Annotated in this window: 106 protein-coding genes, 6 tRNA genes and 2 riboswitches (1 of these 114 only partly in view); of the genes, 99 read left to right on the top strand and 13 right to left on the bottom strand. The window is 29.5% G+C overall.

Annotated elements, in window-relative coordinates; translation table 11 throughout:
• The 24 genes from prmC to L1S46_RS08110 form a co-directional block, all read left to right on the top strand.
• A protein-coding gene (prmC, locus tag L1S46_RS08225; RefSeq protein WP_011967752.1) for a peptide chain release factor N(5)-glutamine methyltransferase crosses the window boundary here: on the top strand, window positions 1–1,714 show its 3' portion. Its footprint begins 47 nt before the window's first position; 1,714 of the gene's 1,761 nt are visible here — the last part of the coding sequence; its start codon lies beyond the left edge, outside the window; the stop codon is at window positions 1,712–1,714.
• 135 nt (window positions 1,715–1,849) lie between these two features.
• Window positions 1,850–2,932: a peptide chain release factor 1 gene (gene prfA / locus L1S46_RS08220; protein ID WP_011967753.1), complete on the top strand. Its 1,083-nt coding sequence runs from the start codon at window positions 1,850–1,852 to the stop codon at window positions 2,930–2,932.
• A gap of 65 nt (window positions 2,933–2,997) precedes the next feature.
• Window positions 2,998–3,585, top strand: a complete 588-nt coding sequence (locus L1S46_RS08215; protein WP_238899727.1) for a hypothetical protein — start codon at window positions 2,998–3,000, stop codon at window positions 3,583–3,585.
• Between the two features lie 54 nt (window positions 3,586–3,639).
• A complete protein-coding gene (locus L1S46_RS08210) occupies window positions 3,640–4,689 on the top strand; it encodes an L-threonylcarbamoyladenylate synthase (protein WP_238899726.1) in 1,050 nt (349 codons plus the stop codon).
• Between the two features lie 50 nt (window positions 4,690–4,739).
• Complete coding sequence (rpiB, locus tag L1S46_RS08205) at window positions 4,740–5,189, top strand: ribose 5-phosphate isomerase B (protein ID WP_078115791.1); 450 nt, start codon at window positions 4,740–4,742, stop codon at window positions 5,187–5,189.
• Between the two features lie 189 nt (window positions 5,190–5,378).
• Complete coding sequence (upp, locus tag L1S46_RS08200) at window positions 5,379–6,008, top strand: uracil phosphoribosyltransferase (RefSeq protein WP_011967757.1); 630 nt, start codon at window positions 5,379–5,381, stop codon at window positions 6,006–6,008.
• Between the two features lie 81 nt (window positions 6,009–6,089).
• A complete protein-coding gene (locus tag L1S46_RS08195) occupies window positions 6,090–6,584 on the top strand; it encodes a deaminase (protein WP_011967758.1) in 495 nt (164 codons plus the stop codon).
• 279 nt (window positions 6,585–6,863) lie between these two features.
• Window positions 6,864–8,012, top strand: a complete 1,149-nt coding sequence (gene wecB, locus L1S46_RS08190) for a UDP-N-acetylglucosamine 2-epimerase (non-hydrolyzing) (protein WP_275297341.1) — start codon at window positions 6,864–6,866, stop codon at window positions 8,010–8,012.
• 121 nt (window positions 8,013–8,133) lie between these two features.
• Window positions 8,134–9,315, top strand: coding sequence for an acetyl-CoA C-acetyltransferase (locus L1S46_RS08185; protein ID WP_238899724.1), 1,182 nt, complete (start codon window positions 8,134–8,136; stop codon window positions 9,313–9,315).
• A 719-nt stretch (window positions 9,316–10,034) separates the two neighbouring features.
• Window positions 10,035–10,400, top strand: coding sequence for a hypothetical protein (locus L1S46_RS08180; protein ID WP_238899723.1), 366 nt, complete (start codon window positions 10,035–10,037; stop codon window positions 10,398–10,400).
• 1 nt (window position 10,401) lies between these two features.
• On the top strand, window positions 10,402–11,082 hold the full coding sequence (locus L1S46_RS08175; protein WP_026015709.1) for a F0F1 ATP synthase subunit A: 681 nt from the start codon (window positions 10,402–10,404) through the stop codon (window positions 11,080–11,082).
• A 53-nt stretch (window positions 11,083–11,135) separates the two neighbouring features.
• A complete protein-coding gene (atpE, locus tag L1S46_RS08170; protein ID WP_017209887.1) occupies window positions 11,136–11,351 on the top strand; it encodes an ATP synthase F0 subunit C in 216 nt (71 codons plus the stop codon).
• Between the two features lie 52 nt (window positions 11,352–11,403).
• Window positions 11,404–11,883: a F0F1 ATP synthase subunit B gene (locus tag L1S46_RS08165; RefSeq protein ID WP_017209886.1), complete on the top strand. Its 480-nt coding sequence runs from the start codon at window positions 11,404–11,406 to the stop codon at window positions 11,881–11,883.
• Window positions 11,884–11,885: 2 nt separating this feature from the next.
• A complete protein-coding gene (locus tag L1S46_RS08160; RefSeq protein ID WP_238899722.1) occupies window positions 11,886–12,425 on the top strand; it encodes a F0F1 ATP synthase subunit delta in 540 nt (179 codons plus the stop codon).
• Between the two features lie 10 nt (window positions 12,426–12,435).
• Complete coding sequence (gene atpA, locus L1S46_RS08155; protein ID WP_017209884.1) at window positions 12,436–13,950, top strand: F0F1 ATP synthase subunit alpha; 1,515 nt, start codon at window positions 12,436–12,438, stop codon at window positions 13,948–13,950.
• 41 nt (window positions 13,951–13,991) lie between these two features.
• The gene (gene atpG / locus L1S46_RS08150; protein ID WP_011967766.1) at window positions 13,992–14,843 is read left to right on the top strand and encodes an ATP synthase F1 subunit gamma; all 852 of its coding nucleotides are present in this window, start codon (window positions 13,992–13,994) and stop codon (window positions 14,841–14,843) included.
• 14 nt (window positions 14,844–14,857) lie between these two features.
• Entirely contained in the window at window positions 14,858–16,249 is a 1,392-nt protein-coding gene (gene atpD / locus L1S46_RS08145; RefSeq protein WP_011967767.1) for a F0F1 ATP synthase subunit beta, read from the top strand.
• A gap of 15 nt (window positions 16,250–16,264) precedes the next feature.
• Window positions 16,265–16,672, top strand: a complete 408-nt coding sequence (atpC, locus tag L1S46_RS08140; protein WP_238899721.1) for an ATP synthase F1 subunit epsilon — start codon at window positions 16,265–16,267, stop codon at window positions 16,670–16,672.
• Between the two features lie 214 nt (window positions 16,673–16,886).
• Window positions 16,887–17,537, top strand: coding sequence for a hypothetical protein (locus tag L1S46_RS08135; RefSeq protein WP_238899720.1), 651 nt, complete (start codon window positions 16,887–16,889; stop codon window positions 17,535–17,537).
• 161 nt (window positions 17,538–17,698) lie between these two features.
• The gene (gene murA / locus L1S46_RS08130; protein WP_077304067.1) at window positions 17,699–18,961 is read left to right on the top strand and encodes a UDP-N-acetylglucosamine 1-carboxyvinyltransferase; all 1,263 of its coding nucleotides are present in this window, start codon (window positions 17,699–17,701) and stop codon (window positions 18,959–18,961) included.
• 566 nt (window positions 18,962–19,527) lie between these two features.
• On the top strand, window positions 19,528–20,586 hold the full coding sequence (spoIID, locus tag L1S46_RS08125) for a stage II sporulation protein D (RefSeq protein WP_011967771.1): 1,059 nt from the start codon (window positions 19,528–19,530) through the stop codon (window positions 20,584–20,586).
• Between the two features lie 440 nt (window positions 20,587–21,026).
• Window positions 21,027–21,764: a M23 family metallopeptidase gene (locus L1S46_RS08120; protein ID WP_038457107.1), complete on the top strand. Its 738-nt coding sequence runs from the start codon at window positions 21,027–21,029 to the stop codon at window positions 21,762–21,764.
• Window positions 21,765–21,871: 107 nt separating this feature from the next.
• On the top strand, window positions 21,872–22,126 hold the full coding sequence (gene spoIIID / locus L1S46_RS08115) for a sporulation transcriptional regulator SpoIIID (RefSeq protein ID WP_011967773.1): 255 nt from the start codon (window positions 21,872–21,874) through the stop codon (window positions 22,124–22,126).
• Window positions 22,127–22,205: 79 nt separating this feature from the next.
• Complete coding sequence (locus L1S46_RS08110) at window positions 22,206–23,240, top strand: rod shape-determining protein (RefSeq protein ID WP_011967774.1); 1,035 nt, start codon at window positions 22,206–22,208, stop codon at window positions 23,238–23,240.
• A gap of 67 nt (window positions 23,241–23,307) precedes the next feature.
• On the opposite strand, the gene yyaC is transcribed toward L1S46_RS08110, so the two are convergent.
• The gene (yyaC, locus tag L1S46_RS08105; protein WP_011967775.1) at window positions 23,308–23,844 is read right to left on the bottom strand and encodes a spore protease YyaC; all 537 of its coding nucleotides are present in this window, start codon (window positions 23,842–23,844) and stop codon (window positions 23,308–23,310) included.
• Between the two features lie 100 nt (window positions 23,845–23,944).
• Between yyaC and L1S46_RS08100 the strand changes: the two genes are divergently transcribed.
• The 24 genes from L1S46_RS08100 (at window position 23,945) to L1S46_RS07985 (ending at window position 49,435) form a co-directional block, all read left to right on the top strand.
• Complete coding sequence (locus L1S46_RS08100; RefSeq protein ID WP_011967776.1) at window positions 23,945–24,349, top strand: hypothetical protein; 405 nt, start codon at window positions 23,945–23,947, stop codon at window positions 24,347–24,349.
• A 158-nt stretch (window positions 24,350–24,507) separates the two neighbouring features.
• Window positions 24,508–24,592: transfer RNA gene (locus L1S46_RS08095), tRNA-Tyr, on the top strand.
• A gap of 9 nt (window positions 24,593–24,601) precedes the next feature.
• Window positions 24,602–24,677 (top strand) — tRNA-Val (locus tag L1S46_RS08090).
• 27 nt (window positions 24,678–24,704) lie between these two features.
• Window positions 24,705–24,779 (top strand) — tRNA-Thr (locus L1S46_RS08085).
• A 12-nt stretch (window positions 24,780–24,791) separates the two neighbouring features.
• Window positions 24,792–24,876, top strand: a tRNA-Tyr gene (locus L1S46_RS08080).
• Window positions 24,877–24,993: 117 nt separating this feature from the next.
• A riboswitch (SAM riboswitch) is annotated at window positions 24,994–25,091 on the top strand.
• A gap of 236 nt (window positions 25,092–25,327) precedes the next feature.
• Window positions 25,328–26,503, top strand: a complete 1,176-nt coding sequence (metK, locus tag L1S46_RS08075; protein WP_011967777.1) for a methionine adenosyltransferase — start codon at window positions 25,328–25,330, stop codon at window positions 26,501–26,503.
• A gap of 452 nt (window positions 26,504–26,955) precedes the next feature.
• Entirely contained in the window at window positions 26,956–29,184 is a 2,229-nt protein-coding gene (locus L1S46_RS08070) for an ATP-dependent RecD-like DNA helicase (RefSeq protein ID WP_238899719.1), read from the top strand.
• Window positions 29,185–29,202: 18 nt separating this feature from the next.
• Window positions 29,203–30,219 (top strand): hypothetical protein, encoded by a 1,017-nt coding sequence (locus L1S46_RS08065; RefSeq protein WP_236895689.1) that lies wholly within the window; start codon window positions 29,203–29,205, stop codon window positions 30,217–30,219.
• Window positions 30,192–30,848, top strand: a complete 657-nt coding sequence (locus tag L1S46_RS08060) for a ComF family protein (RefSeq protein WP_238899718.1) — start codon at window positions 30,192–30,194, stop codon at window positions 30,846–30,848. The genes L1S46_RS08065 and L1S46_RS08060 overlap by 28 nt, the downstream gene beginning before the upstream one ends.
• A gap of 415 nt (window positions 30,849–31,263) precedes the next feature.
• Entirely contained in the window at window positions 31,264–31,797 is a 534-nt protein-coding gene (gene raiA, locus L1S46_RS08055; protein ID WP_011967781.1) for a ribosome-associated translation inhibitor RaiA, read from the top strand.
• Window positions 31,798–32,141: 344 nt separating this feature from the next.
• Complete coding sequence (gene secA, locus L1S46_RS08050; protein WP_023974858.1) at window positions 32,142–34,700, top strand: preprotein translocase subunit SecA; 2,559 nt, start codon at window positions 32,142–32,144, stop codon at window positions 34,698–34,700.
• A gap of 170 nt (window positions 34,701–34,870) precedes the next feature.
• Window positions 34,871–35,969, top strand: a protein-coding gene (prfB, locus tag L1S46_RS08045) for a peptide chain release factor 2 (RefSeq protein ID WP_111938345.1) whose coding sequence is annotated in 2 segments (ribosomal slippage) — window positions 34,871–34,948 and window positions 34,950–35,969 — 1,098 coding nt in all. Because the reading frame shifts where the segments join, the coding sequence is not laid out codon by codon here.
• Window positions 35,970–36,155: 186 nt separating this feature from the next.
• Window positions 36,156–36,323 (top strand): hypothetical protein, encoded by a 168-nt coding sequence (locus L1S46_RS08040; protein ID WP_171773316.1) that lies wholly within the window; start codon window positions 36,156–36,158, stop codon window positions 36,321–36,323.
• 307 nt (window positions 36,324–36,630) lie between these two features.
• Window positions 36,631–37,329 carry a response regulator transcription factor gene (locus tag L1S46_RS08035; protein WP_238899717.1) on the top strand — a complete coding sequence of 233 codons (699 nt, stop codon included), beginning with the start codon at window positions 36,631–36,633 and terminating at the stop codon, window positions 37,327–37,329.
• On the top strand, window positions 37,319–38,818 hold the full coding sequence (locus L1S46_RS08030) for a HAMP domain-containing sensor histidine kinase (protein WP_238899716.1): 1,500 nt from the start codon (window positions 37,319–37,321) through the stop codon (window positions 38,816–38,818). Before L1S46_RS08035 ends, L1S46_RS08030 begins: the two co-directional genes overlap by 11 nt.
• Before the next feature lie 198 nt (window positions 38,819–39,016).
• Complete coding sequence (locus L1S46_RS08025; protein ID WP_238899715.1) at window positions 39,017–39,928, top strand: site-2 protease family protein; 912 nt, start codon at window positions 39,017–39,019, stop codon at window positions 39,926–39,928.
• Between the two features lie 17 nt (window positions 39,929–39,945).
• Window positions 39,946–40,281 carry a hypothetical protein gene (locus L1S46_RS08020; protein WP_238899714.1) on the top strand — a complete coding sequence of 112 codons (336 nt, stop codon included), beginning with the start codon at window positions 39,946–39,948 and terminating at the stop codon, window positions 40,279–40,281.
• A gap of 155 nt (window positions 40,282–40,436) precedes the next feature.
• Window positions 40,437–42,614, top strand: coding sequence for a Tex family protein (locus L1S46_RS08015; RefSeq protein ID WP_238899713.1), 2,178 nt, complete (start codon window positions 40,437–40,439; stop codon window positions 42,612–42,614).
• 257 nt (window positions 42,615–42,871) lie between these two features.
• Window positions 42,872–43,828: a Gfo/Idh/MocA family oxidoreductase gene (locus tag L1S46_RS08010; protein ID WP_238899712.1), complete on the top strand. Its 957-nt coding sequence runs from the start codon at window positions 42,872–42,874 to the stop codon at window positions 43,826–43,828.
• Window positions 43,829–43,883: 55 nt separating this feature from the next.
• Window positions 43,884–44,807 carry a DMT family transporter gene (locus tag L1S46_RS08005; RefSeq protein ID WP_236895682.1) on the top strand — a complete coding sequence of 308 codons (924 nt, stop codon included), beginning with the start codon at window positions 43,884–43,886 and terminating at the stop codon, window positions 44,805–44,807.
• Window positions 44,808–45,069: 262 nt separating this feature from the next.
• Window positions 45,070–46,374, top strand: a complete 1,305-nt coding sequence (locus L1S46_RS08000) for an MATE family efflux transporter (protein ID WP_238899711.1) — start codon at window positions 45,070–45,072, stop codon at window positions 46,372–46,374.
• 20 nt (window positions 46,375–46,394) lie between these two features.
• On the top strand, window positions 46,395–47,210 hold the full coding sequence (locus tag L1S46_RS07995; RefSeq protein ID WP_238899710.1) for a MerR family transcriptional regulator: 816 nt from the start codon (window positions 46,395–46,397) through the stop codon (window positions 47,208–47,210).
• 3 nt (window positions 47,211–47,213) lie between these two features.
• The gene (locus tag L1S46_RS07990; RefSeq protein WP_011967791.1) at window positions 47,214–48,194 is read left to right on the top strand and encodes an AraC family transcriptional regulator; all 981 of its coding nucleotides are present in this window, start codon (window positions 47,214–47,216) and stop codon (window positions 48,192–48,194) included.
• A 347-nt stretch (window positions 48,195–48,541) separates the two neighbouring features.
• Window positions 48,542–49,435: an ROK family protein gene (locus L1S46_RS07985; protein WP_011967792.1), complete on the top strand. Its 894-nt coding sequence runs from the start codon at window positions 48,542–48,544 to the stop codon at window positions 49,433–49,435.
• 155 nt (window positions 49,436–49,590) lie between these two features.
• Here the strand turns inward: L1S46_RS07985 and L1S46_RS07980 are convergent, their stop codons facing one another.
• Window positions 49,591–51,684, bottom strand: a complete 2,094-nt coding sequence (locus L1S46_RS07980) for a glutamine synthetase III (RefSeq protein WP_238899709.1) — start codon at window positions 51,682–51,684, stop codon at window positions 49,591–49,593.
• Between the two features lie 724 nt (window positions 51,685–52,408).
• On the opposite strand from L1S46_RS07980, the gene rhaB reads away from it, so the two are divergent.
• From rhaB to kduD (L1S46_RS07960), 4 genes are all read left to right on the top strand, one after another.
• Window positions 52,409–53,812, top strand: coding sequence for a rhamnulokinase (gene rhaB, locus L1S46_RS07975; RefSeq protein WP_238899708.1), 1,404 nt, complete (start codon window positions 52,409–52,411; stop codon window positions 53,810–53,812).
• 134 nt (window positions 53,813–53,946) lie between these two features.
• Window positions 53,947–55,203 (top strand): L-rhamnose isomerase, encoded by a 1,257-nt coding sequence (rhaA, locus tag L1S46_RS07970; protein WP_238899707.1) that lies wholly within the window; start codon window positions 53,947–53,949, stop codon window positions 55,201–55,203.
• A gap of 128 nt (window positions 55,204–55,331) precedes the next feature.
• Window positions 55,332–56,168: a 5-dehydro-4-deoxy-D-glucuronate isomerase gene (kduI, locus tag L1S46_RS07965; RefSeq protein ID WP_238861340.1), complete on the top strand. Its 837-nt coding sequence runs from the start codon at window positions 55,332–55,334 to the stop codon at window positions 56,166–56,168.
• 24 nt (window positions 56,169–56,192) lie between these two features.
• Window positions 56,193–56,975, top strand: a complete 783-nt coding sequence (gene kduD / locus L1S46_RS07960) for a 2-dehydro-3-deoxy-D-gluconate 5-dehydrogenase KduD (protein WP_238861342.1) — start codon at window positions 56,193–56,195, stop codon at window positions 56,973–56,975.
• 398 nt (window positions 56,976–57,373) lie between these two features.
• On the opposite strand, the gene L1S46_RS07955 is transcribed toward kduD (L1S46_RS07960), so the two are convergent.
• Window positions 57,374–58,501, bottom strand: coding sequence for a glycoside hydrolase family 88 protein (locus L1S46_RS07955; protein ID WP_238899706.1), 1,128 nt, complete (start codon window positions 58,499–58,501; stop codon window positions 57,374–57,376).
• 498 nt (window positions 58,502–58,999) lie between these two features.
• Between L1S46_RS07955 and L1S46_RS07950 the strand changes: the two genes are divergently transcribed.
• Both L1S46_RS07950 and L1S46_RS07945 read left to right on the top strand, forming a co-directional pair.
• A complete protein-coding gene (locus L1S46_RS07950) occupies window positions 59,000–59,836 on the top strand; it encodes a sugar phosphate isomerase/epimerase (RefSeq protein ID WP_238899705.1) in 837 nt (278 codons plus the stop codon).
• A gap of 588 nt (window positions 59,837–60,424) precedes the next feature.
• The gene (locus L1S46_RS07945; protein ID WP_238861346.1) at window positions 60,425–61,963 is read left to right on the top strand and encodes an MFS transporter; all 1,539 of its coding nucleotides are present in this window, start codon (window positions 60,425–60,427) and stop codon (window positions 61,961–61,963) included.
• Between the two features lie 158 nt (window positions 61,964–62,121).
• On the opposite strand, the gene rhaM is transcribed toward L1S46_RS07945, so the two are convergent.
• Window positions 62,122–62,436: an L-rhamnose mutarotase gene (gene rhaM / locus L1S46_RS07940; RefSeq protein WP_238861348.1), complete on the bottom strand. Its 315-nt coding sequence runs from the start codon at window positions 62,434–62,436 to the stop codon at window positions 62,122–62,124.
• A gap of 235 nt (window positions 62,437–62,671) precedes the next feature.
• Here rhaM and L1S46_RS07935 point away from each other — a divergent pair, with 235 nt between their 5' ends.
• The 6 genes from L1S46_RS07935 (at window position 62,672) to L1S46_RS07910 (ending at window position 68,894) form a co-directional block, all read left to right on the top strand.
• On the top strand, window positions 62,672–63,430 hold the full coding sequence (locus tag L1S46_RS07935) for a DeoR/GlpR family DNA-binding transcription regulator (protein ID WP_011967802.1): 759 nt from the start codon (window positions 62,672–62,674) through the stop codon (window positions 63,428–63,430).
• Between the two features lie 371 nt (window positions 63,431–63,801).
• A complete protein-coding gene (gene rhaD, locus L1S46_RS07930) occupies window positions 63,802–64,620 on the top strand; it encodes a rhamnulose-1-phosphate aldolase (protein ID WP_238899744.1) in 819 nt (272 codons plus the stop codon).
• A 339-nt stretch (window positions 64,621–64,959) separates the two neighbouring features.
• A complete protein-coding gene (gene fucO, locus L1S46_RS07925; RefSeq protein ID WP_238899704.1) occupies window positions 64,960–66,114 on the top strand; it encodes a lactaldehyde reductase in 1,155 nt (384 codons plus the stop codon).
• Between the two features lie 449 nt (window positions 66,115–66,563).
• Complete coding sequence (locus L1S46_RS07920) at window positions 66,564–67,031, top strand: methylated-DNA--[protein]-cysteine S-methyltransferase (RefSeq protein WP_011967805.1); 468 nt, start codon at window positions 66,564–66,566, stop codon at window positions 67,029–67,031.
• 301 nt (window positions 67,032–67,332) lie between these two features.
• Window positions 67,333–67,950 carry a DeoR/GlpR family DNA-binding transcription regulator gene (locus L1S46_RS07915; protein WP_238899703.1) on the top strand — a complete coding sequence of 206 codons (618 nt, stop codon included), beginning with the start codon at window positions 67,333–67,335 and terminating at the stop codon, window positions 67,948–67,950.
• A gap of 131 nt (window positions 67,951–68,081) precedes the next feature.
• Window positions 68,082–68,894 (top strand): Cof-type HAD-IIB family hydrolase, encoded by an 813-nt coding sequence (locus L1S46_RS07910; protein WP_238899702.1) that lies wholly within the window; start codon window positions 68,082–68,084, stop codon window positions 68,892–68,894.
• Window positions 68,895–69,137: 243 nt separating this feature from the next.
• Here the strand turns inward: L1S46_RS07910 and L1S46_RS07905 are convergent, their stop codons facing one another.
• On the bottom strand, window positions 69,138–69,947 hold the full coding sequence (locus L1S46_RS07905) for an IclR family transcriptional regulator (RefSeq protein WP_236895664.1): 810 nt from the start codon (window positions 69,945–69,947) through the stop codon (window positions 69,138–69,140).
• Between the two features lie 102 nt (window positions 69,948–70,049).
• On the opposite strand from L1S46_RS07905, the gene L1S46_RS07900 reads away from it, so the two are divergent.
• The 8 genes from L1S46_RS07900 (at window position 70,050) to L1S46_RS07865 (ending at window position 76,434) form a co-directional block, all read left to right on the top strand.
• Window positions 70,050–70,187, top strand: coding sequence for a hypothetical protein (locus L1S46_RS07900; protein ID WP_238899701.1), 138 nt, complete (start codon window positions 70,050–70,052; stop codon window positions 70,185–70,187).
• Window positions 70,188–70,190: 3 nt separating this feature from the next.
• Window positions 70,191–70,973 (top strand): 2-dehydro-3-deoxy-D-gluconate 5-dehydrogenase KduD, encoded by a 783-nt coding sequence (kduD, locus tag L1S46_RS07895; RefSeq protein WP_077304101.1) that lies wholly within the window; start codon window positions 70,191–70,193, stop codon window positions 70,971–70,973.
• Between the two features lie 136 nt (window positions 70,974–71,109).
• A complete protein-coding gene (locus L1S46_RS07890; protein ID WP_011967810.1) occupies window positions 71,110–72,057 on the top strand; it encodes a sugar kinase in 948 nt (315 codons plus the stop codon).
• A gap of 89 nt (window positions 72,058–72,146) precedes the next feature.
• A complete protein-coding gene (locus L1S46_RS07885; RefSeq protein ID WP_238899700.1) occupies window positions 72,147–72,773 on the top strand; it encodes a bifunctional 4-hydroxy-2-oxoglutarate aldolase/2-dehydro-3-deoxy-phosphogluconate aldolase in 627 nt (208 codons plus the stop codon).
• Window positions 72,774–73,089: 316 nt separating this feature from the next.
• Window positions 73,090–73,479: a hemerythrin family protein gene (locus L1S46_RS07880; RefSeq protein ID WP_011967812.1), complete on the top strand. Its 390-nt coding sequence runs from the start codon at window positions 73,090–73,092 to the stop codon at window positions 73,477–73,479.
• Window positions 73,480–73,642: 163 nt separating this feature from the next.
• Window positions 73,643–73,760: riboswitch (FMN riboswitch) on the top strand.
• 190 nt (window positions 73,761–73,950) lie between these two features.
• Window positions 73,951–74,532, top strand: a complete 582-nt coding sequence (locus tag L1S46_RS07875) for an ECF transporter S component (protein ID WP_238899699.1) — start codon at window positions 73,951–73,953, stop codon at window positions 74,530–74,532.
• 779 nt (window positions 74,533–75,311) lie between these two features.
• On the top strand, window positions 75,312–75,473 hold the full coding sequence (gene rd / locus L1S46_RS07870; protein ID WP_023974876.1) for a rubredoxin: 162 nt from the start codon (window positions 75,312–75,314) through the stop codon (window positions 75,471–75,473).
• A gap of 196 nt (window positions 75,474–75,669) precedes the next feature.
• Complete coding sequence (locus tag L1S46_RS07865) at window positions 75,670–76,434, top strand: DeoR/GlpR family DNA-binding transcription regulator (RefSeq protein WP_023974877.1); 765 nt, start codon at window positions 75,670–75,672, stop codon at window positions 76,432–76,434.
• Between the two features lie 152 nt (window positions 76,435–76,586).
• Here the strand turns inward: L1S46_RS07865 and rimI are convergent, their stop codons facing one another.
• From rimI to tsaE, 3 genes are read right to left on the bottom strand one after another with little or no spacing between them, the layout of a single operon-like run.
• The gene (rimI, locus tag L1S46_RS07860; protein WP_238899698.1) at window positions 76,587–77,027 is read right to left on the bottom strand and encodes a ribosomal protein S18-alanine N-acetyltransferase; all 441 of its coding nucleotides are present in this window, start codon (window positions 77,025–77,027) and stop codon (window positions 76,587–76,589) included.
• Window positions 77,027–77,761, bottom strand: coding sequence for a tRNA (adenosine(37)-N6)-threonylcarbamoyltransferase complex dimerization subunit type 1 TsaB (gene tsaB, locus L1S46_RS07855; protein ID WP_041893893.1), 735 nt, complete (start codon window positions 77,759–77,761; stop codon window positions 77,027–77,029). The genes rimI and tsaB overlap by 1 nt, the downstream gene beginning before the upstream one ends.
• On the bottom strand, window positions 77,758–78,219 hold the full coding sequence (gene tsaE / locus L1S46_RS07850; RefSeq protein WP_011967818.1) for a tRNA (adenosine(37)-N6)-threonylcarbamoyltransferase complex ATPase subunit type 1 TsaE: 462 nt from the start codon (window positions 78,217–78,219) through the stop codon (window positions 77,758–77,760). Before tsaE ends, tsaB begins: the two co-directional genes overlap by 4 nt.
• 446 nt (window positions 78,220–78,665) lie before the next feature.
• Between tsaE and L1S46_RS07845 the strand changes: the two genes are divergently transcribed.
• From L1S46_RS07845 to L1S46_RS07835, 3 genes are all read left to right on the top strand, one after another.
• On the top strand, window positions 78,666–79,568 hold the full coding sequence (locus L1S46_RS07845; protein ID WP_077839228.1) for a zinc ABC transporter substrate-binding protein: 903 nt from the start codon (window positions 78,666–78,668) through the stop codon (window positions 79,566–79,568).
• Between the two features lie 190 nt (window positions 79,569–79,758).
• Window positions 79,759–79,833 (top strand) — tRNA-Trp (locus tag L1S46_RS07840).
• A gap of 208 nt (window positions 79,834–80,041) precedes the next feature.
• The gene (locus L1S46_RS07835; protein ID WP_011967820.1) at window positions 80,042–80,422 is read left to right on the top strand and encodes a RidA family protein; all 381 of its coding nucleotides are present in this window, start codon (window positions 80,042–80,044) and stop codon (window positions 80,420–80,422) included.
• Between the two features lie 97 nt (window positions 80,423–80,519).
• Here L1S46_RS07835 and L1S46_RS07830 read toward each other — a convergent pair whose 3' ends face one another.
• Window positions 80,520–81,587, bottom strand: coding sequence for a nitronate monooxygenase (locus L1S46_RS07830; RefSeq protein ID WP_011967821.1), 1,068 nt, complete (start codon window positions 81,585–81,587; stop codon window positions 80,520–80,522).
• A gap of 252 nt (window positions 81,588–81,839) precedes the next feature.
• On the opposite strand from L1S46_RS07830, the gene L1S46_RS07825 reads away from it, so the two are divergent.
• The 10 genes from L1S46_RS07825 to L1S46_RS07785 all read left to right on the top strand — a co-directional run bounded on the left by L1S46_RS07825 (window position 81,840) and on the right by L1S46_RS07785 (window position 92,722).
• Window positions 81,840–81,914: transfer RNA gene (locus tag L1S46_RS07825), tRNA-Trp, on the top strand.
• A 355-nt stretch (window positions 81,915–82,269) separates the two neighbouring features.
• Window positions 82,270–83,286, top strand: coding sequence for a hypothetical protein (locus L1S46_RS07820; RefSeq protein ID WP_238899697.1), 1,017 nt, complete (start codon window positions 82,270–82,272; stop codon window positions 83,284–83,286).
• 214 nt (window positions 83,287–83,500) lie between these two features.
• Window positions 83,501–83,692, top strand: coding sequence for an alpha/beta-type small acid-soluble spore protein (locus L1S46_RS07815; RefSeq protein ID WP_011967823.1), 192 nt, complete (start codon window positions 83,501–83,503; stop codon window positions 83,690–83,692).
• Window positions 83,693–83,923: 231 nt separating this feature from the next.
• Entirely contained in the window at window positions 83,924–85,057 is a 1,134-nt protein-coding gene (locus L1S46_RS07810; RefSeq protein WP_077829937.1) for a DNA repair exonuclease, read from the top strand.
• Entirely contained in the window at window positions 85,047–85,169 is a 123-nt protein-coding gene (locus L1S46_RS26315; RefSeq protein WP_257721956.1) for a hypothetical protein, read from the top strand. Before L1S46_RS07810 ends, L1S46_RS26315 begins: the two co-directional genes overlap by 11 nt.
• Window positions 85,159–87,894 carry an AAA family ATPase gene (locus tag L1S46_RS07805; RefSeq protein ID WP_238899696.1) on the top strand — a complete coding sequence of 912 codons (2,736 nt, stop codon included), beginning with the start codon at window positions 85,159–85,161 and terminating at the stop codon, window positions 87,892–87,894. The genes L1S46_RS26315 and L1S46_RS07805 overlap by 11 nt, the downstream gene beginning before the upstream one ends.
• Before the next feature lie 109 nt (window positions 87,895–88,003).
• A complete protein-coding gene (locus tag L1S46_RS07800; protein ID WP_011967826.1) occupies window positions 88,004–88,900 on the top strand; it encodes a zinc ABC transporter substrate-binding protein in 897 nt (298 codons plus the stop codon).
• A 504-nt stretch (window positions 88,901–89,404) separates the two neighbouring features.
• The gene (locus L1S46_RS07795; RefSeq protein WP_077829939.1) at window positions 89,405–91,195 is read left to right on the top strand and encodes a MutS family DNA mismatch repair protein; all 1,791 of its coding nucleotides are present in this window, start codon (window positions 89,405–89,407) and stop codon (window positions 91,193–91,195) included.
• Between the two features lie 47 nt (window positions 91,196–91,242).
• A complete protein-coding gene (locus tag L1S46_RS07790; protein WP_011967828.1) occupies window positions 91,243–92,154 on the top strand; it encodes a 3'-5' exonuclease in 912 nt (303 codons plus the stop codon).
• 118 nt (window positions 92,155–92,272) lie between these two features.
• The gene (locus tag L1S46_RS07785; RefSeq protein WP_011967829.1) at window positions 92,273–92,722 is read left to right on the top strand and encodes a CBS domain-containing protein; all 450 of its coding nucleotides are present in this window, start codon (window positions 92,273–92,275) and stop codon (window positions 92,720–92,722) included.
• A 186-nt stretch (window positions 92,723–92,908) separates the two neighbouring features.
• Here L1S46_RS07785 and L1S46_RS07780 read toward each other — a convergent pair whose 3' ends face one another.
• Genes L1S46_RS07780 through L1S46_RS07770 form a run of 3 tightly spaced genes read right to left on the bottom strand, consistent with a single transcriptional unit; the run spans window position 92,909 to window position 94,928 of the window.
• Window positions 92,909–93,568 (bottom strand): hypothetical protein, encoded by a 660-nt coding sequence (locus tag L1S46_RS07780; RefSeq protein ID WP_011967830.1) that lies wholly within the window; start codon window positions 93,566–93,568, stop codon window positions 92,909–92,911.
• 10 nt (window positions 93,569–93,578) lie between these two features.
• Window positions 93,579–94,229, bottom strand: coding sequence for a PspA/IM30 family protein (locus L1S46_RS07775; protein ID WP_011967831.1), 651 nt, complete (start codon window positions 94,227–94,229; stop codon window positions 93,579–93,581).
• Between the two features lie 21 nt (window positions 94,230–94,250).
• Window positions 94,251–94,928: a hypothetical protein gene (locus L1S46_RS07770; RefSeq protein ID WP_238899695.1), complete on the bottom strand. Its 678-nt coding sequence runs from the start codon at window positions 94,926–94,928 to the stop codon at window positions 94,251–94,253.
• A 367-nt stretch (window positions 94,929–95,295) separates the two neighbouring features.
• Between L1S46_RS07770 and rpsA the strand changes: the two genes are divergently transcribed.
• Window positions 95,296–96,450 carry a 30S ribosomal protein S1 gene (gene rpsA, locus L1S46_RS07765; RefSeq protein ID WP_238899694.1) on the top strand — a complete coding sequence of 385 codons (1,155 nt, stop codon included), beginning with the start codon at window positions 95,296–95,298 and terminating at the stop codon, window positions 96,448–96,450.
• Between the two features lie 72 nt (window positions 96,451–96,522).
• Here the strand turns inward: rpsA and pyk are convergent, their stop codons facing one another.
• Window positions 96,523–97,941: a pyruvate kinase gene (gene pyk, locus L1S46_RS07760; RefSeq protein ID WP_011967834.1), complete on the bottom strand. Its 1,419-nt coding sequence runs from the start codon at window positions 97,939–97,941 to the stop codon at window positions 96,523–96,525.
• Between the two features lie 163 nt (window positions 97,942–98,104).
• Here pyk and L1S46_RS07755 point away from each other — a divergent pair, with 163 nt between their 5' ends.
• From L1S46_RS07755 to L1S46_RS07675, 17 genes are all read left to right on the top strand, one after another.
• Window positions 98,105–99,562, top strand: a complete 1,458-nt coding sequence (locus L1S46_RS07755; protein WP_238861365.1) for an aminoacyl-histidine dipeptidase — start codon at window positions 98,105–98,107, stop codon at window positions 99,560–99,562.
• A gap of 365 nt (window positions 99,563–99,927) precedes the next feature.
• Entirely contained in the window at window positions 99,928–100,521 is a 594-nt protein-coding gene (locus L1S46_RS07750; RefSeq protein ID WP_077829943.1) for a C40 family peptidase, read from the top strand.
• Window positions 100,522–100,863: 342 nt separating this feature from the next.
• Window positions 100,864–101,538 carry a sporulation-associated protein gene (locus L1S46_RS07745; RefSeq protein WP_065415980.1) on the top strand — a complete coding sequence of 225 codons (675 nt, stop codon included), beginning with the start codon at window positions 100,864–100,866 and terminating at the stop codon, window positions 101,536–101,538.
• Between the two features lie 294 nt (window positions 101,539–101,832).
• The gene (locus L1S46_RS07740; protein ID WP_011967838.1) at window positions 101,833–102,399 is read left to right on the top strand and encodes a Maf-like protein; all 567 of its coding nucleotides are present in this window, start codon (window positions 101,833–101,835) and stop codon (window positions 102,397–102,399) included.
• Between the two features lie 51 nt (window positions 102,400–102,450).
• Entirely contained in the window at window positions 102,451–103,140 is a 690-nt protein-coding gene (radC, locus tag L1S46_RS07735) for a DNA repair protein RadC (protein ID WP_238861366.1), read from the top strand.
• 20 nt (window positions 103,141–103,160) lie between these two features.
• Window positions 103,161–104,177 (top strand): rod shape-determining protein, encoded by a 1,017-nt coding sequence (locus tag L1S46_RS07730; protein ID WP_011967840.1) that lies wholly within the window; start codon window positions 103,161–103,163, stop codon window positions 104,175–104,177.
• 2 nt (window positions 104,178–104,179) lie between these two features.
• Complete coding sequence (gene mreC, locus L1S46_RS07725) at window positions 104,180–105,028, top strand: rod shape-determining protein MreC (RefSeq protein WP_011967841.1); 849 nt, start codon at window positions 104,180–104,182, stop codon at window positions 105,026–105,028.
• A 9-nt stretch (window positions 105,029–105,037) separates the two neighbouring features.
• Complete coding sequence (gene mreD / locus L1S46_RS07720; RefSeq protein ID WP_011967842.1) at window positions 105,038–105,529, top strand: rod shape-determining protein MreD; 492 nt, start codon at window positions 105,038–105,040, stop codon at window positions 105,527–105,529.
• Window positions 105,526–108,423 carry a penicillin-binding transpeptidase domain-containing protein gene (locus L1S46_RS07715; RefSeq protein ID WP_171779923.1) on the top strand — a complete coding sequence of 966 codons (2,898 nt, stop codon included), beginning with the start codon at window positions 105,526–105,528 and terminating at the stop codon, window positions 108,421–108,423. The genes mreD and L1S46_RS07715 overlap by 4 nt, the downstream gene beginning before the upstream one ends.
• Window positions 108,424–108,580: 157 nt before the next feature.
• Window positions 108,581–109,261: a DNA/RNA nuclease SfsA gene (sfsA, locus tag L1S46_RS07710; RefSeq protein ID WP_077304138.1), complete on the top strand. Its 681-nt coding sequence runs from the start codon at window positions 108,581–108,583 to the stop codon at window positions 109,259–109,261.
• 199 nt (window positions 109,262–109,460) lie between these two features.
• Entirely contained in the window at window positions 109,461–110,120 is a 660-nt protein-coding gene (gene minC / locus L1S46_RS07705) for a septum site-determining protein MinC (RefSeq protein WP_011967845.1), read from the top strand.
• Between the two features lie 20 nt (window positions 110,121–110,140).
• The gene (minD, locus tag L1S46_RS07700) at window positions 110,141–110,941 is read left to right on the top strand and encodes a septum site-determining protein MinD (RefSeq protein ID WP_011967846.1); all 801 of its coding nucleotides are present in this window, start codon (window positions 110,141–110,143) and stop codon (window positions 110,939–110,941) included.
• 14 nt (window positions 110,942–110,955) lie between these two features.
• Window positions 110,956–111,225 carry a cell division topological specificity factor MinE gene (gene minE / locus L1S46_RS07695; RefSeq protein WP_011967847.1) on the top strand — a complete coding sequence of 90 codons (270 nt, stop codon included), beginning with the start codon at window positions 110,956–110,958 and terminating at the stop codon, window positions 111,223–111,225.
• A gap of 269 nt (window positions 111,226–111,494) precedes the next feature.
• Window positions 111,495–112,625 carry an FtsW/RodA/SpoVE family cell cycle protein gene (locus L1S46_RS07690; RefSeq protein ID WP_077868985.1) on the top strand — a complete coding sequence of 377 codons (1,131 nt, stop codon included), beginning with the start codon at window positions 111,495–111,497 and terminating at the stop codon, window positions 112,623–112,625.
• Between the two features lie 417 nt (window positions 112,626–113,042).
• Window positions 113,043–113,519, top strand: a complete 477-nt coding sequence (locus tag L1S46_RS07685; RefSeq protein WP_017209736.1) for a hypothetical protein — start codon at window positions 113,043–113,045, stop codon at window positions 113,517–113,519.
• Window positions 113,520–113,638: 119 nt separating this feature from the next.
• Window positions 113,639–114,496 carry a M50 family metallopeptidase gene (locus L1S46_RS07680; RefSeq protein WP_077829947.1) on the top strand — a complete coding sequence of 286 codons (858 nt, stop codon included), beginning with the start codon at window positions 113,639–113,641 and terminating at the stop codon, window positions 114,494–114,496.
• Between the two features lie 197 nt (window positions 114,497–114,693).
• The gene (locus tag L1S46_RS07675) at window positions 114,694–115,293 is read left to right on the top strand and encodes a zinc dependent phospholipase C family protein (protein WP_238899693.1); all 600 of its coding nucleotides are present in this window, start codon (window positions 114,694–114,696) and stop codon (window positions 115,291–115,293) included.
• The last annotated feature ends 50 nt before the right edge of the window (window positions 115,294–115,343 follow it).

Raw genomic sequence — 115,343 nt, 5'->3', positions numbered from 1 at the left:
GATGAGAGGAAGTAAAAATCTTGCGACTGCTGTTAGAACTCCCAAAGGTAATATAGAAATAGATTTTAAAGATAATAGACCAGTGACAAAAAAATATCCGATTTTAAATATACCTTTTCTTAGAGGTTTTTTCGTACTAGTAGAATCAATGAAGGTTGGAATGGAATCATTAAACTACTCAGCATCATTTTTGGAAGAAGATAATGAAGAACCTTCTAAATTTGAAAAATGGTTAGATGACAAACTGGGAGAAAAGGCTAATAGTGTATTAATGGCAATAACTATGTTTATTTCTTTTCTTTTTGCCATAGGACTTTTTGTTGCATTGCCAACAGGCATAGCATCAGTTTTCAAAGGTGCAGGTATTTCAAATGTAATGCTGAACCTGGTCGAAGCTCTTATAAGAATAGTGATTCTCTTGCTTTATATGTTTTCTATAAGCAAACTTAACGATATATATAGAGTGTTTCAATACCACGGAGCTGAACATAAGACTATATTCTGTTATGAAGCTATGGAAGAATTAACTGTAGAGAACGTTAGAAAACAATCAAGATTACATCCAAGATGTGGTACTAACTTTTTGTTTTTGGTAATGTTTGTTAGTATTATAGTGTTTTCTTTCACTGGGTGGGGTGGAATCATAGAAAGGTTAGCTCTTAGAATTATTCTTATACCAGTAGTTACAGGGATTAGTTATGAGATAATAAAATGGCTTGGTAAAAATGATAGTATGCTAGCTCAAATAATAGCGTATCCTGGTCTTAAGTTACAACTGTTAACAACTAAAGAACCAGATGATTCCCAAATTGAAGTGGCTATTGCATCGTTGAAAGCAGCAGAAGGAATAAAAGATCCAAATAAAAATATTGAAGAGCTGATAAAAACAGGTACATTTACATTAAAAGAAAATGGCATAGATACTGCTAGGTTAGATGCAGAGCTATTGTTAGGAAATATTATTGAGAAAGATAGGGTTTACTTAATTACACATAAAGAAGATGAAGTAAGTAAGGAAGATGCTGAAAAATATTTTGATTTGATTGAAAAACGTAGAAATAAAATGCCAGTAAAATATATTCTAAATAAATGTGAATTTATGGGTATCGAATTTTATGTTGAAGAAGGTGTTTTAATACCAAGAGGGGATACAGAGATACTTGTAGATGAAGTTCTTAAAATTATAGAAGAAAATCAAGAAATGCAAATATGCGATTTGTGTTCTGGATCTGGTGCAGTTGGTATATCATTAGCACATTTTAGGCAAAATATAAAAGTTGATTTAATAGACTATTATCCTATTCCGGAAAAAGTATCACTAATTAATATAGAGAAAAATAAGTTAGAAGATAGAGTTTTCTTTATAAAAAGTGATTTGCTAGAAGAGTCGATAAAAAATAATAAAATATATGACATTATAGTATCAAATCCTCCGTATATTGAGGAATGTGAAATTGGGAAATTAATGGAGGATGTAAAGAATTATGAACCGCACACTGCATTAAATGGTGGAAATGACGGATTAGATTTTTATAGAAAAATAATTGACCAAAGCCAATATACATTGAGAGAAAGTGGGATATTAGCATTTGAAATAGGATATAATCAAGGAGAAGCGGTGAAACTATTAATGGAAAATAACGGTTTTACTAATGTGAAAATTGTTAAAGATTTTGCTAGCCTTGATAGGGTGGTAGTTGGAATTAAAATTTAATTGAAACAGATCTTTTAGATATAAGAACGAATTAAGAAGTCATAGGATGTATAATTTATAAATGAGGTTAGTTGGTTAAGTAATTAAAATATGATATAATGTAGAAATGTGAAAAAAGAAGTACGGAGTGATCAAATGTTATTAGATAAATTAGAATTTATAGAAAACAAATATGATGAATTATCAGTGAAAATAAGTGATCCATCAATTATGCAGAATCAGAATGAATGGAGAAAACTATGTAAGGAACATGCTGACTTAGAAGTTATAGTTAATAGCTATAGGGAATATAAGAAAGTAGTTGAAGATTTAAAAGCTAACAAAGAAATGTTAAGCGGTGAAAGCGATAAAGAGATGAGAGAAATGTTAAATGAAGAAATAACTGATCTCACAAATAGAGAAGAACAACTAGAAACAGAAATACAAATTTTATTATTACCAAAAGATCCTAATGATGATAAGAACGTATTTGTTGAAATCAGAGGGGGTGCAGGTGGCGAAGAAGCTGCACTATTTGCATACAATTTATTTAGAATGTATACAAGATATGCTGAAACTCAACGATGGGGCGTAGAAATCATGAGTTTGAATGAAACAGATCTTGGTGGTTTTAAAGAAGTTGTTTTTATGATAAAAGGTAATGGAGCTTATTCTAAATTAAAATATGAAAGTGGAGTTCATAGAGTTCAAAGAGTACCAGATACTGAATCAAGTGGAAGGATTCATACGTCAACAGCTACAGTAGCAGTGCTACCAGAAGTTGATGATGTTGAAATAGAAGTTGCAGATAAAGATGTTAGAATAGACGTATTTAGAGCTTCAGGAAATGGAGGACAGTGCGTTAATACTACAGACTCGGCTGTAAGAATTACTCACTTGCCTACAGGGCTTGTAGTTTCATGTCAAGATGAAAAGTCACAATTAAAAAATAAAGAAAAAGCTATGAAAGTTTTAAAATCAAGATTATATGAACAGGCAGAAAGAGAAAGAGCACAAGGAATAGCAGAAGACAGAAAGAGCCAAGTTGGAACTGGGGATAGAAGTGAAAGAATTAGAACATATAATTATCCTCAAGGAAGAATTACAGACCACAGAATAGGACTAACTTTATATAAGTTAGATACATTTTTGGGTGGAGATATTGATGAAATGATAAATGCACTTATTACAGCTGACCAAGCTGAAAAGATGAAATTAATGGGAAACACACAAATGTAATAACTATAAAGCAAAGCCTTGCATTTTATATATGTAGGGCTTTAAAAGTACATTGGAGATTGATTATGGATATATATAAGGCTGTAAAAAAAGAGCGATTACATTTAAAAATTTTCTTAATTACCATGGTTATTATTGCGTTTTTTCTTCCAACAGTTCTAATAGTAACCGGATTAACTACTATTTTTTATATTAGTTATGTGATTTTTATAGAATTTTTAATAGTTATAGCTATTATAATTAAGATGAATGCCTATATTGTTGAATATAGGTGCTTAAATAATAGGTTGATTTTCAAGGTCGGTATTTCCATTAAAGAATATTTAATTATATGTGATAAAGTTGTACTGGTACATACAAATAAATCTGACTATGATTTAGAAATAGTTTTAATAACAAATGTTGTTTTTAAAAATAAGGGATTGAGACCTGTTGATGATGGGTTCTTAAGAAGGTATCCACAAATTATCGAAGATTATAATTCTATAAAACAATTAAATTCTCAGAAAGAGTATTATTTTCAAGTAATAAAAAGAGGTGGACTAAAGAAGTATTTATTATTAGATTCAATATATAGAAATTGTGTTAAAGCTATTTACACTGATGAAAGTATACAAAATATAAAAATATCAAGAGGCCAGCTTATAGTTTAATCAGGAATTTTTTATAAACAATAAGTTTAGAATTAGGGGAAGAAGGTAATATGTTTGAAAACTAAAATTAGTATGATCAAAAATGTTAGTGAGGATGAAGAGAAAATCAGGGAAGCTGCTGAATGTATAAAAAATGGCGGTACTGTAGTTTTTCCTACGGAGACAGTTTATGGATTGGGTGCAGATGCACTTAATGAAGAAGCGGTAGAAAAAATATTTAAGGCCAAAGGAAGACCGCAAGATAATCCACTCATAATTCATGTTTCGTCGAAGAAGCTTGATCTATATGCAAAAGAAATACCAAAAGTAGCTGATGAACTTATAAATAGATTTTGGCCAGGACCACTCACAATAATTTTGAGTAAGAAAGATATAATACCTAATGTAACAAGTGCTAATTTAAACTCTATCGGAATAAGAATGCCTGATAATGAAATAGCTAGAAAACTCATTGAATTATCTCAGACAGCTATAGCAGCGCCTTCTGCTAATATAAGTGGGAGACCGAGTCCAACAGATTTTCAGAGGTGCATAGAGGATCTTGATGGGAAGGTTGATTATATTCTTGGAGGAGATCAGAGTGACATAGGTGTTGAATCTACTATAGTGGATTGCACAGTAGTACCACCTATAGTCTTACGACCAGGTGGTATTACATTAGAGATGCTTAGAGAAGTTGACCCAAGAATTGAAATAGATAAAGCTATAATGGAAAAACCAAGTGAAAACTTAAAGCCAAAGGCTCCTGGAATGAAATATAAGCATTATGCACCAAATGCTAAAGTTACAATAATTTCTGGGGAAAGAAAAAAAACTATTGAAAAAATCCGTGAAATGGTACACTATAATATAGAAAAAGGTAAAAAAATATGTATCCTCACTGTTGAAGAAAATGTTGATGAATATACAGAAGGAACTAGTATAGTATTAGGTAGTCTAAGTGATTTATCAACAGTTGCTAGAAGTTTATTTGAAGCATTGAGAAAGTGTGATGACCTAGGAGCGGATTTGGTTTTTGCAGAAGGATATGAAGAAAAAGGTGTAGGGGTAGCTATTATGAATAGATTAAATAAAGCTGCTGGATTTGATATTATAAATGTATAATAATTATACATGTTGAAAAATCACAAAATAAATTAGGAGATGATTTAATTATGAAAATTGCAATTGGATGCGATCATGGTGGATTTGAACTTAAAAATGAAATCATAAAGTTTTTGGAAAGTGAAAAGTATGAGGTTAAGGATTTTGGTACATATTCAACAGGTTCTTGCGATTATCCGGATATTGCATTACCAGTAGCAGAAGCGGTTGCTGCAAAGGAATATGAGTTTGGTATATTAATATGTGGTACAGGAATAGGAATTGGTATTGCGGCCAATAAGGTACCAGGGATTAGAGCAGCACTATGTTCAGATACATTTAGTGCCCATGCAACAAGAGAACACAATAATGCTAATATATTAACTATGGGGCAAAGAGTTGTTGGAGCAGGTCTTGCTTTAGATATAGTAAAAACATTTATATCGGCTAAATTTGAAGGAGATAGGCACCAAAAAAGAATAGATAAGATTTCAGATATTGAAAAAAAGTATACACATTAGAAAAAAGCAGCTATGCTGCAACCAAGATCATTTAAATTAGAAAAAAGCAGCTATGTTGCAACCAAGATCATTTAGATTAGAAAAAAGCAGCTATGCTGCAACAATATTAATTTATATTATTAGAAAGCTAAATGGGGTATATAAATATAAAGGGCTATAAATACTAAAAGCAAACTTGGAGGAATAATAATGAGCAAAGTTATAGAAATAAATCATCCACTAATATTACATAAGTTGGCAATCTTAAGAGATGAAAAAACAGGTTCAAAGGATTTTAGAAAATTAGTAGAAGAAATCTCAATGTTAATGGCGTATGAAGTCACACGAGATTTAAATACGGAAGAAGTAGAAGTGAAAACACCAGTAGCAGTTACTAAATGTAAAATGCTTTCAGGAAAGAAAATGGCTGTAGTTCCTATTTTAAGAGCTGGTCTTGGAATGGTTGATGGAGTACTTAATTTAATACCGGCAGCTAAGGTTGGACATATTGGATTATATAGAGATGAGAAAACACTTCAACCAGTTGAATATTTTTGTAAAATGCCACAAGATATTGCAGAAAGAGATATTATAGTAGTTGATCCAATGCTTGCTACAGGTGGATCTGCAATAGATGCTTTAACTATGTTAAAAAATAGAGGGGCAAAAAATTTAAAATTAATGTGCTTGGTTGGAGCACCAGAAGGTATAGAAGCTATTAAAAAAGCACATGATGATGTTGATATATACTTAGCATCAATTGATGAAAAATTAAATGAACATGGATATATTGTTCCAGGTCTTGGTGATGCTGGAGATAGATTATTTGGTACTAAGTAATTAGTAATTTATTAGAATTAAAAGCTATCTACATAAGTTTCTGAATGACCCAAGATAATTTTACTGGGGGGAATATAGAAAATGGAGAGACGAGATAAGAAAAATTATTACTTGGATATTGCTGAAACAGTTTTAGAGAGAGGAACTTGTCTAAGGAGAAACTATGGTTCTATAATTGTTAAAAATGATGAAATAATTTCTACTGGATACACAGGAGCACCTAGAGGTAGAAAAAATTGCATGGACTTGAATAGTTGCATAAGAGAAAAGTTGAAAGTTCCAAGAGGTACTCATTATGAGTTGTGCAGGAGTGTACATAGTGAAGCTAATGCAATAATAAGCGCTTCTAGAAGAGATATGATTGGAGCTACATTATATTTGGTAGGACGAGATGCAAAAACAAGAGAATATGTAAGGGATGCAAACTCTTGCTCCATGTGTAAGAGATTGATAATTAATGCCGGAATTTCTAATGTTATTATAAGGGATTCAAAGCAGGAGTATAGAGAAATAAGTGTAGATTCATGGATAGAAGACGATGACTCTCTAAGAATAGTAAAAGACGCAGGGTATTAATTTTTTAGAATTTGCATATTTGAATAAATCCAACAAGCATTGCGAGTTGGATTTATTTTTAAAGTATAAACTTTACCAGATAGATAGTATGCGTAATACGCTTTTTTCTTTAATGAGGAGATAACGACTGCACGGCGCTGGATAAGTTTCAACTAAGATTCAGATGGAGACTAAACTACGCCTGAATTAAGTTTAACTTGATTTTAAATATACATAAAGACAGTACTTAGAAATAGAATGAGAAAAATCTATAATTGCTTAAATATAGGAGGAAATAATTTGAGTACAAAGAAAATTATTACGATTTTTGGAACTAGACCTGAGGCTATAAAAATGGCACCTTTAGTAAAGGAATTAGAAAGAAGAGAAGAGATTGAATCGAAAGTTTGCGTGACAGCTCAACACAGAGAAATGTTAGATCAAGTTTTGGAATTATTTGATATAAAACCTGATTTTGATTTAAATATAATGAAGACAAAACAGACTTTAACAGGAATTACGAGTAGAGTTTTAGAAGGGTTAGAGGAAGTTTTTAAAGAAGAAAAGCCAGATATGATATTAGTTCATGGAGATACTACAACTACATTTGCAGGTTCTTTAGCTGCATTCTATCAGCAAATTAAAGTTGGGCATGTTGAAGCAGGTCTAAGGACTTTTAATAAGTATTTTCCTTTTCCAGAGGAAATGAATAGAAAACTTACAGGAAGTCTAGCTGATCTACATTTTGCACCAACTAAAGGTTCGAAGGAAAACTTACTAAGGGAAGGAATAAATGCGAATGATATATATGTTACAGGAAATACTGTAATCGATGCTATGAAACATACAGTTGAAGATGATTACATCTTTGAAAACGAAGAGTTAAATAATATTGATTTTAGTAAGAAAGTAATAATGATCACTGCTCATAGAAGAGAAAACTGGGGAGAAGGAATCCAAAATATATGTATAGCATTAAACAAAATAGTTGAACAGAATGAAGACGTAGAATTAGTGTACTTAGTTCATTTGAATCCTGTAGTTAAAGATGTAGTTTATGAGAGACTTGGAGGAAAAGAAAGAATTCACTTGCTGTCACCATTAGATACTAAGGAAACGCATAATTTGATGAATAAATCGTTTATGGTTATGACAGATTCAGGGGGATTGCAAGAGGAAGCGCCACATTTAGCAAAGCCTGTACTTGTGTTGAGAGACGTTACTGAAAGACCAGAAGCTGTAGAGGCAGGCACCGTTAAGTTGGTTGGAACTAATATAGATCAAATAGTATCAGAGGCAAACGAGTTACTTAGAAACCCTGATGCTTATTGTAAAATGAGTAAATCTATAAATCCTTATGGAGATGGAATTGCATCTAGAAGAATAGCAGATGCTATATTAAAATATTTTGGTTTGACAACAAGAGAAGTAGAAGAATTTAAAAGATAAAGTTTGTTTAAATTTTAACAATTTATGCTTGATAAAAGAAATAATAAAAGGTATAATTTAGTTATGTTAATAATTTAACGAAAGTTAATAAAATAATCTATAAAATTTTAGGAGGTCAAACATGAGAGAGGTAGTTATTGTAAGTGCAGTAAGAACAGCATTAGGTAGTTTTGGTGGAGCATTAAAAGATGTCTCAGCAGTAGATTTAGGAGCTTTAGTAATTAAAGAAGCCGTAAATAGAGCTGGAGTAAAACCTGAATTAATTGAAGAAGTTATTATGGGTAATGTAATTCAAGCTGGTCTTGGTCAAAATACCGCAAGACAATCAACAATAAAAGCTGGATTACCACAAGAAGTTTCAGCTATGACTATTAATAAGGTTTGTGGATCAGGTCTTAGAGCAGTTAGTTTAGCAGCACAAATGATTAAAGCAGGAGATGCTGATGTTGTTGTTGCTGGAGGTATGGAAAATATGTCAGCTGCCCCATATGCATTGGACAAAGCAAGATGGGGACAAAGAATGGGCGATGGTAAATTAGTTGATACAATGATAAAAGACGCATTATGGGATGCTTTTAACAACTACCATATGGGAGTTACAGCTGAAAATATTGCTAAACAATGGGGATTAACTAGAGAAGAGCAAGATGCTTTCTCAGCTGCATCTCAACAAAAAGCTGAAGCAGCAATTAAATCTGGAAGATTTAAAGATGAAATAGTTCCAGTTGTTATTCCACAAAGAAAGGGAGAACCAAAAGTATTTGATACAGATGAATTCCCAAGATTCGGAACAACAGCAGAAGCTTTAGCTAAATTAAAGCCAGCATTTATTAAAGATGGTACTGTTACAGCAGGTAATGCATCAGGTATTAATGATGGAGCAGCAGCTTTTGTTGTTATGAGTGCAGAAAAAGCAGAAGAATTAGGACTTAAGCCAATGGCTAAAATACTTTCTTATGGTTCAAAAGGATTAGATCCAGCTATCATGGGATATGGACCATTCCATGCAACTAAGAAAGCTTTAGAAAAAGCTAACTTAACAGTAGAAGATTTAGATTTAATCGAAGCTAATGAAGCTTTTGCTGCTCAAAGCTTAGCAGTTGCTAAAGATTTAAAATTCGATATGTCAAAAGTTAATGTAAATGGTGGAGCAATTGCTTTAGGTCATCCAGTTGGAGCATCAGGTGCAAGAATATTAGTAACTCTTCTTCATGAAATGGAAAAGAGAGATGCTAAAAAAGGATTAGCTACACTTTGTATAGGTGGCGGAATGGGAACAGCTCTTATCGTTGAAAGAATTTAATATAAATTAAGATTTAAAAAGGTTACTATGATAATTCTCATGGTAACCTTTTTTTATTAAATAAGAGTATAAAATAAAGTTAAAAGAAGAAAATAGAAATGCATGTATTAAATTAGATAGAGCCAGTGGAAAATGAAATTATTATGTATATTCATTATCTGATACAAGGGGTAAAAATATTATCAAAATAATTACTATATATAAACCGGTGGAAAAAATGAAAGAATTTTTAATCATATATTTCATTAAGGTGTTTTACATACTTCATAACATAGTTAATGCGAGGATTTGCTAAAAAATAATACATATAAATTTGGTAATTGTAGATTGAAAAAAAATAAATATTGAATAAGGATTAATTTCTATATTCAATAATATGAAATACATAATAGTAAGTATAGCTTTATAAAACTTAAAAATAGTATAAATTTCACCAAATTTTTGAAAATTGATGACAAAATTTGTAATGAAAATGTTAACAAAAATAATATTTTGTAGATAAATGTTACAGAATATTCAGAAAAGTGAATTGAACAAGTTTTAAAAAATCATTAAATGAGAAAAATAAAGAAATAACCAATATTAGCTGAGCATTTAAGAGTATATGCAGTATAAATTCATTATAAAGTAAAAATAAGCTGATTTTACTTTCAAATAGTGTTTTATTAAAGATAAATATAAAGATATAATTACTGATATTGAGGTTAAGGGGGTTATGTATGAATAAAGAAGTGAATAAACTGCTTCTACAAACGGTAAAATATGATTTGGGGAGCGGATTATTGATATCTTTAGTAATAGTCTTAATTTCCACCTTTATAAATGCAGGAATCTATATGATAGGCATGTGTGTTTCTTTAATAAATTTTCTAGCTAGTGGTTATATTGTTGGAAAGTTTTTGGATAAAGATAGAGCGTGGATTATAATTCCTACGTATTTTATTAGGATGGCATTTATAATTGCTACAGTATTTCCGTTTCTAGGAAATATGAAATACGTAATATATTATATGATAGGCTTTGTTTCACATTATGTACTGCTTATAGTTTTTCGTATTAAAGAAAATAGGAAAGGAAGTGTTTAGAGTGGAGCCCGTGATACCTATATTTTCACCTGAAATTTTTGGCGTTACAGTAGATATTACTGCAGGGATAATAATTGAATGGATTGTTATCGCAATTTTAGGGATAGGTGCTTTTCTATTAACAAAAAACTTGAAGTTAAAACCTGGCAAGACCCAAGCGGCTTCGGAAAAAGTCTATCAAACAATAAGGGACTTTATGGTTGGTACTATGGGTGAAGAATATGAATCATTTCTGCCTTATATAGGAACATTAATGATCTATTTGCTAATACTAAATCTATTTGGATTATTAGGATTTAAGCCACCTACAAGTGATTTGAGTATAACAGCATCCTTCGCAATAACCACATTTTTAGTAGTGAATTTAAATGCTATTAGAAAGAATGGAATACTTGGGTTTGGAAAGGGATTGTTACATCCATTTATCCCTATGCTGCCATTAAACATAATAGAAAGAATTATTTTGCCAATGTCTTTGGCGCTAAGACTTTTTGGTAACATGGTTGCGGCAGTAATATTATTAGAATTGGTGTATCGTGGATTGAGTTCAATATCAATTTTTGCACAGTTTGGTATACCGGTAATATTACACGCATATTTCGATTTATTTGATGGATTAATTCAAATGATAGTATTTACAATGCTAACTATGATTAATATTAAACAAATAGCAGAAGAATAAGTTTAAAAATTATTAAAAAATTAAAATTAATTAATATCTTAGGAGGAATCATAATGAGTTTAGGAGTTCTAGCAGCTGGTATAGCTGTATTATCTGGTATTGGAGCAGGAGTAGGTATTGGAATTGCAGCTGGTAAGGCAGTTGAAGCAGTAGGAAGACAACCAGAAGCATCAGGAAGAGTAATGACATTTTTCATATTAGGTGCAGCACTTTGTGAAACTACAGCAATATATGGATTAGTAATGGCATTTATGTTAATGAACAGATAATAAATTTGTATGAGTTAATTGCATTGACTCCGAAGGGAGGATATAAGTAAAGATGGAAGTAAATGTATCAACGGTTATATTCAATTGGATTAATTTTGGTCTGATAATCTTGATTTTAAAACATTTCTTTTGGGATAAAATCAAAGGAATAATTGAAGAAAGACAAAATCTCGTTAATCAAACGATAAGTAAAGCAGATGAAGATGCTGAAAAAGCTAGAATGTATTTGGTAAAAAATGAACAAATTTTACAATCAGCTAAAGAAGAAGGCAAGAAAATCACTGAAGCTCAAAGAGCAAAAGGTGATAAACTTTACGAGGAAATTGTTCAAAATGCAAAAGTTGAAGCAAATTCAATAAAAGAAAGAGCTAACTTAGAAATTGAAAGAGAAAAAGAAAAAGCAGAATATGAGATTAAAAAGCAAGCAGTAGATTTAGCGGTAGAGCTTTCAGTTAAAGCATTAGAGCAGCAAGTAGATGAAGCAACACATAGAAAACTTATTGGCGATTTTATTGCTAAGGTAGGTATGTAAGTATGCAGGAGTATTTAGAGAAAAGATATGCGTTAGCTCTGTATGAAATTGCTGAAAAGAATAATAAAGTGGATGAATATTTACGTGACTTAACAGATATATGTGATATATTTGATGAAAATAAAGAGTTTTATGAAGTAATTAATCATCCTAAAATAAACACAGCAAAAAAGAAACAGTTATTTACTGATTTGTTTAAAGGAAAAATTGATGAAGAGTTACTTGCTTTCATGATGATATTGATTGAAAAGGATAGAATTCTTCAGTTAAGAGAAATACTAGATCAAATGGAAAAGATCGATCTAGAAAGAAGAAATACTATAAGAGGTATGGTTAAAACAGTTGTACCACTTTTAGATGAAGAATTAGAAAAATTAAAATCTATATTTGAGAAAAAGTACGAAAAAAATATTATATTTGATACTAAAATAGACAAAAGTCTTCTAGGCGGAGTTTATGTTAAAGTTGGAAATGATATTATTGATGGAACTATAAAATCAAAGATAGAAGAAATGAAAGAATTAATGCTTAAGAAAGAATAGAGGTGAATCCATGAATATTAAACCAGAAGAAATAACTTCTATTATAAAGAAGGAAATAGAGAAATACGAAAAAGATATTAAAACAGTAGATTCTGGTACTATAATCCAAATTGGAGATGGTGTTTCAAGAGTTTATGGATTAGATAATTGTATGCAAGGGGAATTATTAGAATTTCCTAACAATGTATATGGGATGGTTTTAAATCTTGAACAGGATAATGTTGGTTGTGTTCTTTTAGGAGAAGAAAAAGGAATAAAAGAAGGCGATACAGTTAAAGGAACAGGAAGAGTTGTTGAAGTTCCTGTAGGCGAAGCAATGGTTGGAAGAGTTGTTAATGCATTAGGAGAACCAATCGATGGTAAGGGTCCTATAAGCACAAGCCAAACTAGACCAATCGAAATTCCAGCAGCAGGTATAATTGATAGAAGTTCTGTTAATGAGCCATTACAAACTGGAATTAAAGCTATAGATTCAATGATTCCAATAGGTAGAGGACAAAGAGAACTTATCATTGGAGACAGACAAACAGGTAAAACAGCTATAGCTATAGATACAATATTAAACCAAAAGGGTAAAGATGTTATATGTATATATGTTGCTATCGGTCAAAAGCAATCTACAGTTGCTCATATATTTAATACATTAACTGAAATGGGGGCTATGGATTATAGTATAGTTGTAAGTGCTACAGCTTCAGAATCAGCTCCACTTCAATATATGGCTCCATATTCTGGATGTACTATAGGAGAATATTTTATGCATCAAGGTAAAGATGTATTAATAATATATGATGATCTTTCAAAACATGCAACTGCATATAGAGCAATGTCATTATTACTTAAGAGACCACCAGGAAGAGAAGCTTACCCAGGAGATGTTTTCTATATACATTCAAGATTACTTGAAAGAGCTGCGAAGCTATCTAAAGAATTAGGTGGTGGATCAATTACAGCACTTCCAATTATAGAAACTCAAGCCGGAGATGTTACTGCGTACATACCAACTAATGTTATATCAATCACTGATGGTCAAATATTCTTAGAATCTGATTTATTTAATGCAGGACAAAGACCAGCAGTAAATGCAGGTATATCAGTATCAAGAGTTGGTGGTAGTGCACAAATTAAAGCTATGAAACAGGTAAGTGGTACTTTAAGATTGGAACTAGCACAATATAGAGAGCTAGAAGCCTTTTCACAATTTGGATCTGACTTAGATGCCGATTCTAGTAGAAGACTTGAAAAAGGTAAGAGATTAGTTGAAGTATTAAAACAAGATCAATATAGTCCACTTGAAGTTGGAAAGCAAATCATAATATTATATGCAGCTGTTAATGATTTCTTATCGGACATTAAAGTTAGCGATATAAAGAGATTCGAAAAAGAATTCTTAGAGTATGTTGATACTCATCATAGAGAAATTGAAAAATCAATTATTACAGGAAAAACTTTAACTGATGAAATAAAATCTATGTTAGAGGAAGCAATAGTTGAGTTTAAAAAGATATTTTTACAAGAAGCATAGCTTAAATTCTTAAGCTATGCCCTTCTTAGGAGGTGGAGATAATGGGCGCAGCTGGACTTCTTGAAATTAAAAAGAGAATTAAATCAGTTGAAAATACAAGAAAAATCACTAATGCAATGGGACTTGTTGCCACTTCTAAGTTAAGAAAAACTAAAAATGAGTTAGCAGTAAACAATAAGTTTATTGATATAACTGAACCTGTCGTAAGAAATCTTGCAACTACAGCTGGTGAAGAAGGAAGCAATGTTTATTTTGAAGGGAATGATAGTCAAAATAAACTATATGTAGTAATAACATCAGATTCAGGATTGTGCGGTGGGTTTAACAGTAGTGTAGTATCTCAATTAGTAAGTCAAATTAAAGATAAAAAGGATACTGCAAAGATTGTTTTAGTTGGAAGCAAAGGTCTTGGTTATTTAAAGAGAATTAAGATAGAACCAGTAGGAGAATATGTTGGTATTGAAGATGTGCCAACAGTAAGCGAAGCAAAAGAAATATTTGATAAAGCTCTTGAAATGTATTTAAATGGTGATGTATCAGAGGTTAATATTGTATACTCTGACTTTATATCATCAGTTAAACAAGAAACAAAGTCAGTTAAGATTTTGCCTATAAGTAAATCTGAAGGCACAACAGGATCATTTCTTATTGAGCCGGATTTAGATATAGTATTAGAAGATGCTCTTAATATTTATCTAAAAGGAAAAATCAGAAGCATTTTATTAAGTTCGAAATGTAGTGAACAAAGTACAAGAATGACAGCTATGGACGGAGCAACAAAGAATGCAGATGATCTATTAGACAAATTAAAGCTTAAATTTAATAGAATTAGGCAAGGTGCGATTACGCAAGAAATATCTGAAATTGTTGGAGGAGCAGCAGCTCAAAATTAGTAAGGAGGTATCTTATGCCTGGAAAGATGGGAAAAGTAGTTCAAGTAATTGGACCGGTAATAGATATAAAGTTTGATTCAGATTCTCTCCCAGATTTATATAATGCCATTGTTATTAAGGCGGGAGATTATGAATTAGTAGCAGAAGTTGAACAACACGTTGGAGATGATATAGTTAGAACAATAGCTATGTCAGCTACAGAAGGATTAAAGAGGGGAATGGATGCTGTTGACACAGGAGCACCTATTTCTGTTCCAGTAGGAGAAGAAGTATTAGGAAGATTATTTAATGTTTTAGGAAAGCCTATTGATAAGTGCGGGGATATTGAAGTAAAACAAGAATATCCGATTCATAGACCAGCACCAAGCTTTAAAGATCAATCAGTTGAGCCTGAAATGTTTGAAACAGGAATCAAGGTAGTAGACTTACTTGCACCATATCAAAGAGGTGGTAAGATAGGTCTATTTGGAGGAGCTGGAGTTGGTAAAACAGTTTTAATCCAAGAATTAATAAACAACATAGCTAAACAACATGGTGGTTTATCAGTATTTACTGGAGTTGGTGAAAGATCAAGAGAAGGTAATGACTTATATCATGAAATGAGAGAGTCAGGAGTTATTGATAAGACAGCATTAGTATTTGGACAAATGAATGAGCCACCGGGTGCCAGAATGAGAGTTGCATTAACAGGTCTTACTATGGCAGAGTATTTTAGAGATAAAGGTCAAGATGTGTTACTATTCATAGATAACATATTCAGATATACTCAAGCAGGTTCAGAGGTTTCAGCATTACTTGGAAGAACACCTTCAGCGGTTGGATATCAGCCAACACTTGCAACTGAAATGGGTGCACTTCAGGAAAGAATTACATCAACAGTTAATGGTTCTATTACGTCAGTTCAAGCTGTATATGTTCCAGCCGATGACTTAACAGACCCAGCTCCAGCAACAACATTTGCACATTTAGATGCAACAACAGTTCTATCTAGAGGTATTGCGGAACTTGGTATATATCCAGCTGTTGATCCATTAGAATCAACTTCAAGAATCCTTGATCCAAGAATTGTTGGAGAAGAGCACTATAAAGTAGCAGCTGATGTTAAACACGTTCTTGAAAAATATAAGCAATTACAAGATATCATCGCTATCTTAGGTGTTGACGAATTAGGAGATGAAGATAAGGCTGTCGTGGCTAGAGCAAGAAGAATTCAAAGATTCTTATCTCAACCATTTACAGTTGGTGAACAATTTACAGGATTAAAAGGTAAGTATGTTCCAGTAAAAGAAACAGTAAGAGGATTTAAAGAAATTCTTGAAGGTAAATACGATGAATTGCCAGAATCAGCTTTCTTATTTGCAGGAACTATAGATGATGTTATAGAAAAAGCAAAAAAATTAGGATAAAGGGGATGAGCAATTATGGCTAATACCTTTTTACTAAAAATTATAACACCTGGTCGTGAAGTGTATAATGATCAAGTAGAAAAAGTAACTTTAAAAAGTGCAGATGGAGAATTTCAAGTACTTGCAAATCATCAAAGTCTAATATCTACTACTATACCTTGCATCGCGAAATTCAAAGATGCTGAGGGAAATGATGAAGAGTTATTTATTTCTAAGTCACTTGTTCAGATTAATAATAACGAAATGGTTATAAGTAGTGATGCTGCTGAGTTTGAAGAAGATATTGATGAAGAAAGAGCAGAGCGAGCTTTTAGAAGAGCAGAAGATAGATTAAAAAACTCCGAAAACTACAATAGAGGAAGAGCAGAGGCAGCATTCTTTAGGGCAAAGCAAAGATTAGCTCTAAAAAAATCTAATAGATAATGTTACTATAAATTAAAGTGTACCATCTTTTATATAGGAAATATCCGTATAAAGATGCTACACTTTATTTTTTATTATTTTTTATTCTAGATATTGACAATCTATCACAAAATTTTAAGAAATTTATATTATATATTATATAGCTGGATAGAAAAGAGAATAAAAGTTAAAGGAGATGGCCATAATTAAGAAGATAAATTAAGGGGGTCTTAATATGAATATAAAAATGAGTATAGTAATTTTTATATTATTATCTTTTTTTAATATAGGTGCTATTTCCAGCGATATAGTCAGCGCTCAAAATTCATTCAATACTTTAGAAATGAAAGTGAAAGATATAAGTGAGTTTCAAGAAAATGGTGTAAAACTTCAGTATAGGACGAAAAATAATATTGCAAATGAAGCTTATAGAATAAAGGAAAATTTACCTAGAAATATGGCTCTTTCTTATAAAGATGGTGGAAATGATGAGTTTGAAGCGTTTAATAGTGATTTTAATATTGATATAAAAATATGGCGTGAAGATGAATATAGTTATGTTGAAATTATATTAACGAACAAGAATCCTAAATATGGGACAAAGTATTTGAAAAACATACTTAAGAATATTGAAAATTCAAAATTAGAAAATATGCAATATTTTCTTTACTATGAAGGTAAAGAAAAAGGATTAGATAGTGATTATTTTACAAATGGATTAGTCAGTGAATATAGCATAAGGAAGGCACAACTTATGAAAATCAGTAATGGATACTCAGGAACAGGTTATTTGAACGATGGAGAAAAAATTAATTTTGCATTAGTTGATTATGATACTGGTTCACATATAATAATTGGTACGCCAATAATATTTACAACATATTAAGACATATTGAAAAAGCTTTTCAATATAACCTTTATTTTGCTTTGGGTAGAGTATAGATTTGCTTATTAGCAAAGCCTTATTGGATTTATCTAAAGTAGAGTATATGTAATATTTTGGACAGTTATTTTTCATATGCTTAACAATTCATTATGGAGGATAATATGGAGAAAATAGTGGTTAAAGGTGTAAAAGAACTGAGAGGGGAAGTTAATATAAGTTGTGCAAAAAATTCAATTTTACCAATAATTGCAGCAACTATATTGTGCCCAGAGCCTATAATTATTGATAATGCACCTAGGTTAGAAGATGTTGAGGTTATTTGTAAGTTATTAAGCGAACTAAACTGTGACGTTAATATTTCAAACGTAAACGATAGATTAACAATAAATACGAAAAATATAGTAGAAATGGATGCTAATGAAGAGCTTATGAGGAAAATGAGAGCATCATTTTTAATTATGGGACCTATGCTTGCTAGATTTGGATATTGTAAATTATCATTACCAGGCGGATGTAACATAGGAAGTAGACCAATTGATTTGCATCTTAAAGGATTTAAATTACTTGGAGCAGAGGTTGTAATAGGTCATGGGTTTGTAGAGGTGAGAGCAAAGAAAATAGTGGGCAACAGAATTTACCTTGATTTTCCATCTGTTGGCGCTACTGAAAATATTATGATGGCATCTGTCTTTGCTGAAGGAACAACTATAATAGAGAATGCAGCAGAAGAACCAGAGATCTGGGATTTAGCGCAATTCTTAAATAAGATGGGGGCTAAAATAGAAGGAGCAGGATTTGGAAAGATAACTATAACTGGTGTTAAAAATCTAAAAGGAATTAGTTATACACCTATATATGATAGAATAGAAGCAGGGACATTTATGATAGCAGCAGCTATTACAAATAGTAAAATAAAGATAAATGGAGTGAATGAAGAGCATTTAAGACCTGTAATAGAAAAGTTAAGAGAATGTGGAATAGGTTTTAGCAATTACAAAGATCATTCCATTGTAGTAGATGGACGGGGAAGTAAGAGGCCATTGGATATCAAAACACTTCCTTATCCAGGATTTCCAACCGATATGCAAGCTCAAATGATGAGTTTATTATCTATTGTTGAAGGTGTTAGTGTTATTACAGAAACAGTTTTCGAAAATAGATTTATGCATGTTGCTGAATTGCAAAGGATGGGAGCCAACATCAAGATTGATGGAAGAACTGCTATAATTGAAGGCAAGCCAAGACTCACAGGCTGCGAAGTTAAAGCAACTGATTTAAGGGCTGGGGCAGCAATGATACTAAGTGGATTAGTAGCAGATGGTGAAACAGTGGTAAATGATGTTTATCATATTGATAGAGGATATGTAAGAATTGAAGAAAAATTTAGGAATTTAGGAGCAGAAATATATAGAATAAATATGTAGATCAAGATATGAATTGTGTGTATGCATAATTAGGGTTCATAGTTATAAACAAGGTATACAAATTTTTCATGTAAGTTTTATAAAGGAATTTACATGAAATTTAATTACCTATCCCTAATTATGCTTTTTTATTCTTTGGGAATTTATATTTCAGTAAAATCTGTGGACGAGGTACTCCTTGAGGGGATAAATTAAAAAAGGTTGATTAAATAGTTTGGGTATTTTAAAAAGAATAAAAAAGAAATCTTATTCGCCTGACTTTTCTCACATGCGTTCGAAAAGCTAGATGCGTGAAAAAAATCTACACATATGAAAAGAGTGCGAAGCACAATACGGAACTTAAATGAAAAGAGTGCGAAGCACAATACGGAACTTAACCACAGTCGCCTGGGATTTTTTTATCTCTAATAGCTTATATTTAAGTTAAATCTATGCGTAAGTTATAGGAGAGACCAATTAAGAAAGTTATGGTTTATCTAAATTTGGGTAGCTTAAAGTTAACATAATTAACATAATTATTAGGCTAAGACAATATACTTTAGAGTGCAGGCTTTAGGAGGTAGAGTATGAAGATAATTAATGCTAGGACTACAAGTATAAAGATTAGCAATAATGTGAAAATAATTGCAGCTATGACTTTGATCATTTTTACTATATTAATAGCATTACCAATAGCTTTCTTAGAAAATGGTAAAGGGAAAATTGATTCGTTTAACTTGAGTGACAAAGATATAATGAAGAGTTCAAAAATAACATTTCCGTCTAATGGTAAAGTTAAGCTATATCATAGGTCAGAAGATAGAGTTGAGGAAATAGATTTGGAAGAGTATGTAATGGGAGTAGTTGCGAGTGAAGTACCAGCTAATTTTGAGGAGGAAGCTTTGAAAGCTCAAGCTGTTGCAGCAAGAACATTTTATATGAGTAAAAGAAATAACCCTAATAAAGAGGAAAAAGAGAAAGGAGCTGAAATTTGTGATACAACCCACTGCCAAGTATATATGAGTAAGGATGAGAGAATCTCTAAATGGAGTAAAAGTGAAGCTGAAAGTAATTGGGAGAAGATACAAAAGGCAGTTCTAGATACAAAAGGGCAAGTTCTTACTTATGACGGTTCAGTGTTGGAATATCCTCAATTTTTTGCAACCAGCTCTGGAAAAACAGAAGATGCAAAAGATGTATTTTCTATGGATGTACCATATTTAAAATCAGAAGACAGTAAGGGTGAAGAAATTGCACCTAAATATAAGACGAGCACACAAATTCCTATAAACGATTTTATAAATAAAATTAATTCTAAATATAAAGGTGTTAATGCTAATAAAAGTAATTTATCATCACTAATTAAGATATTAAGTTTTACAGAAGCTGGAAGTGTAAAAGAAATAAAAATAGGCAATGAGATTGTTAAAGGAACTGAATTTAGGACATTGTTCAATTTGAATTCGACCAATTTCACATTAGACTTTCAACAAGATTCTGTAGAAGTTAACTGTAAGGGTTATGGCCACGGTGTGGGGATGAGCCAATGGGGGGCTAATGCGATGGCAAAGAGTGGATCGAAGTATGATGAAATTCTTAAACATTACTATAGCGGAGTCGAAATCCAAGAAATAAATTACAACTAAGGAGAGAGTATTTACGTTAACTTAGACATAGGGTTGGCATAACTTCATATAAATAATTGAATAAATTTAAAGAGGATACTTGTTTATTTTTTTATAGCAAGTATCCTTTTCTATTTTTGACTATAAATTAGCATGGGGTATATCCTCCAATTAATTGAATTTTTGTATATGTATGTTTAAAAAAAGTGGAGATGGACATAATTTAGAACATCACTACTTAAAACAGAAATTATAAAGTAGAACTTCTTAAATTAGGGGCTAAATCCCTGATGGATATATCTATTGTTTAATAATTAAATTATATGTACTTTTCAACACTAGATATACACTTATAAAAATAATTTTAAAATACCTTTAAATGTAAATAATACATGATAAAAAAGCAAATTTATGTATTATTTTTCATAAAAAGGGAACTATAACAATTGGAGGTGTTCATATTGGACAAAAATTTAAAAGAAAAACTTAAAAACTTATTTAGGAAGGAGGGATTTTATATCGCCTTATTCCTATGTCTCTGTATTGTAGTAACTGTTGGAACTATCTCTTATAAAATGCTCAACAGCAAAAACCAAGTTAATAAAACAGAAGACGTAAATAAAGATCTAACAATGAATTCTGGAAATGAAGGAAATTCTAATAATTCAGTTCAAAATGCTGAAAGAGTAGAGAATGCTCAAAATAATAGTAATAAAGACAATGCAGATAAAACAAAAACAGAAAAGGCTGCATCAGTATCCACAAATAATACGGTAACATTTGTAAATCCTATAGATGGAGTAGAAAGTAGAAAATATACTTATCCTGCGCCAGTTAAGATGGAAGAAGGAGTTTTCAGAACTATTAGAGGTATTAATCTACAATCAACAGTAGGATCAGAAGTAAAGGCAGCAGCAGATGGTGTTGTGGAAGTTGCAGAAAATACTGGTGTTGAAGAAGGGGTTGTAGTAGAAATTAAACATGCTAATGGCCTAAAGACAAGATACGGAAATCTTGATGCAAACTTATCAGTAAAAAAAGGAGATAAGGTTAAAGCAAATCAAGTTATTGCAAAAGTAGGAGATAGCGCAAAGGTATTTAGTAAAGATGTATTTGGTGAATTTTTAAATTTACAAGTAATTAATGCTAATGGAGAACAAGTTAATCCAGAAAAATATTTTAATTTAAAATCTAAATAAAATTTTATGAAAATATATATTAGTCATTTGTTTTTTTTATTAAAATAAATGACTAATAAATCAAAAAATAAATGATAATAAAATGATAAAATCAAGGAAGTGGTATTTTGAAAGACTATATTGAAGAAAGAGTTTTAGATGTTGCAAGATATATCATAGATTCAAAAGCTACAATAAGAAAAACAGCTAAGGTTTTTGGTGTTAGCAAGAGCACAATTCATAAAGATATGACAGAGAGATTGTTAAAAATTAACCCAGAAATTGCTCAAGAAACTCATTCTATTTTAGAATTAAATAAAGCTGAACGACATATTAGAGGTGGAAAAGCTACACAAATGAAGTATAAAATTATTGAATCTTAGTAGGATTAAGTCTATAATATATTATTAGTAGAATTATGTAAATATAGGTATTAATATGTATTATAGGAGTGAATAAAAAATGTGCTTTTGGAGAACGGGGATAGACCTCGCAATTGACTTAGGAACGGCAACTGTACTAGTTTACGTAAAAGGTAAAGGGGTAATATTAAAAGAACCTTCTGTTGTAGCCATAAATAAAAATAATAATAAATTGTTGGCTATAGGGGAAGAAGCAAGAAAAATGATAGGAAGAACCCCAGGAAATATTGTTGCAGTAAGGCCATTAAGAGATGGAGTGATTTCTGATTACGATATAACACAAAAAATGCTAAAGGAATTTATAAAAAAAGCGTGCGGGAAAAGAAGTATAAGTGCACCTAAAGTAATTGTTTGTGTACCATCTCAAGCTACAGAAGTAGAAAAGAGAGCTGTTATTGATGCAGCTATGAATTCAGGAGCAAAAACGGTCCATTTAATTGAGGAGCCGCTAGCAGCAGCCATTGGAGCAGGATTAGATATTACTAAGCCGAATGGATGTATGGTAGTGGATATTGGCGGAGGTACTTGTGATATCGCTGTTATCTCATTAGGTGGAGTGGTAGAAAGAGAGTCAATAAAAGTAGCGGGAGACAAGTTCGATGAAGCCATAATAAAATATGTACGTAATGAATATAAATTAATGATAGGTGAGAAAACAGCTGAAGATTTAAAAATAAATATTGGATCAGCATTTAAAAACTCTAGAAATCTAACTTGTATGATGAAAGGTAGAAACCTCATTACAGGATTACCAGATGAAATAGAAATTACAACAGAAGAAATACGAAATGCAATAAAGGAACCTGTGGAAATAATAGTTGATACTGTAAAAAAGGTATTAGAAAGAACACCGCCTGAATTAGCCTCGGATATAATAGAAAGAGGAATATTAATGACTGGTGGGGGAGCTTTAATACATGGGTTAGATAAACTTATAGAGTTTAAGACTGGCGTAGTAGCAACTATAGCTGAGAACTCAGTTGAATGTGTTGCGAACGGTACAGGCAAAGTGCTTAATTATATAGATAAATTAGATAGTCAAGTTAATTCTCAGCAAATAGTTCTTATAGAATAGCTTTATAAATAGCAGTCATTAGTAATTTTACTATTGACTGCTATTTATTTAGTTAAATATAAAATACCTAAATTTTAGGATATTTCCCGTGACTTAAACTATAGGCATCAATAAATATTTTGGATATAATTTTAGCCATATCCATAATGAATGAGAGTCTTATGCTTCGCGAAAAAAAGAATTCAGCATTATCACTAGAGTCCACAATGCCTATAACTGATGCAATTCCTACCTCGGGAAGTTCTTTTCCGACTCCTTTACCAGGATGTATTGCATAGTCCCTTATACGAATTTCACCAATATCATCTTCGTCACCTAAGCAGGCATCAACACCAATTATTGATGCATTAGGGTGATTACTATATATTTCATTTAAGCGTTCATCTATGTTCAAAGCATGAATTGGAGAAGATAAAGTTCCATAAACAGGTAAAGGGAAAAAGTTTTCTGTGAGTATAGATCCAACTAGAGGACCTAAGCAATCCCCAATACATTTGTCAGTACCAATACAAACTATTATGGTGTCTTTTGATATAAATTTTTTAACTTCTAAAGCTAAATTATAATAAAATTTAGGATCAAGTTTAATATCTGGCTTGCTCAAGGGACATATACCTCCTTTATAAAATATATATATGAGTAATTAACAAAAGATAGTATAAAAAAATATTTTTTGGAAATTAATAGTAAATAAGGAGGTGCATATGAAAAAAGTTTTAATGTATTTGGTTTTAGTTCCTACAATAATAATAAACATGTATTTTCTGTTATATTGGCAACCGCAAGATGAAAATTCTGCAAAAGAAGTTGTTGTACAAGAAACTGTTTCGTATTCGAAGCCATTATATAAAATAAATAAAGAAAAAGCACTAAGTCAATTATCTACAGATAATAAAAAGGAACTTGAAAAAATAATAAAAAAATTATCTGCATTTGATATAGGTAAAATAAAAGAATATTATGAAGATACGAATGATAATGAAAGCCTAATAGAAATATTTAAAATCTTAAAAAGGAGATTAACAACAGAAGATTATAAGAAAATTCAAGAAATATCATCTTCTTTTTTAGATATACAAGAGATTAATAAAAGGATAAAAAATAATTAGGATTAACATATTAAATGAGAGCATATTGTAGAAATAGAGAGTAATATGAATTTAAATTATCTATATGGGTGTATATTGGAGTTGAAATAAAATCGCTTTACCGATATACTAATCATTGTTGACCGGCAAATGAGGCAACAAGGTATAAAAAATAATATGGAGGAATTCCCGAGTGGCCAAAGGGGGCAGACTGTAAATCTGTTACGTTTCGTTTCGATGGTTCGAATCCATCTTCCTCCACCAATTTATAATGGGCGCATAGCTCAGCTGGGAGAGCACCTGCCTTACAAGCAGGGGGTCACAGGTTCGAGCCCTGTTGTGCCCACCATTATAAAATTACTAATCTAATATATATGCTGGCATGGCTCAACGGTAGAGCAGCTGACTTGTAATCAGCAGGTTGTAGGTTCGATTCCTATTGCCAGCTCCAATAAAATAATATGGAGGAATTCCCGAGTGGCCAAAGGGGGCAGACTGTAAATCTGTTACGTTTCGTTTCGATGGTTCGAATCCATCTTCCTCCACCAAAAAGAATAAACTTAAGTTTATTCTTTTTTATTTTTTATCTTATATAAAAATTGATTGATAATATTGACTAATTATACAGCATATGATAAAATACTTTTGAAAATTGAATTATGTTACTCTTATCAAGAGAGGTGGAGGGAAAGGGCCCTGTGAAACCCGGCAACCTGTATTATATAAGGTGCCAATTCCTGTAGAGTTTTCTACAAGATAAGAAAATGATTGCTAAATTGCGCTCTTCTTATCGAAGAGCTTTTTTATTTTTTTAAGTTTGCGCATGCTTAAATTATAAAAGAAACAATTAATAAAATAGTTTGACTATTATTTATTGTATTTAAATAAGGTAAAGTTTTTATAAACGATTATTATTCTATAAAGCTATGTATAGTTTTTAATAAAATAATTTTATTCGTGAAGATAATTATAATATTTAAATCTAAGGAGAGAAAAGATATGAGAAGATTATTTACTTCAGAATCAGTTACAGAAGGACATCCTGATAAAATGTGTGACCAAATTTCAGATGCTATACTAGACGCTATTCTATCTAAAGATCCAATGGCTAGAGTTGCTTGTGAAACTTGCACAACAACAGGTATGGTTATGGTAATGGGAGAGATAACAACAAATTGTTATGTTGACATTCCTAAGGTAGTTAGAGAAACAGTAAGAGAAATTGGATATGATAGAGCAAAATTTGGATTTGACTGTGATACATGTTCAGTTCTTACATCGATAGATGAACAATCTGCAGATATAGCTATGGGAGTAGATGAAGCATTTGAGTCAAAAAAAGGTGAAAAAGATGAAGTTGAAGCAGTTGGTGCTGGAGACCAAGGAATGATGTTCGGTTTTGCAACTAATGAAACTGAAGATTTTATGCCGCTTCCAGTATATATGGCTCATAAATTATCAAGAAGACTTACAGAGGTAAGAAAGAATGGTACATTAAGTTACTTAAGACCAGATGGTAAAACTCAAGTAACAGTTGAATATGAAGATAATGTGCCAAAGAGAATTGATACTATAGTTATATCAACACAACATGATGAGAAGGTTACTTTAGAGCAAATTCAGGAAGACCTTAAGAAGTTTGTTATAGAGGCTGTTGTACCAGCAGAATTATTGGACAGTGAGACAAGATATTTCATAAATCCAACTGGAAGATTCGTTGTTGGAGGACCTCAAGGGGATTCAGGATTAACAGGTAGAAAGATAATAGTTGATACTTATGGTGGATATGGCAGACATGGCGGCGGAGCTTTCTCAGGTAAAGATCCAACTAAAGTTGATAGATCAGCTGCATATGCTGCAAGATGGGTTGCTAAGAATTTAGTTGCAGCTGGTGCTGCAGATAAGCTAGAAATTCAATTAGCATATGCAATTGGTGTTGCAAAGCCAGTTTCAATTGAAGTTGAAACATTTGGAACAGGAAAAGTAGATGAAGATAAGATTGTTGAAGTAGTAGAGAAGGTATTTGATTTAAGACCAGGAGCTATAATCAGAGATCTTGACTTAAGAAGACCTATCTATAAGCAAACTGCTGCATATGGACATTTTGGAAGAAATGATCTTAACTTACCATGGGAACAACTAAATAAAGTAGATGAAATAAGAAAAAATCTATAGTATAATTCTTAAGTGAATTTTTATTATCAATATATATAATAGAAGTTTTTGTAGAATGGTAAAAAGTCGTCTTAAATCTAGACGGCTTTTTATTATGGAGAAATTTATAATTATATATTTGAATAGTATATATATAGAAATTTAATAGATTGAGTGCTCAACTGAGATTAAAATTTATAACTTTAATTGCAAAACAGATAAGCATTTAAAAGCACTTAAAATCTGAGCACTTTAGAATTTATTAAATATTTATAGTTTTATTTTGTATACTCCATTTAAAAGTTATTTTATGTAGGGAAGAATAAGAAAAGATTATGAGTTATAAGTGATTAGTTTTAAATTGGTATAAATATTTATGATATAATTATAAAAAAAATCAAAGTTAAATTTGACGCTAAATTTTAATTTTAGAAAGTTTAAGGTAAATATATAAAGATTTGGAGAGATTCTATATGGAAGTTCTAAATGGATTTGTTGAGAATATTGTTTTTAAAAGTGAAGATACTGGTTATGTAGTTTGTAGAATTAGAAACGAAAAGACATTAATTAGTGCTGTAGGAACAGTTCCTTTCTTGAGAGAAGGACAAAATGTAAAGTTAACAGGATACTGGACAGTACACAAACAATTTGGTAATCAATTTAATATTCAGGATTATGAAGAACTTCTTCCAAATTCATTAGATGGCATAGAAAAATATTTAAGTGCAGGAATAATACATGGAATTGGACCAGTTACGGCTAAGAAAATAATAGAGAGATTTGGTGAAGAAACTCTAGACATAATGGAAAACCATATTGAGAGGCTTATGGAGATAGAGGGTATAGGGGAAAAGAAATTTCAAATAATATATGAATCCTATATAGAGCAACAAGGTTTAAAAGATATAATCTTATATTTTCATAAACACGGAGTCACTAATAATCAGTGTGTAAAAATATATAAGAAATTTGGTCCAAATGCGAGGCAGATAGTATCTGATAATCCATATATATTATGCGATGAAATATCAGGAATTGGGTTTAAAACAGCTGACAGAATTGCTATGAGCATTGGCATTGAAAAGAATTCAGAGTTTAGAATTCAAAGTGGCATTAAATATGTTATGAATCAATTTTGCTCTGCAGGAAACACATTTATGCCTAAAAATAATATAATAGAAGAATGCGAAAATAATTTGTTAATATCTAAGAAATTAATTGAAAAAAATATATATGACATGGCTGCGCAACAAAAAATTATTGTTGAAAACATAAACGGTACTGAAGTCGGATTTTTGCTTCAATATTATTATTGCGAGCTAGGTGTTACTAGTAAAATAATAACTTTAGGTTTGCAGCAAATTCAGACTATAAACTCGGATGTTGATTTCGAAATTAACGTTTTTGAAAAGGAACAAAATATAAAATTTGCAGAATCACAAAGAGAAGCAATTATTGTCGCATTTAATAATGGTATAGAAATAATTACCGGTGGGCCAGGAACAGGGAAGACTACAATTATAAAGGCAATAATACATATATATGAGAATAATGGAATGAAAGTAATACTTGGGGCACCAACAGGAAGAGCTGCAAAGAGGATGACTGAATCAACAGGGAGAGAAGCTAAAACAATACATAGACTATTAGAAATGGGAATTTCTGAGGATGATGAATCAGTATTTGAAAAAGGAGAATCATCGCCTCTAGATTGTGATGTAATAATAATTGATGAGGCGTCTATGATTGACATTATCTTAATGCAGAATCTACTAAAAGCAATTAATTTAGGAACTAGGTTGATAATTGTGGGAGATGTTGATCAATTACCTTCTGTTGGACCAGGAAATGTGCTAAAAGATCTTATAGAAAGCGATTATATAAAGGTGGTAAGATTAAAAGAGATATTTAGGCAAGGATCAGAAAGTTTAATTGTAGTAAATGCTCATAGAATAAATGAGGGACAGATGCCTTTGCTAAATCAAAAAGATAGAGATTTTTTCTTTATTAGCGAAGATAATCAAGAAAGAATTGCAAATACTATAATGGATCTAATAAATAGAAGACTCCCTAAGTTTAATAAGTCTTGGAATAAACTGAAGGATATGCAGGTTTTAACTCCTATGAGAAAAGGTGTGCTTGGAGTCACAAATTTAAATACGAAGCTTCAAGAAATGTTTAATGCATCATCAAAAGATAAAAAGGAAAAGACTTCTCGAGATATAATTTTCAGAGAAGGTGATAAGGTAATGCAAACAAAAAACAATTATACATTAAAGTGGATTAGGGTTAGTGGTTATGGCGAAAATGAAGGAGTGGGAGTTTTTAATGGTGATCTGGGATTCATAGAAAGCATCGATGAAGAAAGAAAAACACTCACAATCATATTTGATGAAGAAAGAAAAGTTATATATGATTTTAATTTTTTAGATGAGTTGGATTTGGCTTATGCTACTACAATACATAAAAGCCAAGGAAGTGAATTTAAGGTTGTAATAATTCCGGTATTTATGGGATCGCCATTTCTTATGAATCGTAATTTGCTTTATACAGGTATTACGAGGGCAAAACAATTAGTAGTAGTTGTTGGGTTTCAAAAAGCATTAATGTATATGATTAATAATACAAATAGTATAGAAAGATACTCATCTTTGAGATATAGAATAAGAGAGATAATAACCAAAGATGAATTCGAAGAATAAGGGAAAGGAGATAGGTGTATGAGGAATTTATGTAAAGTAACTTTAGAAGATTTAAAGTATGCATTTGATAAGATAGATTATTGGTATAAGAAAAATATCAAATTTTTAACAGTAATAACAGTTCCATTTAATACATCGTGTGTTTTTTCAAAGATAATAAGTAAAGTTTCACAAAATAATGGAAATGTCTTATATGTATGGGGAAAAGAAGGTGAAAACAAAGAATTAGTAAATATAACAAGAGAAATGTATTCTGATATAACTCATTCGTATATTGTAAAAGAAATTTCAAATGCTAAACTTACTTTTACGCACTACAATAACTTAATGAAGATTAAGCAGAACTATGATTTGGTTATTTTTGATGATATAACATACTTCTCCAATCTAAGTAATGTAAATATAAGAGAGATGTTAGAAATGTGTTCAAACATAGGAGAAAGAGTTTTGCTATATAGCATAGAAAAGACGACTTTAGTAGGCGAAAAGTTCGAACTTGCAGCATATAATTATAAAAAACCGTTTGTGGAGCCTAGGGTATTAACTACACGAATAGATTTGAATTCAGATATTCCATTTTCTCTATATGACTATCTTAAATGGTTCAGGGAAAATAGCCATAAGGTGGCTATTTATGTGCCCAATAAAGAGAAGCTTGACATAGTATATGATTATTTTTGTAATAAACTAAAACTTTCAAATGTAAAAGTAATAAAAGTTTCAGGAAATGATGATATAAAAAAGAGTGAAAAAGTATCAAAATACAAGGATAAGGCAATATTTATAATAACTAATAAAATAGAGGAGTTACTTGAATATTGCTATATGGATGATGCAGTAGTACTTTTTGCTGATAATGAAAGATATACTTATAAAAAGCTTTTGTATATATGTGGCCAAATAAGAAATGTAAATCTAAAATTACCAGAGGTTCTTTTGGTATCAAACGATATATCAGAAGATATTGAGAAGGCGAAGAATATGGCAAGAGATTTCAATAAAAAGGTATGGGAAAAGCGTTTAATAGAATTATAAAAAGTATATTAGAAGGATTAATTGAAGTGATATATCCAAGAGAAAATTATTGCATTATATGTAAAGAAGATAACTGCTTTGGTATATGCGAGCATTGTATGAAAAGTATAAAAACAATAGCAGATTCGTATCAAGATGAAATAATAAGTTATGGGTATTATGGAGGAGTATTAAAAGATTTAATACTTAGATTTAAATATAAAAGCAATTTTACAGCAGGAGATATATTAGCAGAATTTTTAGAAGAATATATTATAAGAAACTTGAAATATAAGGAGTATGTAATAACCTATATACCACTATCAAAAAAATCTAAAAAGATTAGGGGATTTAATCAGTGTGAGTATATAGCAAAGAAAATAGCTAATGATTTATCAATTGAAGCTCTAGAAGTTTTGATAAAGGATAAAGAAACAAAAGAACAGAAAAAATTAAAGAAGGATGAAAGATATGAAAATATAAAAGATGCTTTCAAAATAAAAAAAGGATTAGAAATTGGAAAATATAATATTATACTGGTAGATGATGTAACAACTACAGGTGCAACTCTTAAAGAAGCTTATAAATTATTAAGAAAATATCAAGTAAAAGACATAAAACTCTTGACCTTAGCTAAAAGTCATATATAATATTAATGTAAAGCTAGGTTTGTGGTTGAAAGTCGAAGCTAGTCGCAGGCAAAACGATCCACGTAATTTAGACAAAATGTCTAAGGAGCATGGTGCGGTATAGAAGTAAGTCCTGCCAGATTGTATTCTGAGAGGGTTAGTAGTGAGGGATTAAATTCTATTAGCAAAAGCTCCAGCAGGCGAGTGTGGGGTCAAAAACCAGGTCAACTAGCTTTACCTCTATTTATTTTAAAATTATCATTAATAGGAAATGTGAGGAATCTAATCTAAAGTTTGCGATTAGATTTATTTTTTGTCTTTAGTTTTCAGAATTTACTGATAATTCTCTTGTTAAGTTAATAAAAAAGTGATAAAATATTAATAACTTAAAGATATTAAGTTTAAAAACTTTTTCATATGAGAGGGGCTGGAATTTATGAAAGTCACAGTTATAGCAAAAAATATGGAACTAACAGATGCGCTAAAAGAAATAGTGCAAAAAAAGATAAGCAAATTGGAAAAGTATTTTGAAGTGAATGTAGAAGCTAAGGCTACACTAAGTGTTCAAAAAAATAGACATAAAATAGAAGTTATGATTCCTTTTAATGGAGTAGTATTAAGAGGCGAAGAATCAACTTCCGATATGTATAAATCTCTTGACTTAGTGGAAGATAAATTAGAAAGACAAATTAGAAAACAAAAAACTAGATTATCTAGAAAACATAGTGGGTCATTGAGATTTGGAGAAATAAATAATATAGATATTAAGCCATCAGAAGAGGACGATGGTAAATTGGTTAAGGTAAAGAAATTTGGGGTAAAACCAATGAATTCTGAAGAGGCAATTCTTCAAATGGATTTATTAGGACATAATTTCTTTGTATATCAAGATGCAGATAGTAGTAAAGTAAATGTAATTTATAAGAGAAAAGATGGGGATTATGGTTTGTTAGAACCAGAATTCATATAACATATAAGAGATTTTAATAATGGCTGTCCAATGTGCTTATTTAATTTGCATCATTGGACAGTTATTTTTCATATCAAATGATTGAACAGATAATGACAATATTTTTACATAAAATTTTCAATTAATATTAATAATTTGTGATTAAAATATTAAAAAAAAGTTAAAATTGGGTGCTTTATATAGGATTTGATACAAAAATCATGAGTTTTATTGAAAATAAGATAAGTAAAATGTTATAATTATAAAATACGTGATTTATAAAATAAATTACAGATTATGAATTATGGATAGTTAAAATATATTGGAAATTAACGTGAAATATATAATTTCGAAAGGATGACATTATGGGACTATTAAATGCCGTATTTGGAACATATAGTGAAAGAGAAGTTAAAAGGCTCAAACCTACTATACAGAAAATAAATGATCTAGATGAAGAGCTGCAAAAGCTTTCTGATGAGGAGTTAAAGGCAAAAACTCCAGCATTTAAAGAAAGATTAGCAAATGGTGAAACATTAGATGATATTTTACCAGAAGCATTCGCAGTTGTAAGAGAAGCTTCAAAAAGAGTTTTAGGAATGAAGCACTATGATGAACAACTTATGGGTGGTATGATACTTCATCAAGGTAGAATATCAGAAATGAAAACAGGTGAAGGTAAAACTCTAGTTGCTACTTTACCAGCGTATTTAAATGGGTTAAGTGGAAATGGTGTTCACATAGTAACAGTTAACGACTATCTTGCAAAAAGAGATGCTGAGCAGATGGGTGAGTTATATGGTTTCTTAGGATTAACTACAGGTGTTATTGTACATGAATTAAATAATGATCAAAGAAGAGAATCATATGCGTCAGATATCACTTATGGAACTAATAATGAATTTGGATTTGACTACTTAAGAGATAACATGGTTATTTACAAAGAGGAAAGAGTTCAAAGACCATTAAATTTTGCTGTAGTCGATGAAGTTGACTCAATATTAATAGATGAAGCTAGAACTCCGCTTATAATTTCAGGTCAAGGTGAAAAATCTACTGAATTTTATAAAGTTGCAGACTATTTTGCAAAGAAGTTAGTTGCAGAGAAAGATTTTACTAGAGATGAAAAAGCAAATGCAGTAATGTTAACTGATGAAGGTGTTAGAAAAGCAGAAGTAACCTTTAAAGTAGCCAATTATGCAGATGCTGAAAATATTGAATTACAACACTATGTAACTCAAGCATTAAAAGCAAACTTTGCTATGAGAAGAGACAAAGATTACATGGTTAAAGATGGCGAAGTAATAATTGTTGATGAATTTACAGGAAGACTTATGGAGGGAAGAAGGTATTCAGATGGTCTTCATCAAGCGATAGAAGCTAAAGAAGGAGTTAAAATCGCTAGAGAATCAAAAACTTTGGCTACTATAACATTCCAAAACTATTTTAGAATGTATAAAAAGCTATCAGGTATGACTGGTACTGCATTAACAGAAGAAAATGAATTTAGAGAAATTTACGGGTTAGATGTTATTGTCATACCAACACATAGACCAATAGCAAGAAAAGATAATCCAGACTTAGTATTTAGCACAGAGCTTGGAAAAATAAAGGCAGTTGCTTCAGAGGTTGAAAAAGCTCATGCTAAAGGGCAACCAGTGTTAGTTGGTACAGTAAGTATTGAAAAGTCAGAACTTGTATCAAGTATGCTTAAGAAAAAAGGAGTACCACATCAAGTATTAAATGCTAAATTCCATGAACAAGAAGCTGAAATAATAAGTCATGCTGGTGAAAAGGGCATGGTTACTATAGCTACTAATATGGCAGGTAGAGGTACTGATATCAAGCTTGGCGAAGGTGTAGTTGAACTTGGTGGTCTTAAAATAATAGGTACTGAAAGACATGAATCAAGAAGAATAGATAACCAGTTAAGAGGACGTTCAGGAAGACAAGGAGATCCAGGTGAATCAACATTCTTTATTTCATTAGAAGATGATTTAATGAGAATATTCGGATCAGAAAAAATTCAAGGTGTTGTTGAAAAATTGGGACTTCAAGAAGAAGAAGCAATTGAAAGCAAAATGGTTTCAAAAGCTATTGAGAATGCTCAAAAGAAGGTTGAAGGTAATAACTTCGATATTAGAAAACAATTATTGGGTTATGACGATGTAATGAATATCCAAAGAGAAGTTATCTACAAACAAAGATCAGAAGTTCTTGAAGGCGAAGATGTAAAAGAAGAAATATTATCAATGACAAAGGATATTATTGCTGACGCTGTCAATACTTATGTTACAGGTGAATCAGAAGATTATAGAGAAGAATTCTTGCATCTAATGGTTGCTTTACAAGATATATGTATAGCGCCAGGTACAGTTAATTTACCTAGTCTTGAAAATCTGTCAAATGAGGAAATAATCGAAAGCTTATTTGAATCAGCACGTAAGTTCTATGAACAAAAGGAAGAAGAGTTTGGTGCAGAAAGATTAAGAGAAGTTGAAAGAGTTGTTCTTTTAAGAGCTGTTGATACTAAATGGATGAATCATATAGATAATATGGATCATTTAAAACAAGGTATAGGGCTTCAATCATTCAAACAAATTGATCCAGTTCAAGCGTACCAAATGGAAGGTAGCGAAATGTTTAATGATATGATTAAAGCAATCAAAGAAGAAACAGTTAGACTATTATTCCATGTTAGAATAGAAGTTGCACCAGAAAGAGTAAGGGTTGCTCAAGAAACTGCAGCAATTCATGAGGAATCTTCAAGTGCTGCTGCTCCAGGGCCAGGACAAAATCAACCAGGTGGACCTAGTGCAGGGCCAGTAGCTCCAGTTAGAAATCTAGATAAGCATGGAAGAAATGAATTGTGCCCTTGTGGTAGCGGTAAGAAATTTAAAAATTGTTGTGGAAGAGAAGCATAAACAAGTTTGAAACTTTGTAATAAGCTCTAAAGAGTTTGAAAAATGATAAATATGATATAATAAATTCCGTAGAGGTTTGAAGAATTGTTATTTAGAATTAAATACAGTTTTAAGAAGGCTTCTGCGGAATTCTTATTAATACTGGATTTTTTGAAAGAGGTGAATAATAGATGATAATTGAACTTGAAAAGGAATTGGTTAAACTTCCAGGTATAAAAAAATCTATAGAAGAAATGGGGGCTTCACTTTGACCGAGATAGGTTAGAAAAGGAGCTCAATGAGTTAGAATATCAAATGCAAGAATCAGGTTTCTGGGATAATATAAAAAAGGCAGAAGAAGTTACAAAAAAGAGTAAGTTGATAAAAGACAAAATTGAAAATTTTGATAAGCTGAAGTCTCAGATTGAGGATATAGAAGTACTAAAAGAAATCATGGAAGATGATGATGAAGAATCTGCTAATGAAATAATACAAACTTTAAGAGATATAGAAGCACAGATTGATGACTATAATATGAAAGTACTACTATGCGGAGAATATGATAAAAACAATGCCATCTTGACGCTTCACGTTGGTGTTGGAGGTACTGATGCTAATGATTGGACAGAAATGCTTTTAAGAATGTATACAAGATGGTGTGAGAAACAAGGCTATAGTATTGAAACTCTAGATTTACTTCCTGGAGATGAAGCTGGAATTAAAAGCGTTACTTTAAAAGTTACTGGGGAATATGCATATGGTTACTTAAAAGCGGAGAAAGGTATTCACAGGCTGGTTAGAATATCGCCATATAACGCCAATGGTAAAAGACAAACATCATTTGCATCTATGGAAGTTCTTCCAGAACTTACAAAGGAACAAGATATAGAAATAAGATCTGATGATCTAAAGATAGATACTTATAGATCAGGAGGAGCTGGAGGCCAGCATGTTAATAAAACGGACTCAGCAGTTAGGATAACTCATATTCCAACTGGAATAGTTGTACAGTGCCAAAATGAAAGAAGTCAATTTTCTAACAGGGATACAGCTATGGAAATGTTGAAGTCTAAACTAGTCGAGCTGAAAGAAAGAGCACATAAAGAAAAAATTGAGGATTTAACCGGAGAATTAAAAGATATGGGATGGGGAAGTCAAATAAGATCATACGTATTTCATCCATACAGCATGGTTAAAGATCATAGAACTAATGTCGAAACATCAAATGTTACATCAGTAATGGATGGTGAGATCGATATGTTTATAAATGCATATCTAAAGCAACAATAAAAGAATATATATTCTCTTAATGAAAAAGGCTTCTATCAAATGATTTTATGATAGAAGTCTTTTTGTTAAGAGAAATTCTAAAAGTAAAGTTTATATAAAATAAATAGTAAAAATAAACTGGCATATCTGTATAGCTAAGCAGCTTTATAGAATATATCGATTAAAGAATAGACGGCAATAAGAATTATGCACACATATAGGGAAATATTAAGTCCAGGTTTTAGTATAGACATGATTCCCCCAACTACCAATGCTGTCATTATTACTACACTAACAAATTTAAAAAAGCCTGATTTGTTTGTTAGAAGAGTTGTAACAGACGAAAACATAATCAAAATTAATACTAGAAAGTAAAATATATTTTTTAAGTTAACTGAGTAACTCATTATTTGAAATTCGTTTAAAGCAAGTATTGAGAGTAAAAATAATAATGAGAAAGAGCAAATTCTACTAATATTTTTAACCATAAACCCATCACCTCTGGTAATTATTTACATAATAATTATACCGTTAGATCTTTATTCAATCAATAACAAATTTATATAAAATAAGTATTCTTATATGATTAGCATATAATATCAGAATTAATAATTGAAATTAATTCCTAAAATGGTATATAAATATGATAAAATATATTCATATTAGTGGAGGAGTTGAATTTATGAATATTCTAATAGTTGAGGATGAAAGGGATATTAGAAATCTTATTTCATTGCATATGAGGAAGGAAGACTATGAAGTTTATGAAGCTTCCGATGGACGAGAAGCTTTAAATATATTTGAAAATAAAAAAATAGATTTAATTTTATTAGATATAATGATGCCAAATGTTGATGGAATTTCAGTGATACAAAAGGTACGAGCCATCTCTACTATTCCTATAATCTGTATTACAGCGATGGGGAATGATTCTGATAAAGTTTTGGCTTTAGGACTTGGAGCTGACGATTATTTAGTAAAGCCTATAAGTCCGATAGAATTATCTGCAAGAGTGGCATCTAATCTCAGAAGATGCTACAAATATGCTGAGCATAAGGACGTAATTTATTATTCGACAGGAGAGTTAAAGCTATTTACTGAGACTTTTGAAGTTTATAAGGGGAACAGAAAGATTGATCTAAATCCAAAGGAATTCAAGATTTTAAAGTTATTAGTTTCAAATTTAGGGAAAGTATTTACTAAGAAACAAATATATGAAGAAGTATGGGAGGAAGCTTATTTTGGAGACTCTAATAATATAATGGTTCATTTAAGTCATATTAGAGAGAAAATAGAAGATGATCCTAAGAATCCAATCTACATAAAAACCATAAGAGGGATAGGTTATAAAATTGAGAGGGTTGCAATGCATGAAAGCTAAAAGAATAAAAAGGAGTGTTACAACAGAGTTATTTTTTATATATTTTTTGGGATATATAGCTATAAACATAATACTATTAATAGCGATTATTGGCTCAATTGTTGTTTATGGAACTTTATGCGGACCTAATACATATAATTCTTATTTTGGAGGGCTACAAAATAAGCTTGTAAAAGATTATACGAGTATAACTGATGGGGATTTGTCTGATATAGATGGTTTTATGGTAAAAATAAATAATGATAATAAAGTTCTTTACATGAGGGGACATGTTATCGAGGAATTTAAAAATATAAATTTGCAAAGCTATATGTATTTATTTGGATTAACAAAGGATAATGAAGAATCACTAAATGATGATATTAGAACAATGTTTGCATTATCAGATTTCAATAATTCAATAATTGAAACAAAAGATAATGTTAAATATTCACTATATAGCAAGTATCTAAAAGAAGAAGATTCTTTAGTGGTAGTTGGATTCCCGTATTCAGAGATTACAAAGCCGAATAGAATCACCAAAGTAATTCCTCATAATCTAATAATAAAAATAATGGGTGCGTTCAATGTTATATTAATTCTCTCAATAGTGTATATTTTAGCTAAAGCAACTTCTAGCGCATTTATAAAACCAATAAAGACATTATTGGCTGGAGTAATAGAGATATCTCATGGCAATTATAATATACGTTTAGATATAGATAAAAAGAATGAATTCCTTGAATTAGCAAATGGATTTAATATGATGGCAGGAACTATACAAAATGAAAAAAGTCAAAATGAAAAATTACAGAAGATAAAAGAGGATTTAATATTAGATATATCGCATGATTTAAAAAACCCTCTTTCATCGATTTTAGGATATAGTGAGATTTTAATTAATAATAATGATTTAGATGAAAAGGAAAAGTTAGAATACTTAAACATAATAAATAAGAATTCACAAAGAGCAAATAAATTAATAACAGACCTGTTTGAATTTTCATTATATGATAATTCTGATTATAAAATGATTACAGTAAAAGCAGATATAGCTGAATTTGTTAGGCAAATAATAGCAAACTATATTCTAGAATTTGATCATAAAAAATTCGAATATGATTTTGAAATAATTGAAGAGCCCTATTATGTAATGATAAATGAAGAAAAGTTATCTAGAGCTATAAATAATGTTTTGGACAATAAAGTTAAATACAATCCTGTAGGAAGTAGAATAGGAGTAAAGACAGAAGTGAGAGAGAATTATTTCTACATTATATTATCAGATAACGGTGAATGTATTCCTCAAAAATACAGAGAAAATATATTTAACCCATTTGTTAGAGTTGATAAATCAAGAAACTCAAAAACTGGAGGAACAGGACTTGGATTATCTATCACAAAGAAAATATTAAATAAACATAATGGTGATATTAGAATTATAGATAGTGGAATAGGGACAACTTTTGAGATCATGTTGCCACTTGTTGTGTTTAAGAATAAAATCTAAATTTAAAGCTTGGATTAGCAATTTATTTTTTAGGTTAATTTAATATTGTTGTAAGCAGCTTTTAATAAAATGCATTTATACTAAGTATAGTAGAGGAGGAGTTTGAGCAGGCATTATACATTATTTTTAGTATAGTTTATTAAAAGTAACTTTAGCTTAATGCTTTAATATCATGTATAAGAAAGAGAAGGAAAATTTATGGACAACGATAAAAATGAATTAGAAAATATTGATTCAAACATAGATTATGATAATTTGAAAGAAGAAACTGATACCATTAATACGGAAGAACACTTTGAGGAAAATGGTTTAGTTGCAAAATTAAAAGATAAAAAAGGAATTTTAGGAGTAGTAGGAGCTTTTCTATTAGTACTTTTAAAATTTAAAGCTATTTTATTTTTAGTGCTAGGAAAATTAAAATTCTTAATAATATTATTAAAGCTTGGTAAATTTGCATCTACCTTTATATCTATGATACTAATGATCGTCATATACGCTAAGATGTATGGAGTGGCATTTGGAGTTGGCTTTGTATTACTGCTTTTGATTCATGAAATGGGACATTATCTTACGGCTAAATTAATTAAATTGGATGTAAGCCTTCCAATTTTCATTCCTTTTGTAGGTGCTTTTATTAGCATGAAAGAAGAACCTAAAGATGCAGCAACAGAAGCGAAAGTTGCTATAGGAGGGCCTGTGTTAGGAAGTATAGGTGCACTAATTTGTTTATTGTTTTACTTTATATCTGGAGAAGACTTTTTGGCAGCATTAGCCTATGTAGGTTTTATGTTAAATCTATTTAATCTTATACCTGTTCATCCACTTGATGGTGGAAGAGTGGTTTCGGCTATATCACCAAAGTTATGGCTCATAGGAATACCAATTGGTATAATTGCTCTCTTCAAGGCTTTCAATCCAATTATTTTATTATTACTTATACTTGGAATTGCAAAAGTTATTGAACAATATAGAAATTCAGATAAATCGTATTATGAAGTAAAGACATCTATTAGGTGTATGTTTGCATTAAGTTATTTCGGATTAATGTTACTTTTGGGACTTGGAATAACATATATCCATGGGATTCATTCTTCTGTACTTATTCAATAAAAATTGGAGGGGTAAATATGTATTTCAATATACCAGGAGCAAAAGATATTCTTATTAAAAACTTGACCGGTGAAGACTTAAAGGATATATATTTAAGCTTTGAGGGAATAGAAAAACATCCATTAAAAATATCCAATATAAGAAAGGATGGGCAAGTAGTTAAGACCTTAATTTTAAGTTATTTGAATAGAGTAACAGAGCTTAAACTCTGCTATTATAACGACGGGCAAAAACAAGAAATCGTAGTATATAATGAATTGAGCAAAAAAGATTTAAGAAAATTAATTCTTGAGATTAGTAAGGAAAATGGGAAACTGAAAGTGAGGACAACTGTAGAAGAAAAATATATATAATTATTGCTTTCAATTAAAATAAGTTTATAATATTAATAGTGATATAGGATTATTGCCATTACTAAAAATAGTAATGGCAATAATGATTTATATGGTAAAATAGTATTGTTGTGGCAATGACTATTTAGGTAATTTAATATAAGCAGGAGGAAATTATGAATTCAATTGAAGAAAGAATTGCAAAAGAATTAGAAATAAAGTTAAGTCAGGTTCAAAATGTTATTGGACTTTTAGATGATGGAAATACGGTTCCATTTATTTCAAGATATAGAAAAGAAGCAACAGGAGGACTTTCAGATGAAGTCTTAAGAAAATTATCTGAAAGACTTACGTATCTAAGAAATTTAGAGGAAAGAAAAGCTGATGTTACAAGGCTTATACAAGAACAAGAAAAATATACTGATGAAATAGGAAAAGCTTTAGGGAATGCAAAGACCTTAACAGAAGTTGAAGATATATATAGACCTTTTAAACCTAAAAAGAGAACAAAAGCAACCATAGCAGTAGAAAAGGGATTAAAGCCTCTTGCAGAACTAATTTTGGAAGGAAAATTAAGTGGGAACCTAGATGAAGAGGCAGCTAAGTATATAAGTGAAGAAAAGGGAGTTACAAATAGTCAAGAAGCTATCCAAGGAGCTTCAGATATAATAGCTGAAAGCATTTCTGATGAAGCTAAGTACAGAAAGTATATAAGAGAATTTGTTATTAGAGAAGGTAATATAGAATCAAAGGGAAGCTCAGATGAACCAACTCCATATGAAATGTATTATGAATATTCTGAAGCAGTAAATAAGATACCACCTCATAGAATATTAGCTATAAACAGAGGAGAAAAAGAAAAAATCCTAAATGTTAAGATAACTGTTAATGAAGATAAGATAATTCAATACTTAGAAAATCAAGTATTAAAAGGCAATGAAACTTTAGATGAAAAATTAAAACTTGCAATTAGAGATTCATTAAAAAGATTAATTTATCCATCGATAGAAAGAGAAATAAGAAGTGAATTAACTGATATAGGTGAAGAAGGTGCTATTAAGATATTTAAAGAAAACTTGAAAGCATTATTATTACAAGCGCCTATTAAAGGAAAAGTAGTAATGGGATATGATCCAGGATTTAGAACTGGCTGTAAAATAGCGATTCTAGATGCAACAGGAAAGTTTTTAGAAAATACAGCAGTATATCCTACAGTGCCTAAAAGAGATATCGAAGGAACAAAGAGAACTTTAAAAGCTCTTATTGCTAAACATAATGTTGATGTTATATCCCTTGGAAATGGTACAGCATCAAGAGAATCAGAAGAAGTTATTGCAGAAATGATTACGGAAATAAAAAATGAAACTGGAAAAGAATTAGCATATGTAATAGTATCTGAAGCAGGAGCGTCAGTTTATTCAGCATCAGAACTTGCAACTAAGGAATATCCAGATTTAGATGTTACAGTAAGAGGTGCGATTTCAATAGGAAGAAGGTTGCAAGATCCACTTGCGGAACTAGTTAAGATAGATCCTAAGGCTATAGGAGTAGGACAATATCAGCACGATGTCACTCCTAAAAAGTTAGAAGAATCCTTAGCAGGTGTAGTAGAAGACTCAGTTAACACTGTTGGAGTTGACTTAAATATAGCAACACCATCGCTTTTAACACATATTTCCGGAATAAATGCATCTATCGCTAAAAATATTGTTGACTATAGAGAAGAAGTAGGAAGATTCACTTCAAGAAAAGAACTATTAAAAGTTAAGAGATTAGGTCAAAAGGCTTATGAGCAATGTGCTGGATTTTTAAGAGTTGATGATAGCAAAGAACCTTTGGATAATACATCTGTGCATCCAGAGTCTTATGCTATAGCTAAGAAGTTAATAGAATTACTTGGTTACAATAAAGAAGACCTTAAGAATAATAAATTAGGTGACATTGATGAAAGAGCTCAATCTCAAGGATTAAAAAAATTAAGTGAAACATTAGAAGTTGGGGAAATGACTCTAAAGGATATAATAAAAGAATTAAAGAAGCCAGGCAGAGATCCTAGAGAAGAAATGCCAAAGCCAATATTAAAAACGGGAATAATAGAACTTAAGGACTTAAAACCCGGTATGGTTTTAGCTGGAACTGTTAGGAATGTGTCTGATTTTGGAGCATTTGTAGATATAGGAGTGCATCAAGATGGATTAGTTCACAAAAGTCAAATGGCAAATAGATTTGTAAAGCACCCTTTAGATATAGTTAAAGTTGGAGATATAGTAAAGGTGGCGATATTGGAAGTTGATGAAAAGAGAAAGAGAATATCATTAACTATGAAAGATATTGATGAATCAGCAGAAGTATAGCTAACATAATAAATTAAATTTAAAGTCTTAAGATTATGAATATGTTCATTCTTAAGACTTTTCTGCTTACAAATTTTTTATAGGAAGAAATATATGATTGCATACTAATAATTATTTAATATGTTCTAAGTATTGTGGGTATTTTTGTACTAGCGATTAGCGTGTATGAATGGAGAGTATGATATAGTAATATAGAATAGTATTTTTAATAAATAAAGATGAATAAAATTGTAGGTTTATAATGAGGAGGAAAAGTAATGATTAGATGGGGAATTATAGGACTTGGAAATATAGCTTTGAGATTTGCAAAGAGTTTATCATATTCTAATGAAGGTAAACTATATGCTATAGCATCTAGAACTAAGGAAAAACGTGATGAATTTTATGATAAGTATAATTGTGAGAAAGTTTATGAAAATTATAATGAATTATTAAGAGATGAAGAAGTGGATGCTGTATATATAGCATTACCTCACGGCTTTCATAAACACTGGTCCATCGAAGCTTTAAGGCATAAAAAGGCTGTGCTTTGTGAGAAGCCTGTAGGGATAAATTCGGAAGAAATGAAGGAAATAAAAAAAGAAGCTGTGTTAAATAATACATTCTTTATGGAAGCAATGAAGACAAGGTTTATTCCGATAATTAGTGATATTAAGAAAGTAATAAGAAATAAAGAGATTGGAGATATAACGGCTATAGAAGCTAATTTTTGCAATAATGTAGAAAACATTAAACCGGGATCGTATTTATTAGATAAAGACCAAGGTGGGGCGTTACTAGATGTAGGAATTTATCCATTGTCATTTGTAATGGATATGATTGATTCAGAGGTTAAAAGTGTCGAATCTTACATGGATATAAATGAGTCAGGAGTTGATTCATATTTCGAAGCAAAGCTTGCTTTTGAAGATGGAGTAATAGGAACTGTAGAAGGGGCAATTGATAGAAATAAAGAAAGGACAGCTATTATTAGAGGAACAAAGGGATGGATGGAGATTCCGATGTATAATAGACCAAACAAAGCTGTTGTTAATCTAAATTCGGGCAAGTCATATACAATTGAAAAAGATATAGAATTTGATGACATGTATGCAGAGATTAAGGAAGTTCATAACTGTTTAAAAGAGTCAAAGCTTGAAAGTGATTATTTAACTTTAAATGAGTCAATTCGAGTTATGGAAGTATTAGATAGAATTAGAATGAATGCGGAATAAAAAGTGATTGGATGAACTACTTACAATGATTAGGCGGGAGAGAGAAACATATAAAATGGATGAAGTAAAAGTTTATACTAACAGAAAAAATATTGTACTTTTAGCAACATTGTGTTGCTTTTTATGGGGAAGTGCATATCCGGCTATAAAAGTTGGATATTCACTATTTAATATAAGTGATGTAGGCTCTAAATTAATTTTTGCCGGATATAGGTTTACACTTGCAGGTATTTTTATACTCATATTTGAGCTTATATCAAAAAGAGTTATATTTAAATTTACTAGAAAGCAATTTGGTCAGATAACTTTATTAGGTTTAACTCAAACTGCACTTCAATATATATTCTTTTATGTGGGAATGTCATATACTACAGGGGTTAGAGGATCTATAATAAATGGAACAGGAACTTTTGTAAGTATAATTCTAGCTCATTTTATATATAAGAATGATAGGTTAAATTTAAATAAGATAATAGGATGCGTTATTGGATTTATAGGAGTAGTAATTGTTAATTTAAATGGAGAATCATTAGGAGGAACATCTGTCACTTTTAAAGGTGAGGGGTTTATAATGATTGCTGCAATAATATTTGCTGTGTCAGCAATATATGGAAAGAAGATAACGCAAACTCAAGAACCTTCAATAGTAACTGGTTTTCAGCTATTTATAGGAGGAATTCTTCTTACAGCATTAGGATTTGCATTAGGAGGTAGCTTAGAAGGATTTACGGCGAAATCAACATTACTACTTATATATATGGCATTACTATCATCAATAGCCTTTACTGTTTGGACACAATTATTAAAATATAACAAAGTAGGATTAATATCAGTATTTAATTTTTTAATACCTGTATTTGGAACATTGTTATCAGCATTAATCTTAGGAGAAAATATATTTGATATCAAGATATTAATAGCGCTTCTTTTAGTTTGTTATGGAATATTTCTAGTTTATAGAGTTAAGAAAGAAAAGTAGAATGGGGATATTGTGTATAACATATATTTAGAAAGCTCAATTTTTGTAAGGAAATCTTTTAACTTATGAGAATGGATGCATAATTAAATTCTAAATAAGGAGATATTGATTTAGGATTGATATAAGATTATTATGGATAGTGATTTTATAAAAGAGGACTTGCTTTTAGGCAAGTCTTCTTTCATAAAGAGGTTGACTCTATTCCAACTATAGACTTTATAATTTATATTAGGAAATATATTTGTAAAGGGAAGATAAAAATATGTTTAAAAAATTTTTAAAATACTCTATTCCATCAGCATCGGCTATGTTTGTATCGTCATTATATACAGTTATAGATGGTATTTTTGTAGGTCGAGGTGTAGGAGATTTGGGGTTAGCAGCGGTTGCAATTGCAATGCCAGCTACAATAGTTTTATTTGGAATAGCTACAATGTTTGCAGTTGGCGGAGGTGCTCTAGTTTCTAAAAACTTTGGAGCTAAAGATAAAGAAAGAGCAGTATATATTTTTCGCCAAGCATTTAAATCAATTATAATATTAAGTAGTATTATTAGTTTTGTATTTATAGTTTTTTCGGAGTACATAGTAGTTCTTTTGGGGGCAACTGAAAATTTGAAGGAGTTGTCGGCAGAATTTTTGAGATACTATTCATTGTTTTGTATACCTAGTTTGTTAGGAATAACTTTGAATGGATTCATTAGAAATGATGGAGGTCCTAAGTTAGCTATGATATCAACGATAGCTGGTACAGTGGTAAATATATTATTAGATTATATATTTATATTTCCTTTAAATATGGGGGTTAGGGGAGCCGCTATTGCTACTGGACTTGGGCAAGTAGCGACAATAGCTATAATACTGCCTCATTTTTTAAAGAAGAAAGGTCAATTAACTTTTGGAAATGTGAAGCTGGAAATGAAAGTGGTTAAAGAGATTATTACCATAGGTTTCCCATCGTTTTTTGCAGAAGCAGCCTTTTCGATAATAATATTCTTCTATAATATAGTTTTAGGAATCTATATGAGAGAGGAAGGAATTGCGTCATATAGTATAATAAATTATATAACTACAAATATTTATATGATGCTTCTCGGTGTTAGTTTAGGAGCCCAACCATTAATAAGTTACTATTTTGGAGCTAGGGATACAAAAAAGATGTTTACATTTTATAAGTTTGCACTAATAGCGTCAGTCTCGGTAAACTTATTGTTTACCTTAGTATGCTTTATATTTGGAAAAAATCTTATAGGTTTGTTTACAACAGATAAGGAATTAATAAATATAGCATATATTGGACTTAATATGACTAATTTAGCTTATTTTTTCACAGGATTAAATTTAAGCACATCGATGTACTATCAATCTATAGAAATGCCAAAGTTCTCTAACTTAATTTGTGCTTTTAGATCTTTTGTATTTTTGCCAGTAATTTTATTTTTAGCTGCACATTATTATGGTACAAATGGAATATGGGTTAGTATGATTTTTTCAGAAATATTAACGTTTTTAGCAGTAAACATTGTTACTAATACAAAAACTAATACAAAAAAAGCTATATCAGTATAAGGTGGCAAGGGGGATAAATATTGAGTAATTTTTCTATTGGGGAAATGTCAAAATTGAATAACATATCAATTCAGACACTGAGATATTATGACAAAATAGGTTTGCTAAAACCAAAGGTCATTAGTGAAAAAAGCCAATATAGGTATTATAGTATAGAACAATTTTTTCAAATGGATGTGATTAAATATTATAAGACATTGGGATTATCCCTAAATGAAATAAAAAAATTAATGGGTAGAAGCACTTCTATGGAAGAAAAACTTGATATGATAAATTTTCAGCAAGAGGTTTTGGAAAATAAGTTATTAGAAATGGGAATAATAAAAAATCACTTAGAGTATATGAAAAACACAGTTTCTTCAATTATTGAATATGAAACTGATAAAATATTTATTAAATATAATGGAAAAAGGGAATATATAAGTTATGATTGCGTCTCAGCCACTATTGATGAATTAGAAATTAATTACAGAAAAGTAATGCCTAATAGTGAAAATCAACTAGAAAAATTAAGTTATGAATTATCCTCAATGGTTTCCTATGATGAGTTAAAAGAAAAGATGGTTTATAAGAATATAATGACAAATAATTATGTAAGAATACTAAAAAATGAAGGAAGGGCAATTGTCTTACCTGAGGGAGAGTATATAACAATATATTTTGAAGGTGGATGTTTTGAAAATAAGAAATATTATAATAAAATTATTGATTATATAAATAAGAATAATATTAAGATAAGTGGCGATTTCCATGAAGTGTATATCCTTCCTCAAGTAAATGAAGATGGAAAAGAGAATACTTTGATGAAGCTTGAGATAATGAAAAAGGAGAATTAACATATGTTAAAAGAAATTCATGATAAACTGATTGCTCTGACAGATGAAGAAGTAAACATTTTAAGTGGAGAGAATTCTGTAAATAGAAGCATTTATACAGACGATGGAAGTTTCATTGTAGATAGCAATAAACTACTACCAAGTGGGGAACTAATAGATATTAGAAAGCATATTAGATTTATTAATTTTCCAAGTCATAATCATAATTACATTGAGTTTAATTATGTTTATCAAGGCAAGCTTACTCAAATCATAGATAACAATGAAATAACTTTACAAAAGGGCGAATTAATTTTCTTGAATCAATATATAACTCATGAGATAAAAGCATCGGACAAAGAGGACATAATTATTAACTTTATAATCAGGCCTGAATTTTTTGACTATATAATAACTCTGTTAGATAAAGAAAATATAGTAAGTAAATTTTTACTAACTACATTATATACAGATTATGATGAAGGAGAATATCTATATTTTAAAGTTTCTGAAAGAAAAAATATTCAAGAGTTATTAGAAAAAATAATAATTGAGCTGTATACTAATTCGATAATGAAAAAAGCGACAATAAAATTGCTAGTAGGGCTTTTATTAGTGGAGTTAGTAAAAAATTCACAGGATATAGAGACATATTCTGTGGATAACTATGAGAAGATGTTGATAATTCAGAGTCTTAAATACATAGAGGAATTTTATAGTACAGCTACTCTGCTAGAACTCTCAGAAAAATTAAATCAACCAGATTATAAACTTAGCAAATTAATAAAGAAACATACTAAAATGACTTTTAAAGAATTATTGCAAGAAAAAAAGTTAAGCAAAGCAGTTGAATTAATCAAATTAACTGAGTATTCGATTATTGAAATAATTGAGTTTGTAGGATATGAGAATCCAACATACTTTTACAAGATATTCAAGAAAAAATTTGGAATGACGCCTAGAGAATATAAAATGAACAGAATTAACAATTTTAGATTTACTTAAATTAGAAAAGTTTCTAAGTTGAAATGAAAGGAATATATAACTTTTAAATAATTCAATTTATGTTTAAAAATTATTTATTCCGCAGTGCTATAGTTTAGAATAAATTTTAATAAGTTAATCTCTTTTAACATATATAATGCATAATTTAAGAATGAAGAAGCTATCTTAATGAAAAGCTGAGAGAGCTTTTTTTGTTAATAATTGAGATGCTTTGAAGTTACTTACTTTGAATTGAAAGAGGTTTAACATTATGCTATGATTATTTTAGTAAACGTTATTATTTGTAAATATTAGGGCATAGAGTGTGGGCAAATTAAATTTTAAAGATAATAATGAGGGGTGTAGAGATGAGATATTTAGTGTTAGATGTTGGTGGAAGTTCTATTAAGTATGCACTGATGACAGAGGATTTGGAGTTTATTGAGAGGGGTAAAAAACCAACACCACTTGATAAAATTGAAAGTTTTATAGATGTAATAGGTGAAATCTATGATATATATAAAGATGATATAGAAGGAATAGCTATAAGTATGCCAGGAGTATTAGATAGTGAAAAAGGTTATGCTTATACAGGTGGTGCACTATCATATAATGAAGGTAAAGAGATTGTAAAAATTCTTAAAGAAAGATGTCCGATAAAGATTACAATAGAGAATGATGGAAAATGTGCAGCTTTAGCAGAGGTTTGGAAAGGAAGTTTAAAAGATTTCGATGATGGAGTTGTAATAGTTCTAGGAACAGGTGTGGGTGGAGGAATAGTTCGAAATAAGAAAATCCATAAAGGAAAAAACTTCTTTGCAGGTGAGTTTAGTTTTATAAATACGAATGTAAATAATACTGAGAATACGGATGAGTGTTGGGGATCTATAAGTGGTTCTAAAGCATTGATAAATGAAGTTGCAAAGGTAAAAAGTCTTCCGCCAGATGAATTAGATGGGTATAAAATATTTGAATATGCAAATAACAACGATCCAGATATTCTTAAAATTTTAGATGATTTCACTTATAAGCTAGCGGTACAAATTTTTAATTTACAGTGTATATTAGATCCAGAAATATTTGCAATCGGTGGAGGGATAAGTAGTCAAGAGATATTGATACAATATATTAAGAGGAATGTGGACAAGTATCAGAAGAGTTTTGAAATTGATGATTTACCACTACCTAATGTAGTTAGCTGTAAGTTTAGAAATGATGCTAATCTCATAGGAGCACTATACAATTTTATAACTAGCAAATAGAATATAATTGTATTAAATGTTAATGATATTTTCTAGAAGGGTGTCATTAGCATTTAGCCTTTCTAATAATAACATTATATAAATTAACTTAGTAATAATATATAAAATGGAGTGATTCCTTTTGGAATCACTCCATTTTATATAAAGATTTTATATTAAACGTTGAATAACATATCGCTATAAGTTGGAAGTGGCCAGAACTCTTCGTCTACTAGAGTTTCAAGTTTATCAGCATCAGCTCTTAAAGTATTCATTTGTTCAAATACTTCATATCTGTACATCATTCCTAAATCGAATATATCTCCATCGAAGTTATCAGCTTTTTCAACTAATTTTTCAAGAAGGGCAACATTCTTATTTAATGAGGCTGTTAATGTTGAAACTTCAGTTAATAATTCAGTTTGAACTGATATGTCTGCATTCACACCAGTAGCTTTTATAGTATTAATTGATTCTGCAAGACTTGTAGCAAACTTAATTACAGCAGGTAAAATTTGACGTTTTGCCATTTCAAGTGTTGTTAAAGCTTCAATATTTATAATCTTATTGTAGTTTTCTAAAGTGATTTCATAACGAGATGTTGATTCTACTCTAGTTAAAACTCCATGCTTTTCTAATACAGCTTGATTCTTTTCATCTATCATAGCTTTAGCAGCTTCTACAGTTGAGTGGATGTTTGGAAGCCCTCTTCTTTCTGCTTCAGCAACCCATTCATCTGAATATCCGTTACCGTTGAATATGATTCTCTTATGGTTTTTAACGATATTTGTTAAGATTGATTGAATTTCAGTATCTAAATCAGTAGCTTTTTCAAGTTTATCTGCAATTTCAGATAAAGTTTCAGCAACTATAGTATTTAATACAAAGTTACATCCAGCAATTGAAGCAGAAGATGGAACCATTCTAAATTCGAATTTATTTCCAGTAAACGCAAATGGAGAAGTTCTGTTTCTATCAGTTGCATCCTTTGGAAGTGGAGGTAATGTATTTACTCCAATAGTTAATTCACTTGCAGACTTAGAACTTGTAGCTGGACCCTTTTCAATTTGTTCTAATACATCCTCTAATTGATCGCCTAAGAAGATAGAGATTATAGCAGGAGGAGCTTCGTTAGCACCTAATCTATGATCATTTCCAGCATTAGCAGCTGATACTCTTAATAAGCTTGGATATTCATCAACAGCTTTTATTACAGCACAAAGGAATAAAAGGAATTGTTGATTTTCGTGTGGAGATCTACCTGGTTCAAGAAGATTCATTCCATCATCAGTACCCATTGACCAGTTATTATGCTTACCTGATCCGTTTACGCCAGCGAATGGCTTTTCATGAAGCAAGCAATATAAATCATGTTTTGCAGCAACTTTCTTCATTATTTCCATTGTAAGTTGGTTATGGTCAGTCGATATATTTGTTGTGCTAAATATAGGAGCTAACTCATGTTGAGCAGGAGCAACTTCGTTATGCTTAGTTTTAGCTAATATTCCAAGCTTCCAAAGTTCTTCATCTACTTCTTTCATGAAATCAGAAATTCTTTGTTTGATTGTTCCAAAGTAATGATCTTCAAGTTCTTGACCCTTTGAAGGTTTTGCTCCGAATAATGTTCTTCCTGTTAAGATAAGGTCTTTACGAGCATCATACATTGACTTATCGATTAGGAAGTATTCTTGTTCAGGACCAACAGTTGTAATTACTCTTTTAGTAGTAGTATTACCTAATGCTTTTAAAACACGTAGAGCTTGTTTGTTTAAAGCTTCCATTGAACGTAATAATGGAGTTTTCTTATCTAAAGCTTCTCCGTTATAAGAACAGAATGCAGTTGGTATACATAAAGAACCATCTTTTAGGAATGCTGGTGAAGTACAATCCCATGCAGTATATCCTCTAGCTTCAAAAGTAGCTCTAAGTCCTCCTGAAGGGAATGAAGATGCATCTGGTTCACCTTTGATTAATTCTTTTCCTGAGAATTCTAATATAACTTTTCCGTCAGAAGTTGGATTTATAAAAGAATCATGCTTTTCAGCAGTAATTCCAGTCATAGGTTGGAACCAGTGAGTAAAGTGAGTAGCACCTTTTTCAACAGCCCAATCTTTCATTGCAGCTGCAACAACATCTGCTACATCTGGTTCAAGAGTAGTTCCTTTTTCAATTGTCTTTTTTAAAGCTTTGTAAGTAGCTTTAGGAAGACGTTCTTTCATTACAGCATCGCTGAATACATTTGAAGCAAAAATTTCATTGATTTTGTTCATTAATAAGATCCCCTTTCAGAATACACAACATTTATTTAAATTAATATTAACTAATTAAAAACATTAATAATTTAAAAAAAATTTTAGAGTATAAATGATAAATTGTCAACAAGAAATAAGAAATTGCTACATATAAACTCCCACCATATAAATTCATATATGGTAAAAAATTCATATTAAAAAATAAAAAGCTAAAGAATTATTTTAATATTCTCTAGCTCCTTTGCTAAAATCTTATTCAATTAATAAATTAAACATAGTTAATATATAACACTGCTAAGACTGCCATAGCCTTAAGTATTTTCTATAATAATTATACTATATTGTTGTAGGTTGTACAATACAAAAATCCGATTTTTTGAAGTAAGAAATTAGTAGAAATTTAAATATTTATATTACATTTCTACCAATTTTATTTAAATTTATGTAGTAAGTTAAAGGTAATTGTTTTTATAGATAACATACTTAATTATAAATAAAGTTAGTGATATGAGATTTTTACTGAGGCTGAGATTATAAGGAGGATTTTTAATAACAATTTAACCTAGCGTTATTTATATTTATGTAGTAATTCTTAATATAAAAAATTATATTAAGAAGATTATAAAGTTTTAGTAGTGCAAATAAGGATAATAATTTATACAAATGCCGATATTAAAAACGGTTTTTTAATACAATATAATTTAACTATAGAGTGATGTATGAAGAGAACAGGAGGAGAGAAATGGAGTACTATTTAGCTATTGATATTGGAGCTTCAAGTGGAAGACATATTTTAGGTTCAGTAGAAAATGGAAAGATAAAATTGGAGGAAATATACAGATTTGAAAACGGAATTAGTAAAATAGGAAATGAATATTGTTGGAATATAGAACAATTATTTAAGGATATAAAAAAAGGAATTAAGAAATGTAAAGAAATAGGGAAAATACCTACTAGTATAGGAATAGATACCTGGGCAGTAGATTTTGTTTTGCTAGATGAAAACGATAAAATGCTTGGGAACGCCGTATCTTATAGAGATGATAGGACTGAAGGAATGATGGAGGAAGCATTTAAGATTATTCCAAAAGATATGATGTATTTATATACAGGTATCCAATTTCAAAGATTTAATACGGTATATCAATTACTTTCCATAAAGAAGAATAATCCAGAAGTATTAGATGAGGCAAAAACTTTCTTAATGATACCTGATTACTTAAATTTTTTACTCACAGGAAAAAAGATAAATGAATACACAAATGCATCATCAACACAGTTAGTTAATTCTTTTGAGAGAACTTGGGATGAAAAAATACTGGATGAGCTAGGAATTAAGAAGGATATCTTTCAAGAGATAAAATTACCTAAAACTAATCTTGGTACTTTGAGAAAAGAACTGGCCGAAGAATTTGGATTTGATATGGAGGTGATACTTCCTGCAACCCATGATACTGGATCAGCATTTATATCATCAGTTTGCAATGACAGCGACAGTGTTTACCTGAGTTCAGGAACTTGGTCATTGATTGGTGTTGAAAATAGATTCCCAATTTGTGTGCCTCAAGCTATGGAACATAATTTTACAAATGAAGGTGGAATAGACTATAGATATAGATTCCTCAAAAACATTATGGGCCTATGGGTAATCCAAGAAGTTAGAAGGAATTTAGATAATAAATATTCTTTTGGACAATTAGTAGATTTGGCAAAAGAACATATTGATTTTTCATCAATAGTAGATGTAGATCATGACAGATTCCTCAAACCAGAAAACATGGTTGAGGAAATAAAATTATATTGTGTTGAAACCGGTCAAAAGGTTCCTCAAGAGGTAGGGGAGATAGCTATGTGTGTATTTAATAGTTTAGCTCACTGTTATAAAAAAGCTGTTTATAATTTAGAGGAAATCTTTGAAAAGAAATTTGAAAGAATAAATATATTTGGTGGAGGCTGTCAGAATAATCTTTTAAATGAATTGGTTTCTAAAGTTACAGGGAAAGAAGTACTTGCAGGTCCAGTTGAAGCTACGGCCATAGGAAATATTGTTGCTCAAATGATGAGTAAAGATATTCTTAAAGATTTAAGTGAAGCTAGACAAGTAATAAAAGAATCTTTTGATATTAAGATATTTAAATCCAATTAATTTGTTCACTCTCTCAATAGTATAAATTAAAATATTCAATTCTTTACTGCTATTTGTTTGAAATATATAGTGAATTATTGAATATTGCAAATAAAGATAATCAGTAAATTTAAATATAAATAGGAGGCGTAAAAATGAATGTTAAAGAAAAATATGAATTAGCTAAAAAAGAATATGAAAAATGGGGAATAGATGTAGATAAGGTTTTGGATGAACTTAATAAAGTTAAAATATCAATTCATTGCTGGCAAGGTGATGATGTTAAGGGATTTGAAGTAGTTCAAAATGAGTTATCTGGAGGAATTCAATGTAATGGTAATTATTCAGGTGCAGCTAGAAACGCTGAAGAACTTAGAAAAGATTTAGATAAAGCATTAAGCTTAATTCCAGGAAAACACAAAGTTAATCTTCACGCAATTTATTTAGAAACTAATGGTGAATTTGTAGACAGAGATGAAATAAAACCAGAACATTTTGCGAATTGGGTTAAATGGGCAAAAGAAAATGGGTTAGGGTTAGATTTCAATCCGACAATATTTTCACATCCAAAGTCAGCAGATGGATTAACACTTTCCCATCCCGATAAAGAGATAAGAGACTTTTGGATAAGACATTCAATTGCATCAAGAAAAATTGGAGAATATTTTGGTAAGGAATTAGGGCAAACTTGCTTAACTAATATTTGGATTCCAGATGGATACAAAGATATTCCGAGTGATAGATTAGGACCAAGAAGAAGACTTAAAGAATCTTTAGATGAAATTTTTAAAGTTCAAATAGATAAAAAATATAACCTTGACTGCGTTGAGTCAAAAGTATTTGGGATAGGGGCAGAAGCTTATACAGTAGGTTCAAACGAATTTTATTTAAATTACGCAGCTAAAAATAACATAATGTCATTAATGGATACAGGCCACTACCATCCAACTGAAGTTGTTTCAGATAAACTTTCTGCAATGTTATTATTCGATGAAAAAGTAGCTCTTCACGTAAGTAGACCAGTTAGATGGGATTCAGACCACGTTGTAGTTTATGACGATGAACTTAAAGAAATAGCGAAGGAAATAGTAAGAAATGATGCATTAGATAGAGTAATTATTGGTCTTGATTTCTTTGATGCAAGTATTAATAGAATTGCAGCATGGACAATTGGTTCAAGAAATATGATAAAAGCTTTATTAAATGCAATGTTAACACCGAATGATAAGCTAAGGGAATTACAAGAAGAAGGAAACTTCACAGAAAGATTAGCTTTAATGGAAGAATTTAAAACTTATCCAATGGGTGATATTTGGAATTACTATTGTGAAAAGAACAATGTACCAGTTGGTGAAAGCTGGATCAAGGAGGTAAAGGAATACGAAAAGGACGTTTTGTCTAAGAGAAATTAATTTAGGTTTGTAATAAATAATATTCAATTTGTAAAGATAATATAGTATTTAACAATAAAATATAAAACAAATAAGTTTATAGCGGTTATGTAATTGACTATAAACTTATTATACAAGGAGAGAATATTATGAAAATGGAAATTAGATACTCAAATCATCCAGAAGATTCTAAACAGTACGACACAGAAACGTTAAGAAGACATTATTTAGTTGAGAAAGTATTTGTCGGTGACGAAGTGAATTTAGTTTATAGCCATAATGACAGAATCATATTTGGAGGAATTACACCAGTAAAAGAAATATTAAAGCTTGGAGCTTCTAAAGAATTAGGAACAGATTACTTTTTGGAAAGAAGAGAACTTGGAGTTATTAATGTAGGTGGAGAAGGAACAATTATAGCAGATGGAGAAGAATATAATCTAAATTATAGAGATGGATTATATGTTGGACAAGGTACTAAAAATATAGAATTTAAATCAGCTAATGGAAAAAAGCCAGCTAAGTTTTATATAAATTCTGCACCAGCACTTAAATCATATCCAACAGTAAAAATAGATTTGGAAAAAGCTAATAAAATAAAATGTGGCGATGAAATAAACATGAATAAAAGAACAATAAATCAGTATGTTCATCCTGCAGTATGTGAAAGCTGTCAATTAGTAATGGGATTAACAATACTTGAGCCAGGAAGTGGATGGAATACAATGCCATGTCATACTCATGAAAGACGTATGGAAGTATATTTATATCTTAATGTACCTGAAGATCAAGCAGTAATTCACTTTATGGGTGAAGGACAAGAAACAAGACATATAGTAATGAAGAATGAGCAGGCAGTAATTTCACCAAGCTGGTCAATTCATTCGGGAATTGGAACTCAGAATTATTCATTTATATGGGGAATGTGTGGAGAAAATAAGACTTTTGATGATATGGATCATATAAAAATTGATGACTTAAGATAAAAGAAGAAGAGGAGAAATAGAGTAATGTCAAATATTTTAGATGAATTTTCAATGAATTTTTTTAGATTGGATGGAAAGATAGCCATAGTAACAGGAGGAAATACAGGACTTGGTCAAGGATATGCAGTGGCATTAGCTAAGGCTGGAGCTGATTTGGTAATTCCAACTTACGATACAAATTGGGACGAAACTAGACTATTAATAGAAAAAGAAGGTAGATCAGTAACATTTGTTCAAGCAGATTTAACAAAAAAAGAGGATAGAGAAAAAGTAGTAAAAATAGCAATGGAAGTGTATGGCAAAATAGATGTATTAATTAATAATGCTGGAACAATAAGAAGAGCACCACTTCTTGAGTATAGAGAAGAAGATTGGAATGCAGTAATGGACATTAACTTAAATGCAGTATACTTTCTAAGTCAGGAAGTTGCTAAAATTATGGTAAATCAGGGGTCTGGTAAAATAATTAATGTAGCATCAATGTTGGCGTTCCAAGGAGGAAAATTTGTACCGCCTTATACAGCAAGTAAGCATGGAGTAGCTGGAATAACAAAGGCATTTGCTAATGAATTAGCAAGCAAGAATATTCAGATTAATGCTATAGCACCGGGATATATAAAAACTGCAAATACTGCGCCAATAAGAGCAGACAAAGAAAGAAATGCAGAAATACAAGGAAGAATACCGGCAGATAGATGGGCTGAACCATTCGATTTAATGGGAGCAATAGTATTTTTAGCAAGTAGAGCATCTGATTATGTTAATGGACACATATTAGCTGTTGATGGTGGCTGGCTAGTAAGATAATCATAAAAATCCTATAACGGCGAGATAAATGCCTTGTTAAAATTATATGAATATTTTAACAAGGCATTTTTAGATTGTTGTATTGGATACTACTCAAGCAATGCAATATAATTGCAAATGCCTGTAAATTAATAGAAATTTCAATCTAACAATAGTTTAATAAATATTATGTATTGATGTGTTGAATAAGATAGCGTATGGAAAATAAACTCCAGAAATGTGTGCTAAAGAAGCGTATGATAGTTTAGATAGAACATTAGGCATTGTAAGAAAATATTAAATATTAGAGAAAAATTAATAATCCCCATTCTCAAAATAGAAGATGGGGATTATCAATGTATAATTTTAATATTTGAAGCAATGATTCAAATATATAATATTTTTAGAATAAATTAGTATTAACAATCAATATGATTAAGTGCTTCAACAAGAGCCATTATAGTCAATGATTGGCCATATGCCATTGGAGCTATAATTATATTCCTATAGTGTTCTTTATTATAGCCCATTCCAGTTCCACCAGATACATTTAATACAGTTCCATCTTTTGCTATATTATTGCAAATTGCTTCTATAGCTTTTTGACCAGCAGGTTTAAATGAATCGTCTAATATCCCTAATCTTATTCCTGTTAGTATCCCAGCAGCAATTGCAGCTGAGCCAGATACTTCTTCATAACTTGTAGGATCATCTATAACTGTGTGCCATAATCCAGATTTAGATTGGCATTTAACTAAAGTCGTTACTTGAGCCTTAAATGTATCAATTAGAAATTTCTTTAGGCCTGAATTCATTTTACCGTCAAACATTTCAATATAATCTAAGATTCCAAATGTGAACCACGAATTACCTCTGCACCAGAATACTTCTCCAAAATTACTATTTTCATTGAAACTCCATCCGTGATAGAATAGACCTGATTTTTTATCATATAAGTATTTTATATGAATAAGGACTTGATGAATCGATTCATTAATCCAATCTTGTCTATTATATTTTTGTCCCATTCTATTTAAAAATAATACAGTCATAAATAAAGTATCTATCCACATTTCGCTTTCGTTTAGCCTAACCCCTTGTCTATCGCCATTAGCACTAGTAACATGCTGGAATCCACCTTCTTTAGTTCTTGGAAGACAGTTCATAAGCCAATCAGCCCATTTTAGGCAAAGGTTTTCAAAATCTGTATTTGGACTTACATCTAATAGATTTATAAGTGTTAATAGAGGGGCAGTTGTATTAATGTTTTTTGATGGTAATCCATTTGATATATTATTTTTATACCATTCATTTAAAAAATCCAGATATTTGTTGCTTCTATCGTGTTTGTCTAACTTTAATAAGCCATATAAACCTACACCTTGTGGCCAATCCCATTCTTGAATTCCAAAATCTCTTGGAAACATTCCTATGGCTTCTCCGCCTTCTTTAGTTAATTTTTCTTCATCTGTTGGTCTATCTAAGTTTAAAAGTTTATCAACAACTAAGTCAAGTTTTGCACGTAATTCTTTTTCTGTTAATTTCATTTTATATCACCTCATAATATTTATTTGTAAAGAGCATTATAAACAATACTCTAAAGTTTTTGTATTTTGAAATAATGAATAAAAGGTATCGGTGTAACGATTAATTACAATAAATTTAAATCTCATGTAAGTGTTAACAATATAGTTATTATAATAACTTAGTGAATTTATTGTAGTATAAATTAAAGTTTTCTATCATTTATTCTTAATTCAAATTATACATCACGAAACAAAATAAATCTACATAAAAACAAAATAAAATAAAGAAAAAGTAAAAAAGAAAATGATTATTTAGTAGTGAAAATTAAGGGGGTAAATTAAATATAATTAGAGAAAAACCTTACAAATAGTGAGTTTGAATAAAATAAAAGTAAGGAAATATATATATTGTTTTATGTTGTTTTTAAAAATAAAGCAAGTAAATGATGTTGAGTTTTGTTAAAAAAGAGTTTATTATCTATATAAAGCTATATTTATTTTGAGAAAGGAATTACGATTATGAGAATTGGAGTTAGAGGACACGATATTGGACTTTATAAGTTAGATGATATAGGAAGAATAATGAAGGAAAAAGGGTTGAAAAGCGTTCAATTCGTAGCGAAAAAAATAATATCTGAATTTGAAGTTACTAGAGGATGTATGACACCAGGGATGGCCCAATACATAAATAATACTTTGAATAAATATGAAGTAACTGTAAGTATTCTTGGGTGTTATATTAATTTAGCTAATCCAGATGATAATGAACTTAAGGAATCATTAGATACATTTAAAGAGCATATACGTTTCGCAAAATATTTGGGGTGTAATGTAGTTGGAACAGAAACTGGAGCTTTTAATAAGGAATATATTTATACAGAAAAGAATAATACAGAGGAAGCCTTTTTAAGGAGCCTAAATTCAATACGAATACTTGTGAAAGAAGCAGAGAAGTTCGGGATTATAGTTGGAATAGAAGGGGTTACAAAGCATATAATGAATACTCCAGAAAGGTTAAAAAGAGCTTTAGATAATGTTGAATCAAATAACTTACAAGTTATTTTCGATCCGATTAATTTTATAGATGAAAGTAACTATGATAAACAAGACGAGATAATAAGAAAATCTTTTGAACTATTTGGTGATAGGATAGTGATTATACATGCAAAAGATTTTATCTATAAAGATGGAAAGGTACAACAAGTGTCTATTGGAAAAGGTCAATTTAACTATCCATTATTACTAAAACTAATAAAGGAAAGAAAACCATATATAGATATAATTCTTGAGGATACAATACCTGAAGATTTAGATTCAAGTATTAAATATATAGAAGAAATATACAAGAGTTTATAATGAATAATTAAATGTATATATAAAATGAGAAATGGCATGGAAATTTATATTTTCTATGCTATTTTTATATTAAAAAAGTATTAAATACAGATCTGTGATAAAGGAGGGAAGATAAATATTGCACTAAAACGTTAACATATAGCTATTTGAGATTGTTTTTAAAACAAAACTAACATAAACAAATAAAAAACAAATAAAATAAAAGAAATTATATTGACTTTGTGTTGGAATGGAAGTAATATATAAGTGTAAGTGATGTAAATGTTTTAAGTAACCGATGACAAGATTAAAATGTTAGATATTAGAATACTTAGGAGGAATGTCATGATAAAAAGAATTTTATAAAAAACTTTTGGTAAATGACACTTAGATATATTTAATAAATACATACTATATAAAATATTAAGAGAAATTGATTTGATAAATTGAGGAAGAATACAGAATTAAACTAAGAATTAAAAATGGACATGCATTAGGCTTATTATAGTATTTTATTTGTAGTTCTTTAGAGTTTATATTAAAGCTATAAAACGTTAATACTTAAATACTATGTAAAAAATAAAATTTATAATATATGTAGGAGGAAATATGAGTAAGAAAGATGGGAAAATAAGATTTATAAATTATTTTTCTTATGGGATGAATGATTTTATAGGAGCAGGAGCATTTGCCTTAACAAGTGCATGGTTATTATACTTTTATACAACTTTTTGCGGATTAACACCAATTGAAGCGAGTTCAATATTTGCATTAGCTCGTATAGTTGATGCAGTAGCAAGTCCGACAATGGGATTCATAACAGATAATTTTCACAAAACTGCGCTTGGAAGAAGATTTGGAAGAAGAAAATTCTTTTTATTAGCAGCAATACCTTTAATTATTGTATATTCAGCTATTTGGGTCAGTGGTTTCTCTTATTTATATTACGTTGGGACTTATATAGCGTTTGAAATCGTGTATACAATGGTACTTATACCTTATGATACCTTAGCGGCAGAAATGACATCTGATTTTAAAATTCGTGCTAAGCTTACTAGTGCAAGAATGTATATTGCCCAATTTTCAGCATTTTTAGCTGCATTTATACCTGGAAGACTTATAAATACATTAGGGAAAGAGTCTCCACAATCATTTTTGATTGCTGGTGGAATCTTTACTGTAATATTTATAATTGTTTTAATTCTTGTGTATACATTTACTTGGGAAAGATCTTTAGAGGAAATAGAGATATTAGAAGGCAGACACTCAAAGGAAAAGTTATCATTTGGACAAAATGTAATGAAAATTTACATAGATTTGGTTACAACTCTTAAAATTAGAACGTTTAGAGCACATTTAGGAATGTATATCGGAGGATATTTAGCACAAGATACATTTAATGCAGTATTTACTTATTTCATAGTGTTTGCATTATTTAAAGGTGCAGTTGTAGCATCAAACTTGTTGGCATTAATGTATATATTCCAAATTGCAGGAGTTGGTATAGCAACTTATTGCACATTAAAATTAAGTCCTGGTGGAGCATTTAGAGTTGTATCATTAATATTCCTTGCAAGTATTGCAGGATATTTAATAGTATATGGAACAATTCCTGATAGCCTTGTTGCACTATATGTTGTATCGGCATTAGCAGGACTCGGACGAGGTGGAATAAACTTTGTTCCTTGGAATAACTATACTTTTGTTCCAGATGTAGATGAAATAGTATCTGCTGATAGAAGAGAAGGTGTTTTCGCAGGATTTATGAGTTTGTTGCGTAAAGCTTCACAGGCACTTGCTGTTTTCCTAGTTGGAGTTGTATTACAAGAATTTAACTTTAAATCTGGATCAACATCACAACCTCCAGAAGCATTAACAGCTATGGCAGTTATATTAATAGTGGCGCCAGCAATACTGCTTGTTTATGGTATAATATCATCATATAAGTTCAAAGTATCTCATGAATCGCATGAAGTGCTTAAGAAAGAAATTGCAAGATTAAAAGATGGTGGATTAAAAGAAGATGTAGATGCTGAAACTCGTACAACAGTTGAAGAATTAACAGGATTAAATTACGAGAATGTATGGGGGAATAACAAAGTAGGATATAGAAACTGGAGAAGATACAAAGAAAATCAAAAAGCTTAGAAAAAATATAATATAAAAATAATCTGCATTAGTTCTAAAATCTATTTAAGTGAATAGTGAAATCAATGCAGATTATATTTTTATGCAGGTGAAAACTTATTAGTGCACTGCTTATAATTGCACTAATAAGTTTTTCTCTATTTGTTTAATTCAAATAATTATTTTAAGTTGAATACATTAGATAATTCCAAAGATATTGGACTATTATCTGGATTTGTTTCCATAATATCTTTCATAAATGCCCACCACTTTTTACAGGCATCTGTTTCGGCAATTTCATCCCATAATTCTTCGTTCTCCATTTCTATATAAGAAAACAATAGATTGGTGTCTTTATCATAAAATATTAAATATTTTGATGCTCCGTGAGATTTTAATTCTTTTACAAGATCTGGCCAAATTTCGTTATGCCTTTTTTTATATTCTTCTTCTTTACCTTCAAATAATTTCATTTTAAATGCTTTTTGTATCATAAGTACCTCCTTAAAAAGTATAAGTTACTTATATTATATAGTTATTCGGAAAAAACAGTCAAGAATTAACTTTGATTTATATTGTGTTGTCTGTGTTAATTTGGTATATTAAAGTTGGATTGATTAAATACAAAAAAATATACACTATATTTGAATTGCCTTACATATGATTTAAAATATAATTATATAATAGCGGTGAATAAATAGAAACTTATTCATATAAGGAGGAAAAGTAATGTTACCTAGAGAAAGACTAGAAATAATAAAGGAAATAGCAATAAAGGAAAAGAAAGTTTATGTATCTAAGCTGAGCAAAGAGTTTGAAGTTACAGAAGAGACCATAAGGAGAGATTTGGAAAAACTAGAGTTACAAGGAGTAGTTACTAGGAGTTATGGTGGCGCAATATTAAATGTTGATAAAACTAACGAGGATGTGCCTTTTTATAAAAGATCTAGGACAAATATAGAAAGTAAACAATATATAGCATTGAAGGCTATAGAGTTTGTTAAGGGAAGTAGTACGATTGTTGCTGATTGTAGTTCAACAGTATTTGAAGCATTGAAATTAATTAGAAATAGAAATGATGTAACTGTAATAACAAATTCAGTGGAAGTATTACAAGAATTAAACCAATCGGAGTTGAATATTATATCAACTGGTGGTGGCTTGGATCAAAGAACTTTGTCGTTACAAGGACCAATAACGCAAAATGCTATTAAAAATTATAATGTGGACATAGCATTTGTAAGCTGTAAAGGAATGGACATAAATAAAGGAATATTAGACTCGAATGAGACAGAGGCAGAAATTAAAAGATCTATGATCAAACAATCTAATAAAGTCATTTTGTTAGTGGATCATAGTAAATATGATAAAACATCATTTGTAAAGCTTTTTGATTATGAAGACATAGACTATTTGATAACAGATATTGAACCAAATGAAGAATGGATTAATTTACTGCATGCTAATAATGTTGAGGTTATATATTGATGTACATATAGAAAAGGTTGTAGAATCACTTAAAAATAAATAGGTGATTCTTTATTTTTTGATAAAAATGCTAATAAATTCGTTATAAATGCTAGTTTTAGCAGATCTTAATATACTTTAATAAAGCTCTATAATGATATGTTGTTTTTAAAATATTAATACAAATAAAAACAAACAAAAACAACAAAAAGCAATTGAAATTAACAAAAGAATGAAGTATAATTTATTTATAAGATAAAATTAATCTGGAATTAAAATGATTAGTTTGTATCTTTAATCGGTGAATAAAGTTACATACATTTACAAATAGAATTATTTAAAATGGACCAAATATTAAAATACATAATAAATATATGAAAGCAGGAGAAAGTATGACAATAGAAGATATGAAGTTTATACAAAATTTTAAGAGGATGACAAATGATGCGTGGCTTAAAGGATGGCATGAAAGAAATGGTGGAAATATAACTTATAGATTAACAAAAGAAGAAGTTTCTGCAATTAAAGAATTTATGAACGAAGATTCGGAATATAATTCAATTGGTGTAACTGTAAAAAATTTAGCCAATGAATATTTCTTAGTAACCGGAAGTGGAAAGTTTATAAGAAATATGACAGTTTGTTTAGGAGAAAATGCAGGAATAATCAAAATAGATGAAAAGGGAGAAAACTATAAGGTAGTTTGGGGATTGTCAAATAATGCAAGACCAACAAGCGAACTTCCTTCACATTTAATGAGTCACTCAATAAAAGTAGAAAAAACAAATGGATGTCATAGAGTTATAATGCATTCTCATACTACAAATGTAATTGCATTAACGTTTGTATTGCCATTAGAAGGAAAAGTATTTACAAGAGAATTATGGGAAATGGCAACAGAATGCCCTGTAGTATTTCCAAGTGGGATTGGGGTAGTTCCTTGGATGGTTCCAGGTGGAGCTGCAATTGCAGAAGCTACTGGTGAACTAATGAAGGATCATGATGTTGTAATTTGGGCGCATCATGGAATGTTTTGTTCAGGTGAAACATTAGATCTAACTTTTGGATTGATGGATACAGTAGAGAAATCAGCTGAGATTTTAGTTAAAGTTCTATCAATGGGTGGAAAGAAACAAACAATTGTTTCTGAAAATTTTAGAGATTTAGCAAAAGACTTTAATGTTAGTATTTCTGAAGATTACTTAGTTTAATAAAGTTATTTTGAGACTAGAGTGAAAATTAGCTTAAGTATAACCCTATCTCCGTATAAGATTAGTCTCAGACAACTTATTATATATATCATAATATGGAAACAATCTAGTTGTTATATTATGTATAGTAACTAGATTGTTTAATAATGATAGATATAGATATGATTTTTATATGTATATAAACAGTTAGTATTATAAAAATACCTAACTAGAATATAATTTGAAAACGATTTATAAATTATAAATATGAGATTGCACTTTGCTGATAAATTATTATTATATAAAATTCAGTGGATACATTATACATTTATCAAAATTATTAAAGGAGAATTGATATTTATGACAAATAGAATAATATTAAATGAGACAAGCTATATAGGAGGAGGAGCAATTGAAAATATTGTTACCGAAGCTAAAATAAGAGGCTATAAGAAAGCACTAGTTGTAACAGATAAGGACTTAATAAAATTTAATGTAGCATCTAAAGTTACAAATTTATTAGATAAAAATGATTTGATTTTTGAAATTTTTGATGAAGTGAAAGCGAATCCAACTATAAATGTAGTTTTAGCTGGTATAGAAAGATTCAAAGCATCTGGAGCAGATTATTTGATTGCAATAGGCGGAGGATCATCAATTGATACTGCAAAAGCTATTGGAATTATTGTTAATAATCCAGAATTTTCAGATGTAAGAAGTTTAGAGGGAGCAGTAGAAACTAAAAATAAATGTGTTGATATAATAGCAGTTCCAACTACAGCGGGAACTGCAGCAGAGGTAACAATTAACTATGTAATTACTGATGAGGAAAGGAAACGTAAATTTGTTTGTGTTGATCCTCATGATATTCCAGTAATAGCAGTTGTTGATTCAGAAATGATGTCGTCAATGCCAAAGGGATTAACAGCAGCTACAGGCATGGATGCTTTAACTCATGCTATTGAAGGATACATTACAAAAGGAGCCTGGGAATTAACTGATACATTACATTTGAAAGCTATTGAGATAATTGGACGTTCTCTTAGAAGTGCAGTAAATAATGAGCCGAAGGGAAGAGAAGACATGGCCCTTGGACAATATATTGCAGGTATGGGGTTCAGTAATGTTGGACTTGGAATTGTCCACTCGATGGCACATCCGCTTGGAGCATTCTATGATACACCACATGGAATTGCTAATGCAGTATTATTGCCATATGTTATGGAGTACAACGCAGAGGCTACAGATAAAAAATATAGAGAAATAGCAAGGGTAATGGGTGTTGAAGGTGTAGACAGTATGTCTCAAAAAGAATATAGAAAGGCAGCTATTGACGCAGTTAAAAAGCTTTCAGAAGATGTAGGAATTCCTAAAGTGTTAAATGAAATTGGTGTAAAAGAAGAAGATTTACAATCACTTGCAGAATCAGCATTTGTTGATGCTTGTACTCCAGGTAATCCAAGAGATACAAGTGTGGTAGAAATTTTAGAAATTTATAAGAAAGCTTTTAAATAGAAAAATAGTTTTAGGATGGGTATATAATTATATTCATCCTTTTTTATATGATAGAATAAAATATATGATTCTATCATAGTTTTTGAGATTATGAAAATTTTAGATAGAGATAAGTTAGGAGAACTGTATTAGATACTATAAAATAGAGTTTTATGTTAAGATATTAAGTAACAAAGTTTCTAGTCTAATTAAAGACATTACTTTTTATATGGAGATAATAAAAAGTATGTTCAGGTATGTTAGCGACATAAGCATGATTTCCCACTATATAATTAAAGAATTTTGAAGAATAGGAGTGTAGCAATAGATGCGACATTGGGGTTATGATACTGATTTTTTAGCGAAAGTTTTTTAAAATATATGCTTTTGAAGTGGAAAAGTGTGCGTGTGAAGAATCGCCTATTCTAATTGTAATAGAAAAAAATAATATTGCGAAAAGGAAGTGTATTATGGAAAATGTATATTATTATAACACTAAAATCGGAAAAATCAGCATAGTGGAAAATGGGACAGCAATTATAAAAATTTGTTTCATAAACAAAGATGAACTTAACATAGAAGGAAATGAAACAGAGTTACTACGAAAAGCTATAAAACAATTGGAAGAGTTTTTTGAAGGAGAGCGGAATTGTTTTGATTTACCATTAGCGCCTAAGGGTACGGAGTTCCAAAGAAAAGTATGGAGTGCGCTACAAGAGATTCCTTTTGGAGAAACAAGGAGTTATGGTGAAATTGCTAAAATAGTAGGTAATGAGAAAGCGGCGAGAGCTGTTGGTTTGGCTAATAATAAAAATCCAATTCCAATTATAATACCTTGTCATAGAGTAATTGGTGCTAATGGTAAATTGGTTGGATATGCTGGTGGCCTTAATATAAAGGAAAAGCTTCTTAAAATTGAGAAGGATTATAAAATATAACTTGAAAAATAACATGATTTAATAATATATAGGTGAGCGAGTCTTTATAAATAATAAACTATTTATAAGGATTTGCTTTTTTTATTTACGATAAATAAAGAATGTTGTTTTAAGTAAAGTTGTAGTGTGCAAATAATTAACATTTAAATTAATTTTGATGGTTTTTAAAAGTATTTAAGAAGTGTTGTAAAGATAAAAATAATTATTATATAAGGTATTTTAGGTGAGTGATGATTAAAAATGCTTATAAGTATTGAAAAAATAACTAAATATGCTTATAATTGCTTATGGGGGTGATTTTATGATTGAGAAAGAAGGATATGAAAATTTTAATAAAGATAATATATTTTCATATAAGGAGAGGTTGAAATTAAATGTTAATGAAAAAACTAAGATTGTTGAAAAGGCAATGAAATTTATTCATAACAATAAAACGTATTTTTTTGATGTTTCTACTAGTATTGAATTTCTTTCAAGATCTTTAGATAAAAAAGCGACCATATTTACTCATTCCATAGATAATTTTAATATACTTTTGGAAAAGAATGGTATGGTAGTAAATTTGATTGATGGAAAATTTAACAAGAAAAATCGCTTTTTCTATAGAAGGAATTATGATGAGTATTTGAGCGGAATAGAATTTCAGGCGGCATTTATAGGAGCTGGAGCTATAAAAGGTAATGGTATTTATTATGAAGATGAAGAAGATGCTTATATTAAAGGGGAGATTGTGAAAAGAGCTAAGAAGGTTATTTTACTTGCCGAACATCAAAAGTATGAAAAAGATGCCTTTTATAAAGGATTAAACCTAGATCGGGCAGATATTATTATTGTTGATCCAATATCGGTTTCTTCTTTTAGTAACATTATGGAATTGCATAATATTAAAATTAATCCTAAAAGTCTAGTGATTATATAAAGAAAACATATTAATTTAAGTAGTGTTATTTAGGAGAATAAAATTGAGTTTTATTTGCTTATAAATATTCAATGCCATAAGTAATTATAAGTAGTTTGACGTTTTATTATAAATAGTTGGGGGATGAATAAATGAAAAAAATTAGAATGGTCTGCTTGGATATTGATGGAACCTTGTTAAATTCAAATCATGAAGTAACTGAAAAGGTGAAAAGCACTATAAATAAAGTTGCAAATAATAAGAAAATACCTGTAATTTTAGTTTCAGCTAGAATGCCAAAAGGAATAAGGTTTCTTCAAGAAGAACTTGGAATAGAGGAACCAATTATATGCTATAGTGGTGCTTTAATCTTAGATAAAGATAATAGTGTATTGGCTAGTGAGGCAATTGATGTTTCTAATTTTGAGAAAATATATAAGTTAACAAGTGAAAATAACATTCATATGAGTTTATATAAGGATGATGAATGGTATATAGAAAAATTAGATTATTGGGCTAAACAAGAAAGTGAAATAACTAGCATCATTCCTAATATTATTGATTTTAATAAATTAATAGAACATTGGAAAAGAGAAGGAGTAGGACCAAGTAAGATTTTATGTATGTCTAATCCAAAAGAAATAAACTTCTTAAAAGAAAATATTTATGCTAATGATTTAAATATATATCCTTCAAAGCCAACATACTTAGAAATTATGCCTATAAAGGCATCAAAAACATCTGCAATTACCCGTTTACAAAAGAAATTCAGTATAGATAAATCAGAAATAATAGCAATGGGAGACAATTATAACGACATTGATATGTTAGAGTATGCAGGAGTTGGAGTAGCGATGGGAAATGCTCCAGAAGATGTGAAGAAACATGCTGATGATGTAACCTTAACTAATGATGAAGATGGGGTAGCAGAAGCACTGATAAAATATGTTATCAACAAGAAATAAAGAAAATGTTTTACAGCCGTTTTATTTAGAACTTTCATAAAATTCTTTTTTTAGAGATGAATAAGCATAGATAATAAGTATAAAAAAATTTAAGTTTAACTCATGTTATTTAATTTATGTGAAATAGAAATGAATTACATATATTTGTGTAATGTTTATTTGTAAACTTAAGCAAATGTATGTAATTTATTTCAATTCCAGTCTTTTTATATTTGAAATTTATTAATTTTTTATTTTAAAAATTTATTTTATATCTGTATAATACGCATATCCCATAAGTCTACTAATATTTTTAGCGACATTCATAAATTCCTCTTTGTATTTTAATAAATCATCCATAGTATTAAATAGTGTTACAGATGAGAGACTGGTTGCAGCAATAATTTTATTGGTTCTATCAAAAATAGGAACAGCTATGCATATAACACCCGTATCGTATTCAATATTGTCTAATGCATATAGGTTCTTTCTTATAACATGAATTTCTTCTATAAGAACATTTATATCAGTTATTGTGTTCTCTGCATATTTTATGAATTCTGTATCTTTTAATAATTCTCTTATTTTATCATCAGAATATTGAGATAATATCAATTTACCAGAAGCAGTACAATAAATAGGCGCTTTTTTTCCTATACTAGAAGACATTATTATATTTCTACTAGTATTTTCGGAAGATACTTTATCTACATAAATTATGTTAGTAAATGACTCGTCAGGAATGCAAAGATGTATGACTTCATCAAACTTATTAGCAAAGTCATATATATGAGGCCTAGCGACATTTATTAAATCCATACTATTTGTTATAGAAGAAGATAAGTTAAGAAGCTTAATTCCTAATTGATATTTATCGTTTTCTGCATTTTGCGTAACATATTCTTTATATTTTAAAGTTGTAATTATTCTATGTATGGTACTCTTGCTTAAAGCTAAATTTTTTGACAATTCAGCAATTCCACATCCTTTTGGATATTCGGCTAAGCAATCAAGTATATCAAGAGCACGTTCCACCGATTGAACTAAGTTTGGATTGCTTAAATCCTCTGACATATAAAATCCTCCTAAATAGTTTTATCTTTATACTACATTGTAATGTTTAATTTTAATTTTAACAAATAAAAAGTTGGAAATTTTATTTTTATACCAGTATCATTGACAATTGTAAGTGATGATATTAGAATTAAGATAATAAATGAAACGGCGTTCCACAATACGGAACGATGGCGTGCGTTGAAAAAATTTAATAATACATGTAAGGATGGAAATATTTATATGGAAAGGGGAGAATAGATAATGGAAAACATTTTGAATCAGTTTTCAATGGACTTTTTTAGATTAGATGGAAAAGTGGCAATAGTTACTGGAGGAAATACAGGTCTTGGACAAGGATATGCAGTTGCATTAGCTAAAGCAGGAGCAGATTTAGTTATTTCTACCCACGGTGATAATTGGGATGATACACGAGAATTGATAGAAAAAGAAGGTAGAAAAGCAGTATTCGTGAAAGCAGATTTAACACAAAAAGAAGGAAGGCAAGATGTGATTGATTCTGCGATGAAATCTTATGGGAAAGTAGATATATTAGTAAATAACGCTGGAACTATAAGAAGAACACCTCTTCTTGATTATAAAGAAGAGGACTGGAACGCAGTTATGGATATTAATTTAAATGCTGTATATTTCTTAAGCCAAGAAGTTGCTAAAATAATGGTTAAACAAGGCTCTGGTAAAATAATAAATATAGCGTCTATGTTATCATTTCAGGGTGGAAAGTTCGTGCCTCCATATACAGCAAGTAAACATGGAGTTGCAGGTATAACAAAGGCATTTGCTAATGAATTAGCGAGTAAAAATATTCAAATAAATGCGATAGCACCTGGATACATAAAGACAGCAAATACTGAACCAATAAGGGCAGATAAAGAAAGAAATGCAGAAATACAGGGAAGAATACCAGCAGATAGATGGGCAGAACCATCTGACTTAATGGGAGCGGTAGTGTTTTTAGCAAGCAGAGCATCTGATTATGTTAATGGTCATATTCTAGCAGTTGATGGAGGATGGTTAGTAAGATAATCAGTATTCAAAATTATATATAAATATTGACTAAAATTTAAAAATGGCCTTATCAAAAGTATGAATATAGAAATCTATCCCCAACTTATTTGGTAAGGTTAAAAACAAATATATAGTGAAAGTGGTGTATTTATTTATGGACGTAATTACTATAGGAGATGCAATGATTGCAATGTGCCCTCAAGAAAAGGGACCAATAATATTTTGTGACACATTCAAAAGAAAAGTAGGTGGAGCAGAATTAAATGTTGCAATGGGATGTGCAAGATTAGGGTTAAAATCTGGATGGATAAGTAGATTGGGAAATGATGATTTCGGAAAATATATACTAAAGATTGTAAGAGGTGAAGGGATAGATACATCAGAGGTACAACTTGTTGATGGATATCCAACTTCAGTATATTTTAGAGAAGTTTTATCTGATGGATCAAGTAGATCATTTTATTATAGAGAAAAATCTCCAACTAGTACAATGGATGCAAAGAAATTGAATGAAGAATATATAAAAAATGCAAAAGTTCTTCATATTACAGGAGTTTTTCCTTCAATAACTGAAAATAATAGAGAAGTTATATTAGAAGCAGTAAAATTAGCTAAAAAGAATAATCTTATAATATCATTTGACCCAAATATTAGATTAAAGATGTGGACTAAGGAAGAAGCAAAAAACTATATAGAAAAACTTTTACCTTATGTTGATATTCTTTTAATAGGTGATGAAGAAATAGAGATATTATTGGGAGATACAAATATAGAAGAGGCAATAAAAGTTTTCCATAACAAAGGAATAGAAAAAGTGATAGTTAAAAAAGGAGCCAAGGGAGCTATAGGGTCAGATGGTAAAAATATTTATGATATTGAAGCTATTAAGCCAAAAGCTTTAGTTGATACAGTAGGTGCAGGCGATGGATTTGCAGCAGGATTTTTAACGGCCTTATTAAAAGGTAAGTCACTAGAAGATTGTGTTAGATTTGCAAATGCAGTTGGATCATTAGTTGTAGGTGTCGAAGGCGATAATGAGGGACTACCTTACTATGATGATGTTTTAGTACATTTAGGACAAGCAAAGAAAATAGAACGTTAAGAAATATATATTTGTATTTAATAAAGTATTTTATGAATGATGTAGATTAATTTTAAATAAAATAAATTAAAGATGAGGTGTAATAAATAATGTTTGAAAAAATTTATAATACATTAAAAGAAGAAAAGGCAGTAGCTGTTATTAGAACTAAAACATATGAAGAAGCAAAAGAAATAAGTATAGCAGCAATCGAAGGCGGAATGAAAATTATAGAGGTAACTATGAGTGTACCAAATGCGCCAAAGTTAATAAAAGAATTGAAAGAAGAATATAAAAATGCTTGTGTTGGTGCAGGAACTGTGTTAACAAAAGATGCTGTAGATGCATGTATCGAAAATAATTCTGATTTTATTGTTTCTCCTTGTATAGATGAAGATGTAATTGCTTATGCAAATCAAAGAAAAGCATTAATAATTCCAGGATTAATGACAATGTCAGAGTTAAATAAGGCTTACAAATTAGGTTTAAGATTTATCAAAGTATTCCCAGGTAATGTTGTTGGAAAGGCATTTATAGGGGCAGCAAAATCAATATTCCCAGACCTTAGCGTTATGCCTACTGGAGGAGTAAACAAAGATAATATAAGTGAATGGATACAAGCAGGAGCAGATTGTAGCGGTATAGGTAGTGATTTAAATAAAGTTTATAAAAGCAACGGTGCTGCAGGTGTAAAAGAATATTGCGCAGATGTTATAAGTAAAGTTGAAAATTTATAATTTTCAGTAAAGATTGAAAGCACTTAATTTTATTGATTAAGTGCTTTCAATCTTTTTTTATTAATGATTTTCTGAGCTATTTTTTTAGATATTTATAAAATAGTTATGTTAAAAGGCAGATTGTTTTAGAAAGCAACAGATACTATTAATATTATTTAAAATGTAGGGTTAAATAATATCAATTTGCAATTTATATTTAGAAATTTATCTATTGAATAAAAGACTAAGTGTAGTGACTTTATATTAAAAAAATGATATATTAATAAAAAATGAACCGAGTATGATTAAAATAATGAGTAGAAAGAAGGTATTATACATGTATGAAATGAAGGAAGAATACAAAATCGGAATTGATCAGATTGATGAGCAACACAAAAAGCTTTTTGAATTAGCAGATCAAGCTTATACGCTGTTAAAAGATGAATTTGCAATTGATAAGTATGATAAGATAATACATATTATGGACGAACTGAAGGATTATACAATTTTTCATTTTAAATCAGAAGAAGAATATATGAAAAGTATAAACTATAAAAGACTCTTTACTCAAAAGATTGAGCATGATAAATTTATTAAGAGTCTTGAAGAAATCGATTATAAAAATATTGATGAAAATCAAGATGAAAGTTTAATAAAACTTTTGAATTTTTTAAATGATTGGTTAACAGAGCATATATTAAAAACCGATAAGCTTATAGGAGAATAATATAATTATAATAAAACGTTTAAATTTTTATTATAATTATTTTGCGGTGAGGGTGAGATATAGAAATCTTACTCTTTTTTTATTAAAAATTTAGAAATGTAAAAAGTGCTCAAATAGATGTTGCAAAGTATTGATTAAAGTTATATAATAAAGAAAATAAAATATATATCTTCAGGGCAGGGTGTAAATCCCTACCGGCGGTATAGCCCGCGAGCTTTTAAGAAAGCAGATTCGGTGTAACTCCGAGGCCGACAGTATAGTCTGGATGAAAGAAGGTAACCTATTAGGAATTGAAAGTTGATCTATTATTACTTGCTGAATGTATGCCCTGATGTATTTTACATCAGGTTTTTTTGTTTTTTTTATTAAGTATTGCAAATAGTTCAGGAGTAACTAATGTACTAAGAATACTTTGACACTAAATTCCTAATAAGCTACACCAAGAAGATAATCTTTTGGGAGGCAAAGAATATGAATGAAAAAACAAGTAAATTAATCAAAATCTCTTTATTATCAGCAATTGCAATTATACTTATGTATTTTGATTTTCCAATAATACCTGCGTTTCCATGGCTTAAGATAGATCTAAGTGATGTACCAGCATTGTTGGGTGCTTTCGGATTTGGCCCTGTAGCAGGGGTGATAATAGAATTAATAAAAAATCTTTTGGTTCCATTAATCAGAGGAAGTCAAACAGGTTTTGTTGGAGAGACAGCAAACTTCTTGTTTGGAGCAGCATTAATTTTACCAGCATCATTTATCTACTATAGAAATAAGAATAAGAAAAATGCAATATTAGGAATGATAATAGGTGGAATTGCAATGGAGGCAATGGGAATCGTGGGTAACATATATTTATTATTGCCAGCTTATGGGATGAAGATGCCAGCGGATATGTTACAGAATTATGTTTTGGCATTACTAGCTTTCAATGGAGTAAAGGCGGTTATGGTGTCGGTATTAACATATATTCTATACAAAAAAGTATCTGTTTCAATTTTTAAGGTTGAACCAAACTTTGGCAGTCCAGAAAATAAGACAAAAATTGTATAATTTTAAAATAATATAAGCAGAAAAAGCTGTAACAAAATAATTCGAATTTTGTTACAGCTTTTTATTGTATATTGGTTGGTATATAAATTTAATGTTATATATAAACATTAATATTAAATTGATTTTTAACATGATTATTAAATAAGCTAAAGATGATTACTCATTTAATATCAGATCAAATTTTAATAGCAACTACTCACATAAAGATGAGTGCTTTCTCCTTTTAAATTTTATAATTTAGATTTAATTTAGCATAATGGTTATAATAATATATAAATAATTAACGTTAAACAGATAGATATATTATAGTTTTTATATGTATTAATATTTATTGTTCAAAAGGTTATAAAATAAATTCATATGATAGAAAATTAAAATTAATTAATAATAATTATTGATTAATAATGCATTATTTGGTATTATATATATAGAAAATATTTAAAGATTAAAGAAGATATTTAATGATCAAGTGAATATAAAAAAATGAGATTACAATAATTTATGATAGTATGTGAAATGGAACAAGATAGATGGCTAAATGTATATCATAAGGAATAACAAGTAATAATAGAGAGAGGTAGTAGTTAAATTATTAACTCTGCAAGAAGTCACAAAAATGATATAATTATAGAAACTTTTAAACTAAAGATCGTTCTAATTAGCTCATCACAATAAATGCAGAAGCGCTTAATTGATATATATTTTACAAGATGATAAATTAACATAGTAAGATATGTATTTATTAATATTTAATTATCAAATCTAAGGGAGGTTTTTTTATGGAAAAATATATTTGTACAGTATGTGGTTATATTTATGATGAGGCAGCAGGTGATCCAGATAATGGAGTTGCACCAGGAACAAAATTTGAAGATATCCCAGACGATTGGGTTTGCCCATTATGTGGAGTTCCAAAATCAGATTTTGAAAAAGAACAATAGTAGATATTGTTTTAATTTAAATTTGACTATATAATTATTTTAGAAAATTTATAAATAAGAATAAAATATTTAAAAACAATAGATATAAGGGGCTATCAAAATAATTTTGTTATATTTTGAAAGTCCCTTATAATATATTTAGATTAATTATTTACCACAAGGTCCTAAATAATAAAAAATGGGAGAATGCATAGATATGTTTACAGAAGAGAGACTAAACGAAATATTAAATATTCTAAATACATATGGAAAAGTTAAAGTTAAGGATTTAAGCAAAAAGTTTAATGTGACAGAAGATTGTATTAGAAAAGATTTAAAACAACTGGAGCATGCAGGAAAGCTGAAAAGGACGTATGGAGGTGCGATTCAAATAAGGGAATCATCGCAGTTGTATGACATTTCAGAAAGAGAGAAGATAGATATTTCAACTAAAAGCATAATTGCTAAGAAAGCCTTAGAACTAATACAAGATAGGGAAACTATATTTTTAGATTTATCAACAATTAATATTCTTATAGCTAAATCTATTTTAACAACTCAAAAAAGAATAACCGTAGTAACCAATATGTTGGAGATAGCAAATATTTTAGCAAAGGCAGCCAATAATATTACTGTTGTAGTTGCGGCTGGGGTTTTAAATAAATCTCTTAATGGTTTTATTGGATCTTCAACTAATGATTTTATTAAAAAATATAAATTTGATAAATCTTTTATAGGAAGTTGTGGAATTGATGCCTTTGATAAAAGTATAACTACTTTTGAAATTGAGGATGGAATTACTAAGGCCACAATAATACAATCGAGTAAAAAGACATTTTTAGTTATGGAGAACAAGAAATTTTTTGTAGATGGTAATTATAAATTTGCAATGATTGATGATATAAATGCTATAATAACGGATGAAAAGCCTAATCAACCAATTATAGATGTGTTAGAAAGTAATGAAATTGAATTGATATAGAATATAAGTAAATCAATTATTAGAGGTAGTTTTTTGCTACATATAAATTGATGATAAGTGTAAAGAGACAATTTATGCAATTTGAACATAATGATTGCATGAATTGTCTCTTTGATATGTTTACCTAAGCACAGAAATTTGTAATTGAGATATTACTCCTTTAACCACATTAAAATAGCATCTTCCTTGTTATCTTCATAGTACCCTTTTCGAATTCCCTCTTGTTTAAAGTTATATTTTTCATAAAGGGCTTTGGCAGCGGCGTTACTTTTTCTAACTTCGAGAGTATATGCTACACACCCTTGAGATTTACAATAAGATATTAATTCTTCTAGGATTTTAGAGGCTATCCCTTGTTTTCGATAGTTTGGATGTGTTGCTATGTTTGTTATATGAGCCTCATCCAATACTATCCATGTTCCAGCAAATCCTACAACTTTATTATCAACTTTAGCAACAAAATATTTAGCAACAGGATTGGTTAGTTCCTGTATATAAGAATTTTTGCTCCAGCATATAGAAAAGCTCAACGAGCTTATATCTAAAATTTCATCTATATCTTCTTCTTTCATTAAATTTATAGCTATATTCACTATAATCTCATCCTTTGCTCGTATTCTCTTTCAGCCTGAGATTTTTTGAGATAAACCGGAGCAGAATTTGGATCGTCATATTCTCCGTTCTTTAATAGTGCACTGCCTATTTCACCTAATGAAGAGGCACGAATTAAATTAAGGTGATTAGGAGGAAAATATGAATTTGGACAATTATCAATCAAATAATCTTTATATTTATCAACACCATCGCCTATAAAAATAACTTTTTCATTTTTGGATTTAATTATTTCTATAAGTTCATCAATATCCAATGCTGAATAATCTAATAGACGTTCCAATTTTATAGGTAAATTTGAAGCATTATTGTTATTGCAGCAAGTATATTCTCCTTTATATAGTGAAGTATAAACACTATTTCTTAAAGCATCCATTATAGGGCATATTATACCATCGAAATTAGATACGCTAAATGCAAGTGCATCTAAACTAGAAACACTAATGTAAGGCTTGTTACTTCCCAAGCTAAGACCTTTTATTGTTGCCATGCCTATTCTAAGTCCAGTAAATGAACCGGGACCCTTCGAAATAACATAGCCATCAATATCATCAATACTTAAGTTGTTATTGTTTAGCAACTCTTGAATTATAGACATTAGTATTATAGAGTGTTCTTTCTTATCGTTTAATGTAATTTCTCCAAGTAGTTTATCATCTTTCATCAAAGCAGCAGTTGCCACTTTAGAAGATGAATCTACGGCAAGAATAATCATATTTTCAACTCCTTTATATAATCATATCTTTTTCCATAAGCATTTAGCGTGATTTTTCTATAATCTTCGCCTTTGCTGTAATCTTTCTTTATATCTATATGAAGTAAATCATTTGGTAGAATTTCTTCTATATAATTTGCCCACTCTATTATTGATACTGCATCTGAAAATATATAATCATCAAATCCAATTGCATATATTTCATCAGGATCACTTACTCTATAAACATCGAAATGATTGAGCTTTAATCGACCGCTATCATATTCGTTCACTATAGTAAATGTTGGACTAGTAATATTATCGTTAATGCCTAATCCTTTAGCTATGCCCTTTGTAATATGAGTCTTACCTACACCTAAATCACCAGTTAAGCAGATTATATCACCGGCATTTAATAATTTGCCTAAATTTATTCCTAATTTAGCAGTATCATCTACATTATAAATTTCAAATTCCATGAAGTGCCTCCTTTAAGTGAGAATTAATTCTTATTAATTAGAATTTTATATCAATAACTTACATATAGTTATTATGTATAGAACCTAATAATTGTTAAATCTAAAAACTCTCATCTTTTTATTTTATCTCAAAATTGCATAAAAGCAAATTAATAATGTATTAACTAATTTAATTATATAAAACAGGAAATAAGCATTCAAAAAAATGTAATAAATTTGTATATATTTATTTTAAATTAGTTGGTATAATAAGAACAGGTATATGCTAAAATTTAATTAACAGATTAATTACGGAGGTAACATATATAATTCAATGTATAAAAGTGAATTATTTTATGTTTAACCTAATAAATGTTAATTAATAATTAACTTAAGAAATTAATTACAGTACATATTAAAAAGAAAGTTATGAATGAAGTCAGTTAAATTTTGGAGGTGACTTGTCTTTGAAGAAAATTACCTTTGCCATGGTGATAATAACCATAGCATTGTCTTTTGGTATGAGTTTTTTTTCAAATCCTTTATTAGCTAATACTGAGAATAATAGAACTGAAAGCAGAGATAAATATCTAAATATAATGACAGTTAATAAACCACAATATTATATGGTTAAAAAAATTATAAAGGAAAAGAATAATGCAGAGTATATGTTTACTAATGAGAAAGATATTAGTGAATTTAAATATAGTGAAGATGTTTTAAATAATATATCCAATATGGATTTATTTATATATTCTGGTACATCTTTTGAACCATGGAGTGATTCACTAATTAGTGAATTGAAGAAAGGAAATCTTGGGATAATAAATTTAGCTAGAGGCATAAAATTATTAAATTATGGGCACGATAATGACACTAAAGAAAATCCTTACTATTTTGAAGGTATAGAAGAGTATAAAATAGCATTATACAATGTAAAAGCAGCTATTCAAGATAGAGATCCTCAAAATAGAGATTATTATGAGGAAAATTATAATGAAGCTATCAAAAATTTTGATACTAGCATAAAGGAATATAGTGAGAAAATAAAATCCTTAAGTGAATATAAATTTATTACATTAAATAATGATTTTGATTATTTAACTAAGTCTTTAAATTTAAACACTATTCAGCTTGATAATCATGAGTTAAGTGAGTTCATAAAGATTAATAATTTAGATCCTAAAAAGATAATAATAATAGTTGATGGTGAAAAAGGAACAAAATTAGATTTGTCAGGTTATAATACTATAAAGTTGTGGAAATATTATGGAGATATGTCTTTTGATGATTTGATTTTATACAATATAAAAGAATTGTCAAAATGGGCTAAGCCTAATGAAGTCGTAAATTCTAGTAATGCAAAATAGAATTACTTATTTGGGATTTGTTCTTATTTTTATTACTAGATGTGATTATATACTACACTAAGGAATCTTTAAAATTTGGATACAAATATAAAGTATTTTATATTTAGTGTAGTCTTATTTTCTGATAATTAATTAATTATAAAAATATGTTGCTTTCTTTATAGATATGTTATATAATGATTATTGTCTTAGGGGTATGGCTCAACGGTAGAGTAGTGGTCTCCAAAACCATTGGTTGTGGGTTCAAATCCTACTGCCCCTGCCACAAAAATCGTAGTACATTGTACTACGATTTTTTTATATAAAAAAATTTGATTACAACAACAAAGAATTAGGATCATAAGGAAATCCTTATTTATAATACTTAATTTTCCCTATTAGAGATATGAATTTAAATCAATAGATATAAATAATGATGGTATTAATAAAAAGTAAATTAATATAACTTAATTTTGATTTGGAGGGATTATAAAATGTTAGAAGTAACAAATACAAAAAAGGCACCAGCAGCAATTGGACCATATTCTCAGGCAATAGGATTTGGAAATATATTATTTACATCAGGACAAATACCGTTGGATCCATCAACTGGTGAGGTTGTAGGAAGTAATATAAAAGAGCAGGCAACTCAAGTAATGAAAAATATATCAGCTATATTAGAAGCTAATGATATTAATTTTGAAAATGTAATTAAGACTACTTGCTTTATTGCAAATATGAGTGATTTTGCTAGCTTTAATGAAGTATATGCTAAGTATTTTGTTAGTAATCCAGCACGTTCATGCGTTGCCGTAAAGGAGCTTCCTAAAGGAGTATTATGCGAGGTTGAAGTAATAGCTTTCAAAAATGTATAGTTTATAGATGAAATGCTAAAATAATATTATTGTAAATAAAATAGACTATCTCAAAGATATCCTCGTGATAAGGAAGTTCTTTGAAATAGTCTATTTTTTAAGCTTTCTTAATTTCAGATACTAATTCGTCCATAAGCTCTTTCACTGTTGTGATTTTTGTTATTCTGCTTGCATTTTCACCACAGAATATGAGACCTTCATCAAGGTTACCCTTTACTGCATTTATTAAAGCTTTGCTTATACAATAAGGTGTATTAGCAGGGTTGCAAGGTGTTAAACAATTATAACAATGAGTTATTTTCTCTCTCTCAGAGCTAGTTTTCTTTACAAATGTATTCTTCATAGCTCTACCTGGCATTCCAACGGGACTTTTTACTATTTGAATATCATCTTTGTTACAATTAACATAGGCATTTTTAAACTCATCCGAAGCATCACATTCTTCAGTTGCTACAAATCTCGTTGCCATTTGAACGCCGCTAGCACCTAATTTTAAATATTTAGCAATATCATATCCATCAAAAACACCGCCAGCAACTACTACTGGGATTTCTTTATTATACTTTTCAGCGTACTTCTTTGTTTCATTTATTATATCTACAACAGATTTATCAAAATCTAAATTTTCATCTTCTAACTCTTCAACTTTAAAGCCCAAATGACCGCCGGCTTTTGGTCCCTCAATTACAACAAGATCTGGAGCTACATTATCGTGCTTATCCCAAAGTTTCAAAATTACTTTTGCTGCTTTTAAAGAAGAAACTATTGGTGCAATCTTTACAGAGGAATTCTTTACTATTTTAGGTAACATAGTAGGAAGTCCTGCACCAGAGATTATTAAATCAACTCCAGCTTCTATTGCAGTTTTTATATGATCTTCATAATTATTAGTTGCTACCATAGCATTAATACCTATAATGCCATTTACTGCTTTAGCTTTAGCAATAGTAATATGTTTTTTTAAAGCCCTTAAATTCGCCTCTAAAGGGTTCTTTTCAAAGTCATCTTCATTATAACCAAGTTGTGCAGCAGAGATGATTCCAATTCCACCAGCATTAGCAACAGCAGCAGCTAAATTAGAAGATGAAACACCAATTCCCATACCCCCTTGAATAATAGGAATAGGAGCAACTAAATTTCCAATTTTAAGAGAATTAAAATTCATTTTACATATATCCTTTCACGAAAAATTCGACAATAAAATATTTTGACTATCAAAGTATTATATTTTATTATAAAATAATATGAGTAGTTAAACAAGAAGTATTTAAAAAAACTACTATTTAGTTAAGTTTGTTTGGTGCATTGGGGTGTTAAGATTATTATAATAATTTATTGATTTGAATGATTACTAAAAATTAAAATAATAAAATTGTTGACATAAATGATAAACACATGATACAATACTTAATGTCTTAGGGGTATGGCTCAACGGTAGAGTAGTGGTCTCCAAAACCATTGGTTGTGGGTTCAAATCCTACTGCCCCTGCCACAAAGGTCGTAGTACGTTGTACTACGGCTTTTTTATGTACAAAAATGTATGGCTTATAAAAAAAGTATATTTTAGAGTTACAGAAATGCATCTGATTGGTTTGTATATCCGTGTAAATAATTAGCTAAAAATAAGTAAAAAGAGAATAATTTAGTATAAAATGTAGAAAATAACTTGACCTTTCCCAGAAAAAGTATATAATTTTATTAATATAATGAACTATATGTAAACATAAATAATTATGTATTTATAAAAACTATTTTGTGTCTTGTGAATGAGCTATTATAAAATACATTCAATATTTGAATATTGAAGACATATTATGGTAATAATCCATTGTGAGGTGGAATACGATATGAATAAATTAGTTTTGCTAAACGAAGTTAGAAAAAAAGGAATAGAGAATAAAAATAGATTGGCAAAATCAACTAATAATACTATTAATGAAAAAGAAAGCAATAAGTCCTATATATCTTTTAGAGAGAAGTTTAATTGCTTCAAAGAAGATGATGAAGCTAATAATTCGAAAATAAGACATAATGAGGAATTCAATAAGAATGGTGGTATAAAGAACCTAAATAAAATTATTGAGAGAATTTTTTTGTTAAATAATACAACAATAATTGAGCTTGTAAATTCATTATATAATGATGATTTAAATATGGATGCGAGAATGAAATATAATAAGACTAAAAAAAATATAGATATAAATGAAGATATTAAGTTAGAAGATTCAAATTATGATTTGAAGATACTAGCAGAAGATGAGTATAGGAAGTTTGAATACAGGGTACAGTTTCACGTTAATGATGCCGAAAATATAGCAATAATGATAACTAAGGTAAATTTATCGAATAATCACAATGTAATAAGCCTTAATGCAAAAAAGAGGAAAAGTGTAAATAAAAGTGAATATGCTTTGAAGCATAAGTATTCTAAATCAATGATAATATTGAATTCCAATATTGAAGTTCCTGATGTGTATCCAATTAAATCAGAAGCTAAGGAAAAAAATCTAGATTATACAATTAATATAATCAAAGGATGGAAATATGATTTTAAGCAATTAAGCGAAAAAAATATGTATTTACTATTTCCATTAAAAGCATTAGATATTAGAAAAAGATTATTAAATATGAAAGAAGACTTAATGTCAAAGGATTTAATTAAAGATGAAGTGTATAGATTCTTTAAGGATATGAATAAGTATTTACAAAGAGGCAAGGCTGATAATTTAATTACAGATAAAGATATTATTGAATTTAATTCAATAACAATTGATTTGCTAAATTCTTTTATTAAAGATAAGAGTGATATATTTACTGATATAAAAAGAGATATAGAAACAACATTTAAAGAGATAGTTGTATAGAATAAATTGAATTTAGTAGTGCAATAGTAAAATCGATAAATTTATATTGAGTAGAGATTTCTATTTTAATATTTAATAGAGGATAAATATTGAAAAATGTCCTTATATTAATGAGAATAATAAATAATCGTAAGGTTAAAATACTATTATCGGTAGATAAAATTTTTAGAGTTTTGTTTACTGATTCTATCAATTAGCCGAGGAGGGGATCGTTATGTCAAACAACAATAATAGGACATTAGTTCCAGAAGCAAGACGTGGCTTGGAAAAATTCAAGGACGAAGTAGCTCAAGAACTAGGAATACCATTTAAAGAATACAATGGTAACTTGAGTTCTAGACAATGTGGTTCAGTAGGCGGAGAAATGGTAAAAAGAATGGTAGAAGAATATGAACATAGAATCTAATGAAATTTTATAATTTAATATTGATTCTATGTATGTTAGGATAATCTAATCATATTCTAAAAAATGGGAGATGTATTATACAAAGGTATAATACATCTCCTGTTTTTTGAGCAAATATTATATAGAGGTTTGAATTATAAACGTGCATAATAATCATTTTGGACTGTTCGCAAATTTCGTGGTAAAATTAGAACAAAAGTTCGTTATATAAAAAAGTTTAGGTGTGATAGTATGAGAAAAATTAAAATTTTACATATAGCAGATATACATTTTGATACTCCTTTTAGTGGAATGACACCAAAGCTAGCACTAAAGAGTAAAGAAGAATTAAAACAAGTTTTTGAGAACATAATGCTAATAACTTTAAATGAAGAAATAGATATTTTACTAATAGCAGGAGATGTATTTGATAATTTATCTGTAAAGAAAACTACACTTCATTTTATAAAAAGCTGTTTTGAAAATATTAGCAAGGTAAAAGTTTTTATAAGTCCTGGAAATCATGATCCTTTTAATGAAAAATCTTTCTATAGCATTGTAGATTGGCCAAGTAATGTTCATATTTTTAAAGGAAGTGTTGAAAAAGTAATATTAGAGGATTTAAAGACTGTTGTTTGGGGAGCTGGGTTTAATACCACACATGTCAGTAAATCTTTATTAAAAGATGTTGAGAGAATCAACGAATATAACAACATAATGGTTATACATGGAGAAGTTTCTAGTGTAAAGGAAGGAAATAATTACAATCCAATTATGGAAGAAGATATAATTAAAAGCGATTTGGATTATATAGCACTAGGACATAGACATAAGTTTTCGGAAGTTAAGAAGATAGGTAACACATATTACAGTTATAGCGGATGCCCTCAAGGAAGGGGGTTTGATGAGCTTGAAGATAAAGGAATAGTATTATTAGAGATTAAGAATAGATTTGTAGAAAGCCGGTTTATTAGAACATCAGTAAGAAATTACTATGAGAAGGGAATAAATATTGACAGGTGCTTTGGATATAACGAAGTAAAAAATAGAATTATATCAGAAATACCTAAGGATGATAGAAAGAATAATTTTTATAAGATTATTTTAAAAGGGCAAATATCTGATGAATTTTCATTAAGTGAAGAATTACTTGAAGAACTACTTAAAGATGAATTCTATTTTGTGAAGATTATTGACAAAAGTGAAATTAAGTTAGATATAACCGAATTGATAAAAGGCTACTCATTAAAAAGCATATTTGCAAAAAAAATATATGAAGAGCTACAGAATGTTACAACGGAGGAAGATAGAGAAATTATTTCTTTGGCTTTAAAGATAGGAATTCAAAGCATCTCAGGTGAAGAGGTAAGAATTAATGAGATGTAAATTGATTAAAGAGATATTTATAAATTATAGAATTAATATATTCGAAAATAGTATCGAAAGAAATTGTATTCAAGTAAATTTTATGAAAGAGGTGAAAGCTTTTGATAGTTAAAAAAATAAATATAAAAGCTTTTGCAGGGATTAAAGATAAAAGCCTAGATTTAAGCAGAGGATTCAATTTAATTTATGGAAAAAACGAAAAGGGAAAAAGTTCAATTGAGAATTTTATCAAGATATGGCTGTATGGGATTGAAAATTCTAGAAGTAAACTAAACGATAGAAAAAGATACATGCCTCTATCTGGAGAGAATATTTCTGGAGAATTAATAATAGAACATGAAGGAAAAAGCTACATTATAAAAAGAAGATTTGGTATAACAAAAAAAGAAGATGAATGCGAAATCTTAGATGAAATAACGGGAGAGAGCTTACAAATAGAATATAAAAATGAGCCGGGAAGGTATTTCTTCGATATAAATTTATCTACTTTTATAAAGACGTTATTTATAGGACAATTAGGAGTAGTTATATCCAAAGATAAAGAAGAAGAAATAATGGAGAAGCTAACCAATGTTTACAATGTTGGAGATGAAAATACTTCTGTAAAAAAAGTAATTGAGAAATTAGAAAAGAAGAAGAAGCAATTGCTAGGAATAAGAAAAGGTGGAGAGATTGATTTATTAAAAGAGAAAAATAATTCACTAAAAACAGAGTTATGGGAAGCATATAAATTAGCTGAAGAAAACGTGCAAAATGAGGAAAACTTATTAAGGAAGAAAGATGTTAAAAGCAACATAAAAGAACAAATTCAAAAGCTAGATTTATATAAAAAGTACATTAAGAAGATAAAACTTCAAAAAGACTACAAAGAAATAAGTAGCTATTTAGTTAAAGGGGAGCAGCTTAAAAGAAAACAGGATGCAATAATCGAAGAACTTAAAAAGGGTGAGGAATATATAACAGCTGAATATTTGGATGAAATTAATGAAAGGTGTGCTAGATATCTAAGTTTATTAGACGTAAAACAAGAAAAGTTAAATAAACTTTATAAATCAGAAGAAGAATTAAGAGTAAAAAACGAAAAAATGATAAATTATAAAGTTTTTTCTTCGATGGGAAGTAATATAAAAGAAAAAATATATACATTAAAAGTTGACCAGAGGAATTTAGAAGAAAAACTTAATGATATCATAAATATAAAAAATTCAATAGCTGGATTCAAGATGGATATAAGCAAGCAGGCTTCTAGCATTAGTAACTTAGATTTTATAAAAAATAATAGAGAAGAAATAGAGAGATTACTTAATTCTTATAAAGAAGGATTAAAGGAATTAAAATATAAAATGGAGAATCAGGATTATAGTAAGTCGGAAGGAGACTTAAATAGCTTAAATAAAAAAATAAATTGTATTTATTTTATTGGAGCAATTTGCATTTCTGCTTTTATATACAGTATGTTGAAGCAAATAATTCCCATTATGATTATATTTATACCTATATTTATTATAATAGGAATAGTATATTTCAAATATTCCTTATTAATTAAAAGTTCAGAGATTTTTAGGAAAAATAATATATCAATTGATGAGCTAAAAGAAAGAATAGAAGAATATGAAAAAAGATTAGATGTTTATATAAACAAAACTAATTCAGTATCTTATGAAGATTTTATTAGTAAGATAAATCAATATGATAAGTATATAGATTATAAAGATAATATGATTTTATTAATAAAAAATAAGGAAGAGGAGATTAACAGATACGATATTACTAAATTAAAATCAAATTATAATAGAAATAAAGGTGTGATAGCATCTTTGTATAATGTTTTAGGATGCAAGTCTTTAGATGAGGTGCTAGAACAATTGGAATTCTATGAAAAACAAAAAGAAGAAATACTTATAAAGGAATACGAGATTAATACAATTAATAAGGATATAGAAAATATAAATGAACAATTAGCTGATAAAGATGATGAGATAAGAAAAAAAACTCATGTACTTGGATTAGAAAATATAGAAATAGTAGATATGCATGTTAAGTTGAGAGAGTATAAAGAAAAAATAAATAAAATGAATGAAATTAAAAGTGCATTGAAAAGTGTAGAGGAAACATATAAGGTTTTAATAAAAGATAGAAATATAGATGAAATAAAGGAAGAAATGAAACAAATTATTAGTCAGGACATAAACTATTCTTATGAATCTGAAGAAGAAATAGACTCAGAGATTAGAGCGAAGTCTAATGAATTGTTGAAAATCGAGAAGGAGATAAAGGATTTAGAACATCTTATAGAAAAAAGGTATTTAGGTAAAAGGGAAATTTCAGAGATAGAAGAAGAAATATTAATGAATGAAGAAAAAACTAAAAAGTTGGAGAAAGAATTTAAAGCATTAGAGTTAGCTAGTAATTTGATTCAAGAAGCATTTGATGAGATAAAAAAGAATATTGGACCAGATATGAATAAGAAAATTATAAAGAAATTTAATTTCTTAACAAATGATGATTACGAAGAAGCTAAGATATCAGAAGACTATAAGCTAAAGATTAGAAATAAAGGAATACTATTCGAAGGGGAAATACTAAGCAATGGTGCTAAGGATCAACTGTATTTAGCATTAAGGTTATCATTTATAAATATGTTGTTTAAAAATAAAAGAATCCCAATATTTTTAGATGATGCTCTTGTCCAATATGATGATGAGAGAAGAGAGCGGGCACTAAATCTTCTTATGAATGAAAATTTTGAGCAAGTAATTTTCCTTACATGTCAAAAAATAGAAAAGATTATTCTTGATAGAAATAAGTATGATTATAATTTAATTAATTTGAATTGATAATACTATCCTAAATTAATATTTAACTAATCTTGACATATTTAAACTTTAACAGTAATATTATAAACAGAGTTGCAAATGCAAATCAGATGCAAACTGGAGGTATAATATGAAGAAGAAAATAATTTCGGGAGCGCTAGCGGTATTAGTAAGTTTTATGCTAATCGGATGTGGAGCTAATGCAAATACTGGAATACAAAACAAAACTGAAGATAAATTAAAAATTGCAGTTTCAATATATCCATTAAAAGAATTCGCAGAGAAGATAGCTGGTGATAAAGCCGATGTTATATGTCTAGTTCCTGATAATATGGAGCCACATGATTATGAGCCTAAAACCAAAGATTTTCAGGAATTAACAAAGAGTAATGCGTTTATTTATAATGGCTTAGGCATGGAAGAATGGGTAGGTCAAGTAAATGAAGCTATTAAGAATACTAATGTAATTGTTGTAGATTCAAGTACTGGTATAGAAACCAGGCAAGAGGGGGATGCGGTTGATCCACATGCTTGGCTAAGTTTAAAAAATGCTGAAATCCAGTCAAGTAATATAAAAGATACACTAGTAAAGTTAGATGAGAAAAATAAGGATTATTATGAAGAAAACTACAATAAATTTAAAGAGGAATTAGAGAGTTTATATAGTGAATATAAACCCAAATTTGATACATTAAGTAAGAAAAATTTCATAACAGGTCACGCTGCATTTGGATATTTATGCAGAGACTTCGGATTAACTCAAAAATCAGTAGAAAATTTATTTGCAGAGGGTGAGCCAACTCCTAAGCAATTAAAAGACTTAGTAAGTTTTTGTAAAGATAATAATATAAAGACTGTTTTTTCAGAGTCGTTAGCGAGTCCTAAAGTTTCGGAAACTTTAGCAAAAGAAGTTCAAGCTGATGTAGTTCCAATACTTACATTAGAATCAAAAGAAGATGACAAAAATTATATAGAAGCTATGAGATACAATTTGGATGAGATATACAAGTGCTTATCTAAAGAATAGACTAGATTAACTTTAATAAAGATTGAGGATTATTTTCAAGGTTATATTGGAAATAATCCTTTTAATTTTAATCCTTGGAGTTAATAAAATCACATATTAGGTAGATGTCTCTGACTTAAATAAAAAAATTATCTTAGTGTTTTAATAATATCTATAAGTTTAATGAAAAAATAATTTAAACAAAGGAATATAAATCGAATTTATTATGGTAATATTATACTTATGGAATATGTATTTTATATATGAATTACTCACTACATACAGCTAAAATGGATATGAGGTAATAATAAAATAGATTGCACAAGATAACAAGGTAGATTAAAATATCCTGAATTAAAAATAAGATAGCTTAATGAGCTTTATTTTATTTGTGATATAGAATTGGAACAATAGTTTAATTTATATTAATTATTTGAGTTTTGTTTAAATTTAAATTACGAAGTTTAGTTTATAGTCAACAAAAAGATTGCTTATAAAAATAAAATTATTATGTTAGGAGGAATTATGAGTTTAGCAGAAGAATTTTATAAAGAGAACATACAACGATGTTTAAGACAAACAAAAGACCTGAACTATAAGGTGAAAATTATTGGATGGAGCAGGTTGTTTGTAGTGATTTTAGGGGTATTAACTGATTATATTTTATATAGTCAGAATAAATTAAATCTAATATTGATCTCAACTATATTTTTTATTGGTATCTTTATTGTTTTGATATTTTATCACAATAATATAATTCAATACAGAGAAAAGATAAATACGATAATGAAAATTAATGAGAAGGGAATAAAAAGATTAAGTGGCGATTTTACGAGTTTCGAGGATTCTGGTTCAGAGTATTTGGACTATAAGCATCCATTTATAGATGATTTGGACGTATTTGGCAATAACTCGATTTTTCAATATATTAATGATACAGTAACTAAAGGAGGAAGAGAAGAACTAGTAAAATTACTAAAAAATGAAGGGAATTTGAATAAGCTTGATATTGCTGAAAGACAAGAAGCTGTAAAGGAATTGAGTAGTAAAGCTGTCTGGAGGCAAAATTTAGTTCTTGAGGGCAGTTTGAAAAAATCAAAAGATATAGACTTAGATAACTTAATTAATTGGAGTGAAGGGACAGAATCATCAAGTCCGCTGAGAATTGTTATTGCATGTACTTTTATTTTAGTAACAATTTTCTCGATATATTTAGCAATAGTAAAGGTAATACCACAATCATTTCTACTTTTAAATCTTATGGTGAACTTTATCGTTGTTAAAGTGTTATCTAAAAGCATGGGTACAGAGATTAAATTATTTGAATCCATAAAAAATAGCATATATGGGTATAGTAAAATTTTATTTCTAATAGAAGAAGAAAATTTTGATTCACAATATTTAAAGAATTTACAAGGAAAGTTGAAAAGTGATAAATTAAGTTGTAAGGAAGAGATGAAAGCTTTTTCTAATATCTTGGATTGGATAGGAAATAGTTCATATAATGCATATTATCTGTTATTTAATATACTATTATTTTCTGATGTATTCCTATTAAGAAGTTTAGAAAAATGGAGAGAAAAGAATGGGAATAAACTTAAAGGTTGGTTAGAAGTAATGCATAAAATAGATGCATTAGTTAGTGTATGTAATTTGCCATTTGAAAATGAAAATTGGACGTATCCTGTTATTTTAGATAAAAATGAAATAACTGCAGTGAATATAGGTCATCCTTTATTAGGAGAAAAAGCAGTTGAAAATACATTTTTGATGACTGGTAATCAAAAGGTTTCTTTAATCACGGGTTCCAATATGTCTGGAAAAAGTACATTTTTAAGAACACTTGGTACTAATCTGGTTTTAAGTTACATCGGAGCACCAGTGCATGCGGATAAATTTTCTTGTGGAATTATGAAGATATACACTTGCATGAGAACAAAAGATAATTTAGAAGAGAATATTTCGTCATTTTATGCAGAAATTTTAAGAATAAAAATATTAATAGAGGCATGTAAAAGAGGAGAAAGTGTATTTTTTCTACTAGACGAAATATTTAAGGGAACTAATTCAAGAGATAGGCATACTGGTGCATCTGTATTGATTAAACAATTAATTAAATACGGAGGGGTTGGGCTTGTTTCTACTCATGACTTTGAATTATGTGATTTAGAAAATGAAAGTGAAGAGATAATAAATTATAATTTTAGAGAATTTTATGAAAATAATAAAATCAAATTTGACTATATTCTTAGAGAAGGAAGAAGTACAACACAAAATGCAATTCATTTAATGAAGCTTGCAGGGATAGAAGTATAAATAATTGAGTTTAAAGAATTAAAAATTAGCATTAGAAAGGATTAAGCATGGGGTACATTATTATTGACTTAGAATTTAATAATTTAAAAAATATAACTAATTATCAAAAAGATTTTTTTGAAAAATATGGCGAGTTTGATTCAATAAGTTTAGAAAATGAAATTATAGAAATAGGTGCAGTAAAAGTAGATAAATATATGAAACCTATAAAAGAAATTAGGGAATATATTAAGCCTAAAATATTTCCGGTAATTAATCCAATAGTAACAGAAATCACTAAAATAGATATGGATATACTTAATGAAAAAGGAGTATCTTTTGAAGAAGCTATAAGTAAATTAAAGGATATGTTTGAAGATGGAGATGTTTTATGTTCATGGGCAAAGGATGACGTTGCAGAATTAATTATTAACGCCCATCATTATAATTATAATGATTTAAGATGGTTAAATGAATATCTCGATATTCAAGAATATGTTACTAAAATTTTAGCTCATAAAAAAGCATTGGGGCTTAAGTCAGCTTTAGATGAATTGAAAATTAAAGTAGATGATACAAAATTACATGATGCTTTAAATGATGCAAAATATACCGTAGAGGTATTTAGAAGAGTATATAATTCTAGAGTGATAAAAAATTATATAGTTAAAGATATATATAATATGCCTGCCATACAGGTATCAGATCTTGAGAGTATAAAAATAAAAGAAGAAAAATTAATGCTAAAGTGTCCTAAGTGTGGGAAAAAAATTGATTTACAAACTCCTATAAAGCTTTTAAATTGGAGATTTGCAGCTGTAGGCACTTGTCCGAAATGTAAGTGCAATGTTTTATGCGAAGTTCTGGTTAAAAAGACTCTTCAAGGAGAGAATGGATATAACGAAGTTAATAGTGTATTGAAAGATGAAGCGTACTTAAATTATATCTATAAGTTAGAGAATAGTGAGAAAAAAAGGTGATTTCAGTATATATTCAGAAATAAGTAAGAATTTAGTTAAAGAAATTTAATCCGAGATATGATAAAATAGTTTTGTGAAGAAGAACAAAACGAATACATTGAATGAAAGGATTTTATTTATGAATATAGCCTTTTTTCTTACACCCAAAAATGAAGTTATATGTGAAAATCAAGATGCAACTATGAAACAAGTTATGGAGAAAATGGAATGCTACGGATATACAGCTATTCCTATTATAGATAGAGAAGGAAAATATGTTGGAACGCTAACAGAAGGAGATTTATTGTGGAAGCTAAAAAATACACATAATTTGAATTTTAAAAACATAGAATCTGTTAAAGTTAAAGACATTTATAGAAAAACAACTCATAGGTCTGTTTCTATAACTTCAAATATAGAAAGCTTAATATCGTTAGCTGTAAGTCAAAATTTTGTGCCTGTAACAGATGATGATGGTACTTTTATAGGGATAATAAAAAGAAGTGATATAATAAATTATTGTTTCAATGAGATGGAAAAGAGAAAAGAATTAGAAATACAACAATTTTCAATGTATGATGAAGGTTAAAGTATTATAGATATAAGAATCATATTCATTTTGAAAATTTAAACTTATGAGTAACTAGTAAAAATGGAGATACGTATCTTTATCATAAAGATACGTATCTCCATTTTATTCTGAGAAAGATTTGCTTTTATAAATCAATTTTGAACTATAACTTCTATATTATTAGATAATAGATTTTTAATAGTACTACTCTGCATTTTGATAAGTTTCTACTACAAAATCAAATTCGTTGGGATCAGTTATCTCTCCGTAACTATCTTCTTTTATTCCAGGGTAATAGTATAGTACTAGCTTATCATTAGAGTTGTTGAAATTTTCTAGAAGAATATACAAATTATCTAAAGTACAGTCTTCAACGACAGCTAAAACATTATATTTTGAAGAGATACCGGTATCGTTGTTAGTAAGTTCTAGCATAAAATTATCAAATTTTCTTACATTGACTCTTTCTTTATCACAGGAGCAAATTAGAGAACCGCTTCTACAGCTTGAACATTTTTTGAAATTACAATCAAATGCACAACTCAAGCATTCACAATGAGAGCATTTTTCTAACTGTTTAAAGTTTTCTCTATTTTTAGCTTTAAAATCTTGAAGTAAGTTTATGCTAGGACTAGATTTAAACATTGAAAATAAGGATTTTTTCTTGCAGTCAGCTTCAGCAGAATCTAAAAGCTTCATATAGTCCTTAAGAATAGGTGATTTAGAGAAATATTTTCTTATCTTTGAATCTCTTTCTGAAATAAATGGGGATATTTCACTTATAGCATAAGTTATATCTGTATAAATTTTGCCCCAATACCTTCGTTCTTCGTTAATAAAATTTAGGTCCTTATCATTATCCATGTTTTATCACCTAATTAGATTTATATTTTGCTAATTCAAGATCCAAATCAACTTCATCTAATTTCTTAAATTCGCTATCAAAATCATCTAGGTCTCTTAATTCACCTAAACCTTGAGCAAGAGATTCTTTACGTTGAATTTTTCTTTCTATACTATCAATTTGTATTGAGTTATTTTTAGTTTGAACATTAGCAAGAACTTCATTAACTTTTTGAGAAGCCTCAGCATTTGCAAATCTTGCAGCTGCCTCATCTCTGTAACTCCTAGTTTTTGTTATTTCTTCTTCTAAAGCACGTAAGTTTGCCTTTAAAGTATCTGCTTGTATTTTAGCATTATCATAGCTTGCTTGTAGAGAAGCAGCCTTTTTATCTGTTTCAACTTTTTTAGCTAATGCTCTTTTAGCTAATTCTTCATTTCCTTTGCTTAGTGCTAATCTAACCTTTTGATCATAATCTTCAGATTCCTTTTTAGCAGAATCTAGTTTTTTCTCAATTTCATGAACATTACCTAAAATTTGAGCTGAACTTAATTTTGCTTTATTGAATTGTTCATCCATATCTCTTAGTTTTTGGTCTAATAATTCAACTGGATTTTCCATTTCATCTAATGAGTTGTTTACTTTTGCCTTAATCATATTTGACATCCTTGAAAAAATTCCCATGCCTATACCTCCAAATAATTTTTATTTTCTTTTATTATTTAAATATTTTTTTATTAATATAATAGCTAGTACGAATATTCCAGCTAAAACTAAGGTGTTAATTAATGAACTTGCTGGTGAACCAAAATAAAATGGTCTATAAAAGTATCCTCCACCAAAGAATGGCCAGAATGAATGTCTGTTGGAACCACTATTATATGTTTGAGTATTAGTATTTTTATTATCATTTGTATTAGAAGAAGTTGAAGGGTCAGTGGTTCTACTTCTATCAGTTGTAGAATAAGAACCGCTACTAAATCCTTGTGATCCACCACTACTTGAAGATGAAGAAGAATTCTTTGAATTTGAGTTTGAAGAATCACTATTCGAAAAATTACCAGATTTAAATCCTTCACCACTCTTTGAACTACTTGAATCACCACTTGTGTTTGTTGAGGATTTACTAGAAGAACTTGATCCACTAAAAGATCCCGAACTAAATCCATTACTTGATTTTGAACTGCCAGAACTAAATTTGCTGCCGCTGGAGCTTGATCGACTGCTACTACCAGTTGATTTAGCAAAGGCGACTGTAGTATTGTTAGATGTATTTATACCTATAAATGACATAGCATCTAAAGATAAATTAGAAAATATAAATATGAATGTTAAAAAAATGGTTAAAACATATTTTTTTTTAATCTTACGAATAGTGATCACCCCTTAAAAGATTATGTACTTATTATATAAAAAAGATTCCTTATACACAATATGGAAAAGCGATGAAAAAAGACTAAAAAGGATGATTATAATTGTATATCGTAATAAAGGTTATTATCTCTCCTTTATAATAGTTATTTCATATCTTTTTAAATGGTATTTGATACTGTATAATGAAATTGCAAATAATTTTGGGAATAATTAGATTAAAACAATATGGATTTTTATATTAAGATAATATGAGGATTAAATTTAAAATGATTATATTATAATTATATTTGTAGAAGAATAAACCGTACTTGTGTAAAAGATTCTATTAGACTATTATTGTAAGTAAGAAAAATTATAATGAGGAGTGAATTATACTATGTCCAATGAAGAATTAGAAAGCAATATGAGCGAACTTTTAAATCAATATGATGTAAAAAGGCTAAATAGAGGAGATGTATTAAAAGGTAAGGTTATAGATGTAAACGATAAGGAGGTTTCGGTTAATATAGATTATGCTTTCGATGGATTAATAGTTAAAGAAGAGGTATCCATAGATGACAGGGATCCAAGGGAAGTAGTCAGTAAAGATGATGAAATTTATGTTTATGTTCTGTCTCCCAATGATGGTGAGGGGTATGTTGAACTTTCTTTAATAAAAGCTTTAGAAATAAAGGATAGAGAAGAGTTAAGTGAATGTTTCAAAGAAAAAAAGAATATTAAAGTACATGTGAAAGAAGAAATTAAGGGTGGAGTAATTGCATACTATGGTAACGTAAGAGTGTTTATTCCAGGCTCTCTTGCAAGCAGAGAAAGAATTGAGCTGAGTAGTTTAGTAGGAAGAGATTTAGATGTTAGAATTACTGAATTAGACTTTAAGAACAAAAAAGTTATAGCATCAAGAAGAATTATTGAAGAAGAAGAATATAACAAAAATAAGAAAAATATATGGGATGATCTAAAAGAGGGAGAGAAAAGAAACGGTGTTGTTAAGAAAATAGTTAAGTTCGGAGCTTTTGTTGACATTGGAGGAGTAGAAGGATTAATTCATATTTCGGATTTATCATGGGAGAGAGTAAATAGGCCTGAAGATATAGTTAAAGAGGGAGATAATGTAGAGGTATTTATAGGTAGTGTTGATAGAAAAAATGAAAGATTATCATTAATATTAAAAGATGTAACTAAAGAGCCATGGACAGTTCATAGCAATGACATTAATGAAGGAGATATACTTGAAGGAAAGGTTGTACGTCTTACTACATTTGGTGCGTTTGTTGAGTTATTTGATGGTATAGAAGGCTTAGTTCATATAACAGAGATTACAGACGAACATATTGCAAAGTCTTCAGATGTATTGGAATCTAATCAAAAAGTAAAAGTTAAGGTGCTAAGTATCAATAGGGAAGAAAAAAGAATAGCATTGAGCATAAAGGAAGCTGTAGAAACTAATAAAGAATATCTTGATTACATTGACAACAGTGATGAAAGTGGAACTTCCTTAGGAGAATTACTTAAAGGGTTTAAATTTGAGTAAATTAACAGAAGTTTAAATATGAAAAACAAGTATGGATAATCATCCATACTTGTTTCATTTTGAATTTTTTGATTAAATCTTTTCTATTTTTAACATATTAGTTCCACCAGTTTGAGTTGTTGGCATTCCGGCAGCAACTATTATATCGTCTCCTGGTTGTGTGAAATTTAGACTAAATACTGTGTTTTTAGCTTCTGTTAATATTTCATCTGTTGAGTTAAACATTTTACAAGGCATTGGGAAGATTCCAAAGTTTAAGCTTAATCCTTTTCTTACTTGTTCGTAAGGTGTTATAGCTATAATTGGAGCCTTTGATCTGTATCTTGAAAGTAGTCTTGCAGTAGCACCGCTCTTAGTTGCTGCCACTATAGCTTTTGCATGTAAGATGTTAGCTGTTCTACATGCTGAATAACTTATTGCAGCTGCGTAGTCAGTAAGTGATGGTTCTCTAAGTCTTGCAGTTAAGTGATTATAATCTAAGTATTCTTCAGCTTCTTGAGCAATTTTTGACATTGTCTTTGCTGCTTCTATAGGGAAACAACCAGAAGCACTTTCTCCACTTAACATGATTGCATCAGTTCCATCAAAAATAGCGTTACAAATATCACTAGCTTCAGCTCTAGTTGGAAGTGAATTTCTAATCATTGAATCAAGCATTTGAGTTGCAGTTATAACAACTTTACCAGCTTCATTACATTTTCTAATTATCATTTTTTGTATTATAGGCACTTTTTGAATTGGAATTTCAACACCCATATCTCCTCTGGCAACCATTACAGCGTCAGTTACTTCGATGATAGAATCTATATTATCTACACCTTCTTGGTTTTCGATTTTAGCTATTACTTTTATATGTTCCCCATGGTTTTCTTTTAGAACTTTCTTTACATCTAAGATATCACTGGCTTTTCTTATGAAAGATGCAGCAATAAAATCAACGCCCATTTTGCATCCGAATTTTATATCTTCTATATCTTTTTCTGTAATTGATGGTAATTTAATAACTACATTAGGTACATTTACGCCCTTATGATTTTTAATTTCACCACCTACAACAACTTTTGTATGAATTGTTTTGCCTTCAACACCAGTAACTTTAAATTTTAGAAGGCCATCATCAACAAGAATTTTTCCACCAACTTTTATATCTTGATAAAGTACATCATATGAGATTGAGCATCTTTTCTCATCACCAAGAATTTCTTCACCACATATGAAATCGAAATCGTCACCGTCATTAAGAGTTACACCATCGTTTACAAAGTTATGAGTTCTGATTTTTGGACCTTTAATATCAAGAACTATAGCTGTTGCAGAATTCATTTCTTTACTTAGGCGTTGGATTAGTTCGATTTTTTCTTTGTGTGTTTCATGTGTACCATGAGAAAAGTTTAATCTTGCAGCGCTCATCCCAATTTCAATGAACTTTCTTAAAGTCTCCTCATTATCGCTTGCTGGACCAATAGTAAAAATCATTTTTGTTTTTTGCATATAAACACCTCACATTAAAATTTTGTATATATATTATAGTGTGTGAAATAATTAATCATAAAATAATAAAAATATACATAATATAGCAATATTTTATGATAAACTAAGAAAAGATATGTATAATCATATTCTATCATATAATTGATGAAAGGAAGAGAGTAGAATGAAAAATTTAGAGAATATTACGGGGAAAAGAATTTTTTATCATTTTAATGAAATAAGTAAGATACCAAGAGGTTCTGGAAATGAGAAGCAAATAAGTGATTATTTATTGAGCTTTGGAAAGAGTTTAGGATTAGAATGTATTCAAGATGATGCCCTAAATGTTATTATTAAAAAACCTGCATCAAAAGGGTATGAGAAAGCTCCAACAGTTATAATACAAGGTCATATGGATATGGTGTGTGAGAAAAATAACGATAAAATTCATGATTTTGAAAAAGATCCAATAAGTTTAGTGGTCAAAGATGATTATATATATGCAGATAATACAACTCTTGGAGGAGATGATGGAATTGCTGTTGCTTATGCGATGGCAATATTGGAGGACACATCGATAGAACATCCTGCTATAGAGGTATTAATAACAACAGATGAAGAAACAGGAATGACTGGAGCTAAAGCTGTACGATCAAAAGATTTAGATGGAAAAATTGTTTTGAATTTAGATTCAGAAGAAGAGGGAAAACTTTGGGTCAGCTGTGCTGGTGGAATTAGAACTGAATCTACTTTGCCTATTGAATGGACAAATAAAAAAGAAAATACAAAAGAATATGTGATTGAAGTTAAAGGATTAGCTGGAGGACATTCAGGAGCTGAAATTCATTTAGAAAGAGGAAATGCAAATAAATTAATGGCAAGAGTATTAAGGGAAATCTTAAATAAGGTATCTTTTAATTTAGTTTCATTAAAAGGTGGAGCAAAAGATAATGCAATACCAAGAGAAGCTATGGCGGTTATTTCAATTGATCAATCAAAGGAAAAAGAACTGATTGAAGCTAAAACAAAGATAGATAGTGATATTTCTAAAGAATTGAGCACAAAAGATCCAGGACTTAAGATAACATTATCTGAAAGTAAAGATAAAATAGAAAAAGTATTTTCAGATGATACTACAACTAAAGCAATTAGTTTATCATATTTGTATCCAAATGGTGTAAACACAATGAGTTCTGAAATAGAAGGATTAGTGGAAAGTTCATCAAATCTTGGAGTGGTAACAACCAATGAAAGTGATATAAAATATCATAGTGCTGTTAGAAGTTCTGTGTTTTCATTGAAAGAAGAAATAGTTGAAAGAAATAAATGTTTAACTGAAATTATGGGAGGTACATTTGAGTCTGCCGCAGGATATCCAGAATGGCCATATAAAAGTGATTCAAAAATAAGGGATATATGCAAAGATGTATACCTTAGAATGTATGGAAAAGAAGCAGAAGTTGTAGCTATCCACGCCGGATTAGAATGTGGGATACTTAAGGAAAGACTTGGAGATTTAGATATGATTAGTTTTGGGCCTAATATCATTGATATACACACTCCAAATGAACATTTAAGTATATCTTCTACTTGTAGATGCTTTGAATATTTAGTAGAAGTTCTTAAGGAAATTAGAAATTAGTATAAAAAATTAATTAGAACAGTAAGTTAACCAGAAAATTTATTGGATAACTTACTGTTTTTTTTATTATTCTCAGGATTTTGAGTTTTAAGTTTATTTATAAAAAAGATAATGAGTAAGAAATAACAAAATGTAAAACAAAAGTCAGAAAATTATAAATTTACAGTAAATGACCATTATTGATAGCAATATTGAGGAAATTAGAGATATTTCGGTATAAATAAGAATATAAAAGTATAAAAAGTTTGACCTTTACCTAGCTTATCACTATACTAGAAACATGTTTTAAAATTTGCAGTAAGGTGTAAACGATAACTAAAGTGCCTTTTATGGTAATATAGATTAGGTATGGAGAGGAATTTAAGATGAAAATTAAAAATAATAGGCTTATGAAATGTGTAATTACAACTTTTATTTTTTCGGGAGTTTTTCTTATTAATATGCAACATGCCAAAGCTGATACTACATTAACACATAATAGAGGAATTACAATTAAGACTAGTGAACTTAAAACAGCTAAGGTGATAAAAGCACCATCAGATTCAGAAACAGTATCAAATGGTGAAGATTCAGTATCAAGAGGAGCAATTAGTAAGGGAAATGAAGTCGTAAATTATGCATATAAGTTTTTAGGAAAGCCATATGTTTATGGAGCGGTTGGTCCAAATGCTTTTGATTGTTCAGGATTAACACAATATGTTTATAATAAATTTGGTGTAGATATATCAAGAACTACATATACACAAGTAAATGTAGGGAGCAAAGTGGATAAAAGTAATTTAAGAGCTGGAGATTTAGTTTTTTTTAATACAGAAGGCTCAATTAGTCATGTGGGTATTTATATTGGGAACGGAGAATTTATACATGCGCCAAGGTCTGGAAAACCAGTAATGGTAAGTTCATTGTGTGATGGATACTATTCAGAAAGATATGCTACTGCAAGAAGAATTTTTTGCTAAGGGATATAGTTAACTTAAGATACTAAATGTAAACATAATCATAGTTAGAAATGATATATAATTATGCTTAGGAGTGTATGAATGTGTCTTTCTATAGTTTTAATATTGTTAATATATAAGTTTAGATTTTTAAAATATGCCCTATATAATATTTTTTATTTAACATAATTCATATATGTGTAACTCACAGAATAAATATTAATATATAAGAAATCTGAAAAAATAGCAGGTTAAATATATATAATATTATTCTGTTTTATAATGTTTTCTATAAGTTTTGATAACATATAAAACTTAACTTTTTGACACGCTATTTTTGGAATGCTCAAAAGGGGGGAGACTATGAGATACACAAGATATGAATATAAAAAATCAGGTAGGATGAAATTTTTATTTAGTGTTGTCGTTATCGTTGGGATATCTATAGTTGGAGGAGTGCTTATTAGTAATGTTGTCTTTGATGGGAAGAGTGTACAAAACGTAGGCATAAATAGTTCAAGGGCTTCAACTCAAGGTGACTATAACGGTGCAATAAAAAATATCATCGCACTGCAATGTGGTTATTATTCAAAAGAGGAGAATGCAAAAGAATCACTATCTGCAATATCAAAATACTGTCAGCCATTTATAGTAGAAGATGATGGTAAATATAGAGTTTTAGCAGGAATATACAATGAGGAAGATGGCTTAAAAAAGATAGAAGAATTCAAGTCCAATAGTATTGATGTCGCTAAAATTAGTTTAGGTGCTTCTAGTGATGACTTGGAAAATAAAAAGCTCATAGAAATTATGAATGGATTTTTGACAATTGTGAATAAGTTACAAGATAATCAGGTGAAGAGTATAAAAACAGCAGAATTTAAAGCCTGGACGGATGGAATTGTAAATGAAGGAAGCACAGCCAAATCAAATAAGATAAGCCAATTATATGATTATATAAAAAATTTGCCTGATGAAATGGATAAAACGAACAGTAGTAATGATATGCAGGAGTTATATAAACTTATTAAAAACTGAAAGATTTAGTTAATAATTATTACAACAAAATTACATTTATATAAAAAAACTTATAACTTAATATAACACACTTGTTTAAGAACATCTTAAATGATAAACTATAAGGTGTAGAAATGGTAGAATATCATTTCTACACCTTTAAAATTTAATAGTTTTTGGTTAAAAAATTAACATGTCTACAATATATATTATTTGTCAATGATATATAATAAGGTACATTCAAAGAATGGGAGATCATCATGCTCGCCTATTATTTTTCATGTGCCAAAATTCTTTATTTTAGGATGTGAATATATGAAAGTAATATTAGCTTCTGCTTCAGAAAGACGACAAGAACTCTTAAGTAGATTAATTAAGACTTTTGATGTTATTGTCAGCAATTTTGATGAGAGTAAAGTTATTTTTGAAGGCTCTATAGATAGATATGTTAAAGACATAGCTTTAGGAAAGGCAATGAATATTAAGAATAAGCTAGATGAGGATGCGATTATAATTTCAGCTGATACTGTAGTCACCATAGACAATATGATACTAGGAAAACCAAGAGATGAAGAAGATGCTTTTAATATTATAAAATCACTTCAAGGTAGAAAGCATTTGGTTTATTCTGGTGTTGTTGTGATTAATACAGCTAAAAATTTAACGATTCAAGAGAGTTTATCTACTGAAGTTACTTTTTCTGAAATAAGCGACGATGAAATATTAGAATACATAAAAACTGGTGAGCCTTTAGATAAAGCTGGCGCTTATGGAATCCAGGGGATAGGTGGAATATTTGTTGAAGAGATAAGAGGATGTTATTACAACGTTGTTGGACTGCCACTGAATAAGCTAAAGTTTATGCTTAAAGAGATACAATAATTATATTTTAGGGATAGAGGGGAAATCATATATTTGGAGGTAATATATTATATGGAAAGTAGCCTTAAAATCAAAGACATACCACAAAATGAACGACCTAAAGAGAAATTATTAACTTATGGAGCAGAATCTTTAAGTAATTCAGAATTATTAGCAATAATAATTAGGACTGGAACACAAGGAGAGAATGTTCTTCAATTGTGCAGTAGGCTTTTATCTGAGCTAGAAGGGTTAAATGGTATTTTAGATGCAAGTTTTGATGATATAATATCTATAAAAGGTATTAAACAAGGAAAAGCTTCACAAGTTTTAGCTTTAGCTGAGCTTTTTAAGAGATTTAGAACATTGAAAGCAATAAATAATGACATCAAAATAACTTCACCAAAAGACCTAGCAAGTCTTCTCATGGGAGAAATGAACGAATTAAATCAAGAAGTATTAAAAGTTGTCTTATTAAATACCAAGAATATAGTTGTTGGTATTAAAGATGTTTTTAAAGGTAGTTTAAATACGTCGGTTGTGCATCCGAGAGAAATTTTTAAGCAAGCTATAAGTAAGAATAGCGCATCGATAATTATATGTCATAATCATCCATCAGGCGATCCAACGCCTAGTAGAGAAGACATAAATATAACACTAAGAATTAAAGAATGTGGAAATATTATAGGAATTCAATTAGTAGACCATATTATAATAGGAAATAATAAATTTGTTAGCCTCAAAGAAAGAGGACTAATATAGAATTGGAAGGGGAAAAATAAATGGGATTTTTTGGATCAGGAAAAGATATGGGGATAGATTTGGGAACTGCAAACACCCTAGTATTTGTAAAAGGTAAAGGAATAGTTTTAAGAGAACCATCTGTTGTTGCAATGAACACTATGACTAAAAAGACATTAGCGGTTGGATCAGAAGCTAAGCTTATGATAGGTAGAACCCCTGGAAATATAGTAGCTATAAGGCCATTAAAAGATGGAGTAATTGCAGATTTTGATACAGCTCAAACAATGATGAAAAGTCTAATAGAAAAAGTATCAACTAAGAATGCATTTAAAAATCCAAGAATAATAGTTTGTTATCCATCAGGAGTTACAGAAGTTGAGAAAAGAGCTATCGAAGAAGCTACAAAACTTTCAGGAGCTAGAGATGTTATTTTAATGGAAGAACCAATGGCAGCAGCAATCGGAGCAGGGCTTCCAGTAAGTGAACCAACAGGAAGTATGATAGTTGATATTGGTGGTGGAACAACAGAAGTTGCTATTATTTCATTAGGCGGTATAGTAACTAGTAAGTCACTTAGAATAGCTGGTGATGAGTTAGATCAATCAATAATATCTTATATTAAAAAAGAATTTAACTTAATGGTTGGAGAAAGAACAGCTGAACAAGTTAAAATGGAAATAGGTTCAGCTTATAGGACTTCAGATGAAGAAACAGTCATGGAGATTAAAGGAAGAGATATGATTACTGGCCTTCCAAAGATTGTTGAAATTTCAGAAACTCAAGTTAGAGAAGCTTTAAAAGAACCAGTATATGCTATTATAGAATCAATTAAGACAACATTGGAAAAGACTCCACCAGAACTTTCAGCAGATATTATGGAAAAAGGTATAATGTTAGCAGGTGGGGGGGCATATCTAAAAGGATTAGATATACTTATAAATAAAGAAACAAATATGCCCGTACATATTGCGGAGGCACCTCTTGATTGCGTAGTACTTGGAGCAGGGAAGGCACTAGAAGATTTTGATAAAATTAGTAGAGATCAAAGAGGTTAAATATGAAGCTTCTTAAGAATAAACTGGCAGTAACTATTATAGTACTGTCAGTTAGCTTTTTAGGGTTAATAGTTTATACAGTTAGAAAGGATAATAGAAGTATTATTGAAAGTGGTGCCGGTAGTACTTTAAATCCAGTGCAAAGTCTCTTATATTCGGGAACTAGTAGGATTAAAGAAACCTTAGATTTTTTCTTGAATTTTTCAGAAGTAAAAGCGCAAAATAAAGAATTAATTAAAGAAAATCAAGAACTTGAAAATGAGTTAGCCAGTTATTCAGATTTAAAAGAAGAAAATGATAGATTAAGACAAGTGTTGAATTTTCAGGAAGAAAGAAACAATTATAACTATGTAGCATGTGATATTATAGGATATAGTGGTGGAAACTTTTTAGATGGTTATGTGGTAAATAAAGGAAAAAATGACAATATACAAAAGGGTATGATTGTTATAGCAGCTCAAGGTTTAGTGGGACAAGTAACCAGTGTTGGAAGTAATTGGTGTATAGTTCAATCTCTGATTAATGAAAATATAGCAGTAAGTGTTATGGATCAAAGTACCAGAGATGCTACAGGTTATATAAAAGGTTTCAAAGATAGTAAGGGAGAAAACTTAGCTAAGGTATATGATCTTCCGATGAATTCAGATGTTAAGGAAGGCGATGTAATAATGACATCTGGAGTAGGGATGCTTTATCCAAAGGAAATTAGAATTGGTGAAGTGATTTCAGTTGAAGAAGATAAAGTAAAAGTAATGAAGAATGCAGTTGTAAAACCATATGTAGATTTTAATAAGTTAGAAGAATTATTTATTGTCTCTCCGAAGGATACGAGAGAAATTAAATATAATTAGAGGTTTATAATGGAAAAATTAATTATTATTTTGATTTCTATAGGATTGGTTATATTAGATAACTCACTAATTCCGTTTTTTTCAATAAAGGGAGCTTATCCGAGTTTACTATTTACTTTCGCTATAGCTTATTCATTAGTCAATAAGAAAGAACGAGCTGTATTTATGGGTGTTGTGAGTGGGATACTTCAAGATATTTTCTTTTTTAATGGTTTTGGTGTAAATTCATTATTGAATTTATTTCTATGTCTTCTAGCAAGTTTTATTGGAGCGGGAATAATAAAGACTAAGAGACTGATACCTGTGATCTCGGCTTTTTTTATAACAATAATTAAATATGCAGGAGTTATGTTGATATTTAATTTTTTTAATATTGAAATACAATTTTCTAAAAGTATCATTATGGGGGTATACAACGGAGTAATAATGTTTTTTGTGTATAAATTAGTAATGAATGTTTATGATGATGAGTATTCAAAGCAAAGATGGAGGTTTAGATGATAGTAAATAAACCAACTAATAAAAAGAAAAAGAAGATTTCTAGATATACAGTTTTATCTATAATCATGATAGCTATATTTTCAGTGATTATTCTAAAATTATTATATATTCAAGTATTTAATTATGATGAATATAAGGATAAAGCAGATGTAACATCAACAAGATTTATATCAGAAAAAGCCCCAAGGGGTAAAATATATGATGATAAAGGAAATGTTTTAGCAACTAATATTGAAACATACACTATTACATATACGGAAACAAAAGATGCTGATAAACAGTTTTATATAACTATGAAAGAACTTTTCAAAATATTGAATGAGAACGGAGAAAGCATTCAGGATTCGTTACCTTTAAAAATTGATGGTAATAATAATTTATATTTTGAGTATAAAACTAATGATAAACAATCTCAAAATATAGAGGAATTGAGATTTAAAAAGGATAGGGGATTGAATGATACTCTAAAAAACAAAATGTTCAAAGATGTTGAAGAATTATCGGATGAACAAAATGCAAAACTGGATGAAGAACTTCTAAAAATAACTCCTGATGATGCGTTTTATGCATTAGTTAAATCATATAATTTAATTGGCCTTGTAGACCCAGATTATGACTCAAAAGAAAAGAAGAATATTTATTCCAAAATGGAAGGCAAGGATTTAACAGATATGATTTTAAAAGAAGGATATTCTTTAAATGATATTAGAAAATTCATGCTTGTAAAAGATGCTATAAAAATGCAGAGTTTTAAAGGATATAAATCAGTAACTATTGCAGACAATATTAAGAAAGATACTTCATTAGTAGTAATGCAAAAGAAATATGATTTGCCAGGAATAAATGTGAGTTCAGCACCTATAAGGTCATATCCATATAATAATTTAGCATCTTCAGTTTTAGGGTATGTATCTTCAATTAATGATACACAAAAATCAACATATGAACTTAAAGGATATGATGTTTCATCAGACTCTGTAGGAAAGTCTGGAATAGAATCAGCTTTCGAAGAACAATTAAAAGGAGTTAAGGGTGGAACAACTGTTAAAGTTAATTCTAAAGGAAGCGTTTCACAAGAATTATTTAAACTTGAACCGTATCCGGGCAATGATGTGCATCTTACAATAGATAGGGACATTCAATATGCAGCAGATCAAGCATTAGCAGATAAAATTGAATATATAAGGAATAATGAAAGTGATGATAAAGGAAATAGACTGTTGAATGCAACCAGAGGTGCATTGGTAGCCGTTGAAGTTAAAACTGGAAGAGTATTAGCTTTAACAAGTTACCCTAACTTTAATCCAAATTTATTCACAGTTCAAGGACAATTAACGCCTGAACAGTATAAGGATTATTTTAATCCTGATTTAGAGAAGTTTGGACAGGAATTTATTAAAAGAATGGGGCTTAATAAAACTGTTGATGATTTGTTTCCGCCAAAAAATGGAACTAGAACAGATCCATATGATCTATATCCGAAAGCAATGTTTAATTATGCAACCCAGTCAAAAATTCCACCTGGATCTACATTTAAGCCGCTTACAGCAGTTGCCGGTTTGGAGTCTGGCGTAATAAGTCCTGGAGAAATGATAAATGATACAGGAGCATTTAATATTCATCCGGAGATTTTTGGTAAAGCTTTTGCACCAAAAGGACTAGAAGCTGCACAAGGTAATATAAGTTTAACAGCAGCTATAGCAAAATCGATTAACTTTTATTTTTATGAGACTGCTACTAGAATGTATATTCAGGCAGGAGGCAAGGCTAATAATGTTGAAGCTCTAAATTCCCTTGCTAAATATGCTTGGCAGTTTGGATTAGGAATTGATCCTAATAGTAGTGCTAAAGAATCGACAGGAATAGAAATAAATGAAAGTTTTGGTCAAACTTATAATTTTACATCATGGAGAAATACTGTGTTACAGATGTCTACAGATAATGTAATTAATTTTCTAGAGAGTGGAAACTATAATAATACAATATACTTTTCTCCAATTGATATAAGAGATAAAGATGATGATAATGATGAAGTTAAGAAGTCTAAGAAAGCTATAAAAGATAAAGTTAAAGATACAATAAATAAAGATGTTGATGATCCAACAGCGGTTAGCCATGATACATTTGCTAAAGATATTAAGAAAGATGTATTAAATTTGATGAATAATTCAGACGAATACAAAGCAAGTATTGCAGCAAGAAATATAAATTTAGATTCTCAAGCTACATTAATATCACAAGCATTAGCTCAATTTGCAGCTAATGATCAGCCAGGGCAAGTAAGATCACCAGGTTCCCTTGTTTCAGCATCAATAGGTCAGGGAATGAATACTTTCACTCCGTTGCAATTAGTATCATACATCTCAACTCTTGCAAATGGAGGAACAAGATATAAGATTCATTTAGTAGATAAGATCACAGATGGGGATGGAAATGTAGTCCAAGAGTTTAAACCAGAAGTTTTAAATACGGTTAAAATGTCAAAGGAAACTCAGGATGCGGTTAAACAAGGAATGACAGCAGTTAACCAAGAAGCAGATGGTACCGGTAGTTCTACATTTTTAGGATATCCAATACCAACAGCTGGTAAGACGGGTACAGCCGATTTTGCTGAGGATCAATTACAAAAAGGAAGAGAACCTTTTGCAACATATGTCAGTTTTGCTCCAGCAAATGATCCACAGATAGCTGTAGCAGCAGTAGTATTTGATGGCGGTCATGGAAGTAATATTGCATCAGTAGTGAAGTCAGTTTATGATGCTTATTTCAAGGATCAATTAAAGAATGATACACAGTATACTTCATCGTCAGATACATGGAAAAAATATGTTTTAGGTAATCCGTATAACCAAGAAGCAAATGCTTCACAAGCGAATACAAATAAAACTCATTAATAAAAATGTATAATAGAGACTTTGTATTTAAATATAAATTGATAAAAATTAATTAATTTGTAAGGTATCTATATTAGGTATGCAATTATAAAAATTGCATAAAGTAAACCTAATTATAGATACCTTTTTGTAAAAAAATAGATTTAGTGAGGATAATATGAAATACAATAATATTCTAAAAGGAAAATTTATCTTAAGACCAAATAGATTTATAGCTTATGTTGAAATTGATGGCAATGAAGAAGTCTGTCATGTAAAAAATACTGGAAGGTGCAAGGAACTTTTGACACCCAATGCGACAGTATTTATTCAAAAAAATGATAATCCAAAAAGGAAGACTAAGTTTTCTCTTATAGGTGTTGTAAAAGGAGACAGAATGATCAATATGGATTCTCAAGTAACTAATAAGGTTGTTCATGAATGGATATTAAAAGGAAACCTCTTAAAGGATGTAACTTTAATAAAACCGGAAGCTAAATATAAGAATTCAAGGTTTGACTTTTATGTTGAGACAAAGCATAAGAAAATTTTTATAGAGGTAAAAGGGGTGACTTTAGAGAATAATGGAATTGTAAAGTTTCCTGATGCACCTACAGAAAGAGGTGTTAAACATCTTAGAGAACTCATTGATTGCGTTAGAGAAGGGTATGATGCTTACGTAATATTTGTAATACAAATGAAAGATGTTGTTCATTTTGAACCTAATGTAGAGACTCATAAGGAATTTGGAGATACACTAAAATATGCAAAAGAGAATGGTGTAAATATAGTTGCAGTAGACTGTTTAGTAGATGAAGACAGTATTAATATAAGGGATTATGTTGATGTAATATTATAGTGTGATAGCTGTTCAATGCTTTGGTATATACACTGCATATTATCAAATTTTGATGTTTTATATGCTTTTGTAAAATTTAATCAAAAATTAGTGAAACATATATACAAAAATAGTCAGTATAATGATATAATTTTAGAGAGGTTGCCATTTTCAAAACAATTTAACTATTTTAACCTGCAAAATTCATTGGAGGGAATGAATGTATAATAATGATGGTATTTTAATAAAGGGAAATAAAGATGGAATAAATACAACTATCAATATGAATAAATTTGCTTGTTTTGATGATATGCTTGTATTACTAATAAAGAAACTTTCTAAAGGAAAGCATTTTTATAAAGGGACAACTCTAATATTAAGAATAGATTTAAAATTGGTTAATAAAAAGGAAGTAGGCATTCTTAAAGAAAAATTATTAACTCAAATTGAATTAAAAGATATTGTTCTAGAGGATATAGAAAAGGAAATTGAGCAGGTGAACGAAAAAGAGGTTAAGGTATTTTCTGGTGTATACGAAGGGAAAACTAAATTTATAAGAAAGACAGTTAGAAGCGGAGAATGTATTAATTACCAAGGAAACATAGTTATAGTAGGAGACATAAATAGTGGTGCAGAAGTATATGCAGCAGGGAATGTAATTGTTTTAGGACGTATAAGGGGTAAAGTGAGCGCTGGGACTAATGGAAATATAAAAGCGGTAATAGCAGCATTCCTACTACAACCTGAACTATTAAAAATTGCAAATGTTATAGCTATGTCTCCAGATGATATCGAAAAGCCAAGCTATCCAGAATTAGCAAGAATTAGGGATGGGTTGATAATAGTGGAGCCATATTTACCAAATAAATATATATACTAAAACGTCGGAGGGATTTTTTAATGGGAGTATCTATTGTAATAACTTCAGGTAAAGGTGGAGTTGGAAAAACAACAACTACAGCCAATATAGGAACTGCTTTAGCATCACTTGGTAAGAAAGTAGTTGTTATAGATGGAGATACAGGGCTTAGAAATTTAGATGTATTGCTAGGATTAGAAAACAGAATAGTATATACAATAATTGATGTTATAGAAGGAAGATGCAGATTAAAACAAGGGCTTATAAAAGACAAGAGATTTGCAAATTTATTTCTTTTACCAACAGCGCAAACTAAGGATAAAGATGATATAAGTCCACAGGAAATGTTAAAAATAGTAAATGAATTAAAAGAAGAGTTTGATTATGTCTTAATAGATTCTCCAGCAGGAATAGAACAAGGTTTTGAAAATGCTGTAATAGGTGCAGAAAAAGCAATTATTGTTGTAAATCCAGAAATAACATCTGTTAGAGATGCTGATAGGGTTATTGGTAAGCTTGATTCAAAGGGATTGGAAGACCATTCTGTTATTGTAAATAGATTGAACTATGAAATGACTAAGAATGGAGACATGCTTGATGTAGCTGATATTATTGAAACATTATCAGTAGAGTTACTTGGAGTAGTTCCGGATGATAAGAATATAACTATTTCAACTAATAAAGGTGAACCTATTGTGTTAGAAGAAGGTGCGATTGCTGGACAAGCATTCAGAAACATAGCTAGAAGAATTACAGGTGAAGAAGTTCCTATTATTGATTTACATACAGAAGAGCATCAGGGATTTTTTAGCTCCTTAAAGAAGCTATTTAAGCGAAATTAAGGGAGGTTGAGAGAATGGGTTTTTTTAAGAGTTTAAATAGTAAGCCAACACCTAAAGAAGTTGCAAAAGACAGACTAAAGCTAATTCTTATACATGATAGAGGAGAAATTGCCCCAGATATTATTGAGAAAATAAGAGAAGAGATTTTAGAAGTAATTTCTAAGTATATTGATATACAAGTTGAGGATGTTGAAATATCCGTAAATAAGAATGGAGATGAAGAAGGTGAAAATACTTCTGCATTAATAGCTAACATTCCAATTAAAAGTATAAAGGGAAGATAAGTAACTTGTTTTGTTTAAATTATAAGAGATGTTTGTTTTAAAGAATTGTATGGCTAATTCTTTAAAATAAGTCATCTCATTTTTTTATAATAATTAAGTTTGTTAAATATGGATGACTTTGGGTATTTAACAAGATATTATCTTTAAATTATTACAAAATTATTATGTTTTTTATACCCAATATAATTATTATGGAGAATGCGGTAATAATAATGTATAATTAAGATTGATTGAGTTATATAAGATTAATATAACTAGGAGGTGAGATATTGTTTAGACTATTAAAATTAGATATGAAATTAATTAAAGAAATTGATAAGACTATATTAATTTCTTTAATTCTTTTAATTTTATACGGAACATTTAATATATATCTATGCACAAAAGGACAATTTGGATTGAGTTTTGTAAAGCAACAGCTGGGTTGGTTTGCAATATCACTTGTAGCGTTATATATTTTTGTGGCAGTAGATTATAAGATAATATTTAACTATGTACCTATATTATATTGGGGAGTTGTAGTTCTTCTTATATTAACCATGGTTCCAGGGATTGGAATAGTAGTTAATGGTGCTAGAGGATGGATCCGTTTAGGAGTAGGTAACCTTCAGCCGTCAGAATTTGCAAAGTTTGTAATTATACTTATGCTGGGTAAGAAGTTAGATGAGATGGACGGAAAAATAAATGATGTTAAGAATTTTTTAACACTAGCATTTTATTGCATAGTACCAGTAATATTTATTGTAATCCAACCTGATATGGGAATGAGTATGGTATGTTTCTTTATAGTTTTAGGAATATTTTATACAATGGGGTTTGATACGAGAATTATTGCTGGAGGATTAGCCTGCTTAGTACTTGGAATAGTGATTGTGTGGAATTCAGGACTCATAGAAACATATCAAAAAGCAAGATTTACAGCATTTTTGAATCCAAGCATCGATGATGCAAGTACGTATCATTTAAATCAGTCGTTGATTGCAATTGGTTCAGGTGGATTACTTGGAAGTAGTCCGTCGCTGGCTCAAGATGGGGTTACAACATATGCTGCACAAAATGTACCAGAAGTTCAGACGGACTTTATTTTTGCTGCAATAGCAGATCAATGGGGCTTTTTAGGTGCAATTGTTTTGTTAATGCTTTACGGATTTCTTATATATAAGATGATTTCAGTAGCACGAACATCTAAAGATATATTTGGCTCAGTTATATGTGTTGGAATAGTGTCATATTTTTTATTTGCTATATTGCAGAATATAGGGATGACAATAGGATTACTACCGATTACAGGAATAACCCTGCCGCTTGTTAGCTATGGAGGAAGTTCATTGCTTACAACAGTAATTTCAATAGCACTAGTAATAAATGTAGGAATGAGAAGAAAAAAGATACACTTTTAGAATATGCATGTTGCTATAATAAATTTATGCTACAATTTCAATAAGTTGAGTGCTCAATTTGGAGGGAAATGTAAAAAATAATTATAGTGGATATACCAAAATTATTTATAAAATAATAGGATTAATAATTTTATTCAGTACAGTAGAAATTGCAAATAAGAATTTTGAGTACAGTATAAAATTATTAATCTTATTTTAATTTTTAAGGATTATTTATTATAAAATAGATGATTTTCGAAGAGTAGGTATTAGTGGCATAAAAATTCTAGGCGGTGTATTTTTTTAATTAAGCAACCTAAATGATATCTAAATATTGCGGAATGTAGCAAATACAAAGATTCTGCAACAATTTTGTTCTCATAATTTTATGAAGTAGTAAATATACTTTAATGTGAATGAATTTGAAAGGAGTGTATCATGGGCAGCTATAGATCAGCTTATGAGGATTACTATAAGAACATTAATAATACAACGAAAGGAAGAAAGGATAAAAGGAACCATTTGACTTCAGGCAAGAAAGCTAATAATGCTATCATTGGTTCAAGATATGGGAGTAATATGAAAAGTAACGATAAGATGATAAATGTTTTGATTAAGAGAATAACTAAGGAACTAACTGGAGCTACACTTTTATTGCTATTTTTTGTTGGATTGAAGTATACCCCTTACGCACAAGTACAAGAAATGCACATTAAATGTAAACAAGCATTAAACCGAAATTTTAATTATAACGAGTATATAGATACTTTTAGTACAATGCAGATAGGAAATATAAAAGGTAAGGATTTAAAGATTGGAAATTTTACTGTAGATGATTTGAAAATTGAAAATTTAAAGTCAAGGACTTTTAATTTTATGGAATATATAAGAAGCAACAGTAATATGAACAATTAAATTTATAGGAAATAACATATTATTATGAATATAAAATATATTTTAATATTTGATTAAGTTCCATTTTTTACTTGTGCATTGCAAATTATTTTGATATAGCAATATTATAGGGGTTAGAAATGAAGAAATGGTATATGGTATTGATTTTAGAACTGTCGATATTAATGTGGCTTGGAGATTATGAAGGTTACATTGTTATTAGTTTTCTATGGGTAATATTGCATGAATTTGCACATATGATAGTTGCAAGTAAATTTGGGTGCAAATTTAATAATGTTAATATTAGCATATTTGGTGCTAAAGTCGAATTAAGTGACATCGATGAGTTAACTGAAAGAAAAAAAATGATTTTATATTTAGCTGGACCATTTTTCAATATTTTTATGGCCGTGGTTATGTGCTATTTATATGGATATTTTAAGTATCAAATTATTGAAGATAGTATAAAAGTTAATTTCTTTTTAGGAGCATTCAATTTATTGCCTGCTTATCCTCTTGATGGTTCAAGGGTATGTGAAATACTATTATCAAAGAAGCTATTATATAAAAGATCAAAGAAAATTACAGAAATCTTTAGCTTTATTATTTCAGGAACATTATTTTTAATATTTATTATAATAATGATATTACATAAAGTTAATATAAGTTTATTTCTTGCAGTCATATTAATCACATATGCAACATTTATAGAAAAAGAAAAAACTATGTATATAATAATGGGAGATATGATCAAGAAAATAAGAAAGTTAAAAAAGCATAACTATATAGAGAATAAATCAATTTCTGTGTATTATAAAAAAGGTTTAGTTAATGTTTTATCTTTAGTTGATAAAAACAAATTTAACAGTTTTTATATTCTTAATGATGACATGGAACTCATTAGTATAATACATGAAGATGAGCTTATAAAAGCATTAAAGGATTATGGAAATATAACACTAGAAGAGTATGTACGATTAAAAAAGAAAAATAATTAAGATCGTTAAAAAATAACAGAAACGTAATGGTGATTTAACTTACTTTTTTTATAATTTAAGCATGTGATGAAGAGTAATAACTAGTACCATAATAAAAATGTATCTTTTATGTGTGAAAATGCACTTTTGTATTATGATTCAGATAATTACTTATTTATTACTCTCTAAATGTGATTAAAAATGGTAGGAGCGTTAATATGGATACTTTACTTCATGGGAAAATAGGTTATTTTCTTAGCAAGGAATTAATTGAGAGCGGCTACTCAAATATTATTGATAGTAACTTTTTTATTTATGGAAATGTGTTACCTGACTTAAAGCTCAAATATAGAATGACTATGCATAGTAAAAATGAGGATTGGGAGAAGGTTATAGGGATTATTGATGAAATAATTTATGGTGAAATTAAAAGAAATAAGGATATTTCAATTAAGCTAGGAATATTGAGTCATTACCTATGTGATTTTTTTACTTTTCCACATAATAAAGCTTTTGAAGGAAATATTATTAGGCATGAATTATATGAACAAACTCAAAGAATTTTATGGTGGAAAAAGCTATCTGAAGTGTGGAATGAATGCACAGAGGAATCCAGAATAGAATTAAAGTCTATGAATGATATAGTAGATTATATTGAAGATATGCACAGTATTTATATTAGAAATTTAGGAGATAAAAGGCGAGATATTTTTTTTAGTAATATTTTAGTGAGAGTAGTTTTGTCATCTATATTAAAAATAAAACAAAATATAGATGAACATAAAGTAGAAGAAAATATTAATAGATGCATAGTATGATAATAGTTAGTAGTGTGGAGTTAATAATTAAAATTAATTATTAACTCCAT

The sequence above is a fragment of the Clostridium sp. YIM B02500 genome (assembly GCF_022324665.1).
Taxonomy (GTDB): Bacteria; Bacillota; Clostridia; order Clostridiales; family Clostridiaceae; genus Clostridium; species Clostridium beijerinckii.
Note: the sequence above shows the minus strand (reverse complement) of the source record. Positions and strands in the feature narration are given on the sequence as shown.

Bases quoted from the DNA above. Each gene is read 5' to 3' on its own strand.
- L1S46_RS07990 (WP_011967791.1), top strand. From the start codon at position 47,214: ATGTTAAAAGAAATTCATGATAAACTGATTGCTCTGACAGATGAAGAA.
- mreD (WP_011967842.1), top strand. From the start codon at position 105,038: ATGGAAAAATTAATTATTATTTTGATTTCTATAGGATTGGTTATATTA.
- tsaE (WP_011967818.1), bottom strand. From the start codon at position 78,219: ATGGAATTTGAAATTTATAATGTAGATGATACTGCTAAATTAGGAATA.
- L1S46_RS08165 (WP_017209886.1), top strand. From the start codon at position 11,404: ATGGAAGTAAATGTATCAACGGTTATATTCAATTGGATTAATTTTGGT.
- L1S46_RS07945 (WP_238861346.1), top strand. From the start codon at position 60,425: ATGAGTAAGAAAGATGGGAAAATAAGATTTATAAATTATTTTTCTTAT.
- L1S46_RS08025 (WP_238899715.1), top strand. From the start codon at position 39,017: ATGGACAACGATAAAAATGAATTAGAAAATATTGATTCAAACATAGAT.
- L1S46_RS08180 (WP_238899723.1), top strand. From the start codon at position 10,035: ATGAATAAAGAAGTGAATAAACTGCTTCTACAAACGGTAAAATATGAT.
- fucO (WP_238899704.1), top strand. From the start codon at position 64,960: ATGACAAATAGAATAATATTAAATGAGACAAGCTATATAGGAGGAGGA.
- L1S46_RS08040 (WP_171773316.1), top strand. From the start codon at position 36,156: ATGCACACATATAGGGAAATATTAAGTCCAGGTTTTAGTATAGACATG.
- atpA (WP_017209884.1), top strand. From the start codon at position 12,436: ATGAATATTAAACCAGAAGAAATAACTTCTATTATAAAGAAGGAAATA.
- rhaD (WP_238899744.1), top strand. From the start codon at position 63,802: ATGACAATAGAAGATATGAAGTTTATACAAAATTTTAAGAGGATGACA.
- L1S46_RS07780 (WP_011967830.1), bottom strand. From the start codon at position 93,568: ATGGATAATGATAAGGACCTAAATTTTATTAACGAAGAACGAAGGTAT.
- murA (WP_077304067.1), top strand. From the start codon at position 17,699: ATGGAGAAAATAGTGGTTAAAGGTGTAAAAGAACTGAGAGGGGAAGTT.
- L1S46_RS07890 (WP_011967810.1), top strand. From the start codon at position 71,110: ATGGACGTAATTACTATAGGAGATGCAATGATTGCAATGTGCCCTCAA.
- L1S46_RS07820 (WP_238899697.1), top strand. From the start codon at position 82,270: ATGAATAAATTAGTTTTGCTAAACGAAGTTAGAAAAAAAGGAATAGAG.
- rpiB (WP_078115791.1), top strand. From the start codon at position 4,740: ATGAAAATTGCAATTGGATGCGATCATGGTGGATTTGAACTTAAAAAT.
- L1S46_RS07865 (WP_023974877.1), top strand. From the start codon at position 75,670: ATGTTTACAGAAGAGAGACTAAACGAAATATTAAATATTCTAAATACA.
- atpC (WP_238899721.1), top strand. From the start codon at position 16,265: ATGGCTAATACCTTTTTACTAAAAATTATAACACCTGGTCGTGAAGTG.
- L1S46_RS08135 (WP_238899720.1), top strand. From the start codon at position 16,887: ATGAATATAAAAATGAGTATAGTAATTTTTATATTATTATCTTTTTTT.
- rd (WP_023974876.1), top strand. From the start codon at position 75,312: ATGGAAAAATATATTTGTACAGTATGTGGTTATATTTATGATGAGGCA.
- spoIID (WP_011967771.1), top strand. From the start codon at position 19,528: ATGAAGATAATTAATGCTAGGACTACAAGTATAAAGATTAGCAATAAT.
- L1S46_RS07740 (WP_011967838.1), top strand. From the start codon at position 101,833: ATGAAAGTAATATTAGCTTCTGCTTCAGAAAGACGACAAGAACTCTTA.
- L1S46_RS07795 (WP_077829939.1), top strand. From the start codon at position 89,405: ATGAGTTTAGCAGAAGAATTTTATAAAGAGAACATACAACGATGTTTA.
- minD (WP_011967846.1), top strand. From the start codon at position 110,141: ATGGGAGTATCTATTGTAATAACTTCAGGTAAAGGTGGAGTTGGAAAA.
- kduI (WP_238861340.1), top strand. From the start codon at position 55,332: ATGAAAATGGAAATTAGATACTCAAATCATCCAGAAGATTCTAAACAG.
- L1S46_RS07835 (WP_011967820.1), top strand. From the start codon at position 80,042: ATGTTAGAAGTAACAAATACAAAAAAGGCACCAGCAGCAATTGGACCA.
- L1S46_RS08195 (WP_011967758.1), top strand. From the start codon at position 6,090: ATGGAGAGACGAGATAAGAAAAATTATTACTTGGATATTGCTGAAACA.
- L1S46_RS07790 (WP_011967828.1), top strand. From the start codon at position 91,243: ATGGGGTACATTATTATTGACTTAGAATTTAATAATTTAAAAAATATA.
- L1S46_RS08030 (WP_238899716.1), top strand. From the start codon at position 37,319: ATGAAAGCTAAAAGAATAAAAAGGAGTGTTACAACAGAGTTATTTTTT.
- L1S46_RS07875 (WP_238899699.1), top strand. From the start codon at position 73,951: ATGAATGAAAAAACAAGTAAATTAATCAAAATCTCTTTATTATCAGCA.
- L1S46_RS07755 (WP_238861365.1), top strand. From the start codon at position 98,105: ATGAAAAATTTAGAGAATATTACGGGGAAAAGAATTTTTTATCATTTT.
- prfA (WP_011967753.1), top strand. From the start codon at position 1,850: ATGTTATTAGATAAATTAGAATTTATAGAAAACAAATATGATGAATTA.
- L1S46_RS07880 (WP_011967812.1), top strand. From the start codon at position 73,090: ATGTATGAAATGAAGGAAGAATACAAAATCGGAATTGATCAGATTGAT.
- rhaM (WP_238861348.1), bottom strand. From the start codon at position 62,436: ATGATACAAAAAGCATTTAAAATGAAATTATTTGAAGGTAAAGAAGAA.
- L1S46_RS07785 (WP_011967829.1), top strand. From the start codon at position 92,273: ATGAATATAGCCTTTTTTCTTACACCCAAAAATGAAGTTATATGTGAA.
- upp (WP_011967757.1), top strand. From the start codon at position 5,379: ATGAGCAAAGTTATAGAAATAAATCATCCACTAATATTACATAAGTTG.
- rhaB (WP_238899708.1), top strand. From the start codon at position 52,409: ATGGAGTACTATTTAGCTATTGATATTGGAGCTTCAAGTGGAAGACAT.
- L1S46_RS08215 (WP_238899727.1), top strand. From the start codon at position 2,998: ATGGATATATATAAGGCTGTAAAAAAAGAGCGATTACATTTAAAAATT.
- kduD (WP_238861342.1), top strand. From the start codon at position 56,193: ATGTCAAATATTTTAGATGAATTTTCAATGAATTTTTTTAGATTGGAT.
- atpG (WP_011967766.1), top strand. From the start codon at position 13,992: ATGGGCGCAGCTGGACTTCTTGAAATTAAAAAGAGAATTAAATCAGTT.
- minC (WP_011967845.1), top strand. From the start codon at position 109,461: ATGTATAATAATGATGGTATTTTAATAAAGGGAAATAAAGATGGAATA.
- L1S46_RS07920 (WP_011967805.1), top strand. From the start codon at position 66,564: ATGGAAAATGTATATTATTATAACACTAAAATCGGAAAAATCAGCATA.
- rpsA (WP_238899694.1), top strand. From the start codon at position 95,296: ATGTCCAATGAAGAATTAGAAAGCAATATGAGCGAACTTTTAAATCAA.
- L1S46_RS07800 (WP_011967826.1), top strand. From the start codon at position 88,004: ATGAAGAAGAAAATAATTTCGGGAGCGCTAGCGGTATTAGTAAGTTTT.
- rhaA (WP_238899707.1), top strand. From the start codon at position 53,947: ATGAATGTTAAAGAAAAATATGAATTAGCTAAAAAAGAATATGAAAAA.
- radC (WP_238861366.1), top strand. From the start codon at position 102,451: ATGGAAAGTAGCCTTAAAATCAAAGACATACCACAAAATGAACGACCT.
- L1S46_RS07885 (WP_238899700.1), top strand. From the start codon at position 72,147: ATGTTTGAAAAAATTTATAATACATTAAAAGAAGAAAAGGCAGTAGCT.
- mreC (WP_011967841.1), top strand. From the start codon at position 104,180: ATGAAGCTTCTTAAGAATAAACTGGCAGTAACTATTATAGTACTGTCA.
- L1S46_RS08100 (WP_011967776.1), top strand. From the start codon at position 23,945: ATGAAAAAAGTTTTAATGTATTTGGTTTTAGTTCCTACAATAATAATA.
- L1S46_RS07815 (WP_011967823.1), top strand. From the start codon at position 83,501: ATGTCAAACAACAATAATAGGACATTAGTTCCAGAAGCAAGACGTGGC.
- atpE (WP_017209887.1), top strand. From the start codon at position 11,136: ATGAGTTTAGGAGTTCTAGCAGCTGGTATAGCTGTATTATCTGGTATT.
- L1S46_RS08065 (WP_236895689.1), top strand. From the start codon at position 29,203: ATGAGGAATTTATGTAAAGTAACTTTAGAAGATTTAAAGTATGCATTT.
- L1S46_RS08060 (WP_238899718.1), top strand. From the start codon at position 30,192: ATGGGAAAAGCGTTTAATAGAATTATAAAAAGTATATTAGAAGGATTA.
- raiA (WP_011967781.1), top strand. From the start codon at position 31,264: ATGAAAGTCACAGTTATAGCAAAAAATATGGAACTAACAGATGCGCTA.
- L1S46_RS08035 (WP_238899717.1), top strand. From the start codon at position 36,631: ATGAATATTCTAATAGTTGAGGATGAAAGGGATATTAGAAATCTTATT.
- L1S46_RS08070 (WP_238899719.1), top strand. From the start codon at position 26,956: ATGGAAGTTCTAAATGGATTTGTTGAGAATATTGTTTTTAAAAGTGAA.
- L1S46_RS07680 (WP_077829947.1), top strand. From the start codon at position 113,639: ATGAAGAAATGGTATATGGTATTGATTTTAGAACTGTCGATATTAATG.
- secA (WP_023974858.1), top strand. From the start codon at position 32,142: ATGGGACTATTAAATGCCGTATTTGGAACATATAGTGAAAGAGAAGTT.
- L1S46_RS07715 (WP_171779923.1), top strand. From the start codon at position 105,526: ATGATAGTAAATAAACCAACTAATAAAAAGAAAAAGAAGATTTCTAGA.
- L1S46_RS07810 (WP_077829937.1), top strand. From the start codon at position 83,924: ATGAGAAAAATTAAAATTTTACATATAGCAGATATACATTTTGATACT.
- L1S46_RS08000 (WP_238899711.1), top strand. From the start codon at position 45,070: ATGTTTAAAAAATTTTTAAAATACTCTATTCCATCAGCATCGGCTATG.
- tsaB (WP_041893893.1), bottom strand. From the start codon at position 77,761: ATGATTATTCTTGCCGTAGATTCATCTTCTAAAGTGGCAACTGCTGCT.
- L1S46_RS07935 (WP_011967802.1), top strand. From the start codon at position 62,672: ATGTTACCTAGAGAAAGACTAGAAATAATAAAGGAAATAGCAATAAAG.
- L1S46_RS07775 (WP_011967831.1), bottom strand. From the start codon at position 94,229: ATGGGAATTTTTTCAAGGATGTCAAATATGATTAAGGCAAAAGTAAAC.
- L1S46_RS07955 (WP_238899706.1), bottom strand. From the start codon at position 58,501: ATGAAATTAACAGAAAAAGAATTACGTGCAAAACTTGACTTAGTTGTT.
- L1S46_RS08185 (WP_238899724.1), top strand. From the start codon at position 8,134: ATGAGAGAGGTAGTTATTGTAAGTGCAGTAAGAACAGCATTAGGTAGT.
- pyk (WP_011967834.1), bottom strand. From the start codon at position 97,941: ATGCAAAAAACAAAAATGATTTTTACTATTGGTCCAGCAAGCGATAAT.
- L1S46_RS07950 (WP_238899705.1), top strand. From the start codon at position 59,000: ATGAGAATTGGAGTTAGAGGACACGATATTGGACTTTATAAGTTAGAT.
- L1S46_RS08160 (WP_238899722.1), top strand. From the start codon at position 11,886: ATGCAGGAGTATTTAGAGAAAAGATATGCGTTAGCTCTGTATGAAATT.
- L1S46_RS07830 (WP_011967821.1), bottom strand. From the start codon at position 81,587: ATGAATTTTAATTCTCTTAAAATTGGAAATTTAGTTGCTCCTATTCCT.
- L1S46_RS08010 (WP_238899712.1), top strand. From the start codon at position 42,872: ATGATTAGATGGGGAATTATAGGACTTGGAAATATAGCTTTGAGATTT.
- kduD (WP_077304101.1), top strand. From the start codon at position 70,191: ATGGAAAACATTTTGAATCAGTTTTCAATGGACTTTTTTAGATTAGAT.
- L1S46_RS07985 (WP_011967792.1), top strand. From the start codon at position 48,542: ATGAGATATTTAGTGTTAGATGTTGGTGGAAGTTCTATTAAGTATGCA.
- L1S46_RS07730 (WP_011967840.1), top strand. From the start codon at position 103,161: ATGGGATTTTTTGGATCAGGAAAAGATATGGGGATAGATTTGGGAACT.
- L1S46_RS26315 (WP_257721956.1), top strand. From the start codon at position 85,047: ATGAGATGTAAATTGATTAAAGAGATATTTATAAATTATAGAATTAAT.
- L1S46_RS07980 (WP_238899709.1), bottom strand. From the start codon at position 51,684: ATGAACAAAATCAATGAAATTTTTGCTTCAAATGTATTCAGCGATGCT.
- L1S46_RS07905 (WP_236895664.1), bottom strand. From the start codon at position 69,947: ATGTCAGAGGATTTAAGCAATCCAAACTTAGTTCAATCGGTGGAACGT.
- L1S46_RS07745 (WP_065415980.1), top strand. From the start codon at position 100,864: ATGAGATACACAAGATATGAATATAAAAAATCAGGTAGGATGAAATTT.
- L1S46_RS07915 (WP_238899703.1), top strand. From the start codon at position 67,333: ATGATTGAGAAAGAAGGATATGAAAATTTTAATAAAGATAATATATTT.
- L1S46_RS08110 (WP_011967774.1), top strand. From the start codon at position 22,206: ATGTGCTTTTGGAGAACGGGGATAGACCTCGCAATTGACTTAGGAACG.
- L1S46_RS07685 (WP_017209736.1), top strand. From the start codon at position 113,043: ATGGGCAGCTATAGATCAGCTTATGAGGATTACTATAAGAACATTAAT.
- minE (WP_011967847.1), top strand. From the start codon at position 110,956: ATGGGTTTTTTTAAGAGTTTAAATAGTAAGCCAACACCTAAAGAAGTT.
- sfsA (WP_077304138.1), top strand. From the start codon at position 108,581: ATGAAATACAATAATATTCTAAAAGGAAAATTTATCTTAAGACCAAAT.
- L1S46_RS07675 (WP_238899693.1), top strand. From the start codon at position 114,694: ATGGATACTTTACTTCATGGGAAAATAGGTTATTTTCTTAGCAAGGAA.
- L1S46_RS07910 (WP_238899702.1), top strand. From the start codon at position 68,082: ATGAAAAAAATTAGAATGGTCTGCTTGGATATTGATGGAACCTTGTTA.
- L1S46_RS07750 (WP_077829943.1), top strand. From the start codon at position 99,928: ATGAAAATTAAAAATAATAGGCTTATGAAATGTGTAATTACAACTTTT.
- L1S46_RS08020 (WP_238899714.1), top strand. From the start codon at position 39,946: ATGTATTTCAATATACCAGGAGCAAAAGATATTCTTATTAAAAACTTG.
- metK (WP_011967777.1), top strand. From the start codon at position 25,328: ATGAGAAGATTATTTACTTCAGAATCAGTTACAGAAGGACATCCTGAT.
- atpD (WP_011967767.1), top strand. From the start codon at position 14,858: ATGCCTGGAAAGATGGGAAAAGTAGTTCAAGTAATTGGACCGGTAATA.
- L1S46_RS08005 (WP_236895682.1), top strand. From the start codon at position 43,884: ATGGATGAAGTAAAAGTTTATACTAACAGAAAAAATATTGTACTTTTA.
- L1S46_RS08015 (WP_238899713.1), top strand. From the start codon at position 40,437: ATGAATTCAATTGAAGAAAGAATTGCAAAAGAATTAGAAATAAAGTTA.